Below are 114,704 nucleotides of genomic sequence, written 5' to 3' on the forward strand. Positions count from 1 at the left end.
AGCCAAGCTCCCTGGCGCGGGTTTCAACCGCGGCCAGCGCGCGTGTCTTCTCGTCTTCGGTGAGGTTCTCGGCGTAGATCTGCTTCCACAGGTCGCCATCCTTGCGGTAGTACTGGGTGCCGCAGGTGGGCATCAGGTGCAGCCGCTCGAGGTGGCTGGAACTCGGGTCAGGAAGATTGTCGATGGCCTGCATCTTGAACTGCGAGAACTGTCCGCCGGAGATGATGCACACCTCGACGACCTCGAGCAGTTCGCTGAGCAGGTGGGACATCCGGGGATCCATCGGGGACTTCGATGGGGCAAGGGTGTCATCGAGGTCGAATGCAACCAGCGTCGTCTTTGTCATGAGCAGAGAGTCCTTACACAGAAAAAATGCCCTGCAATCAGGGCCAGTCCCGCTAAGACTAGCAAGAACCCCGAAGTGCCGCCGCTGGGCCTACGCCGGATCGCCGATGCGCTCGAGGGCGTCAATGATCAGGTCCCAGAACTTCTCGGTGTCGAGGTCCATTGCCGCCTGTGTCGTGCAGTCAGCGGGGGCAGGTGCCCTGACGTCGGCGACAGTCATGCCGAGGGTGAGGGTTCCCGTCAGCTCAACGTCCAGAGGCATCTTCTGAACGGTCATGACGCTGGGATCGATGACAAACGCAACGGCGCACGGATCGTGGACCGGTGGTGCGTCGAATCCCTGCACCTCGCGATAGGTCTGACGGAAGAAGTCGATGAGTTCACCGACGAACCGCGCTGGAGCGGTGCCGACAGCGGCGATCCTGCGGGCGACCTCGACTGTGGCGAGAGCCTGGTGGGTGAGGTTGAGGCCGACCATGGTCAGCGGCCAGCGCTCGTTGAACACGATGTGCGCAGCCTCGGGATCGATGCCGGATGTTGAACTCGGCGGTTGCCGACCAGTTGCCTGTGCCGATACCGCCACCCATGAGCACAACCTCCTTCACCCTGTCGACGATTCGCGGCTCCTTCCTGGCGGCCATCGCGATGTTGGTGAGCGCCCCGGTCGGGACCAGCGTGACCGTGCCGGGCTCGCGCGCCATCACCGTCTCGATGATGAGGTCGACGGCGTGCCGCGCGTCGAGCTCGAGCTCGGGTTCCGGCAGAGGGGGACCGTCGAGGCCCGACTCACCGTGGATCGCCTCGGCCGTCTGGATCGGCCGGACGAGCGGGTAAGAGCATCCCGCCGCGAACGGCACGCCGGTGATCCCGGCCACCCGGGCGACCGACAACGCGTTGCGAGTGACCTTCTCGAGCGTCTGGTTGCCCGCCACCGTCGTCACCGCCAGGAGGTCGATACCGGGATTGCCGTGGGCCAGCATCAGTGCGATCGCGTCGTCGTGACCAGGGTCACAGTCCAGGATGATCGAGGTTCGCATCCTCCCACCCTAGGACGACGGTCCCGGGACTCCTGCGGGCCAGACGGACAGTGTGCGGGGGCTGCGCGCGCGGTAGTCTTGGCTGGTGAATTCAGCGAACGAGTACCAGCTGCCCCGCGGCATCGACATCGCGAGCCTCCCGAAGGTCTCGCTCCACGATCACCTCGACGGAGGCGTGCGCCCGCAGACGATCATCGAACTGGCGGATGCCATCGGCTTCGACGTTCCTGAATCCGACGCTGACCGGCTCGCTGACTGGTTCCTCAACCAGTGCGACGCCGGTAACCTCGTCGACTACCTGAAGACGTTCGACCTCTCGACGGCCGTCATGCAGACGAAAGAGGGCCTCACCCGCATCGCTCGCGAGTTCGTGGAGGACCTCGTTCTCGACGGTGTGGTCTACGGTGAGATCCGCTGGGCACCCGAGCAGCACCTCGGACGCGGACTCTCCCTCGACGAAACGGTCGAAGCGGTGCAGGACGGGATCGAACAGGCCATCGATGACGCCGAGCGGGCCGGAAGCAGCATCCTCGTCGGTCAGCTCATCACCGCTATGCGTCACGCTGACCGGTCTCTCGAAATCGCTGAACTCGCCGTCCGCCACCGCGACCGTGGGGTCGTCGGGTTCGACATCGCCGGCGCAGAGGCGGGCTTCCCGGCCAGCCGGCACCGGCTCGCCTTCGATTACCTGGCAACGGAGCACTTTCCCGTCACGGTCCACGCCGGCGAAGCCGACGGCATCGACTCCATCAACAGCGCACTCTTCGATGGCCGCGCGCTCCGGCTCGGACACGGCGTCAGACTCGCCGAGGACGTCACCGTCGAGCGGAGCGACGACGACGGCATCTACGTCTCGCTCGGGCCCGTCGCGCAGTGGGTCAAGGACCGGGAGATCGCCCTCGAGCTCAGCCCGTCGTCCAACCTCCAGACCGGAGCAATCGCGCAGTGGGGGACCGACCTCGTCGACCACCCGTTCGACCTGCTCTACCAGCTTGGTTTCAAGAACACGATCAACGTCGACAACCGCACAATGAGCGGCACCAGCCTGACCCGGGAGATGAGCCTCCTGGCGGATGCGTTCGCTTACGACCTCGATGACCTCGAAGTGTTCCAGCAGAACGCTGCATCCGCGGCCTTCCTTCCGCTGGAGGACCGAGAGGAACTCGCCGAGGTGATTGCGGCCGGCTTCGACGCCGCCCGCGGCTGAACCAGGATCTGACACACCGGAAACGATCCGGAAACCTGCACGTTCAGGTTCTGCGAGTAGCCTGAGATCGATTCCGATCGAATATCACCGCCGAACGAACGAGCCAACGATGACACTGCCCCCACTGCCTGACTCAGCGGTCGAACTCGGCCGGGTCGCCCACGACTGGCGTGAGGCCATCCGGATCACCGGAGATGCCCTCGTGAAGAGCGGGGTCACCCAGCCCGGCTATACGGATCGCATGATCGATGTGATCGAGGAGTTCGGGGCATACATCGTCATCGCTCCCGGTCTCGCGCTCGCGCACGCACGGCCGGGCGCCGACGTTCGCCGGGAGGGCCTCGCGGTCGTCACCCTCGCTGAACCCGTCGCTTTCGGGCACCCGCACAACGACCCGGTCAACGTCATTCTCGGCCTCGCGGTGACAACTCCGGAAAGCCACGTGACGAGCGTCGCTGCGCTCGCCAACGTCTTCAACGATGCGTCAGCGATTCCCGCCGTCGCCGCCGCAACCACGGCAGACGCCGTGCGCGCGGTCCTCGGAGCTAGCCAGGAGGAAGCCGCATGAAGATCGTCGCGATCTGTGGAGCCGGCGTTGGAACGTCGGGCATTCTGAAAGTGAACGCTGAGCGGGTGCTTGAACGGCTCGGCATCCAGGCGGATGTCACGGCATCCGACATCGCAAGCATCGCCACGTCGGCAGCGACAGCGCAGGTCATCCTCACCTCGCCGGAACTGGTCGAGCACATCGGCAAGACTTTCGCCGACATCGTCGTCATCCAGAACTACTTCGACCTCGAGGAGCTCGAGCAGAAGCTCGACAAGGCACTCGGTTAGAGCGCCCTGCCGAGCAGACCGTCGTTGGCTCAGGCCGTGGCGCGCCTGGCCACCTCGGCCAGGTCTGCCTTGATCGCCGCGAGGACGCCTGATGCCTCTGACCGCTCCGAGTTCGGACGCTTGACGTCGAGATAGAACTTGATTTTCGGTTCGGTGCCGCTCGGTCGCGCCATCACACGTGACCCGTCCGCGAGGACGAACCTGAGCGCATCGGTTGCGGGCAGCCTGCCGAACCCGGTGATGAGGTCGTCGATCTCATCGACCTTCACGCCGCCGAGCTGCTGGAGCGGTTCGGCCCTGAGGTACGCCATGATCGTCGAGATGTCCGCGAGGTCAGTGACCCGCAGCGACAGCTGGTCGCTCGCGAAGTAGCCGAACTTCTCGGCGAAGTCGTCGAGCATGCCGGCAATGGTCCCGCCGGCCGCTTTCGCTTCGCTCGCCAGCGCCAGGAAGTCGATTGCCGCCGAGATGCCGTCCTTGTCACGGACCGTTTCCGGGTTGACGAGATAGCCGAGCGCTTCCTCATAGCCGAAGATGAGGTTCGGTACTCGCGACACCCACTTGAATCCGGTGAGGGTCTCAGAGAATTCGAGCCCGTATTCGCGAGCTACAACCCGGAGGGCGGGGGAGGAGACGATCGAGCACGCCAGTGCTCCGTCGTTGGTTCCGGTGGCAGCATTCTTCCTGGCCGCGCGCCAGCCGAGCAGCCATCCCACCTCGTTGCCCGAGAGCTGGCGGTATCCCTCATCCCGCGAGTCGTCGGGAATTGCGATGGAGAGCCGGTCGGCGTCGGGGTCGTTGGCGACGATGAGCTCAGCTCCGACCTCGCGGGCTTTGGCGTATGCCAGGTCGAGCGCGCCGGGTTCCTCCGGGTTGGGGAACGAGACTGTGGGGAACGCTGCGTCGGGGAACTGCTGCTCAGCAACGGGAATGGCTGGCACGAGTCCCGCCTTCTCTGCGACACGGGAGAACGTCTCCCAGCCGACCCCGTGCATCGCCGTATACACAACGGAGAGTTCGACCGGCGAGGTCGTCATCACGCGCGCCGTGGCGTCAACATAGGCGTCGAGCAGATCCTCGCCGGCGGTTTCGAATTCGTCGCTGCGCGGCAGTTCGAGCACGTTTTGTTCGGCCGCGACCCGGGTGATGTGTGCGGCGATCTCTGCGTCGGTCGGCGAGACGATCTGCGATCCGTCGTCCTCCCGGCCGAGGTAAACCTTGTAGCCGTTGTCTGCCGGCGGATTGTGGCTTGCCGTGACCATGACGCCGGCCGAAGCGTCCAGATGCCGGACGGCGAATGCGAGGACGGGCGTCGGCAGGAGACGCGGAAGGAGAACGGCGCGGACGCCGGCACCCGCCATGATTTCGGCGGTGTCGCGAGCGAACACCGCTGAATTCTTGCGGCCGTCGTATCCGATCACAACGCTGGGCTGTGCCTCGCGCTCGAGGAGGTACGCGGCAAGGCCGGCGGCCGCCTGAGACACAAGGACGCGGTTCATTCGGGCAGATCCAGCCTCGATGCGACCGCGAAGTCCGGCGGTACCGAAGGCGAGCCTCGAGTCGAACCGGCTGTGCAGGTCGGCGATCGCCTCCGCGGAGCCGGCCTCAGCCGCGTCGAGCAGCGCCTCGAGCTCGGCCCGGGTTTCCGGGTCGGGGTCCTGCGCAAGCCAGGCACGGGCGATGGTTGTGACATCTGTGCTGACGGTGCCGGCGGCATCCGTCGTTTCGATCTCGGCCATCAGATCGCAGCCACGATCCTGGCGAGGAGGCCAGAGATGCGCTGCTCGGCATTGCGGCCGGCCTCGATCACCTCTTCGTGGCTGAGCGGCGTCTTCTGGATGCCGGCGGCCAGGTTGGTGATGAGTGACATGCCGAGGATTTCGAGGCCGACCTGGCGTGCGGCGATTGCCTCGAGCGCGGTCGACATCCCGACGATGTGGCCGCCGATGGCCTTCGCCATCTGTACCTCTGCGGGGGTCTCGTAGTGCGGGCCGCGGAACTGGCAGTAGACGCCCTCGTCGAGGTCGGCGTCGATGGTACGTGCCAGGTCGCGGAGCCCGGACGAGTACAGGTCGGTGAGGTCGACGAAGGTCGCGCCCTCGAGGGGCGAGTCGGCCGTGAGGTTGATGTGGTCGCTGATCAGCACCGGGGTGCCCGGCGTCCAGGTCTCCTTGATTCCGCCGGCGCCGTTGGTGAGGATCATGGTCGTTACGCCGGTCGCCGCTGCGGTGCGGACGCTGTGTACGACCCGGCGAACGCCGTGGCCCTCGTAGTAGTGGGTGCGTGCGCCGATGACGAGGGCGCGTTTTCCGTTCTCGAGCAGGATCGAGCGGAGCGTGCCGACGTGGCCGTCGAGAGCCGGCTTCGAGAACCCGGTGATCTCATCGGCGGGGATCGTCGCAACGGTTTCTCCGAGCAGGTCGGCGGCTTTGCCCCAGCCGGAGCCGAGGGTCAGGGCGATATCGTGCTGGGCGACGCCTGTCGCTACGGCGATTTCCGCTGCGGCCGTCGCTGCGATATCGAAGGGGTTCGCGCTCGGGTCGTCGAGCGGGTTCACTGAGGATTCTGACATTCCGCCATCCTATTCGCCGCAACCTGCGCCGTCGTCGCATCCACCCGATGCCGCTCGCCTTCGCGCGAATGAGCAGGCGGCGGGAGCTCCACCACGTCGGGGTGGTGCACAGGTTTTGGCTGGCCCCGCTCACCTGAGAGAATGGTGCAATGACCTACGAGTTCGAGCGCAAACAACGGATCGCTGTACTCGGAGGAGGGCCAGGCGGATACGACGCCGCAATGGCGGGAGCCCAGCTTGGCGCAGACGTCACGCTGATTGAGCGCACCGGCGTCGGCGGCGCAGCTGTGATCACCGACGTTGTGCCGTCGAAGAGCCTCATCGCGACCGCAGAGGCCACAAACGCGGTACGCAGCGCAAGCGACCTCGGCGTGCAGTTCTTCAGCAGGAACGACGCTGGTAAGGCCGTGAAGCCTGAGGTGACGGTCAACCTCGCCGCCGTGAACAAGCGCCTTTTGAGCCTCTCCCGCCAGCAGTCGGAAGACATGCGCGCCAACCTCGAGCAGGCGGGCGTCCGCATCGTGCAGGGAGACGGGCGCCTCGATGGCCGTGACGCCATCATCGTCTCGACCGAGGGCGGCGGCCGCGGCACCGACTTCGACCGGATCGAAGCCGACACGATCGTCGTCTCGGTCGGCGGAAGCCCCCGCCAGTTGCCGTCGGCGATGCCTGACGGTGAGCGCATCCTCAGCTGGACCCAGCTCTACAACCTCAAGGCATCCCCTGAGCACCTCATCGTTGTCGGCTCAGGCGTCACCGGCGCCGAGTTCGCTTCGGCATACCGGGCGCTCGGCTCCGAAGTCACCCTCATCTCCAGCCGTGACCAGGTGCTCCCGGGTGAAGACGTCGATGCGGCCGCCGTTATCGAGAAGGTGTTCAAGCGCAACGGTATGACGGTGCTCAACAAGTCCCGGGCGGAGAGTGTCGTCCGCACCGAGAACGGTGTGGTCGCGACGCTCTCCGACGGGCGCACCGTCGAGGGAAGCCACTGCCTCATGGCCGTCGGCGCCATTCCCAATACGGCGGGCATTGGACTCGAAGAGGCCGGCGTGCAAATGAACGAGGCAGGCTACATCCGGGTCAACCGGGTCGCCCGAACCAGCGTTCCGAACATCTACGCCGCCGGTGACTGCACCAACTTCATGCCGCTGGCCTCCGTCGCTTCCATGCAGGGCCGTGCGGCGATCTTCCATGCCATGGGTGACGCGGTGAACCCCACCGAGCTGCGCAACGTCGCCGCGAACATCTTCACCCAGCCCGAGATCGCCACGGTCGGCTGGACCCAGAAGCAGATCGAAGAGGGCCTCGCCCAGGGTGAAATCTACAAACTTCCGCTGTCGCGGAACCCGCGCGCGAAGATGCAGGGCATCAAGGACGGCTTCGTCAAGCTGTTCGCCCGCACCGGGAGCGGCACGGTCATCGGTGGCGTCATCGTTGCGCCGAACGCGAGCGAGCTGATCTTCCCGCTCGCCATCGCCGTGGAGCACAGGCTCAACGTCGATGAAATCGCGCGTGCGTTCGCCGTGTACCCGTCGCTGTCTGGCAGCATCACGGATGCCGCCAAGGCGATGCACATCGTCCACTAGGTTCGCTCTGTCGGCTGCTGCGCGCGCTGCTGTGTTCGTTCTCTGTCGGCTGCTGTGTCGCGTGGAGAGCCGAATGGCATCCGTCGTGAAGATGCACGCGTCCGCTGTTGCTCGGTCGCAAACGGCTGGTCGCGCTGTTGCTCGGTCGCAAACGGCGGGAGTTCGTGACGAAGGGCGACCTTTTGTGGCCGAGCACGCGGCCGTTCGACCTTTTCTGTCGACGCAGGGGAGGGATCGCCGCGCGGAGACGGATGGCGTCCTCCGCGAAGCCGCCCCCGTCGGTTCGGTCGACGCACAAGCACGTGAACCAGGCCAGTTCACCTGCTTCTGTGATGGCGCAATTCTGGGACAACGGTGACGACGGCTGCGACGCAAAGGCCAGGGCTTGCCCCCGAAGGCCGGTGGCTACGCGTCGGAGATCGTGAGGAGCTGGTGGCCGCTCGACACCGTCGTGCCGACCGCTGCGCTGATGTCGCCGACGGTTCCGTCCTTGTGGGCGATGATGGGCTGTTCCATCTTCATCGCCTCGAGGACGACGACGAGGTCACCCTTCACGACGCGCTGTCCGGCCTCGACCGCCAGCTTGATGATCGTTGCCTGCATCGGTGATGCCACCGAGTCGCCCGTCGCGGAGCTCACGGTGCCCGCACCTGAGTTGCGGCGGGGAGCAGTTGTGAGCCGGCGGCCGTTTCCGGAAGCGGGGATGAGACTCGTCGGCAGGCTCACCTCGATGCGCTTGCCCTCGACCTCGACGACGACATTGTGACGCGTGGCTGACGGACGCGATGCGTCGAGCTCGCCGTTCCAGGGCTCGATGTCGTTGACGAACTCGGTCTCGATCCAGCGGGTGTAGACGCCGAACGTGCCGTTCTCCGCGGTGAATGCGGGGTCGCGGACGATCTTCCTGTGGAACGGGATCACCGTCGGCAGGCCGGCGACCTCGAACTCGTCAAGAGCGCGCCGTGACCGTTCGAGGGCCTCCGTGCGGTCCTTGCCCGTGACGATGATCTTGCCGAGGAGGGAGTCGAACGCGCCGGAGATCTCGTCTCCTGCCGTGACACCAGAGTCGAGGCGGATGCCGGGGCCGCCGAAGGTCTTGAAGACGTGGATGGGGCCGGGCTGGGGGAGGAACCCGCGACCGGGGTCTTCACCGTTGATGCGGAACTCGATCGAGTGCCCGAGCGGCTGTGGGTCGTCGTAGTCGAGGATGCCGCCCTCCGCGAGGCGGAACTGCTCGCGAACGAGGTCGATGCCCGTGATCTCCTCGGAGACGGGGTGCTCGACCTGCAGGCGGGTGTTCACCTCGAGGAATGACACAGTGCCGTCCTTGCCGATGAGGAACTCGCAGGTTCCCGCTCCGACGTAGCCGACCTCCTTGAGGATCGCCTTCGACGCAGAGTAGAGCAGATCGTTCTGTTCGTCGCTCAGGAAGGGGGCCGGTGCTTCTTCGACGAGCTTCTGGTGCCTGCGCTGCAGCGAGCAGTCACGGGTCGAAACGACGACGACGTTGCCGTCGACATCAGCCAGGCACTGGGTCTCGACGTGGCGTGGCTGGTCGAGGTATTTTTCGACGAAGCACTCGCCCCTGCCGAACGCGGAGATCGCTTCGCGGGTGGCCGAATCGAACGCCTCGGCGACCTCGGAGAGTTCGCGGGCGACCTTGAGACCGCGACCGCCGCCGCCGAACGCCGCCTTGATCGCGACGGGGAGGCCGTGCTCTTCGACGAACGCGAGTACCTCGTCTGCGCCGGAGACCGGGTTGAGCGTGCCGGGCGCGAGAGGCGCGCCGACTTTCTGCGCGATGTGCCGAGCGGATACCTTGTCGCCGAGCTGCTCGATGGCCTCGGGTGACGGACCGATCCAGGTGATGCCTGCGCCGATCACGGCGCGTGCGAAGTCCGCGTTCTCAGCGAGGAAGCCGTAGCCGGGGTGGATGGCGTCGGCGCCGGAGCGGCGAGCAATCGACAGGATCTTGTCGATGACGAGGTAGGTGTCCGCGCTCGTCGTGCCGTCGAGGGCGTATGCCTCATCCGCGAGCGTCACATGGAGTGAGTCGCGGTCCTGGTCCGCGTAGACGGCAACCGAGCCGAGCCCGGCGTCGCGCGCTGCGCGAATAACTCGAACGGCGATTTCGCCCCTGTTGGCAATGAGAACCTTCGTAATACGCGACACAGTTCCCTAGCCTAAGTGCGAACCGCCCGGGTGATTTGGTTGGTGCACACAAAAATGCACCGAGAAGCACTGGCGATGCCTACAAAAGCAGGGAATCCTACAAAGGCCGGCGCTCGCAGGTTCCGTCACGGAGAATGCGGTTGGCGCGGTGACGGGATGCCAGACGGACGCGGTGACCGCGGATGCCGTGGACCCTGCCTAAAGCGCGCCGTCCCTGTTCCACAGCGAGGTCCAGTCGTGGCCGAGCTCCCGCACCAGGCGTCGCAGGGTGGGCAGCGAGAGGCCGACGACCGTGGACGGATCACCGGAGATCGTGTCGATGAACGCGGCACCGAGGCTGTCGATTGTGAACGCGCCGGCGACGAAGAGCGGTTCCCCGGTGGCGATATACGCCTCCAGCTCCCCGTCGGTGATGTCGGAGGCAAACGTGACATCCGCATGCGCAACGGCACCGACGCCGCGTGGCTCGGCACCCGGTCGCTGTTCGATCAGCCAGTGTCCTGAGTGCAGCCGTCCTGTCGCTCCACGCTGGTTGCGCCACCGCTCGAGCGCAATCTCGGGTGTGTGAGGTTTGCCGTAGATGACATCGTCAACGACGAAGACTGAATCTCCGCCGAGGATGAGGCCGTCGAACTCCGGGTTGACCGCGGCGACCGCTTCGGCCTTGGCTTTGGCGAGCAGCAGCACCGTGTCCTCTGGCGACAGCGCACCCCGTTTTGACGCAACGGCGACCGCGGCATCTTCATCGACATCCGACGGCACAATCACCGGCTCGATTCCGCTCTGCCTGAGCAGCATCAGCCGGGCCGGAGAGGTGGAAGCGAGGTACAACTGCACGGCTACTCCTGCGGTTTCTGGGTGGGTGACGCTCACGCGAGTGTGCGGGGTGTGTTCATCCATGGGACGATTCATAGGTGAATGCGCAGTCGAACAACCCAGCAGATGTCGAGCTTGAGATAACAAACGTAGCCCACGGGGGTGTGTTCGTAGCCCGCCTTGAGGGCCGCGTGATCTTTGTCGCAGACACCCTCCCCGGCGAGCGGGTACGGGCGCGGATCACCGAGAGTTCAAAGAAAAGCTTCTGGCGCGCGGAAACGGTCGAGGTCCTTGAGGCGTCGCCACACCGGCAGGCGCATGTCTGGGCGTCGTCGTCGATCGACGTCGATCCCGCAGACCGCGCCGGCGGGGCAGAATTCGGCCACATCGAACTCTCGCACCAGCGCGAACTCAAGCGCCAGGTGCTCACCGACTCGCTTCAGCGCTTCGCCGGCGTCGAGAGCGATGTCCAAGTCGAGGCTGCGCCCGGAGATGACGAGCGCGAGGGCCTTGCCTGGCGCACCCGGGTCAGCCTCCACGTCGATGCAGACGGCACGGTCGGCCCATACGCCGCACGCAGCCACCGGGTCATTCCGGTCGGTGACCTTCCGCTCGCTGTCGACGCCGTGGCATCCGCCGCGCCGCTTGACCAGCTGTTCAAGGGTGCCGAGTCGGTCGACATCATCGCGCCGAGCAGCACCGGGACCGCGCGGGTCGTGGTCCGCGAGCCAGCCAAAAAGGGTGTGAGCCCCGCGAACAGGCGCGAGCAGACCATCGTCGAGCGGGTCGGCGACCGCGAGTTCGTCCTCGATGAGGGTGGATTCTGGCAGGTGCACCGTTCGGCGGCCCAGCTGCTCACCGACGTTGTGCAGTCAACGGTCGACGAGGCACTCTTTGACCCGCGCGCGGCCAACCTCGACCTCTACGGCGGCGTCGGATTGCTCGCAGCGGCCATCGGTGACAAATTCGGCAGCACCACCCGCATCACCAGCGTCGAGTCGTCCGCACGGGCAACCGATCACGCGTCGGAGAACCTCTCGGACTGGATCGGCGCCCAGAGCATCACGGCGCGCGTGGACGCGTACCTCCGCGGTCTCGTGGCGAACTCGAGCGCCGCTGACCGCGCACGGCTCGAAGCCGCCACCGTCGTGCTCGACCCGCCCCGCGCGGGTGCGGGCAAGGAGGTCGTTGCGAGCCTCGCCGAGCTCCGTCCCGCGCAGCTGGTGTACGTCGCGTGTGACCCCGTCGCGCTCGCCCGTGACATCGGCTTGTTTGCCGCTCAGGGCTATTCGCTCACCGCCCTGCGGGCTTTCGACCTCTTCCCGCACACCCACCACATCGAGTCGGTCGCACTGCTCACGCGGGACTAAGCTCGACCCACTGGTTTTCCGTACTTCCAAGGATTGGCACCTCCGTTGCGCATAGCCGTTATAGACGATCACGAGTCGGTCCGGATGGGCCTTCGAGCCGTGTGCGAGTCCGCCGGGCACACCGTTGAACACAGTGCATCGACGGTCGGCGAGTTCCTCGAGCAGTCCAACGGTGTCCCGTGCGACGTCGTCGTTCTTGACCTGAACCTCGGCGACGGCAGTAACATCACCGACAACGTCCGCGCCGTTCACGGGTCAGGATCCGCGGTCCTCATCCACTCGATCGCCGACCGTGTCGCATCGGTTCGTGAGGCGCTCGCCGCTGGTGCTGCCGGCGTGATCCCGAAGTCGGCGCCGACGGATGCCGTTGTCGCCGCGATCGAAACCGTCGCGAGTGGCGAGGCGCTCAACAACCTCGAGTGGGCGAGCGCGATCGACGCGGACGGCGACTTCTCCCGGGCGCAGCTCGGCCGCCGGGAGCGCGACGTCCTGCACCTGTATGCGTCCGGTCTGCCGATGAAGGACGTCGCGGTTCAGCTGGGTATTGCCCAGTCCACCGTGAAGGAGTACCTCGACCGAATCCGCGGCAAGTACGTGGAGATCGGACGCCCCGCCCCCACGAAGGTCGACCTGTTGCGCAGGGCCGTCGAGGATGGGATCCTGCCCGAGCTCAATACCGGCGATGACAACTGAGCCAGCGGGCAGTCCAGGACCGCTTTTCTCACCGGTACCTCGCGGTGCCGTGCTCGACGGTCTCGACCGCAGCACGCTCAACCGTACGATCACCGACTCTCGATTCAGCCTCGTGCGGATCGAAAGGCTCATCGCGACCTCGATCGGCGTCATCGGACTCGTCTTCGGTGCTCAAACACTGAGTATCGCGCTGGGTGCAGGGGTGGTCGTGCCCGGCGTTCTCGGGAGTGTGTACGTCTGCGTGCTTTTCGGAACTCTCGGCGCCGTCATTCTGCTGTGGTTCAGCCCCAGGCTCCAGCGCATCGCCAATACAGCATTCGCCCTGCTCTACCTCGGCGCGATTGCCTACTGGCCGGTCGCAACCGCCGGGGTCGACGCCCCCAACCCTGCCGAGCCGTGGACCTGGTACCTCTGTGCGATTGCCTGTGCGGCGGCCGCCCAGGCGTTCCGGCCGGTTCTCGCGGTCATATACATTGTCGTGACGCCCGCTGTCTACGGCATCACCGGAGTGATCGACAGTACCGGGCAGATCATCCGCGCCGAGGTCGCGCTGCAGAATGCTCTCTACGGCTCGATGATCGGCCTCGTGATCTTCGCGCTCATCATGACCTTCCGCCACGCCGCCCGGCGCGTCGACCAGGCGCGTTCCGCAGCTTTTGCGAGGTACGACGACGCGGTGCGGCAGCACGCGCGTGAACTCGAACGCATCCAGGTCGACGCGCTGGTGCACGACACGGTGCTCGCCTCACTTCAGGCTGCCGATCGCGCGCGGCGGCCAGAGGAGGCCTCCCTCGCGGTCTCGATGGCCAGTGACGCGATCAAGCGACTCGCGACCCTCGACGACCCGCTGTCCGACGTCGGAGAGACGGCATCGCTGCAGAGCCTGGTCAGCGGTCTCGAGGCATACGCCGCCGCCCTTGACACGAGGTTCGACGTGGTCATCGATCCGGGGACCGACCTCGCGATCCCGTACCCCGTTGCGCAGAACCTCTACCTCGCCGCGACGCAGGCGATGGCAAACAGCGCCCAGCATGCCGCTGGTGGGGCAGCCGCTGCCGAGGTGCACCGGCGGATCGTCGTTGCCGTGTGTGACTCAGACGGCGTCGCCATCGACATCTCCGATGACGGTGTCGGGTTCGACAGGCTCACCATCGATCCGAACCGGCTGGGTCTTCGCGTGTCGATCATCGAACGGGTTGTCGCTGTGGGCGGCTCGGTCGAGCTCGACTCCACTCCCGGCGAAGGTACGACGATCAGCATTCGCTGGACGCCTGCAGAAGCCCGAGCAACGGAGGGTGCGTCGCTGTGATTTCACTGAACCGCTGGGTGATGCTCGCCCTCGCCGCAGCCTTCTCGCTCTATCACGTCGTTCGGGGCCTGATGACGCTGGGGCAGGCGGATTCACCATGGCCGAGTATCGCTGCCATGGCGCTCTATCTCGTCGCGACGGTGTTGAGCCTGTGGCCGACGAGCCCGACGGCCATGCCGGGCTGGCTCGCGGCGCTTGACCTCGCCACAGCGGTGAGCGTACCGCTGCTCGTGACGAGCGAACTCAACCCGCAGGTCAACAACGGCTACGCAACCTGGCACGTCGCCGCGATCGGGACGCTCATGACCATCGCCGTTGTTCGACGGCAGGAGCTCATCGGCTGGATCGGGGTGCTCTTCCTCACCGTCCAGTCGGTGCTGTGGTGCGGCATCGGCACGAGCGTTGAAATCGGCGTGACAGGAAGCATCATGTGGGTCATCGTCGCGAGCGTTCTCACGAGGTCGCTCGTGAAAGTTTCGCGTGACGCCGAGAACCTCGCGGTCGCGGAACGCGAGAGCGCAAAATGGCAGGCGGCGCAGGACGCCCACCAGGGCGAACGTCGCCGGCGGCTCGAGCAGACAGCGGTGCGCGCCCTCCCGATGCTTCGGGAGATCATTCTCTCCGGCGGTGAGTTGAGCGAAGAGCAGCGCATGGAGAGCCGTGTCATCGAAGCTGGTCTTCGGGATGAGATCCGCGGCAGGCGGCTGCTGAACTCGCGGGTTCGCGAGAGCGTCGACGCGGCACGTCGACGGGGGATGACCGTCTCCATGCTCGACGAGGGCACGATCGACGACCTCCCCGAAACTGAGCTCGAGGCGATCCTCAATCGTGTCGCGGACGCCATCGACGCCACAGAGGCGACCAGGATGATCATCCGTACGGCGCCCGCTGACACCGGGGTGGCTGTGACGCTCGTCGCGCTTGGGCCGTCGACCGACCCCGCGGAACCGGGCGATTCAGTCCGCCTCTTTCTCGAGATCCCGCGGTCGGTGTCTGCCGACGCGCGCTGAATGCGTGCGGCATCCGCCACCTCAGGCGGAATCGCGCGTAACCAGGCGGCCGGGTTAACAGAAGAAGGACCGGCTCTTCCGAGCCGGTCCTTCTGAAGCCCCGGGTCAGGGCGCTAACCCGAATAGCGACCTGACCCGCCCCCAAATACCCGCCAATACCCTAGTTCGGCGACCTATCTGGTGGTGTAACTCTCAAGAATGGAGAGACACCTGCGTTATTCATTGTGCAGTGCTTCGGATGCCGCCACCAGTCGGCTCTTTGGGGGACACGCCGGGCCCTCAGGGCGCACTGTGTCGAGCCGGTGGTTACCTGACGTGCCGTCCAGGGCGGAACGAGCGCTCGTCCTGCATCGAACGCTGCGAGAGCTGCCAGTCCGACGGCGCCGCGGTCTGTTCGGGTGCCTTCGCAAGTTCCTCAACAACAGCGGCGCTCAGTACCGCTGTCACCGCCGCGATTTCGGTCGGGGTCGGTGACCCGCGCTCGATGCGCACGTTGAGGCCGAGTTCGCTGCCGATGTCGGTGGAGAAAGCGCTCGATTCCCGTGCCGCCCGGTCGCGGCGGCCCGCGCGCGTGCCGTCGTCGGTCACAGGGGGATGTTCCCGTGCTTCTTGGGCGGCAGACTCGCTCGCTTGCCCTTGAGCGAACGAAGAGCCTTGATCACGGCGACACGCGTCGCCGCCGGTTCGATGACTCCGTCGAGTTCACCGCGTTCGGCAGCGAGGAAGGGGCTCGCGACGTTGTAGGTGTACTCGTTCGCGAGCCTGGTGCGTACGGCAGCGACGTCTTCACCCGCAGCTTCGGCCCGCTTGATCTCACCGCGGTAAAGGATGTTGACGGCACCCTGGCCGCCCATGACGGCGATCTCCGCTGTCGGCCAGGCCAGGTTGATGTCTGCACCCAGCTGCTTCGAACCCATGACGATGTATGCGCCGCCGTATGCCTTGCGCAGGATGACGGTAACGAGCGGCACCGTGGCCTCGGCGTATGCATAGAGCAGCTTCGCGCCTCGGCGGATGACGCCGGTCCACTCCTGGTCGGTTCCCGGCAGGTAACCGGGAACATCGACGAGCGTGAGGATCGGGATGCTGAATGCATCGCAGAAGCGCACGAATCGTGCAGCCTTCTCACCGGCCTCGATGTTGAGGGTGCCCGCCATCGCGTTGGGCTGGTTGGCGATGATTCCGACCGTGCGGCCTTCGACCCGAGCGAAGCCGATGACGATGTTCGGCGCGAACAACGGCTGGACCTCGAGGAAGTCGCCGTGGTCGACGACGTGCTCGATGACGGTCTTTACGTCATACGGCTGGTTCGGGGAATCGGGGATGACGGTATTCAGCTTGCGGTCGGCATCCGTTGTCTCGAGCTCGACCTCGCTCTCGTACTCGGGGAGTTCAGCGAGGTTGTTGTCCGGGAGGAAACCGACGAGGGTGCGGGCGTAGTCGAGGGCGTCTGACTCGTCGCTCGCGAGGTAGTGGGCGACACCCGACCGGGTGTTGTGCGTGAGCGCGCCGCCGAGGTCTTCCATGCCGACGTCTTCGCCGGTCACCGTCTTGATGACGTCGGGGCCCGTGACGAACATCTGGCTGGTCTTGTCGACCATGATCACGAAGTCGGTGAGCGCGGGGGAGTAGACGGCGCCACCGGCGGCTGGGCCCATGATGATGGAAATCTGCGGGATGACGCCGGATGCCGCCGTGTTGCGCCGGAAGATCTCGCCGTACTTGCCGAGGGCGACGACGCCCTCCTGGATCCTGGCCCCGCCGGAATCCAGCATGCCGATGATCGGTACGCCGGTCTTGATCGCGTGGTCCATGATCTTGATGATCTTCTCGCCGGCGACCTCGCCGAGCGAACCGCCGAAGATCGTGAAGTCCTGCGAGTACACGGCCACCTGGCGACCGTGGATGGTTCCCGTTCCCGTGACGACGGCGTCACCGTATGGCCGGGACTTCTCCATCCCGAAGGCGTGGGTGCGGTGGCGAACGAACTCGTCGAGTTCCACGAAGCTGCCCTGGTCGAGCAACTCGGTGATCCGCTCGCGGGCGGTCATCTTGCCCTTGGCGTGTTGCTTGGCGATGGCGGCCTCACCTGACGCCGTCACTGCTTCGTGGTATCGGCGCTTGAGGTCGGCCAGTTTGCCTGCCGTTGTGTACATGTCTGGGGCGTCGGAATCGTCGAACTTTGCTGCGTCTTCGGTCACTCTTTCACTCTACTGTGCACGGATAGGGCCATACCGTTGGTGATTGTCTACAGAGCCCCGGGTGTCGTCTTGTTCACGGGCGCCGCGTACCCTGAAACGCATGACGAACACTTCTGCGCGTTTTCCGCTCGCATCTGCCGTCGCTTCGCGGCTTGAGGTGCTCGAGACAAGCACGTCGACAAACGACGAACTCGTCGCGAGGGCACGCCAGGGTGCGGCTGACTGGCCGAGCTTCTCTGTTGTCGTGACGGATAACCAGACAGCGGGTCGCGGTCGCCTCGGGCGTCAGTGGACCGCCCCCGCCGGGGCGTCGCTCGCCATCTCCGTGTTGGTCAGGCCGGGCCCGACCTTCCCGCTCGACTCCCTCGGCTGGCTGCCGCTCGCCGCCGGGCTCGCGATGGCCCGTGCCGTGAACAACGCGCTTGGCTCGCTCGGGACGGCGATGGTCAAGTGGCCCAACGACGTGCTCGTGGACGGGAGCAAGATCTCCGGTGTGCTTTCGGAACTCGTCGATCCCGAGACCGGGGCTGTCGTGATCGGCGCGGGCGTCAACCTGACGATCTCCGATGAAGACCTGCCGGTTCCGACGGCAACGTCGCTCGCCGTCGAGGGAGTGCCGGAACCCGACCCCGACCGGATCCTGTCCGATTACCTCAGCGAGCTGTGGTCGCTCGTCGAGAGCCTCCTGGATTCGCGGGGGGATGCCGCCGCGAGCGGCCTCCAGAAAGCGGTGACGGAATCCTGCTCCACCCTCGGTGAGCGTGTGCGTGTGGAATTGCCGGGTGGCAACATCCTTACCGGTATCGCTCGCGGCATCGACAGTTCGGGGCGGATCGTGGTCCAGGCCGACGGTTCGCCAGACGTAACGCCGATCGCAGCCGGCGACGTCACGCACCTGCGCACGGAAGCCCGCGCCTGACGGCCGAGGAGAGCCGCGGTACCCGCGAACCACCGATGATCCTGACCGTGGCGGCGGTGCTGTCTTTCGCGGCTCGCGCGGAATGATAGGAATAGAACATGACCGATGAGACGCGCGCCATGCCCGGCACCGATGCCGGACGGGCGAGTGTTCCGACCGAGCGCGTTGTGGCCCGCTTGCGATCGAACGCCCGAGCACTGTTCTGGTCTGCCCTTATTTTCATTTCCCTCCCCGGAGCGACCGTCTACCTGTTCGGCATCTTTTCCGAAGCCTGGATCCGCGCGCTCGTCGTCGTTCTCGCTGTCCTCGTCTTTCTGACGCTGGTGCTGCTCCCTTACGTGTTCTGGCTCAATCGCCGCAGCACGATCACCACGCGTCGCATCATCATGCGCCGCGGCTTCTTCGTTCGTGAGCGCAGGGAGATCTTCCACAGCCGTGGCTATCACGTGGCGCTCAAGCGGAGCTGGCTGCAGAGCGCGTTCCGTTCGGGAGACATCGTCATCACGTCAGGGGTCGAGAAGCCGATCGTGCTCCGCGATGTTCCCGGTGCAGACACGGTGCTCGAGGCGCTGCAGGACCTGGTCGAGAAGAACCAGATACTCCTCTCCGGTCACGCCGGTTCGGTGGGAACCGTCACAACGGCTTTCTGACCGACGGCATCCTTCGGTCGAGTGCGGGCGGATGCCTGGCGGCTCGGTGCAAACACCCAGTAGCGATAGAGCGTGAACCGGAAGATTGCGCCGAGGGCGAGGCCAACGACGTTCGCCGCTATGTTGTCGGCGAGGACCGAGGTGAAACCCAGGACGTAGTGGGAGATCCACAGGCAGCCGAGGCCGATCGCCATACCGGCGAGGCTCACGGCGAAGAACTCGACGCCCTCACGGACCGTCGAATCGCGGCGCTGAGCGCGGAACGTCCAGTAGCGGTTGCCGATCCAGTTGGCGGCGATTGCGAGAAGCGTCGAGATGACCTTCGCCAGAAGCGGGCCCGTGTGAACGACGTCGGGGGAGAGCACGGTCAGCCGCAGCGCGTTGAAGACGGAGAGGTCGACGAGAAGTCCGGCCGCACCGACCAGACCAAATTGCGCCAGCTGCACGAACAGGCCGCGGAAACGGCCGGGTGCTGCTGAACTCATGGAAACCTCGGGTTGGGTGGTGGCTCGTCGATGCGCGAAGATGGGTTCGCGTAGGCAGTTTATGCGACCGGTGAGAGGGAACCGCCGGGACCTTGTGCCCACTGAAAGTCCGATCCTGTTCCGATCCCGTCCCGTTCGTTGGAGATGACCCGTGGTCCGTGTTGGAGTAATTGGTGGCGGGCAGCTCGCCCGCATGATGGTTCCGCCCGCGGTGAACCTTGGTATCGACATCCGTGTGCTTGCAGAAGCCGAGGGAATGGCGGCGCAACTCGCGGCGACCGAGATCGGCGATTACCGTGACGCCGAGACCGTCCTGCGGTTCGCCGACGACGTCGACGTCATTACGTTCGATCACGAACACGTCCCGCAGAAGATCCTGAGGCAGCTCGTCGACCGCGGCGTGGCGGTTCACCCTGGACCAGACGCGTTGCTCTACGCACAGGACAAGCTGTTGATGCGCGAGAAGCTCTCCGAACTCGGGCTCCCTGTACCGATCTGGGCGCGGGTGAGGACGGAGGACGAGCTTCAGCGCTTCCTCGATGACAACGGTGGGCGGGCAGTGCTCAAGACGCCACGCGGGGGCTATGACGGCAAGGGCGTTCGCGTGGTGTCCGCTGCCCACGAGGCGACCGACTGGTTCGCCGCCGTCGCGGAAAGCGGATCGGATGACGGCCTGCTCGTCGAGGAACTCGTTGAATTCCGGCGTGAACTGGCGCAGCTTGCCGCCCGTCGGCCGTCCGGTGACATCGTCTTCTGGCCCGTCGTGGAATCGGTTCAGCGTGACGGTGTCTGCGCCGAAGTGATCGCACCGGCCCCCGCGTCCGCCGGACGTGTCGCCGACGTTGCCGCGCAGATCGCGGGCGATGTGGCATCCGGTCTTGGAGTTACCGGCGTTTTCGCCGTCGAGCTTTTCGAGACGACCGACGACCGGCTGCTGGTCAACGAACTCGCCATGCGCCCGCACAATTCCGGACACTGGACCCAGGACGGATCGACGACGAGCCAGTTCGAGCAGCACCTTCGCGCTGTGCTCGACCTTCCGCTCGGGGCGACAGGATGCACGCAGCCGCACACCGCGATGGTCAATATTCTCGGCGGCCCGAGCGTCGGCACGCTGACGGATCGTTACGCGGATGCCATGGAGATTCATCCAACGGTGAAAATCCACAACTACGGCAAGGACCCGAGGCCCGGCCGCAAAGTCGGGCATGTCAACGCGGCAGGCGACGACCTCGATGACGTTGTCTACCAGGCGCGTGCCGCAGCGGCATTTTTTCAGGACTGACAAATAGCATGGACCCCATGTCACACTCCGCTTCAGAGCGCCCCCGTGTCGGACTTGTCATGGGCAGCGATTCGGACTGGTCCGTCATGGCCGATGCGTCAGCGGTGCTCAGCGACTTCGGTATCGATCATGAGGTCGAGGTGGTGAGCGCTCACCGCACTCCCGAAAAGATGATTTCCTATGGGCGGGATGCCCGCGCTCGCGGCCTTCAGGCGATCATCGCCGGGGCGGGGGGCGCGGCGCATCTGCCCGGCATGCTCGCTTCCGTCACGCCACTTCCCGTCATCGGTGTCCCTGTGTCGCTCGCGCGGCTTGACGGGATGGATTCGTTGCTGTCGATCGTGCAAATGCCAGCCGGGGTGCCCGTTGCGACGGTGTCCATCGGCGGAGCGAAGAACGCCGCGCTCCTCGCCGTTCGAATCCTCGGGACGTCTGACGACACGCTTCTCGACAGGATGACGGAGTATCAGGCCGACCTGGCCGAACAGGTCGAGGCGAAGAATCAGGCACTTCACCACAAGCTATGAGCGTTTACCCCGCGAGCCCGATTCGCTATCCGGACATCGGCGCACCAGCACTGATGACCCGACGGGCATGGTGGCTCGTCGTGCTCAACTTCCTCATTCCCGGGGCGCCTCAGGTACTCGCCGGCAACCGCAAGCTCGGCCGGATCGGACTCGCGGCGACGCTGACTCTCTGGCTGATCGTTGCCGTCGTCATTGTCGCGTACTCGCTCTGGCGCACCGCGACGCTGTCCATCGTGACGAACTCGTTCGCACTGACCGGTGCGCAGGCGCTGCTGGTTGGATATGCCGCGTTGTGGTTCGTGCTCACCATCGACACGCTGAGGCTTGTGCGACTCGTGCGCGCCCGGCCGGGTTCGCGCTTCTGGATTGCCGCGTTCACCGTAATTCTGCTGGTGGCATCCGTCGGCACCGCAACGGCAGGGGCGTACTACGCCGGTGTCGCGCGTGGCACGCTGAGTTCGATCTTCGGGACCGGGGCCGCCTCGGTTCCCCCCGTCGACGGCCGTTACAACATTCTCCTGCTCGGCGGAGACGCCGGTCCCGACCGCGAAGGACTGCGGCCGGACAGCCTCTCGGTGGTCTCGATCGATGCCGACACCGGCCGGGTGACGATGATCGGGCTGCCGCGGGACATGCGCAAGGTGCGGTTCTCGGCTGATTCGCCGATGGCGAAGCTGTATCCCAACGGATATCGCAACTGCGATGTGAGCGTGTGCAAGCTGAACTCCGTGTACACCGAGGCTGAGTTGCGACACGACGACCTGTATCCGGATGCGACGTCGACCGGTTCGACTCCGGGTATCGAGGCGACGAAGGAAGCGGCAGAGGGCATTACCGGCCTCACGATCCAGTACTACGCGCTCATCGACATGCAGGGGTTCAGTGATCTCATCGACGCGCTCGGCGGGGTCGAGATCACGGTCAAGGAACGACTGCCCATCGGCGGGGACGAGAACCTCGTTGGGGTCGAAGAGTGGATCGAGCCGGGTACGCAGCGACTGGACGGCTTCCACGCCCAGTGGTACGCGCGGTCGAGACACTCATCGGATGACTTCGATCGCATGCAACGGCAGCGCGAGCTTCAGACGGCCATTCTGCAGCAGTTCACGCCGGTGAACGTGCTCACCAAGTTCCAGGCGATCGCGCAAGCAGGAACCCAGGTGGTCAAGACCGACGTGCCGCAGGACATGCTCGGCTACTTCACCAACCTCGCCATGAAGTCGAAGGAGCAGCCGGTCACGTCGGTGGAGCTGACGCCGGCGAACGGCATCGATCAGGATGACCCGGACTTCGAAGAGATACGGGCGCTGATCCGCGCGGACCTGTCTCCTCCGGAACCGACGGAGACTGGGTCGAACTAGTCGAGTTTGCTGGCGAATTCCTTGATCCAGGGCTTGAGGTCGGCCCCGAGGTCGTCGCGGTCTGAGGCGAGCTGGATGATGGCCTTGATGTAATCGAGGCGGTCTCCGGTGTCGTAGCGTCGGCCACGGAAGATGACGCCGTAAACACCGCCGGCGATCGAGTCGTCCGCCGCGAGGACCTGCATGGCATCCGTCAGCTGGATCTCGCCACCCTTGCCAGGTGCCGTGGTCTCGAGAACGTCGAAGATCTCCGGGCGCAGGACATACCGGCCGATGATCGCGAGGTTAGACGGTGCGTCTTCCGGCGCCGGTTTCTCGACCAGGCCGGTGATCTTCACCACGTCAGGATTGTCCGTCGCCTCGACCGCGGCGCACCCATACATCTGGATCGTTGCCGGGTCGACCTCCATCAGGGCGATGATCGTCGCCTGACGGCTTTCCTGCTCCTCGATCATCGTCGTGAGCAACGGGTCGCGGGCATCGATCAGGTCATCGCCGAGCAGAACCGCGAACGGTTCGTCACCGACGTGCCTGCGCGCGCGAAGCACCGCGTGGCCAAGACCCTTCGGGTCGCCCTGGCGCAGGAAGTGGATATCAGCCAGCTCGCTCGACTCGACGACGCGATTCAGCCGCTTCTCGTCGCCCTTCTCCTCAAGCGCCAGTTCGAGTTCGGTGACCCGGTCGAAGTGGTTCGCGAGCGCGTTCTTGTTGCGGCCGATGATCATCAGGACATCGTTGAGCCCGGCACTGACGGCCTCCTCGACGACATACTGGATCGCTGGCTTATCGACGACGGGAAGCATCTCTTTCGGGAGCGCTTTCGTTGCCGGCAGGAACCGGGTACCGAGTCCCGCTGCGGGAATAACAACTTTGCGTACTGGCTGAGGCATCTCCCCAGAGTAGCCGCAGCAATTACAGATCGGCGTGCAGCGCCCACACCCGCTCGGCAGAGTCTCTCCAGCTGAACGCCCGCGCGCGGTCCTGGCCGATGATCCGCATTCGCCCAGCGCGTTCAGTGTCGGACAGGACGGATGACACGGCATCCACGAGTCGTTCACCGTACCCCTTCTTGCCGCGCTCCACAGCGATACCGGCGCCGCCGGCAACCTCCATCAGCGCCGGGTCATCGGAGTGCACCACTGGAGTGCCGAACGAGAATGCCTCAATCAGTGGCAATCCGAAACCCTCTTGCAGGCTCGGGTAGACGAAGACGGAGGCCCGCGCGAGGACAACGGCCAGGTCATCGTCAGAGAGGTACCCCAGCGCCCGGACCCGTCCCTCAGGCAGGCCAGCCTCGTCAGCAACGACCGCGAGGGACAGGTCACCCCAGGTATCGGAGCCGAGAACGAGCAAGGGCAGGTCCGGGGCGCCTGGAGTGCCGAGCCCGTTGATCAGGGACGTGATGCCACGTCGCGGGTCAAGAGAACCAACAGTGAGAATGTACTCCGCCGGGAGGTCGAGAGTCGCTGCACGCAGGTCGGCATCGGCCGGAAGTTTCAGCCCAGAAGCAACAGCGCCGGAAATCACCCGGACCCGGTCACCGAGGTCAACCAGTTCACCCAGCTGCTCGGCGACGGCGTGGGTCGGGACGACGATTGCGTCCGCGTGTTTCCTCGCCCGCTTGAGCATGGCCTTGTGCCACGCGACGCTCGTCGGCGTCAGGGACTTCGGATGGGTCCACGGCAGGGTGTCGTGGAGCGTGACGACCATCTGGGTCGCGTCGAACTCCCGATCGTGGCGGTGCAGCGGAGCGAGCAGGCTCGGTGAGTGGATCATTCCTGTGCCGAGGGAAGGGACGATGCCCAGCTGCCATGCCGCGGCCAGCTCCCGCCGGGGCAGGGTGGTGCGATGAAGCTGTGAAAGCCCGGGAAGCGCCGCCTCGACCGCTGCGATTTTCTCCGGGGGTAACGCTGAGATGATTCCCTCAACGGTGCACCCGCGCGGGGCGGTTTGCACGAGCGCGCGCGTGAGCTCTTCTGTGTACCGGGAGATGCCGTTCGGGAGGGGCGTGACCATCTGGTCGACGATCACCCTGAGCGTTGTTGCCATCGGGGGAGTCCTATTCGGCCGGTGCTGGAGGGGTGACGGCGCCAGTGGCTACCGCGTCAGCGAGCGCCTGGCGCCAGTGCCTCATCGGGGCGAGTCCAGCGGTGCGCCATGCGTCGTGTCCAAGTACGGAGTACGCGGGGCGAGGGGCCGGCCGTACGAACGCGGACGAATCGGTGGGCTTCACCCGCTCAGGATCCAGGCCAACCTCTTCGAAAATCGCCCGTGTGAAATCGAACCAGGAAGCCTCGCCCCCGTTTGTGCCGTGGTAAATGCCGGCTGGCGCTTCAGCGTCGACCAGGGAAACGATCTGCGAGGCGAGGTCAGCCGTCCAGGTCGGCTGCCCGAGCTGGTCGGTGACAACGCTCACGGTGGGGTGGGTTGCGGCGAGTCGGAGCATGGTGGCGGCGAAGTTGGGACCGTGCTCGCCGTAGAGCCACGCGGTGCGAACGATATACGTGCCGTCCGGGTGCTCTGCCAGCGCCGCCACTTCGCCCGCTGCCTTGGTCCGACCGTATGCCGAAATGGGGTCGCGCGGTGAGTCCTCTGTATAGGGAGCCGACGCGTCTCCTCTGAAGACATAGTCGGTCGACACCTGAACGAGTCTGGCGCCGGCTTCCCTCGCGGCCCCCGCGAGGTTCTTCGCTCCAGTCGCGTTGACCGCGAACGCTGCATCTTCGTGCGACTCGGCGTCGTCGACTTTGGTGTACGCGGCGGCGTTGATGACGACGTCGTTCCCGGCCACCGCGGCGCGCACCGCATCGATGTCCGTCACGTCGAGCTCGGTGCGGCCCAGTGCTGTTACGTCGCGACCGGCGAGGGCCTTCTGGAGATCGGTTCCGAGCATGCCGGATGCCCCGGTGATGAGATAGCGCACAGATACTTCCTTCGTGAGAGTCTCGTCGATTCTATTTGCTGGTACCCGGCAGTTCCTGCGTGGCCAGGCCGCTCGACGGAATGTCGCGCTGCCGGGTGGAGGTCCGCGGAGCCGCTCGCGCGCCCGTGTCGCTCAGGGAACACAAGGTACACTTCAGAGTTGTCATGAAGAGGAGAGGTACTGAAGGAGTGGTTGAGGATCCCCGGGTTGTCGCTGTGGTGGTCGCCTACAACCGACGGCAGCTTCTCAGTGAAGTCCTGACCGCGCTGCAGTCACAGACCCGACCGGTCGACGACATAGTGGTCGTGGATAACGCGTCGACCGACGGCTCAGCCGACGTTGCACGCTCGTCGGCTCCCGGGGCAACGTTGATCAGATTAACCAGGAACACGGGCGGCGCCGGTGGATTCGCCGTGGGTATGGCGGCTGCGCTCCAGCGCCATGAGCCCGACTGGATCTGGGTCATGGATGATGACACAGTACCCACCGAGAGTGCCCTCGCGGAGATGGTGAACGCGATCGACCGATACCCTGGCCCGGACCTGGTTGCCGTGGGATCGCGGGTGGTGTGGACCGACGGAAGTGACCACCCCATGAACACGCCGCGCCCGAACCCATTCGCGAAATCCGAGGAGAAGGAATTCGCCGCCGTCGTCCAGGCCCAGCCTGTTCGCTCGCTCTCGTTCGTGTCCTCGATGTATCGTGCCGACGTCGTCAGGCGACTCGGGCTCCCCATCGTCGACTACTTCCTCTGGAACGATGATTTCGAATTCAGCTCGCGGATTCTGCGGGAGGGACGGGGGCTCTCTGTCCCGTCGAGCGTCGTTGTCCACAAAACGAAGGCGCTCGCGTCGACAGACGCCGATCCTGGTCCCCGCTTCCGGCTCGAGGTTCGGAACAAGGTATGGCTTTTCCGGGCATCCGCTGCGTTGCGGCCGGGGGAGAAGCTGGTCTACGCAGGAGCCTCAGTTCGCCGGTGGATTGTGACCTTCCTTCGTTCGGCGGATCGAGCGACACTCCGGGACGGCCTCGTTACCGGCCTGCGGGAAGGTTTCTCAGCGCGGCCGCGGCCCAACTCGGCGGCTCTTCGCGAGGCAGGTGTGCCGGATGACGTCCTGGCGGCGGTCGATGGGCGTGCGGCATGAGCCGCGAGGGGGAGAACACCCCCTTCTCCCTGCTGCTTCCGGTGTACGGCAAGGACAATCCGGAACACTTCAGGCGGGCGTTCACAAGTTCAGTGAACACCCAGACCGTGCCCCCCAGCGAGGTTGTCCTCGTTGAGGACGGTCAGTTGCCCGCTTCGCTCGCCTCGGCCATCACTGACGTCGTCTCATCGTCCAAGGTCCCGGTGCGGATCGTCCGGATCAGCGACCGCGGGGGACTGGCCAACGCACTGACCGTCGGACTTGACGCCTGTTCCAACGACGTCGTCGCACGCATGGACGCCGACGATATCTCCCTGCCGGACAGGTTTGAGAGACAACTCGAACGAATGCGGGCGGGTCTCGACATGGTGGGAACCGGCATGTTCGAGTTTGCCGACGACTCAAGCATTGTCATCGGCCGCCGCACGCCACCGATTGGTTCGGAGGCGATCGCCGCATATGCGCGCTTCCACGACCCCTTCAACCACCCGACAGTGATGTACCGGCGTGAGGCCGTCCTCGCGGCTGGCGGGTATGAGGAGATCGGCCTCATGGAGGATTACTGGTTGTTCGCCCGGATGATTCACTCGGGAGCCAGGGTGGACAACATCCCCGACCCTCTCGTCATGTACCGGGTCGGCGCGGGAGCGTACGCGCGCCGTGGCGGCGTGAAGCAGTTCCAGGCCGAGTGGAGCCTGCAACGTGCGCTTCGCAGGTCGGGTTTCACCTCCAGGTTGCAGTTCGCCAGAAACATCACGGTTCGGGGTCTGTACAGGTTCGTGCCCGTCGCGGTCCGAAAGACGCTGTACCGCTCGATCATTCACCGGAACTTCCTCGACCGCACCAGCTGACGTGGGCGGGCGGTGCGTGACCGGTTCACCGTCGGCCGCTTGATAGAGTTGCCGGATGGATATCCGCGAGTTGAGCGTCCCGGGCAGCTACGAGATCACACCGAATCTCCTCAGGGACGATCGGGGGATGTTCTTTGAGTGGTATCGGTTTGACAAGCTCACCGAGGCGACCGGTCGGTCGGTCGACCTGCGCCAGGGCAATACCTCAGTGTCGAAGCGTGGTGCCGTCCGTGGCATCCACTTCGCCGATGTGCCCCGGGGCCAGGCGAAGTATGTGACCGCGCTGAACGGTGCTGTTCTCGACTTCGTTGTGGACATCAGGGTGGGATCGCCAACGTTCGGACAATGGGATTCGGTGCTTCTCGACACCGAAGACCGCCGCGCAATCTTCCTGTCCGAGGGTCTCGGGCACTGCTTCGTTGCGTTGACGGATGACGCGACAGTCAGCTACCTCGTCACCGATGTGTACAGCCCGGGTCGCGAGCACGGAATCAATCCCCTCGACCCGGCCATCGGCCTTGAGCTTCCGATCCCCGCCGATGAGCTTCTGTTGTCGGCGAAGGACATCGAGGCCCCGACGCTGGCCGAAGCGGCGGAATCCGGCCTGCTGCCAACGTGGGAAGCAGCGACAGCGTTTGTAGCGTCCCTCAGTGGCTCTAAGGAGAACCAGTAATGCGCGGAATCATTCTCGCTGGCGGGTCGGGCACCAGGCTCTGGCCCATCACCAAGGGCATCTCGAAGCAGCTCATGCCGATCTATGACAAGCCGATGATTTATTACCCGCTGTCGACGCTCATGATGGCCGGGATTCGCGAGATCCTCATCATCACGACGCCCGAGTACAACGAACAGTTCCGGAACCTGCTCGGAGACGGTTCAGAGCTCGGTATTTCGCTCGAGTACGCCATCCAGCCTTCGCCGGACGGTCTCGCACAGGCATTTCTCATCGGTGAGGAGTTCATCGGTGACGAGTCAGTTGCGCTGGTTCTCGGCGACAATATTTTCCACGGGTCGGGGCTCGGAACAGCGCTGCAGGGTCACAGTGACCTCAACGGCGCGCTGATCTTCGCGTACCACGTGTCAAATCCGGCCGCCTATGGCGTCGTCGAGTTCGACGACCAGCGACGGGTCGTCAGCATCGAGGAGAAGCCGGTAAAGCCCAAGAGCAACTACGCGGTTCCCGGCCTGTACTTCTACGACAACGATGTCGTGGAGATCGCGAAGACCATCGAGCCGAGCGCACGGGGCGAGCTCGAGATCTCGACGATCAATGAGCGTTATCTTGAGGCGGGAACGCTTCGGGTGCAGGCTCTCGATCGTGGCACGGCCTGGCTCGACACCGGCACATTCGAGTCGATGATGCAGGCCGCTGACTACGTGCGTGTGATCGAGGAGCGGCAGGGGTTCAAGATCGGGTGCATCGAGGAGATTGCCTGGCGCAACGGGTGGATCGACGACGAGAAGCTCGCCGAGCACGGGACCGCCCTCGTCAAGAGCGGATACGGCGCCTATCTGAACGGACTGCTCACCAGCAATGACCGGTGGTAACCCGACGCCCCCGTCGCAACGGCAACGGGGGCAGGCGCCCGCATTCCTGATGAGGCTCGCGGGTTTCAGCGGGGCACCGATTCTGTCGGCCGTTGCACCATTCCTCGTCCTGCCCGTCGTGTCGCGAGTGACGGGTGAAGAAGGTTGGGGCGATTTCCTGGCCGGCCAGTCCATCGGGATGCTCGGCATGGTTGCCATCCAGTTCGGCTGGGGAGTCATTGGGCCTGTCCGGGTGGCGAGAAACCCTGATCGCCGAACACGCGCGGCCATCCTGCGCGAGAGCCTGTGGTCTCGCCTCGTCCTGACGGGCCTGGTTCTGCCGGTGGTTGCCCTCGTGACCTGGCTGGTTACCGGCCCTGGCGTCAACCTCGATGCAATCCTCGTCGCGCTCGCTATGGCGGTTGGCGGACTCACACCCGCGTGGTTCTGCATCGGATCGGGGCGACCGGACCTCCTCATGCTCTTCGACGCGGCGCCGAAGCTCGCTGCGTCTGTGATTGCCATCCCGATCATCCTGGCGACGGGGAGCGTCACCGCTTATCCGGTTCTGCTCGGCGTTTTTGTTGTCGCCGGGGTTGCCGCGCACGCGTGGGCGACCCTCAAGGGTCTCAATCTGCCGCGGCTTTCTGCCAGGGAGGTTCGCGGTGTCCTTCGCGGTCTCGTGCCGACGGCAGGGATCGACGCGGTTGGCAACCTCTATGGATCGACGGCCATCCCCATCGCCACTGTCGGGCTCAGCGCAGTTCAGGCAAGCTCTTTTGGTTCGACCGACAGGGTCTACCGTGTGGGAATCCTGGCCGTGATGGCGTTCGGCAACGCCTTTCAGTCCTGGGTCCTGGATCCGTCGGCGGCCTCGCATCGCCAGAGGCACAGGGCAGCGCTGCTGTCGCACGTCGTCCTCGGCGTCGTTGGCGGTCTCGGGATCGCGATCCTTGGCCCATGGGCCACTGCGGTTGTGTTCGGAGCGGACGTCGCGGGACGGTCAGCGCCGAGCGTGCTCTTCGGGGTAGCGTTCTTCTGCATATCGTCGTCCACCCCGTTCATCAGAAATGCGCTGATTCCCGCCGGTCGCTTCCGGATGGTCCTGTCTGCGACGACCGCTGCTGCCGTCGTCGGTGTCACCGTGATGCTTATCGGTGCGTCGGTCGGATCCGAGGCTGTTATCGCCGGCGGGGTCGCCGCCGCGGAATTCACGACCCTGGTGTTGCTCGCGGGCCCCGCGCTGCGAATTATGAACGAGCCGGACAAGAAGCCCGCGCAACTGGCCTAAAGCTTGTCCGCTGCCCAGCTGACTCTTTTGCCCATTGCCATCACGGCATCCGGTGCTCGGCCCAGCTTGCCCCGGACCGCGTCGCGAATGGCGCGTCGGTACATCGACAGGAGGATGCGTCTCGGACGGGCGATGAGGGCTGCTCTCACGAAGTGGATGACGTCGAAGACTGTGTCGCGAGCGAGGCGGAGCGGGTGCTGTCGGCCGTGGATCTTATTGATGACGATCCGGTTTCGAGCCCTGTAGTAATACCGGAACGGTGTGCTGAGGGTGATGGTGGCGAGCGGGAAGCGGCTTCCTGCAGGGAACAGGTGGTCCCGATACTGGCCGCCAAGCGCATGCTCGAAACGCAACCCGGCAGCGGCGGCACCAGGCAGGCCCGCCGTGTCGCAACGGAGTTCGAAATCGGTGTCGACGAGATCGATGAAAAGCTCGCTGAGGAACGTGCCAACGGTGTCGATCGTGGAGAACGGTATCAGCATCCCGGATTGGATCGTGCGATCGGTGCGAAGAACCCCCTGCCGGTCGCGGCGGGTAGCCTGCCGGACGTCGCCGAAGAACTCCGGTACCACGAATCCGATGCGGTGACCCGAGTCAACGCCGAGTCGCCACGCCCCCATGAGCCGGTCCACAAAACCGTCCTGAACCGATGAGTCCTGGTCGAACGTCACAACGAAGTCGGCACCGCCGGAGCGAGCTTCATCAAGCCCTGCGTTGAGCGCGTGGGCGATCCCGAGGTTCTCGGGCAGTCGGATGACCTCTGCGCCCATGGCGGCCACCGCCGAGAGGGTGTCATCGAAGTCCGGCCCGCTCCCGTCGTCGACGACGATGACACGCCCGACCTGGTGCCTGATGGAATCGACGTTCGGGATGAGGGATTCGGCCGGGCGGAAGGAACTGATGACCGCCGTTACGGTTGCACTCACGCGTGGCTTCCATGTTTCTCAGCGTTCAGCTGCTGTGACCGGCTGGTCCAGCCGGCGAGGCGCGCCCGGCGCATTCCGATCAGCAGGCATTGAATGAGCATGACGCGGCTTCGAATCCGACGCGGAATGCTTCTCCGCTTCAATGGCGTTGCGTTGTGTTCGTGAATTCGCCGCAGAGTGACCGTTTGTTCGAGGTGCGAGATCGAGCCTGTCGCATTGCCGAGGAGCGCCAGCCAGAGGTCGTGCGATTCGAAGAGGGGAGCGGGAAGCGGCGTCGCGATTCGCAGAAAGTCCTGTCGGACCCCCATCGCGCAGCCCCAGTATCCGCGGCGATCCGCGAGGGTATTCACGATGTTCAGGAGGTGCTGGTCGCTTTGCTCCGCCCGGAGTGGCGACGGTGTGCGCTGACCTGGCTGCCCGAGAATTTCCAGATTCCCCGCAACGACGTCCGCGGATTCCAGGGCCTTCGTCATGGCTTCGACACGCCCCGCCGGCCACAGGTCGTCCTGATCCGCCAGGAAAACATACCTGCCCCGCGACGCACGGAGGGCACGGTCGAAGGTCTTCACGTAGCCGATGTTCGATTCGTTCAGAAGAAGGCGGATGCGATCGTCATCGATTAGCTTCACGTGCTCGACCGTATCGTCGGTAGAGCAGTCATCGATGATGATCAGTTCGTCGGAATCGCCGAGCTGGGAGAGGATCGAATGTACCTGGTCTTCGATGAATTGTGAGCCGTTGTATGCGGCCATGCAAACGGATACTTGTGGTCCGTCAGCCATCTCAGCCATGTTCCTCCTCGATTGCGGGCACGTAAACCCTGCGTCCCAATAGCGTAGTCGACAGTTCCCAGCCCCAGATTGGGCCTCCCGGCGCGCAGAACCCCGACATCCGGCTTGGACACATGGGCATGTCATAAGATTGGCCCATGCGCACCGGCCTCGATTCAACTCTCATCGTCATGCCGGCATTCAACGAATCGGAAGTGATCGCCGACGTCATCGCCGAAGTGCGTCGGGTGCTGCCCGGCGTGGCTTGCCTCGTGGTGGATGACGGTTCGAGCGATGACACGACGGCCCGTGCACGCAGGGCCGGGGCAAAAGTCGCGACTCTCCCCTACAACCTCGGGGTGGGTGGCGCCATGCGCGTTGGATTCAAGTACGCGATCGAAAATGGCTTCTCGAACGTGGTTCAGCTCGACTCGGACGGACAGCACGACCCCTCATTCGTACCGGTGCTCGTGTCGAAGCTTGCGTCGGCCGACCTGGTGATCGGTGCCAGATTCGCCGGAGAAGGCGAGTACACGGTCCGAGGTCTCCGCAAGCTCGCCATGGCGTTCCTCGCGAAGACCCTGAGCGCGACGGCGAAGACGCGACTGACCGACACCACGAGTGGGTTCAAAGCCGCCGGGCCCCGCGCCGTCGCTCTCTTTGCAGAGCATTTCCCGGCCGAATACCTCGGCGACACCATCGAGGCGCTCGTCATCGCGGCCCGCTCCGGGTGTGTGATCGTGCAGGAACCCGTCGGGATGAGAGAACGCCAGGGCGGCACCCCCTCACACAACCCGGTGAAGTCCGCTCTTTACCTCGGTCGGGCCCTGATCGCACTCAGCTTTGCTCTGGTCAGGCCTCCGCACTCCTTACAGGAAGGAGCGGTTGCGTGACCCTCGCCAGCTACATCTTCGGTATCGCCTCTGCGCTTGTCGCGTTCCTGCTTGTCGTCGAAATGCTCCGCCGCCGGCGCATCCGTGAACGGCACGCGGTGTGGTGGCTCATCGGTACGATCTTCGCCCTTATCATCAGTATTTTTCCCGACCTTCTCACCATCGCATCACGCCTCGTCGGCATCACGCTGCCGATCAACCTCGTCTTCTTCCTGAGCATCGGGATCGTCGTTCTTGTGTGTCTGCAGCATGCGGCGGAGCTCACGCAGGTTGAGGCTCATACACGTTCTCTGACCGAGCGTGTCGTGCTTCAGGACCTTCGCATCGCAGAGCTGGAACGTCGGCTGCCCCCTGAAGCTGAGGAGTGGATCGCCGACTGACGGGATCCACGACACCCGAACAGGGTGTCGACATGCGCGCAGCATGTTCTCAGGTTCCTCTAGCATGGCCATATGGTCCAAGGAACTTTCACATCGTTGTGGCGTCGCGTCGCAGCGGTCGCAACCGCCGTCGTCGTGGGTGCAACGCTCGTTGTAGCACCCGCCGTTATGCCCGGCGGGGGGTCCGACTCTGCCAGCGCAGCGGATCTGTCGAAGTTCCGACCCGGAAACATCATCAGCGACGAGGTGTTTTTTAACTCGGGCACCATGTCAGAGGCGCAGATCCAGAGCTTCCTGAACAGCAAGGTGTCCCGGTGCGACACGGGCAAAACCTGCCTCAAGGACTTCACGCAGTCGACATACGACCGTGCGGCGGATGCCATGTGCCGTGGATACGCAGGAGCAGCCAACGAATCAGCGGCCCGTATCATCAAGAAAGTCGCCGATTCCTGCGGGATCAACCCCCAGGTAATTATTGTGATGCTGCAAAAAGAACAGGCGCTTGTTGCCGACAGCGCACCGGGAAGCTGGGCGTGGACGGCATCGATGGGATACGCCTGCCCCGACACGGCCGCCTGCGACTCGAAGTACTTCGGCTTCTACAACCAGGTCTACATGGGGAGCTGGCAGCTCAAGCGTTACGGCAACCCCCCGGGAACCAGCAACTACTTCACGTGGTTCCCCATCGGCAAGTCAGCACCGATCAGGTACTCGCCGACCGCCTCCTGCGGGTCATCCAACGTTGTCGTAGAAAACAAAGCGACGGCGGCGCTCTACTACTACACGCCGTACCAGCCGAACGCCTCCGCTCTGGCAGCGGGTTATGGCGCTTCACCAGACAAGACGTGCTCTGCGTACGGTAACCGCAACTTCTATAACTACTTCACCGATTGGTTCGGCAGCACGCAGGGCCAGATGCCATCGCTGGTGCAGGGGCAAACCCAGGGCGACGTGTTCCTCGTCGTGGGCAGCACGAAGCATCACATCGCCGATTATGGCGACTACCTTGAGTACCGTGGCGCCCTTGGTGACCGGAAGATCGTCGCGGACTCCGTGGTCAACGCGCTCACACCAGGCCCGGTTGCGACAGCACTCGTGCGCAACCCGGCCACCGGTGAGGTCCTCCTGCTTCAGAGCGGAAAACTGCACCACTTCGGCAGTTGTGAGCTGGTTGCCATGTGGGGCTATTACTGCGGTCAGAACATCGACCTGTCCCTGGGCCAGATCCAGTCGCTCACGCGAGGCCCCGCGATGACTGAGTTCGCCAAGCGTCCCGGCAGCGACACGCTGTACAAGATCAGTGGCTCAAGTCTGATGACCATGGACTCGCCAGACGCGGCGAGGGCCTTCAACGGCGGAACATCTCCATTCGCAGCGGTTCTGCGGGACTCGGTTGCCGCCAGGTACACGCAGACCCGCCCGCTCCTCGGCCCGTCCACCCTCGTGAAGGATGCGGGTTCGGTGGTGTACTTCGTTGATGGCACAACCGTGAAACACCGTCTTCCGCATTGGGAGTTCGCAACAGAGTTTGGCCTTCCTGCAACCTACTCGTCGACGTCCACCACGACGCTCAACGCGTACCAGACAGGTGAGGAGCTCTCCCTGTTCGTCAAGTGCGGGACAGCGCTCTACCTGGTCAACGGGGGCAAGAAGACCCAGGTCGTCAACGGTGACGCGGCCGGATTCCCGACAACCACGCTCACCGATACGTCGTGCCAGGCCCTCCCGACGTCCGGATCAGTTGCCGGTCCCGTGTTCGTGCGCTCGGGTTCGTCCCCAGACGTCTACCTCATGACCGGGGGCAAACTGCGCTGGGTGACGACGGTTGACGCGCTCATGGCGGCGAATAACGGTGCCTGGCCGACAGTCCTGTCGCTGACAGCCGGTGCGTTCTCCAAGTTCAGCGTGACTACGCCGTTCCTTCCTGTCGGTTCGTTTGTGCAGGCCGCAGGCGACTCGGTCGTATACCTGATCGACGGGCCAGACAAGCGTTATCGTTTGCCGAGCTGGGAGGTTGCCGGCGAATTCGGATTCGCGCAGAAATTGATCGACGTGAAGACGTCGGACCTGGCTGGATACGCCAAGGGCGATGATCTGTCGATGTTCGCCAAGTGCAACGGCGAGCTCTACTTTGCGAACGGTGGCAAGCTGACGAAGGTCGTCAACGGCGATGCGGGCGGCTTCCCCGTGACGACCCTCGATCCGTCCACGTGCCAGCGGCTTTCTCTCTCCGGCGCTGTCAAGGGGCCTGTGTTCGTGCAGGGTGCCGGCACCGGGGATGTCTTCCTGCTGACCGAGGGCACTCGGCGCCACGTTGCGTCGGCCGAGGCATTGACGGCGCTCAACGGGGGCTCCTGGCCGACCGTGCTCACGATCCAGAAGAAGACCCTCGCGTCGTTCACTGAAGCCGCGCCCGTTGTGACTCCCGCGTCGTTCGTGCAGGCGAGCGGGGACAACGTCGTCTACTTCATCAACGGTTTGAAGCAGAAGGTGCGGCTTCCGCACTGGAGTTTCGCCAGCGAGTTCGGACTTCCCGAGCGGTACTCTGCCGTCACAACGGCGCAGATGTCCGGGTACCCGCGGAGTTCGACTGACCTGTCGCTCTTTGTGCGGTGCGGCGGGAAACTGTACTTCGCAGCCGGAGGAGCCCTGTCGCTCGTCGCATCGGGCGATAGCAGCGGGTTCGCGGTCACGGATGTCGACGCGACGGCGTGCTCGAGGCTGAATCTCGCAGGCACCCAGGTCGGGTCGGGCAAGGTGTATGTCAAGAGCGCGAATAACGCCGCCGTCTACGTCACCGAGGGCGGCAAACTCCGACTGCTTGGTGCTGGCGAGCGGGCCGGAACTGTACTCACGGTTGACCAGAGGACCGTTCAGGCGCTGAGCTGACGCTCGCCGAGAACCGGGATCTCAGAGGACGTATCCAGCCCTGAGGGACGAAAGCGCGGGCCTGAAGTTTCAGGCCCGCGCTTTCCTTTACGCCGTGACGGGCGCACAGGTAGGAATGTTCCGCTCGGTCGCGCGTCTGCGGGGTGCGGACACCCGTCGAATTGATCGTCGCTTCGGGCTGGCGTCACCGTGTGGACGGCAGGCCGGGCAGGCTGGGCGGCCCGGGCAGCAAGCGGTGCGTGCCGCGTATGGAGAAGCGAACGCCTGCGTGCGACCCGGATGCCGCGTAAGAACTGTCAGCGCTGACGGCTGGCGCCTAACCGCAGAGGCTGATGCGGAGGAGCCGGTCGTCGCCGACCTGTTCCACAACCTCGACAACGGGCGAGTCGAGATCTTCGAGCCCGGAGAATTCGGGCAGATCAGCGGGGTCATCGAAGTCGAGGACGTACACGTCACCGCCGAGTTCGTCGACAGCCTCACAAACCTGTCCTGTTACCGCCGGGTTCGTCGCAGCCCTGTTCAGCCTCTTCCGCAGTGCCTTTTCCGCATCGCTGGATTCGTAGAACATGTGGGTCGCGGTCACGGGGATCCCTGTCAACGCATACGCGTACGCTGCGCCGGTGCCCGGGTTGACGAGGAGGATGGCGTCTTCGGGCACGAGGTCAGGCAGTTTCATCATGAGCTCGTACTCGTCAGAGTCCACGAGCTCCGAAGCGTCCGTGATTTCGTACGCCGGGCGTGCTTCAAGCGCCGTGCGCTGCATGCCGCCGAACTGGGTACCGATAATCGCGATGAGCGCCGCGGTGAGCGCCGCGACCGGCTTCAGCCAACCGGGTGTCTCCCCGGCGTCTCCCGTGCGCCCGCGGACCGCCCGGCTCAGGATGTGCACGAGGCGTTCAAAGGCCGCCAGCGCTCCGACTATGGCCAGGGGCAGGGCTGTCACCGCCGTGAGCGATGCCAGCCGATAGCTGTCCTGGTAGTACGGACCGGCTATGAACTCGCGCAACGCCCCGTCCGCGAAGGCCGAACTTGCCACGAAGAGCACTGTGGTGGCGGCGGCCATGAGCGGGAAGGCGTATTCCCTGCGCTTGATAAGGATGAAGAGGCCGAGGATCACGGCCACGCTGACGAGCAACGAGAAAGGACGTTGCATCGGCGAGTTGGTGAGCACCTCGCCGATCGCCTGGCCGGTCGACTGAACCTTGTGCCACGGCGCTACGTCAAGCGACGGCCGTGCTTTCAGCCACACTGCGACCGTGACGATGAGTACGGCGACGATTGACGCCACACCGACAGCCGTCCCGCGAGGGGAGTGACTCCCGGATGGGCGGGAGAGGAGCCAGCTGGCGACCTGCAGGACGAAGGTCACGGCGAAGAAGAGGCCGAGAGTGATTGCTCCGCTGGGATGTGCGAGGGCGAGCCCAGGCAGTCCGGCGACAAGGAGTACGCCGGCGAGGGGCTGGGTCGCCAGCGGGTACACGCCGCGGACCTTCAGGAGCAGGACGAGAAGAGCCACCATCGTCGGCAGCAGCGCGAAAGCCAGGTAGTTCGAGTAGAGGACGCCCCATTCGAGCATCAGGATCGGGAACGCGGGAAATGCACTTGCGGCGATCGCGCCGGTGATCGAGCCGGCCAGGGTGTGCCGCGTGAGCAACTGCCCAAGGAGAACCGCTCCGCCCACCCATGCCGCGACCGCGATTGCGACGTTGAGCGCGTTCACGCTCTGGGGGATCGTCCCACCGCCCAGCTGTGCAATGAGCGTTGCCAGGTCGTGCCAGCCCGCCGGGTAGAAGGCGGGAGGGCTTCCCGCAGACGTCACCCCTCCGATCGAGAACGACGAAGCGTTGGACGTGTCGAGAGCGTACCGCACGGCGTTGAGGTGGAAGACGTTGTCGAAGCGCAGGGAGAAGTTGTCTGGACTTCCCACCGCCTGAGCGATCGTCATGGCGGTGAGGACACCACCGATTGCAACGCCAAGCACGCCATGGAGGAGCGTTCGGCCCCCGGCATTCGATTCCCGGGGCGCCTTCGGAGCACGGCGCCGCAGCACGAGGCGCGTGGCGCCAACGATGATGGCGAGCACAGCCCAGAGGGCCACGACGGGCCAGATCGACCACGGGATCTGCGCCAGCGGTGCAAGGATCGCGGCGACAGCAACGATCCCGACGCTCACCGGCACGCCCCCTGCCGCCGCGAGGAAGCCCCGCGCGCCCGCAAGCCGTGCGATCGACCACCCGGGCACCGTGAGAACGGCGATACCGATGAGAATCGAGGGGATCAGGGCCATCCAGGCGGACACTATTTAATCTCTCCTGTGGTTGTCTTCTGAGGCGCGGGGGTGAGCCCGTCGTGGCGTAAGGTCATCGGCGCATGAGTTCGACAGCCGAGTGCGAGTCCCCATCGAACACGACGCGCCCCTTGTTCAGGAGGACACCGCGCTCACAGAGATCAGACACCATGTTGAGGTCATGGCTCACCACGACGAGCGTTTTGCCCTGGTCGTGAAGCTCCCTGATCCGCGCGAGACACTTCCGCTGAAACGGCTCATCGCCAACAGACAGGACCTCGTCGACGAGCAGGATGTCGACCTCGGTGTGGATCGCGACGGAGAAGGCGAGGCGGAGGAACATTCCTGAGGAGTAGTGCTTGACCTCGGTGTCGATGAACTCGCTGATTTCCGAGAACTCGACAATGTCGTCAAACCTGGCGTCGATCTCGTCTTTGCCCATGCCCAGGATTGCGGCGTTGAGGTAGACGTTCTCCCGCCCGGACAAGTCGGGGTGAAATCCCGCTCCGACTTCGATCAGTCCGGCCACGCGGCCCCTGGTGAGTACCTTGCCACCGTCGGGCTGCAGTACTCCCGAGATCAGCTTGAGCAGCGTTGATTTGCCCGACCCGTTCAAGCCGAGCAGCGCAACTGATTCGCCCGGGCTGATCGAGAGTGTGACGTCGTGAAGCGCGTCGAACGTGGAGGTCGTGGTCTTCTTCCGGATCAGCGCAATGAACGTTTCCTTGAGCGAATGCGTGTGGCGAAGCTTGAACGTCTTTCGAGCGTTCTCGACGATGATCCGCGGCTTGACTGCGGTATCAGAGATCCTGGGCAAAACGGCCCTCCAAACGTCGGAATACGAGTTGGCCGAGAGCAAGAACCGCGAGCGAGATGCCGAGTGCGACCAGTCCGTAGAGAAGCAAATCATCGGGGAATGACGCCTCCCGCGAGCTGGTCGGGTACCAAAAGCCCAGGTGGAAGAACTGCACAGCAGCGGTGAGCGGGTTCAGCTGGTAGATCACGGACAACCAGCCGGGAAGCACCTCGTGCGCGAGCCTCCAGTCGTACAGAACCGGCGACGCCCAGGTAGCGACGAGTGCGATGAGCTCGACAAAGTTCTGCGCATCCCGGAACGGCACATTGACGGAGCCGAAAAGCAGACTCAGGCCGATCGCAAAGGTGAACACGATGACGAGACCGAAGAGAACGCACGCCACCTCGAGCAGCGTTGGTCGCCAGCCCACAACCAGGCAGGCGACCAGCAGGACCACAATTTGCGGCACGAGGTTCACCAGTGCGACGAGACTCGACGACACCGGGAAGAGTTCCCGGGGCAGGTAGATCTTCTTGATCAGGTGTGCGTTGTCGACGATGGAGCGGGTTCCGTTGCCGAACGCCTCATTGAAGAAGTTGATGACGATGAGACCGCTGAACAGGTAGATCGCATAGTTCTCGATGCGCTGGTTCTGCTGAAGGAAGATACCGAGTGCGAGGAAGAAGACGATGAACTGCGTGAGCGGTCGAACGTACGACCACAGCCACCCGAGAACGGATCCCCGGTAACGAACGCGGGTCTCTTTCCTGACCAGGAGAGAGAGGAGGTAGCGTCGTCGGACAACGTCGGTAAGCCCCGCGCTTCGTCCGGGCCGGACGAAGCCGTCACGCATGCTCATCGCTGAAAATACGGCTTAATTTTGTTGCTGTAGAGCGAGAGCGCCGAACCGATGGCCATGTGCATGTCGAGGTACTGGTAGGTCCCGAGACGCCCACCGAACCACACGTTGTCGGGTTCGGCGTCCTGCATTTCTCGGTAACCGAGAAGGCTCTGGCGGTCACCAGGGGTGTTGACCGGGTAATACGGCTCGTCGTCCCGCGTCGCGAACCGGGAGAACTCCCGAACCACGACCGTCTTGTCGGTGGGGTAGTAGTCGCGCTCCGGGTGGAAGTGACGGAACTCGTGGATGCGTGTGTATGGCACAGACGAATCGGGGTAGTTCATCACCGCAATGCCCTGGTAGTCGCCGGTGTTCAGGACTTCCTGCTCGAAATCAAGGGTGCGCCAGCTGAGCGCGCCGCCTTCGTAACCGAAGTACCGGTCGACAGGACCGGTGTACACGATGGGAATCTGGCCGACCGTTGACTTCTTGTTGAAGGGCTGTGACTCGTCAAAGTAGTCCGTCGAAAGGACGACGTTGATGCGCGGGTGATCTGCCATCCGCTCGATCCACGCCGTGTACCCGTCGACGGGGAGGCCTTCGTGCGTGTCGTTGAAGTAGCGGTTGTCGTAGGTGTAGCGAACCGGGAGCCGGCTGATGATGTCAGCGGGGAGCTGGTCAACGGGGGTTTGCCACTGTTTGGCTGTGTAGTCCCGGATGAAGGCTTCGTAAAGGGGGCGACCGATGAGAGAGATCGCCTTTTCCTCAAGGTTCGAGACGCCGGAGGCCGATACTTCCCTGGCCTGCTCCGCGATCAGCGCGCGCGCTTCTGACGGGCTGTACGCCGCGCGGAAGAACTGGTTGATGGTTCCCAGGTTGATGGGAAGCGGGTAGACCTCACCCTTGTGCGTGCTGTAAACGCGGTGCTGGTAATTCGTGAACGAGGTGAAGCGGTTGACGTACTCCCACACCGGCTCGTTCGAGGTGTGGAAGAGATGTGCGCCGTACTGGTGCACCTCAATGCCGGTCTCGGGCTCAGGAGCGCTGTACGCGTTTCCACCGACGTGGGAACGCTGGTCGATGACCGTGACGTTCAGTCCCAGATCCTCGGCAACACGCTCGGCAACGGTGAGCCCGAAGAACCCGGATCCGACGACCAGAAGGTCCGCTGACATTTACCACAACCTAACTCGCTGACGACATAGAACTGCTTAAACATACCCGACTGGTTCGGCGCGAACCTTAGAGGCACTCAGTTGGCCTTCAACCAAGCCCCCGGTAGGGTTGTCAGGTCTGAGTCGGCGGACCGCCTGGCCTCTTGACGGCGCCGAGGATCGGACGTCACCGTATACGCAAGGAGCAGTATGAGCACAACCATGTCTTCGGAAGGTTTGTTGCAGCGAGTAATCGTTCCGACAACCCACGACCCGGACGTCTTGCCGCTCTATCTTGACGCAGATAACTGGACATCGTTCGCCCTGTACCAGGATGCCGATCAGCTGAACAGCCAGCGCGGGTTTCTGCGGGAAGACACCGGTCAGGCGACGATCAGACTGACCAGCGTCAACACGCTCCGTATGGTGGAGGGTGGCGCGGACACGACAGCGCTGCTCGACGTTCCGCGCGGTAAGGAGGTGTCGTTCGGGACATACTTCAATGCTTTCCCCGCGTCATACTGGGCGCGCTGGACCTCCATTGAGGGAGTTCAGCTTCGAGTGGAGACCGACGGTCCCGCTACCGTGATCGTGAATCGCTCCAACGCGCGAGGCATCACCCAGCGCGTGGAGTCGAAGCGCGTTGCCGGGCGGGCGACGACCACCTTCGACCTCGGCATGGCGATGTTCGGCGACGGCGGCTGGTACTGGTTCGACATCATGGCGGAGTCTGAGGACTGCCGGGTGCTTGAGGCGGGCTGGTATGCGTCGGCCGATTCGCCTGCTCCGCGCACGGGCACCGCGAGTGTTGGCATCACCACGTTCAACCGCGCTGATTACTGCACACAACTGCTGGCGGATATCGGCAACAGCCCGTCGGTCGATGGAGTTCTCGACGCGGTCTATGTCGTCGATCAGGGAACCCAGAAGATTGTGGAAGCCGCTGGATACGGCGAAGCCGTTGCGGCGCTCGGCGACAAGCTCCATGTCATCGAACAGGCAAACCTCGGTGGATCCGGCGGGTTCTCCCGAAGCATGATCGAGACGGTCCAGGCTGGTACGTCGGACTACGTCCTCCTCCTTGACGACGACATCGCCATTGAGCCGGAGGGAATCCGGCGCGCTGTCACATTCGCGAACTATGCGACCGATCAGATGATCGTCGGCGGTCACATGTTCGACATGTACGCGAAGAGCGTGCTCCACGCCTTTGCCGAGGGCATCGATGACCGCAACTTCATGTGGGGCCCGGTCACGCCTTCCCGCCACGATTTCACCAAATCGAATCTTCGTCAGACGAAGTGGCTGCACCGACGGGTTGACGCCGAATACAACGGCTGGTGGATGTCTCTCATCCCGGTCAGTGTGATCAAAGAGCTCGGCGTCTCACAGCCGTTTTTCATCAAATGGGACGACGCGGAGTACTCGTTGCGCGCGGCCGAGCACGGTATCCGGACGGTGTCTCTTCCCGGCGCAGCGGTCTGGCACGTTTCCTGGGTGGACAAGGACGACTCGCAGGACTGGCAGGCGTTCTACCACGCGCGGAACCGGCTTGTCGCCGCCCTGCTGCGCTCGCAGTACCCCAGAGGTGGGCGACTGCCCCTCGCGAACCTCGCGACCGACGTACGACAGCTCCTGTCGATGCAGTATTTTGCTGTGTCCGCTCGACACGAGGCCTACGCCAATGTGCTCAAGGGGCCGCGCGGAATCCACGCAGACATGCCGACGCGCCAGGCGAAGGTGCGGGCGCTGGCCGCGCAGTTCAGCGACGGCTCGGTCATCCGCTCGAAAGCGGATATGCCCGAGGTCGACGAGTGGGACAACGGTCTGCCCAACTATCGGCGGAACCCGCCGCCCAGGATGGTCATGCGTGCGACGGTAGCGAAGTACGTTCTTCGTGGGCTTTTCCGTCCGAACCGCCACGACCAGGAGACCGCGGAAATGCACATCGCGTTCGAGGACGCCAAATGGTGGGTGGTTCCGTCCTTCGACAGTGTGCTCATCTCCAATGCCGAGGGATCCGGTGCGATCTGGCACAAGCGCGACCCTCGCCTGTTCCGGAAGCTGCTGCTCAGGAGCATCGGGTACAGCGTCAAATTCGCCGTCCGCTGGCCCCGCCTCGCTCGGTCGTACCGCGCGCAGGAGAAGCAGATGGTCTCGATGACCGAATGGAAGAAGACGCTCGGCCTGTCGTAATCCGCGGGTAGCCTCCCACGAAAAATGCAGTGCGCCGGATTCGGCGCACTGCATTTTTGTTGATTGATGCTGTCCGGCGAGAGGAAGCCGGACTGGTGATCAGGTGCGGAGGGTGTCGGCGTGCTGGTGGTACCAGTCGACGGTGGATCGCATGCCGTCTTCGAGGCTGATCTGTGCGGTCCAGCCGGCGTTGGTGAGTTTGGTGACGTCGAGCAGTTTCTGCGGGGTGCCGTCAGGTTTGCTGGTGTCCCACTCGGTGGTGCCGGTGAAGCCGGTGACTTTCGCGATGGTGTCTGCGATCTCCTTGATGGTGACATCGGTCCCGGTGCCGACGTTGACCTGTTCGGGTCCGTCGTAGTGTTCCAGCAGGTGCAGGCACGCCGCTGCCATGTCATCGACGTGGAGGAACTCCCGCCGCGGGGTGCCCGTGCCCCAGTTCGTGACCGTCGCTGCCCCGGTCTTCGCTGCTTCGTCGTAGCGGCGGATCAGCGCGGGCAACACGTGCGAACCCTCGGGAGAGAAGTTATCGCCCGGACCGTACAGGTTGGTCGGCATCGCGGAGATCCACGGCAAACCGTATTGCCGACGCACAGCCTGGACCTGCAGGATTCCCGCGATCTTTGCGATCGCGTACGCGTCGTTCGTGGGCTCAAGGTGCCCGGTGAGCATGTACTCTTCCTTGATCGGCTGCGGCGCGAGTTTCGGGTAAATACAGCTTGAGCCGAGGAACAGCAGCCGGTCCACCCCGGCCTTCACTGCGGCATCGAGAACGTTGACCTGGATTTGCATGTTCTCGCTCAGGAAGTCCACCGGGTACGTGTCGTTCGCGAGGATACCGCCGACCTTCGCCGCGGCCAGCACCACGTACTTCGGTTTGGTTTCCTCGAAGAACGCGAACACCTGGTCCCGGTTCTTCAAATCCAGGTCCCGGGATGTCCGGCCGACCAGGTTGGTGAACCCTTCCTTCTCCAGCAAACGCCAGATCGCGGAACCGACCAGCCCCCGATGCCCGGCAACGTAGAACGTCGCGTCCCGGTCCAGGGGAGCCGGCGTGTAATCGACCTGCTCTGCAGGCATTACTTCGTTCCCCAGCTGCTCAGCTTCGGGCTGTCGATCCAGTGCGACCCGTCGTGCTTAAGCGCTTCAATGTCTGCGTCGACCATGATCCGGGCCAGCTCAGCTGTGTCGACTTCCGGCGTCCACCCGAGTTTGTCTTTCGCCTTGGACGCATCTCCGACGAGCGCGTCGACCTCGGTCGGGCGCAGGTACCGCTCGTCGAACCGGACGTGCTTCTCCCAGTCCAACCCGGCCCGGCTGAACGACGCCTCAACGAAGTCACGGACGGTGAAACTCCCACCGGTCGCCAGCACGAAATCGTCGGGCTCATCAGCCTGCAGCATCCGCCACATGCCCTCAACGTATTCCGCGGCGTAACCCCAGTCACGAATCGAGTCCAGGTTGCCGAGATAGACGTGGTCCTGTTTCCCGGCGGCGATCGCCGCGACAGCGCGCGTGATCTTGCGCGTGACGAATGTCTCGCCACGACGCGGTGACTCGTGGTTGAAGAGGATCCCGTTCACCGCGAACAAGTCATACGCTTCCCGGTAGTTCTTCGTGATCCAGTAGCTGTATACCTTCGCCGCGCCATACGGCGATCGCGGGTAGAACGGGGTCTCCTCGTTCTGCGGCGGAGGAGTCGCGCCGAACATCTCGGAACTCGACGCCTGATAGAACCGGCAATGCACGCCAGACAACCGCACGGCCTCCAGCAAACGAACCGTGCCCGTCCCTGTCGTATCCGCCGTGTGCTCCGGCTCATCGAACGACACACGTACATGCGACTGCGCCGCGAGGTTGTACACCTCATCCGGCTGGATCTCCGACAGCAATGTCACCATCCTGGCGCCATCAGACAGGTCGCCGTAGTGCAGGAACAGCTTTGCCTCAGGATCGTGCGGATCCACATACAGGTGATCAATCCGAGCCGTGTTAAACGTCGATGCCCGACGAATCAGGCCGTGCACCTCATACCCCTTCGACAGGAGCAACTCAGCCAAATAAGACCCATCCTGGCCAGTGATACCAGTGATAAGAGCACGTTTCGTCAAAAAATCCCCCACGGGGTTCAGGCAGGGCTGAACAATTCGCCCTGCATCTTCCGGTTCTCAACTGCCTAGCCTATCCGTAATGCCGGTCTGCGGGCTTGGACAAATGGCGTTGCCCCGCCGCCGGGCTCTTCGGGCGCAGAGACCCGGCTCGTTGGGGTGGCCGCTCAGCGGGGCGTCCGCCATGTTGGATACTGGTAGTGCAGCGGTGTGACGCCGTCTGATGGCGCGCCGACTGCGCAAGTTCCGTTCTCACGGGAGCGCGCGGCCCGGAGCCGGCAGCAGTTTGACTGGTCCGGCTCACTATTTGGCTTGAAAGGAAACAATGGCATCCCCCAAGGTACTCGTCGTTCTCCCCACTCTCGGGGACCGGCTTGACACACTGCGTGAGACCCTGGAGTCGACACGCGTCCAAGGGCAGGATGTGGGACTCACCGTCGCCATGGTGCTTCCTCCGGACGCAACAGCCGCCAGGGCGCTAGGCGAGGAATTCGGCGCGTTGATCGTGGATGACCCGCGCGAGGGCATTTCCGCAGCGATCAACCGGGGGCTTGCGGCCCGTACCGATGAAAAGTACTACGCCTGGATCGGTGACGACGACGTGTTCAGGCCGGGTGGCCTCCGGCGGCTGATGGACCTGCTCGAACAGAACCCTGACGCGGTTCTCGCGTACGGCGGATGTGACTACATCGATGCCAGTGGGAAGACGATCGCAGTGAGCAACGCAGGCAAACTGGCTCCGCTCCTGCTCGCCTGGGGGCCTGACCTCATTCCGCATCCAGGAACGATGATCCGTCTGGACGAGCTTCAGGCCATCGGCGGCTTTGATGTGGAACTTCGTTACGCGATGGATCTCGACGCTTTCCTGAAGCTTCGGCGCTACGGCAAATTCGTGAGCACGAGACAGAGCGTGTCCGGATTCCGGTGGCACCCCGACTCCCTGACCGTAGCGAATCGGCTCAACTCAAGCCTGGAGTCGGAAGCGGTCAAGCGGCGGCACCTTCCGCGCGTGCTGCAGCCCATCAGCGGACTCTGGCAGCGCCCGGTGCGCTGGGCGTCGGCTGTTGCCGCCGGGAAGCTGAACTCCCGGGCACGGGCTATCGCTGCGAAGGACTGATACTCACGGGTAGAGGCGTCGCGCCAGCGCCAGCTTAGTCAGGGCGCTTCGCCTGGCGACGTCCGAGAACGCCTCGGATACCGATGGTGCAGGCGCTTCGTCGCCCGGAGCGAACGATCCCTGGGACCAGCCCGTTCCGAGCGTCGCGAGTGAACCGTGCTTCACGTCGTAGTACCCGGGCGCGAGTGACAGCCATGTTCCCTTCGCTCCTGCCGCTGCGGCGAGAAGGTGGAAGTGGAAGCGCGACGTCAGCCAGGTCTGGTTGTCGTTGGCCGGCAGCCCCCGCTCCCAGATGTCCTGGAATGAGAAGTAACGGGCGTCAGGGAACTCATCGCGCAAAATGTCGTAGAAATGCCTGTCGTGTGGAGGCATTGCCTCGACGAACCCGATTCCCTGGAGCCCCTCGTCCTGCCTCGAGCGAATGAAGTCGCGGATCACGTCTGTGACGTGCGCTTCATCGGATCCCTCGAGGAAGTCTGACTGGATGAGGATCATGATTTCAGGCAGATTCGCCTCGTCCATGACCTGGCGGGGGTTCACGGCGAGCCCGAGGAAGGCGTCGTCGAGACCGTGGGTGATCCCGAGAACCGAGGCGCCGGCGTCATCGCGCGACTCGACGAAGTCGAAATCGCTGATCAGCCGCTTGAGATATGCCGCTGAGTCGTCACTCTGCGGCAGGAAACCCTGGCCTGTTGCATACACGCGCAGGCCCGTCAGCTTCTTCGCTTCGTGGGCGCTCGCGACGATTCCGATGTTCTGCTTCCAGACATCGTTCAAGTAGCCGCCGCCGAGAAAGTGGATGGTCGACATCGACCTCAGCTGGCTGAGGCCAATATCGACTTTGGGTGAGCCAAGTTCCCGGGTCAGACGCCGGGCATCTTCGCCGATCCCCTCGGCGCTATCCGACGTTGACTGGTATGCCATCTGCCACAGGGTGTTCGTGGTGCGAAGACGCGGGTGGGTATCACGCAGCATTGATGCGGCTCGCCCCGGTTCGGGGCAGTCGAGCCACACATCGGCGTGTGGCCGTTGACTGGCCAGGAAGTTGAGCCAGCCTCGAGCGATGAATTCATCGCCGAAGTTGGGGATTCCGGCGGGCGCAACGAGGTAGATCTGCTCTCGCTGCCGCTTGTTTTCTTTCCAGCCGCGAATTCGCTTTCCGAGTGAAGCCCAGCGTGTGGCGGCAGGCGAACGCCAACCGGGTATAAGTGTGTCTGACATTCGTGCTCTCTGTTGCGGGCGAACCCTTCAATTTACCGCACACGGACGGGCCGCCGCGCAGAGGTGGTCCAGGCTTGAGCGTGGAAGAAGCGGCCGGGCGGACTACTCCACCGATTCGGGGTGCCGCTCGGATGGACCGCTCTTCGACGTTGAGCCGAGCCGGGTACGCCAGCTCATATTCTGTGACGCTTTCACGGCGCATACGACGAGCAGCAGCCACCCGGCGTCGACCAGGACGAAGCTCTCGGCGGCACTCGTGGCGATGAGGGCGACGAGGACGAGAGCCGGCCAGGTGTATGTGACCGTCCGGCGATTGGATGCCAGGAGCCAGGAACGCACGAACGCGAGAACGATCAGGGCAAGGAAAGCGCAGAGTCCGACGATTCCGACCTGAAGGTAGACATCGAGAAAAGCGTTGAGGGCTGTGTCATGGTTTCGGACCAGGGCGTTGTTGATGTAGGTGAACGGGGTGACATCCTGCCACAGCCCTGACCAGCCCCATCCTTCGATCTCATGCACAGGCACGAGTTTCCACGTCTGGAACCAGAGCAGGTACCGGTACTCGAATTCACTGCCTGCGTTGAGAAGTGCAAGCACCCTCAGGCGCGAGAGGTACGTGACGTACAGGACGATCACGGCGAGCCCGGCAAGAGCCCACTGGAGAGTGCGGCGCGTGTCAGCGGGTGCCTGGCGCAGCCCGTAGAGCGCGAGCGCTGCGAGTCCGAGGACGATGGAAACGAGCGCCGTAACCGGGGACTGGCTGAGACCAAGGCACGCGATCGCAATGGTGAGCGAGTAAACGAGGACACCTCTCGTCACTGACCGCGTTCGCCACTCGACGATGAAGGTGATGAGCGCTATCAGGGCCATGAAACCGAGCATGTTCCTGGTCCCGAATACCCCCTGGATCGGGCCGCCCATCGCGAGGGTTCCCTGCACGCCCATGAAGTTGAAAGGGGTGTCGAGAATCAGTCCGGAGAGGACCTCAATGGCGATGGAGGCCGTCAGCAGGGCACGGAGCACGGGTCCGACCGAGCGGACAATCTGGATCATGTCGCGCGTGAGCGCGACGGTCAGGCCGAGGAATGCGAAAGCTATTTGATAGAGAGAGCCGGCGAGCGTAGCCAGCTCGTGATCGGTCCACAACGTCGAGAGGAGGCACCAGCCGATGAACGCCAGAATCGAGACCGGAAGAAGCCCCTGCCACTCGATTGTGTCCCAGCGTGCGATTACCACGAGCACCGCGATCGGGACGAGGGCCAGCAGGACGCCGATCAGGCCGTTCCACCCCAGAATCGACCTGATCAGCGGGGTTGCGAAGGCGACGCCGAAGACGGTGAGGCTGAGCGCGGCTGTGGCCTGCGGACTCGCGAGCCCTCGGATGAGAGCGGCGAGTACCGGATGCTGGGGCAGCGGGCGTGGTGACGTCATCAACGCGTTTCAGCAGCGATGACGGGAGTGAGATGGGGCCGCGCGACGGCATCCATCACCGGGTGCTGCTTGGTTTTGAGTGCGAGGGCCACAATGAGCACCCAGCCGGACTCGATGAGGATCCGGCTTTCGGCGACGGATTGCACGACGAGCACCACCGTGATGAGGATGGGCAACAACGACAACACGGTGTATGGGCGGTCGTCCCTGAGATCGAACCGAGGACGGTCCACTGCCGCAAACCAGCTGCGCCAGAGCACAGAAACGATCACCGCGGTGAACAATGCGACGCCGACGACGCCGAGCTGAAGCCAGACATCGAGCCACGCGTTGTGGGCGTGCAATTGCTCGACGCCGCGTCGGATGATGAGACCGTCAAAGGGCTCGGCCCAGGGGATCCATGGGCTCGAATAGCCCCAGCCGATCCACGGGCGCTCCTCGGCGAGACCGATGACCGTCTTCCAGATCGTGAGCCTGCCGGTGAGGTCTTCGCTCTTGCCGAGAAGCGCGAGTGCGAGATTGCTGAAAAGGGCCACGAACGCGATGGCCGCTGCTCCCAAAGCCGCAAGGCCGACGTAGACGCCGGCGCGGGCGCGCGGCGACGGGCTTCTGCGTATGAGAAGAACCGCTCCGAGGACGATTGCCGCGGCGAGTGCGGCCACGATCATGGTGCTCGACCTGGTCAGGCTGAAGATCACGAGTGCCAGCGCCAGCCAGGCGATGCCCCAGCCGCGGCGCACGCTTCCGGCCGCGAGCTGCAGGCCGAAGGTGATGATGCCAAGCAGAGCGATAACCGCGAGCAGGTTGGAGTTGCCGAGGATCCCCTGAATGCGACCGCCCTCGAACAGGAGGTTACGCGACCACATCGCCAGGAGCGGCGGCTTCTCGTCACCGAAATCGACGAACAGCGGCAGCACCGGTGCGCGCACGATCAGTGCAACCCAGAGCTCGAACAGGAGGGACAGGCCGAGCACCCATTTGAGGGCGTTGGCGAGTGCCCGGACGAGTTCGGTCCAGTCGAGGACGAGAGCGAGGTAGGCGCCGACGATGGTCGTCAACAGGGTTCCGGCGAGCGTGAGCAGGGTCGCCTGCGGGTACGCGGACCATGCGGCGGACAACAGCGCGAAACTGAGAAAGGCGATGAGGGCCTTGGGAAGTCGTGACCGGTCAAGCCGCGGCCTGACCCGGATGATCATGAGCACACACGCCAGCGCAACGACGATCGAAAGCGCGCCGAACCCCCAAATCGTCACAAGATTGCGGATGCCGTCACCAGCGAACGCGATAACCAGCGCCAGCGAACCGATTCCTGTCGCCCAGAGGCGCTCGGTGGAGAGCGCGACGGGCGGCAGTACGGGGGACGTCGTCATGGGTTACAGGTTATCGCGCATCGTCCGCGGTCCGCCGTCGGGCGCGGTTGATCGCCCGGCGCAATGGCGCATGGGTCAACCGGACGCGCGGAGGGGTGTGTTTCTACAGTCCGCCGCGGGCACGTCGGGTTTCACGCCGTTTGTGCCACAGCCTGGCCAGCTTGCGCCGCGCCCGGAGAGCCAGCGGGTCGGGAGGCTCGGGTTGACGGGTCCTGACGTTGGGTGCCGCCGCCCGGTCAAGCTCGACCGCCCAGCGTCTGGTGACCGCCTGGTCCGAGTACGCGGCTGACGTGCGCACAGCGTTTCTCCGCAGCGCGTCGAGCTTTCGCGCCGGAAGGCTCGTCACGCGTTCGATCGCCGCGGTGAGCGCGGCGAGGTCCCCGGGCGGAACCAGGAAGCCGTTGAAACCGTCCCGGATGATGTCGGCAGGCCCATACGGGATGTCGTATGCGATGGGAAGGCAGCCGGCTGCCATCGCTTCGACCAGCACGAGCGGGAACCCCTCGCTCTTCGAGGTCAACAACAGGAAAGAGCTCTCGCGAAGGTGATTCCTCGCGTTCGGGTCGTAGCCGTGTAAGCGCACGCCGCCGTCGGTTCTCTCAATGGCCGCTTCGATCCGGCCGCGTTTGGGCCCGTCGCCATAGATGTCCAGTGTCACGGGAGTGGACTCGGCGCGAGCGGCAGCGATGGCGCGTACCGCGTGGTCAACCCGTTTGCGGTCGTCAAGCGCCGAGAGCATGATGCCAGAGTGAACGTTCCTGGGCGGGGGTGCTGCCGACGCGCGCGGAACCTCCCTTCCGTTCGGGATTACTGCCGTGCGCGCCCGTGGCCCGAGCAACGGCAGCGCGTCGGCCCGCTGCCGTTCGGTCAGGAATACCAGCAGGTTGAAAGCCCCTGGGTTCTCGAAGACCGCGGCCCGCGAGGCACGAATGCTTCGGCCGTCGGCGCCGAGGTGCGAACCGTGAAGCACGTGCGCCGACACCACGTTGGATCGCTTGTACCCGACCATGAAGCGTGCGCTCGTCTTGCTGTCAACGATCATCGTCGCCCGCTCGCGGTCCCGGACCTCGTCGAGCCACCAGCGGTACAGGGACCATGCGCCATTCCACGCCTTCACCGGATTGCCCGCCGGGTCGCACAACACGATGCTGCGTCCCCCAGGAGTACCCCGTTCCGTGACGTCCCGGCGATCGCTCACCGCCAGTGATCCATCGGCGCGGTAATGGTCGACCTGGAGCGGTTCCGAACCGCTCGCGTCGTACCTGGTGCGGTTCATGACACGGCCGTCTCGTTCGCCGGGGACGTATGCTCCAGTGTTCTCGAGAGGGGTGAAACCCTCGACGCTCTTCCTCCCGGGAATGCTCACTCCCACACCGGCGTAGTCGCCGGGCGAAGGGTGCTCACGCAACCAGTCCCACACATTGAGGAGTCGCATCCCCGGCACGATTTTTCCCGAGGAGCGCAGGCCCTGTTCGACCCGTGGGTAGTCGGGGCGAGTGTCAAAGGTGAGGACATCCACGCGGACGCCGCCCAGCCGGACGAATGCTCGTGAGCGGTGGAGCAGTGCTCCGGTCATTCCGCCGTATGTATCCGAAATCCCCCAGGTGATGGCGTAATGGCGACCTGCTGGCAGAGCGATCCGAGCTGGCACTTGGCTCCTTCCCTCGCGTCTCTCCGGCCGCTGGCGCACCGGATTCGGAATAGTAACCGCTGCAGAGTCGGCTCGACAGGGCCGCACAGACAGGGCTGACACGACAGCGCCCGGCGTGGCGGTTGGGCCGTGTCCGGCGTCATCGGGGCGAGAAGCGCTTCACGGCGCGATTCCGGGAACTCCCAGCCGCGTCCGGTTAGCGTGGAACGAATGGGAACTGGGCAAACCGAACGCATGCACGCGCTCGACGGTGTGCGCGGCGTTGCAGCCGTCGTTGTCGTGCTTTACCACCTGACCCTCATGGCGCGTCCGCGACTGGAGGAGACCGCCGGCCTCTGGGAGTGGATCACCCAGTCTCCGCTCAGGCCCCTGACCGCCGGCAGCGAAGCGGTGCTCGTCTTCTTCGTGTTGAGCGGACTGGTCGTCTCGATCCCCGCGCTTTCGGCAACCTTCGACTGGCTCCGGTACTACCCGAGCCGTCTCATCCGCCTCTATCTTCCCGTCATCGGCGCTGTGCTGTTCGCTGTCGCACTGATCCTCGTCGTCCCTCGGTTCCCCGGCGCGATCACCCCGGACAGCTGGCTCGACAACCGGGTGGCGTCGAGTATCTCCCTCGGCCGGATCATCGAAGAGTCGTCGCTCCTCCCGGAGACCTACACGGTCGTGAACGTGCTCTGGTCACTCCGCTGGGAGGTGATCTTCTCGGTACTGCTGCCGGTGTTCATCGTCGTCGGGCTCGCGGTGCGCCGCCGACCCTGGCTCGCCGCTGTGGTGTCGGTTGCGCTCATGGTGGCTGGCCGGGTCCTCGAGGTCGACGCGCTCGTCTACCTGCCCACGTTTTTCCTCGGCACTCTGATGGCCGTTCACCTGCCGGGGATCAGGGCATGGGCTGACCGGGTGAACCGCCGCGGCGGCTGGTTCATCTGGGGAGCGCTCGCCGTGGCATCCGTCGTTCTCCTCGTCCTGAGCTGGCTCACCCGCGACATCGCCCCGGCGGGCTCCAGCGCGAGCGCAGCCCTGTGGGGCCTCGCCGGTGCCGGTGCTGCCGGGCTCATCGTCGTCGCGATCGGGTCGCCCCTTGCCGAACGGATGCTGTCAGCCCGCCTGCCGCTCTGGCTCGGCCGTGTCTCGTTCAGCCTCTATCTCGTACACGTGCCTGTGCTGGCGAGCGTTGCCTTTCTCATCGGCGACGCTGCGTGGTGGCTGGTTGCGCTGATCGCGTTCCCCGCCAGTTTCGCCATCGCCTGGCTATTCCACGTCGCAGTCGAAACACCAGCGCATCGACTGGCGCGGCGGGCCGGAAACCGCGTCGCTTCGCGGCACGATCGAGTTCCGACGCCCATCGCTTCGTAACGGCCTCGTCTGAGTAATGGGACGCCGTCTGCACGGCGTGGCGTCTCATCGCGTGTACCCGTGCGGCCGGGAGGGCGACCAGCCGCTCGATCGCAGCACTCAGCGCGGGAATATCGCCCGGCGGAACGAGGAATCCGTTGACGCCGTCCCTGATGATGTCCGCGGGGCCATAGGCGATGTCGTAGGCGATCGGCAGGCAACCGGCCGCCATCGCCTCGACGAGAACCAGGGGGAAGCCCTCGCTTCGTGAGCTCAGGAGAAGGAAGGAACTCTCCGAAAGGTGGGTGCTGGCATCCGGGTCGTATCCGCGCAGCGTGATCCCGCCACCGGCCTTCGCGATGGCCGCCTCAACGCGTTGTCGTTCGGGGCCTTCGCCGTAGATGTCCAGGGTGGCGGGCGCACCGGCGGCCCGTGCCCCGGCAATCGCGCGCACGGAGTGCTCGACCCGCTTGCGTTTCTCAAGGGCCGACAGCATGATGCCCGACGTGACGGGGCGGTCTTTCGGTGCCGCGGACGCTCGCGGCACGGCGCGGCCGTTGGGAATCACGGCGGTGTGCACCTGATCGCCGAGAAGCGGCTCCGCCTCGGTGCGCTGACGTTCCGTGAGGAAGACCAGTGCGTCGAACGAGCGTGGATCATCGAACACCGCCGCCCTCGATGCGCGCACCGTCGTCTCGTCCGACCCCGCGAGGTGCGAGGCATGGACGACGTGCATGACGAGCAGCTGCGGCCGCACGTAACCGACCATGAATCGTGCGCTCGTCTTGCTGTCGACGATCATCGTCGCCGGGCCGCTGCCGCGCATTTGGTCCAGCCACCAGCGGTAGAGGGCCCAGGCCCGGTCCCACGCCCGCACCGGTGTGCCCGAGGTGTCGCAGAGTACGATGCTGCGGCCGCCGACGGTCCCGCGCTGCCTGACGTCGCGGCGGTCACTCACCGCGAGCGTGCCGTCTGGCCGGTAGTGATCGACCTGCAACTCGGTCACGCCGTCGTCGGCGTACCGAGTGAGACTCATGATCATGCCGTTACGGGTTCCGGCGAAGTACTGCCCGCCCCGGTCGAGGGGACCGAACGCCGCGGTCAGATTTTCCGAAGCGGATGCCTTGGTGCGGGCAAATTGCCCGGGCGACGGGTGGTCACGCATCCAGTCCCACAGGTTGACCAGGCTCATACCGTCGATCAGCCTGCCGCCCTGTCGCAGGCGGCGTTCCACCTCCGGATAGTCCGGGCGCGCATCGAAGGTCAGGACGTCGACATCGATCCCGCCGAGGCGGACGAAAGCCCGTGAGCGGTGGAGGAACGCCCCGGTCATGCCGCCGAAGGTGTCGGAGATTCCCCAGGTGATGACGAAGTGTCGGCCCTGGCGCAGTCGAACGCGTGAGATTTCGCGCTCCTTCCCGTCGAAACAGTTGGGCGGGAGCGTCCCCGCACGTGCAAGCGTACCCGCCGGGGAGCGGCACCCCGGAAATCCGGTCGCATCCCCGCATCCGTACGTCCGTCGCATCCGTTCGTCTGTCACAAATGCACGCCATAACCCGCGGATGCCTGCATTTGCGACGACCGAACCGCCGTCCGCATACCCGGCATCCGTTCGTCTGTCACAAATGCACGCCTCAACCCGCGGATGCGTGCATTTGCGACGACCGAACTGCCGCCCGCATACCGGGCATCCGTTCGTCTGTCACAAACGCACGCCCCAGCCCGCGGAGACGTGCATTCGCGACGACCGAACGGCCGCCCGCATACCCGGCATCCGTTCGTCTGTCACAAATGCACACCCCGGCCCGCGGATTCGTGCATTTGCGACGACCGAACCGCCCGTCCGCACGCCTCGCACGGTTCGTCTGTCGCAAATGCACGCCCCAGCCCGCGGAGACGTGCATTTGCGACGACCGAACCGCCGTCCGCATACCGGGCATCCGTTCGTCTGTCACAAACGCACGCCCCAGCCCGCGGAGACGTGCATTCGCGACGACCGAACCGCCATCCGCCACCGCACCACCACCGCACCGACACCGCCGGGCGCCGCCAGCGCGATGGCAGGAAACAGCACGCTGATCAGCATCGGAGCACGGAAAGCGACGTGAGGATCGCCGGCCGGGTACGAATGCTAGACGAACGCCGCCTTGCCCGTGATGGCCCGGCCAACGATGAGCGAGTTCATCTCGCGCGTGCCCTCGTACGAGTACAGCGCCTCGGCATCCGCGAAGAATCGGGCAGCCTCGTAGTCGAGAACTATGCCGTTTCCGCCCATTGCTTCGCGCGCCCAGCCGACGGTCTCGCGCATCTTCGAGGTGCAGAAGCCCTTCGCGAGAGCCGAGTGCTCGTCACGCTGGGTTCCCTCATCGAGCATTTGTGAGACCCGCACGCACATGGCCATCGACGCCGTGATGTTGCCGAGGCACTTGGCGAGGAGGTCCTGGATGAGCTGGTGCTCGGCGATCGGTTTGCCGAACTGCTCACGTTCCTTTGCGTACGCGACGGCAGCCTCGTACGCGCCGACAGAGACGCCGACGCTCGACCAGGCGACAGCGGCACGGGTGAGGCGGAGCACCTTCGCTGTGTCGCGGAACGAGTTGGCGTTCGCCAGGCGCATGCTCTCGGGAACAACGACGTTCTCGAGGGTGATGTCGGCGTTCTGCACGGGGCGAAGAGCGATCTTGCGCTCGATTTTGGTTGCGGTGTAGCCGGGGGAGTCGGTCCTGACGATGAAGCCCTTGACCTGACCGTCCTCGGTGTCCTTGGCCCAGATGACGGTGATGTCGCTGAACGTGGCGTTTCCGATCCAGCGCTTCGAACCGTTGAGCGTCCAGGACTCACCGTCGCGAGTCGCCGTCGTGCGCAGCCCGCGGGCGCTGTCGCTCCCCGACAGTGGCTCGGTGAGGCCGAACGCACCAATGACCTCGCCGCTCGCCATCTTCGGCAGCCATTCGCTGCGCTGTTCGGCAGAACCGCACACGCTGATCGATCCCATGGCGAGGCCTTCCTGCACGCCGATGAACGTCGCCATCGACGCGTCGACCCGAGCCATCTCCATGGCCACGAGACCGCGGAACACCGCCGAGTTCTCGAACGGCCGCACCTCCTCGAACCCGTAGCGCGCGACATCGGTCTCGAGGAACGAGGTGATGAGTTCGTGGGGGAACTCGGCGCGCTCCCAGTAGTCGTTGATCACCGGACGCACCGTGGTTTCCATGTAGCTGCGAACCCGCATGAGTGCGTCTTTCTCCCGATCGGAGACGAGGCTTTCGAATCCGTAGAAATCGCTGGCGAGTGGTTCAAACGACATTCGTGCTCCGTTGCGTTGTGGTCGGTCGTCCGGGTGAAGCGGACTCGAGTGAAGCCTACGGATGCGCGGCTTTGCGGCACAATCGATTGCCGTTTTGAGGCAACACAGACGGGATGCCGTCGGGCGGCTCTTGTAGGGTGTCGATGAACGCTCGCCGCTTATGGGGCGTGAAAATCCGGCGCCGTACCATGACACTCGGCCATGACGCTCGACCACTTGAATAAGGACCTGTCCGTGTTGATTCCCCTGAGCAATGTTCCCCGCGATTATGCCTGGGGATCGACAACGGCCATCTCCGGCTTGCTCGGAACGACGCCATCCGGCGGACCGGAGGCTGAACTCTGGCTCGGCGCCCACGCCGGATCGCCCGCGCGCGTGCTCGATCCGTCGATGACCGGTGGGGCAGCGACGCTCGCTGACTGGATCGAGAGGGATCCCGCGGCCGCCGGACTCTCGGAACCGCGGCTGCCTTTCCTCCTCAAGGTGCTCGCCGCCGACGCCCCGCTTTCGCTTCAGGCGCACCCGTCGCCCGAAGAAGCGCGCTCCGGGTTCGAGCGGGAGAACGCTGCGGGGATCGCTCCCGACGCGGAGAACCGGAATTATCGCGACGCCTTCCACAAGCCCGAACTGATCTACGCGCTCAGCGAGACGTTCGACGCTCTCTGCGGATTCCGGCCGGTCGCTGAGGCGATCGTCGACGTCGACGCACTGCTCGCGGTGCCTGGACTCAGCGCTGATGCCCTGGTCCGGCTGCGGGGGTTCCGTGACGGGCTCGCTGGGGGTGCTGGCACTGAGGGTGCTGATACTGATGCGGATGTCCTGCGTTCTGTCGTCGAGGATCTCCTGACCAATGACGTGTCTGCGCTGGTTCAGGCGGTGACGGATGCCGCGGCATCCGCACCCGAGACGCCCGCGGTGAAGACCGTTCGGCGGCTCGCGGGCTTCTACCCCGGTGACGCTGGAATCGCAGTGTCCCTGCTCGTCCGCAGCGTGACCCTCAAGCGTGGAGAGGTGCTGTACCTGCCTGCGGGAAACATCCACGCCTATCTTGGCGGGCTGGGGGTTGAGCTCATGGCGGCGAGCGACAACGTGCTGCGCGGCGGTCTCACCCCGAAACACATCGACGTCCCCGAACTGCTGAGCGTTCTCGACTTCACGCCGCTGCCCGTCCCGTACCTCGATCCGCGTCCGGCCGGTGCTGGTGCCGAGGTCTTTGTTCCCGACGTTCCCGATTTCGAACTCATTCATGTCTCCGGCCTGGGGGAGGAGGCGACCCGCCTCGAGCTGCCGGGCCCGGCCATCGCGCTCGTCACCGACGGAAGCGTGACCGTCGCTGGGGCATCCGCTCACCGAACCGTTGAGCGTGGCGGGGCGCTCTACATCACGCCTGACGAGGGGCCGCTCACCATTGCGGGTTCCGGCGAGTTATTCCTCGCAACGACGCGGCTGTAACCGACCGGCCGGCTGGAGTGTTCAGCCGGCCATCTCCTCTGCGGTGGTCGTGCAACTGAAGGCACGGCGGTACGCGTTCGGTGTCGTGTGCAGAACCTTGAGGAAGTGGTGACGCATCACCGCCGATGAGCCGAAACCGCTCTCGGCGGCAATCTGCTCCAGTCCGTAATCGGTGCGCTCGAGCAGCTGCTGCGCCCGGATCAGCCGTTGCCTGTTGAGCCACGCCGCCGGGGTCGCGCCCAACTCGGCGCGGAACCGGCGGGCGAACGTGCGCTCGGACATGAGCGCCCGTGCCGCGAGCACATCAACGGTGAGATTCTCGGCGAGGTTCTCGAGCATCCAGTCGGTGACGGCCGCAAACGAGTCGCTCTGCCGTTCGGGCACCGGCGCCTGGATGAATTGTGCCTGGCCGCCGTCCCGCTGGGGTGGGACAACCATGCGGCGAGCGATGACATTCGCCGCCGCTGCCCCGAGCTCCGTGCGGACGAGGTGAAGGCAGGCGTCGATTCCCGCAGCGGTGCCCGCGCCAGTTATCACGCCGCGGTCCTCGACGAACAGCACGTCGGGGTCGACGTCGGTCAGGGGGTACTCACGGGCGAGCTGGTCCGTGTACATCCAATGGGTCGTGCTCCGGCGTCCGTCGAGGATTCCCGCTTCGGCGAGAGCGAAAGCGCCGCTGCACACCGAGAGGATCCATGCGCCCCGTTTCTCGGCATCCCTCAGGAGGTCGAGGACTCGCTCGTCAGGGTCGCCGCCCGTGACCGAATACGCGGGGATGGCGATGAGGTCGGCGTCAGCTGCCGCGCTGAGGTCGTCGGCGACCACGATGTCGAAGCCCAGTTTGGTCCTCACGGGGCCGGGGTCGGCTGTCACGATGCGGAAATCGAAGCCGGGTCCGCCCGAGTCGGTCCTGTCGATGCCGAAGACTTCGCAGATGACGCCGAACTCGAACGGCGCCATGTCGGGAAGGGCGACCACAGCGATTTTCTTCAACATACGAGCCTCCGGTATGGCGGAAAACAATCGAACAATGGCGATACTGCCACTGTTGGCAGAAAACAGCAATGCATACATTTGCAGCCATGATGATTCTTCTCCTCTTCGTCCTGGCCGCGGTTGTTGTTGCAACCGTCGCCAGCGCGATCGCCCTCAGACGCGACGGCTACCGTCGCGTCCCCACGCGTGGTCCAGGTTCCGCTGAAACGCGCAGGTTCATCGTCTGATCCGCCCGGCCCGGTTTCCCCGGGCTTTTACTCGTGCCATAGGCTCTGTGTGGGCGCGAAAGCGCCCGGACAGAGGAGGCAACATGACCTGGCTGGTCACCGGCGGTGCCGGATATATCGGAGCGCACGTCGTTCGGGCGTTCACGGAACAGGGCATCAACGCCGTCATTCTCGATGACCTGTCCAGCGGTCACGAATCGTTCATTCCCCGTGACGTTCCGTTCGTTCGGGGCAGCATCCTCGACAGGGATCTCGTCCTCGACACGCTGCGCCGTTTCGACATCACCGGCGTCGTGCACGTCGCGGGCTTCAAGTACGCCGGGGTTTCGGTACAGCGCCCGCTGCACACCTACGCACAGAACGTGACGGGAACCCTTGCGCTCCTCGGCGCCATGGAAGACGCCGGCGTGACCCGCATAGTGTTCTCGTCGAGCGCCGCCGTCTACGGGACGCCGGACACCGACATCGTGACCGAGGAGACGCCGAAGAGCCCGCAGTCTCCGTACGGTGAGTCCAAGCTCATCGGGGAGTGGCTCCTGCACGACCAGGGCGTCGCCCAGGGCCTCACGCACACCTCGCTGCGGTACTTCAATGTGGTGGGCTCCGGTTACCCCGACGTTTACGACACCAGCCCGCACAACCTGTTTCCCCTCGTCTTCGACGCTCTCATCGATGGGCGGTCCCCGCGGATCAACGGCACCGACTACCCGACCCCTGACGGTACGTGCGTGCGGGACTACGTTCACGTCGCGGACCTCGCGCTCTCCCACGTCGCGGCCGCGAGGCGGCTCGACGCCGGCGAGTCGATCGAACCGGTCTACAACCTGGGCTCGGGAGACGGTGTTTCCGTCGGTGAGATCATGACCGCCATGCGGGAGGTCACCGGAATCGAGTTCGAGCCGGAGGTTGCGCCCCGCCGGCCGGGCGATCCCGCTCGCATCGTGGCATCCGGGGAGCTTGCGGCACGCGACCTGAACTGGGTGATGCGCCACACGCTCAGTGACATGGTGTCGAGCGCGTGGAGCGCTCGCTCCACGGTCTGAGGGCCGAGAGCGCTCGCCGCGCCCTGATGACGAGGCCATTTCTGCCTCGCAGTGTCCCGGCCAGGGCGCTCGTTTCGCGTGAGGGCGACGGCAGAGCGACACGCCGGTGAACACGGGATGAACCCTCCATTGGGGGGTGAGGGTTTACTATCTGCGACTTGACGTGGCCGAATTACACGAGTGTAATTAGCTATAGCGCCGCGTGGCGCACGGGTAACAAGTGGGGAGAGGGATATGGCGCCTGAATATCGCTCTGGTGTTCCCGAGGACTGGTTCGTCGATCCGGTACAGCTCGGAGTTCCTGGTGTCCGCAAGCCTGTCGACGACGACAACCCGCTTGCGTGGCAATCTGATTCGCTCTGTGCACAGACGGATCCCGAAGCGTTCTTCCCTGAAAAGGGTGGCTCAACTCGCGACGCGAAGCGCATCTGCACGAGCTGCGAAGTGCGCACGCAGTGCCTCGAATACGCGCTCGAGAACGATGAGCGTTTCGGTATCTGGGGCGGCCTCTCCGAGCGTGAGCGCCGGAAGCTCAAAAAGCGCGCCGTTTAGTTCCACGGGCGCGGGGTTTGGCTTCAGGTCACCGCGAGCTGCCGCCTCTGGCGACCTCAGCTCCGGCCAGCCATTCCGTGCCACGCCGACAGGGTCAGCCCTGTGCTGACAAGCTCGACATAGTCTGGACGCGATGTTTCCCCGAGTAACCGCGATCCTTGTTGTGCACGATGGCACCGGCCCCAACGGCTCGAGCCACCTGCAGGACACGCTTGATGCCCTTGCAGCCCAGACCAGACAGCCTGACGCGATCGTCGCCGTTGCGTGTTCGTCGCCCGCCTCCGTCAAGGAAGCCCTCGAACAGGCCGGCGTCGACCGGATCGTCGAGGCCGATGCCCGGCTCAACTTTGCGCAGGCGCTCGCCGAGGGCGCGAGGGTTATTCCGCAGGCTGGCGGTGAGGACGAGTTCCTCTGGCTGCTCGCGCAAGACACCGCCCCGGCGCCTGACGCCCTCGCTCGGCTCGTCGGAGCGCTCGAGGTCGCTCCCTCCGTGGCTGCCGCCGGGCCCAAGGTCATGGACGCCAGGGACGGCGCGACAATCGTCTCTCTTGGTCAGGCGCTCACTCCGCTCGGTGCAACTGTGTCGCTCGTCGGAGAGGAGCTCGACCAGGGCCAGCATGACTCCATCTCCGACGTGCTCGGCGTCGCCCCGGCAGGAATGCTCGTTCGCCATGCCGTCTGGGAAGAGGTGGGCGGGTTCGATACGTCCTTCGGCTCAACAGACGATGCTCTCGACTTCTGCGTGCGGGTTCGCCTGGCCGGACACCGCGTTGTTGTCGTCCCGACGGCTGTAGTCTTCACCGGCGGTGACGGGATCGCCGGGCCATCCAGGTCGCGTCGTGCCAGCGCATACCGCAAGAGGGTGCGACAGGCGCGGGGCGCGCAGTTGTACCGCAGGCTCGTCTACGCGCCTGCCGCGCTCGTGTTGCTGCACTGGCTCTCGCTGGTTCCGCTCGGCCTCGTACGCAGCGTGTGGCGCGTTGCGACCAAGAACCCCGGTCTCGTCGGTGGCGAGTTCGCTGCTGCATTCCAGGTCGCCTTCAGCCCGGTTCGGGTCGTGCGAGCCAGACGAAACCTGCGGGGTGCCAAGACGATCGGCTGGTCGGCGATCTCGCCGCTCCGTATCCCCTTCGCCGAGGTGAGACGCAGGCGCCTGCTCAGGCGTGAGGCCGGTGCTCCCGTCTACACGGTCGAGCGCAGTGAGCTTCGCTTCTTTACCGGCGGTGGCGGATGGGTCGTCATCGCGTCAGCGCTTGCCAGCGTCGGGCTCTTCTTCTCGCTCCTGGCCACGCCGGCCGTCGAAGGCGGTGGGATGCTGCCCCTGTCGGCATCCGTTGCCGAGCTGTGGCAGAACATCGGTTTCGGCTGGCGCGATATCAGCATCGGCTTCACCGGAGCTGCCGACCCGTTCTCCGTGGTCATGGCCCTGCTTGGAACAGTTACGTTCTGGGACCCGTCGTACGCCCTCGTGCTCCTCACCCTCCTGGCGCTTCCGCTCGCAACTCTCGGCGGCTGGTTCGCTGCGACCAGGCTCACCGAGTCGAGCGGCTATCGGATTGCCGGTGCCGTTCTCTGGACGGTCGCACCGCCATTCCTCACCGCGCTGATCGAGGGTCGTCCCGGTGCGATTCTCGTCCACCTTCTGTTGCCGTGGCTGTTCTACGCCGGATGCGTCGCCGCGAGATCGTGGGCGGCATCCGCCGTTGCGTCCATGCTGCTTGCCATGACCGTGGCCGCCGCCCCGTCACTCGCTCCCGCATTCCTCATCATCTGGGTGCTCGCCCTCTGTGTCAGCGGCCGGCACATCGCGAGGATCGTCTGGCTGATCATCCCGACGGCTGCACTCTTCGCACCACTGATCTGGCAGCAGGGCATCGTGCGTGGCCGCTGGCTGCTGCTCCTTGCGGATCCCGGAGCCGTACTGGCTTCCGCGCCGACAACGGGCTGGCAGCTGGCTCTCGGGTTGCCGGGAGGGAATCCCGCGTGGGATTCGATCACGACAGCCATGGGAATCTCGGGTCTGCCCGCTCACCTTGTCGTTCCTGTCCTGCTCGCGCCCATCGCTGCGATGGCGCTCGTCGCACTCTTCCTGCCGGGGAGCGCCCGGGCTGCCGTGTTGCTTTTCGTCGGCCTGCTTGGACTGGCCACAGCAGTGGGAGCTACCCACCTCGAGATCTCGCTTCACGGCGCGTCCGCTGCGAGCATCTGGGCTGGGTCTGGCCTGAGCCTTTACTGGCTCGGCCTGACCGGTGCGGCCGTTGTCGGCTTCGACAGTATGCGCAGGGCGGCTGCCGTTCCTGCGCTCGTCGTCTCCACGCTCGCACTCGTCGTCGCCGTCCCCATCGCCGCGATGCTCCCGCTCGGGCACGGCGCGATTGTCGCGAGCGACGGGCGCACGCTCCCGGCGTATGTCGCAGCGGCTGCGGCTACCGATCCCTCGCTCGGCACACTCATCGTTACTCCGCAGCCGGACGGTGGAATCTCGGCGCGCATCGTGCGGGGCGCTGGTGACACCCTCGACAACCAGTCGACGATCCTCACAACGGGCGAGAATCTGACGAGCAACGACGAGAAGGTCACCGTACTCGCGGGGAACCTCGTCTCCCAGGGCGGCTTTGATCCCGCTCCGACGCTCGCCGCCCTCGACGTGAAGTACGTTCTTCTCCCGCCCGCCGTGATCGAGTCGGGCGAGCAGGTCAGCCCTGAAGCGACAACGACCACGAGCCGCGCGTCTGCCGCCCTCGACAGCAGTCCTGTGCTCGCGCACATCGGACCGACCGACCGCGGAACCCTCTGGCGGTTCGACGGCGAAACCAGTGGCTCTGCCGCTGTCGGTCCCGTCTCCATCTTCTCCACGCCGGTGCTGATCGGCTGGGCGGTCATCTTCGGATTCGCCCTGCTGCTCTCGGTCCCTACCGCCGCCCCGCGCCGCGCCGCCGAGGAGTCCCCCCGGACCGTCGGCCGACGAGAGGTGCGTGAGCCCAGCCGAAGGCTCACCCGGGCAGAACGAGCACAGCGCAAGGCCGATGCCGAAGCCGAGGCGAGCCTCGCCGCGGGCATCGCGTCCGAGGCGGAAGCCGAGGAGAAGCGTGAAGCAGCTGAGGCCGCCAAAGCCGCCGGCTCGCACGCTGCGCCAGATGCGCCGGTGGAAACCGACGCGCCGACGGGCGTAGATGCGCCGACGGAAACGGACACACCGGGCGAGGGTGACGGACAGGCCGAGACGGGCCAGCAGCCGGCCGGCACCGGTCCTGACGCCGGAGCATCCGCAGGCACAGAGGCGGATGCTCAGACCGCACCGCACGCAACACCAGCGAGCGAAAGCGAGTACAGCCATGGCCGCTAATCGAACCAGGGCAGCCGTGAGCGGGCGCGTCATCGCCGGCGTCATCGGCATCGCGATCGCTGGCGTCTCGGTCTTCGCCGTCGGCACCCTCGATGTGCCGCGCGTGACGGCCGCTGTACCGAGTGCCGTCATCACGCCGACGGCCGCCGATCAGGCGCGAGTGTGCTCGGGACCATTACTCCAGCTCGCCGGTGACGGGTCGTCAAGCGCTGCGTCGTTCGGCGCTGCGGAACTCACCGTCGGCGCTGAATCCGGCTCCGAGCCGGCTCTGATGCCCATTGCCGCCCCCGGCAACGTGTCGGGGGATGCGTTCGGATCGCCCACTGTGGTGAGTGTGCCGAGCGGGACGGGTGCCGACACGGCACCCCTGCTCGCTGCGGCTCAGTCGCAGTCGGCCGCATTCGACGAGCTGGCTGGCTTCGCTGCGGGCTCCTGCACCGAGGCAAGCGCCGAAAGCTGGCTCGTCGGCGGCTCGACCGATGTCGGACGCACCAGCGTCATTGCCCTCACCAACCCGACCCGCGCAGACGCCATCGTCGACCTCACGATCTACGGCGAAAGCGGCGTTGTTGACGCTCCCGGCTCCCAGGGAGTGATCGTCAAGGGCGGCGAGCAGAAGCTCCTGTCGCTTGCGGCGTTCGCACCGAACCTGATCACCCCGATTGTGCACATCGAGAGCAGGGGAGGGCAGGTCGCTGCCGCTATCCAGCACAGTGTCATCCGCGGGCTCACCCCCAGCGGTGTCGAGTATGTCGCCCCGACGGCGCCCGCTGCCACACGCCAGGTACTGAGCGGCGTCGTGCTTCCGGCGACCCCACCCCTCGTTTCCGATGAGGACTACGACGACAACAGCCCCGCCATTCGAATCATGGCCCTTGGCACCGAGGCAGCGCGCGTTTCTGTGACATTCACCAGCGAGCAGGGTGCGCCAGCGCCAGACCCCCTCGAGTACGACCTCGAACCCGGCGTGGCGACCGAGGTCAGCCTCAGTGGCCTGGCCGCAGGCAGCTACACGATCGACATCCAGGCCAGCCAGCCGGTGGTCGCCGGTGCCCGTACCTCGATCGCCGTGGGCGAGTCCAGCGACTTCGCCTGGTTCCAGGCCTCGACGGCCCTGCCTGACACCGTCATGATCGCGGTTCCCGCTGGAGACGCCCCGGTACTGCACCTGGCCAACCCCGGAGCCGACACGCTTAACGTCGAACTCCGCTCGGCCAGCGGTACCCTGACCGCAACGGTCCCCGGCGCGTCGTCGGCAGCGATCCCTGTAGCGCCAGGAACCTCGTACGAGGTCACCGGCGTCGACGGTGCGTTCGCCCAGCTGAGCATCGAGACAGCAACAGGATTCAGCGCCTTTGCCGTTCAGCCGGCCAACCCATCGGCGACGCCGGTGACGGTCTACCCGCGCTGATCAAGGGCGGGGCCGGACGGCTCCGCGGCGCGGGTCAGAAGTGGAAACGGTCGGGGCCGAGATCCCAGGGGTCCTTGCCGATCAGCTCGGCCGTCGCCCGGAAAACACAGCTCTCGATCATCATCCGCTGGTGCAGCTCATCGTCGCGGTGCAGCTTGCTCAGGCGCTGGATGGGCAAGCGGTACAGGACCACCCGCCGCTCGGACGGGCTGGTCCACCAGCGAGCAACGCCGTCGGTGTCCTGGCTGCCCGCCGGCATCGAGCCGACCTCGAAACGCACGTCCGCGAGTTCCTCCGGCCAGGTCGCGCGCAAAAAATCGGCTGCGGCGGCGACCGTCATATCGAACGTGTCGATGCGGTTCTTGAGCGGCGGCAGGTGGGGCCCCGTCGCCGCGCTTCGCCCGGCCCTGCCGTGCCTGTCGTGCCTCACCGCTCGCCGCTCAAAGGTGCTGCTTCGTGAACCGCGTCGTGCCATGCAGCCATCCTATTCGCCGGTGAGATCGGCGAGGTGACCTCTGGCGCCTTCCAGCGGATGTATCGTGAATGGAATGTTGGACAGGCCATGTACCAAAGTCGGATGCTCGCGCGAAGCGGTCTCGACGCTCACTTACGATTACGGCGATTCGATGGCTGTCGTCGGGCCGCTCAGCCTCGCCCGGGAGCCGCATACCTACGACCTTTGCTCGTTCCACGCCGAGCGGATGAGTGTCCCGCAGGGCTGGCAGGTCGTCAGGCACCAGGTGCTGAATAACAGCTAGCTCACCGGGTTTGTTCACGCCGGGTCTGCGAGAATGGAGGAATGACGTTTTCTTCGCCCGCAGCATCCGCTACCGCTCTTCCTTTCAAGGTCCGTGACCTTTCTCTTGCAGAGGCGGGCCGCCACCAGATCCGCCTCGCCGAGAACGAGATGCCGGGACTCATGGCCCTTCGCGCCGAATTCGGCGAATCGCAGCCGCTCGCTGGAGCCCGCATCGCCGGTTCGCTGCACATGACCGTGCAGACCGCCGTGCTCATCGAGACGCTCGTGGCCCTCGGCGCGCAGGTGCGCTGGGCGAGCTGCAACATCTTCTCCACCCAGGACGAGGCTGCAGCGGCGATCGCCGTCGGCCCGACCGGAACCGTCGACGCGCCCGCCGGCGCCCCGATCTTCGCCTGGAAGGGCGAGACACTCGAGGAGTACTGGGAGTGCGCCGAGCAGATCTTCGACTGGACGGCCGAAGCGGCAGCAGCCGGTGCCGACTGGACCGGCCCGAACATGATCCTCGACGACGGTGGAGACGCCACGTTGCTCGTGCACAACGGACGCAGCTACGAGCTCGCGGGTGCGGTACCAGAGACCGCTGACGACGAAAGCCACGAGGGCCGCGTTGTCCTCGACCTGCTGCGCCGTTCGCTCGCCACGTCCACCGATCGCTGGACGAAGATCGCCGAGGAGATCCAGGGCGTCACCGAGGAGACCACCACCGGCGTTCACCGCCTGTACGAGCTGTTCAGGAACAACGAGCTGCGCTTCCCGGCGATCAACGTCAACGACTCGGTCACCAAGAGCAAGTTCGACAACAAATACGGCATCCGCCACTCGCTGCCCGACGGCCTCAACCGCGCCACCGACGTCCTCATCGGCGGCAAGGTCGCGTTCGTGGTCGGTTACGGCGACGTCGGCAAGGGCGCGGCCGAAGCGCTGCGCGGCCAGGGTGCACGGGTGATCGTGAGTGAGGTCGACCCGATCTGCGCGCTGCAGGCCGCGATGGACGGATACCAGGTCGCCAAGCTGGAGAGCGTTGTCGACCAGGTCGACATCTTCGTCTCCGGCACCGGAAACCTCAACGTCATCACGACCGAGCACATGCTGAACATGAAGCACCTCGCGATCGTCGCCAACGTCGGGCACTTCGACAACGAGATCGACATGGCCGGACTCGAGAAGATCGAGGGCGCCGAGCGCGTCGAGATCAAGCCGCAGGTGCACGAGTGGCGCCTGCCGAACGGCCGATCGATCCTCGTGCTCAGCGAGGGGCGCCTGATGAACCTCGGCAACGCCACCGGGCACCCGTCGTTCGTCATGAGCAACTCGTTCACCAACCAGGTGCTCGCGCAGATCGAGCTCTACGCGCACCGCGAGAACTACCCGGTCGGCGTGTACGTGCTGCCGAAGCACCTCGACGAGAAGGTCGCGCGCCTCCACCTCGACGCACTCGGGGTCGAGCTCACTCGACTCAGCGAGGAGCAGGCGGCGTACATCGGAGTGTCGGTGGATGGTCCGTACAAGGTGGACCACTACCGCTACTAGGTCTTACCTGTGAGCGACGGCGTCGCCTGGCTTCGGCCGGGCGGCGCCGTTTGCGTGGGGCCGCGGTTCGTCCGTCACGGATGTCTGGCTTCTGTGCCGGTTGTCGGCATTCGCGACGGATGAGCCGGTCGGCAGTTCGCGACAGGAGTTTCGTCCGTCGCTCCTGCCGGTTTTCGGCCTCGTTCGTCGGCATTCGCGGCGGACGAAGCGGGACGCGCCGAGGCGAATCGCTACCTCTCGGGGAACCCGTGCGGGCGGCCTGTGAGCACGGGCGTGAGCGCTCCGAGCCTCTCTTGCTCAAGCATGTGCGCGGCGTACTCCCTGTCGCGGCGCACAGCGGCGACCGCGTAGAGGAAGAGCACGGGGTCCGTGTCGGGAACGGGGGAGACGAACGCCGCGGCCTCTGCAGCCAGGTTCTGACCCAGGCGTGCGCGGGTCTCCGGCGTGAGCTTGTCGACCTGGTCGAGGAACTGGGCGATCCTCCGTGACAGGCGGTCAGGCATCCGCCCGACGTCGGCGATGGTTGCCCAGCCTTGCAGCGCCGGCGGAACGCCGTACACCGAGTGTTCAGCCCTTGGCACCCGCTCCTGCTGCGCGTAGGTACCCGCGAGAAGATCGCCGAGCCGTTTCGAGCGCGCGGAGAGCAGGCCGGTGATCGCTGCGACGCCGCCGAGGGTCATGTAGATCTCGAAGAACCCGACGAGAGCGCGGATGAAGGCGTGCCGGAAGCCCGTGGCCCCGCCGTCGTCGCGGACGATGCGCGCGCCGATCGCGAGCTTGCCAAGGGAGCGTCCGTGGCTCAGCGTCTCGATCGTTGTGGGCAGCACGACGGTCGAGAACGCGATGATCGCCGTGGAGAACGCTGCCGTCGCGGACTGGTCGATGACCCCCTGGACGGCGAAGACGAACAGGAGCCAGAGGAGTCCTGCCGCGACGAGGACCGAGACGAGGAAGTCGATGATGGCGCCGGCGGCGCGCAGGATGAAGCTCGCTGACTGCACGTCGAGGGCGACGGCTTCGCCGGTGATCAGGAGCGAAGAGTCCGACAGATCCGACATCTGCGTGCCGGAGGAGTCAGTCATGAATAGTATCTAATCAGATGGATCTCGACGCCTACAGTGCTGCGCACCGAAATGAATGGGACCGCCTCGACTCGCTCGCGTCGAAGCGGTCGTTGTCGGGCGCGGAAGCCGATGAGCTCATCGATCGTTATCAGGCCGGGGCGACGCAGCTTTCTGCGATCAAAACGACAGCGGGATCCACCAGGCAGGGCGACCGGCTGAGTGTCACCCTGTCGAAGGCGCGACTGCGTTTCACCTCGGCGTCGACGAACGTGCTCAGCCAGCTGCCACGGTTCTTCGTGCTCCAGTTACCCGCTGCGCTCTACCGGCTGCGCTGGCTGACGCTCGCCGTTGCGCTCGCAACCGTCGCCGTCGCTGCGCTCTGGGCCGCGTGGGTGCTGAACGACCCGCAGGTGCTCGCCAACCTCGGTGACACTGAAGAGTTGCGCCAGGTCGCCGAGGAAGACTTCGCCAACTACTACTCAGACAACCCAGCGGCATCGTTCGCCGGGCAGGTCTGGACGAACAACGCGTGGATCGCGGCGCAGTGCATCGCGTTCGGAATCACGGGAATCTGGGTGCCGTACGTCATCCTGCAGAACGCCCAGAACCTCGGGCTCAACGCCGCGGTGCTCTTCAGCTTCGGCCACGGTGACACCTTCTTTCTCTACATCGCGCCGCACGGCATGCTCGAGCTGACAGCCATCTTCGTCGCCGCCGCGGGTGGACTGCGGATCTTCTGGGCGTGGGTGGCGCCGGGCAATCGCACCAGGGCGCAGGCACTCGCCGAAGACGCCCGTGCCCTGTTCACCGTGGCGATCGGCCTCGTTTTCGTCCTTCTCGTTGCGGGCATCCTCGAGGGATTCGTCACACCGCAGCCGTGGCCGTGGCCCGTGAAGATCGGGCTCGGCGCTCTCGCCCTCGCCGCGTTCCTCTTCTACATGCTCGTGATCGGGCGCCGTGCCTACCGAGCAGGGGAGACCGGCGACCTCGTTGCCTTCGAAGCCGGGGCACGGCGGATCTACGCGAACTAGCGCCGCGCACCCTCGCGTGCCGGGGCATCCGCCTGTGTCGTCGCCTGCTCGCTGCGAACAGCATCCGTTGGCCGGTTCTTTAGTTCTCCGACCAGCACGGCGGCCACGCCGGCGCCGCACAGCGCGAAGCCCACGAGCGTGAGGGCTGTCAGCGGCTCGCCGAGCATCAGGAAGCCAGCGACCGCCGTCGTCGGGGCGACGAGGAACAGCAGGGCGTTGAGTGCCGTGATGCCGACTCTCCGAAGCAACCACCAGTACAGGCCGTAAGCGGCCAGCGTGGGGAAGATCGCCATCAGAACGATCTGGAGCCAGAACATCGGTGAGGCCGGGGGCAGCAGTGTTCCTGTGCCTGCAGCGAGGATGAGGGATGCGACGGCCGTCACTGTCACGTGGATGGTCATCGTGGTGAGCACGGGAAGCTGGACCGTCGCGCGCCGGTCCAGGAAGGTGGCTCCGACGAGGCAGACCATGGCGAGAGCCGGCAGGAGCCAGGCGAGGGGAGGGGCGTCAGAGCCCGTCATCTGGGTCTGGACGACGAGCAGCACCCCGAGCGCGCCGAGGATGAGTCCTCCCCACTGGCCGAGCCGCACCCGCAGCCCGAGCAGCGGTCCCACCAGCGTCGCAACGATGAGCGGCTGAACGGCGTCGATCAGGGCGGTTGTTCCTGCGGTGATACCGCTGGCGACTGACGCATAGACGAACACGCAGTACCCGAACTGGGCGAACAGGCCGACGAGCGCCTGGTGGCCGATGTCGGCGGCAGAGACGCCGCGAAAGAGTTTCCGGCTCCACGCAAGGATGACCAGGAGGAGCGCGACGGGGACGAATCGCCAGGCGAGCACCGTGGCCGGAGCGACGTCGACGGTTGCCATCGCCGCGATGACGAACCCCGAGCTCCAGGACACGACGAATCCCGCGGCACCCAGCACGGTGACCACCGCTCCCAGTACACCGACCTGTTTACTCATTCGGTCGACTATACAGGACGGTATAGTAAGCCGCATGACGGTCACGCTGATGGAACAACCCTCGCTGACGCCGGCCGCGCGCCGGATTCTTGACGCTGCGTCTGATCTGTTCTATGAGCGCGGCATCCATGCCGTCGGCGTTGACACGATCGCCGCGGCAGCCGGTGTGACGAAAAAGACGCTGTACGACAGGTTCGGGTCGAAAGAGGCGCTCGTGGTGTCGTATCTCCAGCACAGGGATGCCCGCTGGCGAGAGCACCTCGCTGCCTGTCTTGCGTGTACGCCTGAGCCAGGAATCGAGCGTGTTCTCGGCGTCTTCGACGCAGCAATCTCCTGGTCTACCGCGAACAGCCCCAAGGGATGCAGCGCGATCAACGCGCGCGCAGAACTCGATGACAGCCAGGGTGGGGCGGTGTTCCCCGAGGTGTCCGGGGAGAAAGTCTGGCAGCTCGGGTTGTTCACCGAGCTGTGCCGCGACGCGCGAGTTCCTGACCCAGACCGTATGGCGCAGAAGCTCATGCTCCTCTACGAAGGGGCGATCGTCACCATCGGTATGGGAACGTTCGGCAGCCCGTTCGAACTCGCCCGCGATGTGGCTCGGGCACTGCTGGAACCGCGCCAGGTGGACGTTACAGCCGCCCAGCAGCCTTGAGCGCGATGTACCGGTCAGCGAGGGCCGGCGGCAGCTCCTCGGGGGAGGCCGTCACCACCTCGGCGCCAAGCTGGCGCACGGCAGCAGACACACGCGCGACGTCGAGAAGAGCCCGCTCGGCTGCCGCAGCCAGATAGATCTCGTCGCGGTTGCCCCTGGTTTGGCTCGCTTCGAGCGCAAAGGGATCGGTGACGGATGCCACGACGACCGTGTGGCGCGCCGTTAACTGTGGCAGAACCGAGAGCAGCCCCGTCGACGCCCCCGGCGCATCGATCGAGGTCAGAAGAACGACGAGGGAGCGCTGGGTGGTGATGGTGCGCACCTGGCCTGGCACCGCCTTCCAGTCCATTTCGAGCAGCTCGGGATCGATCCCCGCCATGGTGTCGACGAGCTTCGACAGGAGGTCGGCCCCTGTCGCCCCCTGCACGCGCCCGCGGACGCGCCTGTCGTACGCGACGAAGTCGACCCGGTCACCCGCCCGGGTGGCGAGTGCCGCGAGCAGCAGTGAGGCTTCGAATGCCGTGTCGATTCGCGGCTCGTCGGCCACCCGCACCGCCGAGGTCCTGCCGGTGTCGAGAACGATCACCACGCGCCGGTCGCGTTCGGGTCGCCACGTGCGCACAACGACATCGCGCCTTCGAGCCGTAGCGCGCCAGTCGATCGATCGCACATCGTCACCGCGCACATACTCGCGCAGCGAATCGAACTCGGTTCCCTGGCCGCGGACCATGACGCTCGTCGCACCGTCGAGTTCACGCAGTCGCGCCAGCCGCGATGGGAGGTGCTTGCGGGCATGGAACGGCGGGAGCACGCGAATCCGGCCGGGCGAGGAAAGTGTCGCCTGGCGGGCCGCAAGCCCCAGGGGTCCCCGCGAACGCACGGTGACCTGCTCGACCCGTCGTTCTCCGCGACGCGAAGGGGTGAGTTGCACCGTGATGAGCCGCCGTTCGCCGGGGGGAATGGTGACCTTCGCGCGGTTCGTCGCGGGTCCCGCTGACGGCTGCCAGGCATCCCGCACCGTGGCCCTGAGCGTACGTCGGCCCCGGTTCGTGAGGTAGAGCTCACTCGTGACGCTCTCGCCCAGGCGGGTGCGTGAGGGCAGGGACCTCGAGGTCGAAACCTGGCGGGGGGATGCCGCGAGCACGAGATCGATGACGGCCGCGAGCAGGCAGAACACCAGCCACAGCCCGAGCACCACACCCGGTTCGCCGGTAATCGAGCCGAGCACGATCACCGGAACGACGCCCAGTGCGACGAGCGCGACGAACCTCCCCGAGATGGTCATTTAGATCGGGACCTGCACCTGCGTGAGGATCGAGCGCAGGATGGCGTCGGATGCGACACCCTCGAGCTCTGCCTCCGGCCGGAGCTGGAGCCGGTGCCGCCAGACCGGAAGCACCATGGCCTGCACGTGGTCGGGGGTGACCGAGGGATAACCGCTGAGCCAGGCCCATGCCTTCGCCGCAGCGAGCAGCGCCGTTGTTCCACGGGGGCTCACGCCCATCCGCACGCTCGGACTCTGCCGGGTCGCCCGTGCGAGGTCGACGACGTAGCCGAGCACGTCGGCAGACACCCCGGTGGCAGCAGCGGCACGCTGGGCATCGGCGAGATCGTCGGCGCCGAGCACGGCGGTGACGCCGGCGGCGGAGAGGTCGCGCGGGTTGAAACCGGCGGCGTGTCGGCGAAGAACCTCGACCTCGAGTTCGCGCTCGGGGATGTCGAGGACGAGTTTCAGCAGGAACCTGTCGAGCTGGGCCTCCGGCAGCGTGTAGGTGCCCTCGTACTCGATCGGGTTCATGGTGGCGGCGACCATGAACGGGGTGGGGAGCGGCTGGGTGACCCCGTCGACGCTCACCTGGCGCTCTTCCATCGACTCGAGCAGCGATGACTGGGTTTTCGGGGGAGTCCTGTTGATCTCGTCAGCGAGGAGGATGTTCGTGAAGACGGGGCCGCGGCGGAACTCGAACTCGCCGCCCTTCGCGTCGTAGATGAGTGATCCTGTAACGTCACCTGGCATCAGGTCCGGCGTGAACTGCACGCGCTTCGTGTCGAGGTCGAGCGCGGAACTCACCGTGCGGACGAGCAGCGTTTTCGCGACGCCAGGGACGCCTTCGAGCAGAACATGGCCCTTCGCCAGCAGCGCGATGATGAGACCGGTAACCGCCGCCTCCTGCCCGACAACGCTCTTGGCGACCTCGCGCCGCACCTGAACGAGTTTCTCCCTGAGCTCGGCGACCCGCGCCGGCTCGCCCTGCGTCGGCGTGCCGTCGCCCGCGAGGGGATACGGGTTCGGTGGCACCGGAGCACCCTCGTGCTCGATGCGGGGCTGCTGCGGGTACTGGTGGCCCTCGACTGGCTGCTGCTGTGACATCTGAGTTCTGCTTCCGGTTTCGAGTGGGGATCTGTCGGAATGGCGGCGGCACGATCGCCGCCTCCACGTTACGACGGGCGGGCGGGTGGTCGCGGGCTCACGGCGGCAGCCGTTGCCCGCTCGAGTTCAGCAAGAGCATCGGAGATCGCGACAACGTCACGCTCCGAGGTCGGCACGGTGTCGACGAGGATGCCGCGGACCTGGTCGCGAGGACGCGAGAGCAGCGTCGCAGCGGCATCCGCCACCTCGTACACCGTCGCGTGCCTGGAGAGGCCGAGTACCCCGCCGAGGCGCGCCGTTGCACCCATCCTCAGCGCATCGACCGCGCGCGTCCGTGCAGACACGCGCTGGTACAGCCGCGCCCTGCCCTCGAGCGTTTCACCGGCGGGCACCGTCACAGGGAGGTCCTCAGCGACGAGCGGACCGAACCGGCGCCCGCGCCAGAACATGGCGACCAGCGCCGTGATCGCGAGGAGAGACGTGGTGGGAACGAGCCAGATCGGGGTCAGTTCGGCGATATTGGGCGGGCCGGATGTTTCGACGTCGGCAATAGTGGGCAGGTACCAGACGAGCCGCTCGGTCTCGCCGAGCAACCCGAGCGCGAGGGCGGCATTGCCGTTCTCGATCACCCTGTCATTGCTGAGCAGGTCGACAGGTCCAACGAGGGTCAGCGTTCCGTTCTCGGTCGGCAACTGGACCACGCCGAAACCGTCGGTGTCGGCGGGGAAGCAGCCGACGGCATCCGATTCGCCGGTGATCCGGAACGTGGCGCCGGCACTGATGCTCCCCGCCCGTTCGGCCGCGGGAACGTCACACTCCGCCGTCAACGCGATCGACTCGTCGCTCACGCCCGCGGCGAACACGCCGGGAGAGACCGACTGGAGCTGGGTGAAGGTGGGGCCGAGCATCACTACCGAATCCGCGGTGCTGACGAGATCGAACAGCCGCGCGTCGGAGAGGTAACCGGACGGGTCGAAGACGGCGAGGGTGGTGCCGGCCTGGTCGGACTCCGCTATCGCCTCACCGAACGACTCCGGAAGCAGCACGTCGACACCCTGGCTTCGCAGGACCTCGGCGGTGGCTTTCGCCCCGGTTGGCGCCGCGTTCGCCGGGTCGAGTTCGATTCCACTCGATGTGCCGCCCCGCGTGAGCATGAGCGTGGCGACGACGACGGCCGAAACCAGGGCGACCCCGATCCAGAACACCGAGCGCCTGAGCACTGTGCGGGCGAGGGGCGTCGTCACCTGATCGCCGACGGATGCCGCGGCGTGCGCTGTGCGCTCCTTCAGGTCGTTGGCCGTCACGCGTGGCTCTCCTCGCTGACGGCCTCAAGCCGGGCCGGCGTGCGCGCGTCGAGTTCGTCGTCGAGTGCCGCGAGGTGCCGGTACTCTTCCGCGGTGCCCTCCGCGCCGAGATAACGGACGCCGTCAAACATCCGTGCGGCGTCGGCGAGCCGGAGGCGCGCGTCGGGAAAGGCGTCGGCGGCTCGCTCGGCGAAGTCGTGTGCTGTTGTGCCGGGTGAGACGAAGACCACGGTGCGCTCGGTGAGGCTCCTGGCGATGGCCCTGAACCGGTCCCGGATGGCGGCCGTCCAGTCGCCTGCCGCAGCTGACCGGTCCGACGCCTCCCGCAATTCGTCGGCAGATCGGGTGTCATCGTCACCGAACAGGCCGCTCAACGCTGTGCTTCTGCGGTTGAGTCGCGGGACGCCCCAGACCAGGAGGGCAACGACGATCGCGAGAATGACGGCGGCGACGATGGCGACAGGGACCCAGTCGGTCGGTACTGACTCTCCGGGCTGGAACAGGCGCCCGAGCCAGTCGAAAAACTGTTGCGAGAGCCGGTCGAAGAGGTTGGGTTGCGCCGCCGCATACTCAGGTTTGCTCAACTCTTCGATGAGCCAGTCCCGTGCCTCGGGCGCTGACGGATCGACGGGCACATCAGCCGTCAGATGCGGGATCTCGGCGAACCGGCCCGCGGCCACCGTGAGCCCGCCTAGGCCCACGGCGATCCCGAACCGGTCCCTGCCTGCGCCTGGGGCGGGTTTGTGCCGACGAGATAGGGGTCTTCGACCGTGTGATCGCCCGTCTGCCGCGCCTCGACGAACCGGATGAGCTCGAGATCGAGCCCTTCCTTGCGCATCCGAAGGTCGACATAGATGAGGGCGATCGCCGCAGACGAGACGACAGAGGTGATCGAACCGATCAGGAGCGAGAGGACGATCATGACCACGTAGAGCAGGATCGGACCGATCCAGCTCTCCGCCGACGTGCCGGTCGGGTCGATCGCCGAGACGGCCATGATGTAGAGGAAGCTGATCGGGCTGATGACGATCTGCGACACGGTGCCGACGATGAAGGCGATGAGGTACTGCACGCCGAGGGTACGCCAGAAGTAGCCGTCGGTGAGGCGCCAGGACCGCCGGATCGCGGCGACCATCGTCGCCCGCTCGAGCACGATGATGCTCGGAACTATCGACAGCTTGATGCTCACCCACACCCCGACAACGACGAGGGCAATAGCGGCGAGGATCGCGAGGATGATGCCGGCTGCGACGAACCCGCCGCCGAGGACGACGAGGAGCCAGACGATCCCGACGATGACAGCGACGACGGCCAGGACCGCTCCGGTTGCGACGAGGACCCAGAGCAACAGGCTGCCAAGGCGGGGCCAGGTTGCCTTCCACACGGCCTTGAGCGTGAGCTTCTCGCCGAGGGTTGCGCGCGCGACCTCGGTGACAATTACGCCCTGAAGGAACACTGTTCCGACGAGGGTGATGAGGAACGGGACGAGGGAACCGATGATGATGCCGGCAATCCCGCCAGCGGCGACAGCATCCTGGTCCTCGGGCGCAGCGGCGGTGATGCGCGAGATGAAGAAGAAGGTGATCACGCCGATGACGAGAAGGCTGATGATGACGGTGACGGCCTGCACGAGGAGCGCGCTGCCGAACGTTGCCTTCGGGTTGCGCTTGAGGGCAAGGAACGGCGCGGAGAGCAGGGTGCCGAATCCCAGGGGGCGAAGCGGGATCAGCCCCGGTTTGGGGGGAGGGGTCCACCCGGGCTGCGCGAACTGCGGTGCACCGTACGGATTCTGGCCGTACCCCGGCTGGGCCGGCGCCTGGCCGTATGGGTTCTGGCCGTAGGGCGACTGGCCGTACTGATTGCCCTGGCCAGAGCCGTTTGGAGGGTATCCGTTGGGATCGTAACCATTGGGGTTGTGAGCATTGGGGTTGTACCCGTTTGGCGCGGCTGGCTGCTGCGGCTGCGCGGGCTGCTGGGGCTGGCCGTATGGGGGCGCCGGCTGTTGCTCGGCGGGAGGCGGAGTGACCCGCTCGCCGTAGCGTGGAGGCTCCTCAGGCTGCCCCGGCGCTTGCCAATTCTGGTCGTTAGTCACTCAGCGGCCCCTCCGTCGCGAAAACATGCCGTGCTCATCGTGGCACATCTGATCGGCGCGCCGCGAACCATACTCCGATCGGCCGAAATCCGTGCAAAACGCAAAGTCCCCGGCCGGAGCCAGTAATCTGTTCGAGTACCCATGGCTGTCGTCCCCCCGCGTCAGCCGAAGAAACGAGAACGAGGCGTATGAACGCACGGATCCTGGTTGTCGACGACGACACAGCACTGGCCGAGATGATCGGCATTGTGCTGCGAACCGAAGGGTTTGAGCCCCACTTCTGCGCCGACGGCAGTGGCGCCGTTGCCGCTTTCCACGAGGTCAAGCCCGACCTTGTGCTTCTTGACCTGATGCTTCCCGGCATCGACGGCATCGAGGTATGTACCCGCATCCGCTCTGAATCCGGCGTGCCGATCATCATGCTGACGGCGAAAACCGACACCGCCGATGTGGTCAAGGGACTGGAGTCCGGCGCTGACGACTACATGGTGAAGCCGTTCAACCCCAAAGAACTCGTCGCTCGAATCCGGACCCGTCTCAGGCCGACCCCCCAGCAGGCGCAGGACACCCTGCAGATCGGTGACCTCGTCGTCGACGTCGCCGGACACGAAGTGCGCCGCGGCGATGTGCCCATCAACCTCACCCCCCTCGAGTTCGACCTGCTGCTCACACTGGCATCCAAGCCGCAACAGGTCTTCACCCGCGAGATGCTTCTCGAGCAGGTGTGGGGCTATCACTACAAGGCCGACACCCGCCTCGTCAATGTGCACGTCCAGAGGCTCAGGGCAAAGGTCGAGTTCGATCCGGATAACCCACGCATCGTCATGACTGTTCGCGGCGTCGGCTATCGCGCCGGCTCCGGTGCCGTCTAGAGCGCTTCATGGTGTTCAGCCGGGAAACTGACGAGCAGGGCCAGGGCCATTCGGGAGTGAACACCGGTGTCGCAGGTGCCAGGTTCGCCAATTGGAGAACCTGGCCATCGCGGGTGGCAAGGTCGTGGCGTCGATCGCTGCAGTTCCGCACGGTCATTGTGACGCTCGGTCTCTCCCTGGCTGCGGTGCTGATCTCCAGCGTGTACATGTCGCTCTCCATCGGCAACGACCTCTTTTCCTCCCGTGTCGACCAGGTCCAGCAGGACTCCTTCCGCGCGACGACAGCGGCTCAGAACATCCTCGATTCGTCGAGCGACCAGGACCGTGCCGGCATCCAGGAACTGATGAGCGCGGCACGCACCGAGATCGCCAGGACGTCGAGCTCGACGCTCATCGCCGGTTACCGGACCCCCGGCCAGCAGGCGAGCGCAGCGGCCCCGCAGGATTTCGAGAGCCCGCAGCTGAACGGCGTCATCAGCGACGCGCTCAGGGCGAGCGTGCAGAAGAACCCCGACGAACAGTGGTGGCAGTCAGTGTCGCTCCCGACGTCCGACGGTGGGACGGCGCCGGGAATCGTCGTCGGCACCGAGATCACTCTGCCGGAGGGCAGCAGGTACGAAATCTATATCGGATACAACCTCAGCGACACCGAAGAGACGCTGCTCTTTGTCCAGCGCACCCTGATCATCGGTGGACTCGCGCAGTTGCTGCTGCTCGGGTCGGTGGTGTGGGTTGTCGTTCGGCTGGTGGCCAACCCGATCCGGGTCGCGGCTGAGACCAGCCAGCAGCTCGCAGCGGGAGAGCTCGAAGTCCGCATCCCGGAGAGGGGCGAGGACGAACTGGCCACGCTCGCCCAGTCATTCAACGCGATGGCGGACAGCCTCCAGCTCCAGATCAAGGAACTCGCTGACCTGTCGCAGGTGCAGCAGCGATTCGTCTCCGACGTCTCGCACGAGCTTCGAACGCCGCTGACAACGATCCGCCTCGCTGGAGACGTGCTGTACGACCAGCGCGAAACCTTCCCTCCCGCTATGGCCCGCACCACCGAGCTGCTGCACACCCAGACCCAGAGGTTCGAGATTCTTCTCGCCGACCTGCTCGAGATCTCGAGGTACGACGCCGGTTCCGTGCAACTGGAAATCGAACCATCCAGCCTCGTGCATCTCGCCGAAGATTCGATCGATGGCGTTGCCACGCTCGCCGAGCAAAAAGGGTCGGAGATCCGTCTCGTCGCTCCCGGCGGATATTCGCCCGTCGAAATGGACCCGCGGCGCATCCGGAGAGTCGTCCGCAACCTGCTCGGCAACGCCATCGAACACGGTGAGGGGCGCCCGATCATCGTCACCGTCGACAGCAACGAGCGAGCCGTTGCGCTCACGGTACGCGACTACGGGCTCGGGATGACCGAGGCGGAGGCCGAACGCGTCTTTGACCGGTTCTGGCGCGCAGACCCCTCCCGCAAACGGACGATCGGCGGAACGGGCCTCGGCCTCGCTATCGCTCTCGAAGATGCTCAGCTTCACGGCGGTACCCTTGACCTGTGGTCGCGCGTTGGCAAGGGATCCTGCTTCCGCCTGACCCTGCCAAGGGTGAGTGGTGGCAGCTTCACCGTCTCGCCCCTCCCGCTCCCGCCCGATGACGCCGAAGGTCCTGTCCCCGTGAATACACTGCCGACGACGGATGCCGATGACACGGCTCCAGGGGAGCGGTCATGAGGAGCGGGCGGTTGGGTACGAGGCTCGCGGCGGCACTGGCGCTCTCTCTCGCCGCGCTGCTCTCCGGCTGCGCGGGCATCCCACAGTCCGGCGCTCCGCAAATCGGACAGGTCGTGCCTGCCGACGGAGATCCCGAGGTCGAGTTCCTCGCTGTCGGACCCGAGAAAGACGCGACCCAGGAGCAGATCGTCCGCGGCTTCATCGACGCCGCCTCCAGCCCGCGCGACGACTACGCCACGGCGCGCGAATACCTCTCGCCGTCCATCCGGTCCGAGTGGAACCCCGATGCGAGCGTCCTGGTGGACCTCGCCAACCAGCGCGTCTTCGCTCCGGTCGATGAGCTGAACATGCTGGTGACTCTTGAGCCTGTGGCATCCGTCGACGAGGCGGGAGAGTTCACGGAGTTCACTGACCCGGAAACCACAAGCAGTGTGTACTCACTCGTACAGATCGACGGTCAGTGGCGGATCAACTCGGCGCCGGATGGCGTCGTGCTCGACGAGCAGAAGTTCAGCGAGGTGTTCAACCCGTATTCGCTGAGCTTCTTCGACCCGACCTGGACGCACCTCGTGCCGGACCTGCGCTGGTTCCCGTCGCGGGCATCTACCGGAACACAGATCGTCGCTGCCCTCCTTGCCGGGCCGAGCGAATGGCTGAACGGTGCCGTCAGTTCCGCCTTCCCCGAAGGGATCAAGCTGACCAGCAATGCGGTGCCCGTTGTGAACGACGTGGCGCAGGTCGACCTCACCAGCGATGCGTTTGACGCCGACGAGGTCACGCTGCAGCGGATGCAGGCCCAGCTGTCTGCGAGCCTCTCCGGCGTTTCCACCATCACGTCGGTGAGTATCGCGGTTGACGGAAACGTGCAGAACATCCCGGCTCTCACGCTCGCCGCGACTCGCGTCGACCCGCGCGCGCTCGCGCTGACCGAGGAGGGTTTCGGGTTCCTCGGGGGAGGAACCGTCGAGCAGATCCCGGGACTCAGCCCGCAGATCGAAGCCCTCGGGGCGACAGCAGCCGTGGTCAACCAGAACTACTCGCTCGCCGCGGTGCTCAATGCAGACGGCGTGTATGCCGTGCGCCAGTCGCAGGAAACCGGACTGAGAGTAGACGCTCGTCCCGGGTTGATCGCGCCGTCACTTGACAGGTTCGGGTTCCTCTGGACCGTGCCAGAGGACGAGCCGGGAGCGCTGCTCGCGGCCAGGGCCGACGGGTCACAGTCCTCGATCGCATCCAGCTGGCCTGACGCGTCGAGCATCCAGTCGATTCAGGTGTCGCGTGATGGAACGCGGGTACTCGCGCTCGTTCACACGGTGGGCCTGCCTCGCCTGCTCGTCGCCGGAATCACGCGTTCCGCTGACGGCACACCGGTCAGCCTCGGTGAGCCCCTCGGGTTCGCGGTCGGCGCCGGGGTCGGACTGTCGGCGACCTGGGTTGACGACGTCACTGTCGCGTCGCTCGTCGGAGCGTCTGACGGGAGGGGCGAAGTCGTGACCCAGGTGATCGGCGGGGAGTCTGGAACGCTCGCCACGGTCGACGACGCCGTGCAGATCGTCGGTGGCAACACGGCACGGCAGCTCCGCGCCCTCTCCTCGACCGGAAGCGTCCAGGTGCTTCGAACATCGGTCTGGCAGACGACGTCCAAGGGTGTTTTCTTCCTCGCCACCCAGCTGGGCAGCCCGGGCTAGTCCTCACCCGCTCGCCCCAACGCTCACGCTCTCCACGTCTCCGCCGCTGCCCTGTCAGTCAGCGGCAGACCGGGGCATGCTCGTCGGATGAATCACAGCGGGCACGCAGGCTCAGGGGCAGGCGCGGCCGCTGTGCGCGCGGCCTTTCGCGAAGCGATCGGACTTCTCCTGCCTGTCGCGTGTGTCGCATGCGGTGAGCCCGACAGTGCGCTCTGCCCCGCGTGTGTTTCCCGCATCGGCGAGCCGCCGGTGGTGCCTGACATCGTGGATGCGTTCCCGGTGTGGGCCGGCGCCGAATACGACGGTGTGGTGAGGCGCGCGATTCTCGCGCTCAAGAACGACCAGCGAACAGACGTCGCAGTTGCGCTCTCCCACGTGTTCAGGCGGGCGTTGGATGCAGCTCTTGCCGAACTTCCGCAGCGTGTCGGCACTGTCACTGACCTGAGGCTCGCCACCCTGCCGTCCAGCAGGGCCGCCTACCGGCGACGGGGATACCGGCCGGTGGACAGGGTGCTCAGAAAGGGAGGACTTGCAGCGGAACATCCGCTCAGGCTGGTTCGACAGCCCCACGACCAGGTCGGCCTCGGTCGAGCCGGTCGGCAGCGCAATCTTGGAGGGTCCCTTCTGGCCTCAGAACGGGTCGCGGGAGGGAGTTTCCTCGTCGTCGACGATGTCGTCACGACGGGTGCAACGCTCAGGGAAGCACGCCGGGCACTCGACTCCGCCGGTGCACGAACTGTCGGGGCTGTGGTCATCGCGGCAACGCCGCTGCGAATCTTAGCAACGCGCCAACCACACAGTTTGCCGAGTGACTTCTTACCCGGCGCGGACTAGCGTTGGGTCTAAAGGCGCGAAAGGACCGCCCATGATTATGCGGCGGTTCGCGCAGATCTGGGAGGTTGACGTGGAAATTAACATTGTCGGACAAGGCCTGGGACTCACTGATCGCTTCCGCGATTACGTCGAGGAAAAATCAGAGAAAGTGGCCCACCTGTCAGACCGTGCCCTCGCATTCGAGGTCAAGGTCAGCCGTCACCATGACAAGAGTGGCAAGGCCGGAGACGACCGGGTTGAGCTGATGCTCATCGGTCCAGGCCCGCTCGTGAGGGCTGAGGCGTCGGGCTCAGACAAGTACGTTGCCTTTGATCTGGCAATGGGAAAGTTACTCGAACAGGTGCGCCGGGCCAAGGACCGGAAGAAAGTGCTGCGAGGGAAACGGCGAACGTCGTTGTCAACCGCGAGCGCGGAGGGCTTCAGCGGCATCGACCTCCAGCCCGCTGACCCCGAGGTCATCGAGCGGGTCGCGACAGGAGTCCTGACCACGGTGGATGACACCGACAGCGAATCTGAGGAGGAGTACTCGCCTGTGGTCATTCGCGAAAAAGTGTTCCCGGCCGAATTCATGACCGTCGACGAGGCGGTCGACAGGATGGAGCTGGTCGGGCATCCGTTCTTCCTCTTCGTCGACGCGAAAAACGACAGGCCGAGCGTTGTGTACCGGCGCAAGGGCTGGGACTACGGAGTCATCGGTCTCGATGACGAGGCGGCCGAATCGAAGAAGCGGGCATAACCGGCAACGGATGCCATGAGGCATGTCACGAGCGGGTGTCGGAGCGATCCGGCACCCGCTCATGAGTTTGCGGTGTTTTGGCCGCTCTTATCAGGGCGCTCTCACCGGACTGGACGCTAACATGGTTACCGTTGTCGACTGACGTTGATTACCGTGCACACGGCACGGTGGCGCGATACTCGCGTGCCCTAGATAAAAGTGGAGTGCAATTCGTGGCCTCAGTACTAGAGAGGGTTCTTCGCGTTGGCGAGGGCCGGATCCTCAAGAAGCTCGAAAACCTGACCAAAGCTGTTAACTCGCTCGAGCCGAACTTCGCGGACCTCACCGATGAGGAACTTCGTAATGAAACGACCGAGCTGCGCGCCCGGTTCGACAAGGGTGAAACCCTCGACGACCTGCTTCCCGAGGCGTTCGCCGCCGTGCGCGAGGCGGGAAAGCGGACCATCGGCCTGAGGCACTTCGACGTGCAGATCATGGGTGGAGCGGCTCTTCACCTCGGCAACATCGCCGAGATGAAGACCGGTGAGGGCAAGACGCTCGTCGCCACGCTCCCCGCGTACCTGAACGCCATTGCGGGCAAGGGTGTTCACATCGTCACGGTGAACGATTACCTCGCGACCTACCAGTCTGAGCTCATGGGCCGGGTGTTCCGTGCCCTCGGCATGACCACCGGTGTCATCGTCGCCGGGCAGACCCCCGCCGAGCGGCGTGAGCAGTATCTCTGCGACGTGACCTACGGAACAAACAACGAGTTTGGCTTCGACTACCTCCGCGACAATATGGCGTGGCAGTCGAAGGACCTCGTTCAGCGTGGTCACTACTTCGCCATTGTCGACGAGGTGGACTCGATCCTCATCGACGAGGCGCGGACGCCGCTCATCATCTCCGGTCCATCGTCAGGCGAAGCGAATCGCTGGTTCAACGAGTTTGCGCGGCTGGCCAAGATCCTCGTCGAGGGCGAGGACTACGAGGTCGACGAAAAGAAGCGCACCGTCGGTGTGCTCGAACCAGGCATCGAAAAGGTCGAGGACTACCTCGGCATCGACAACCTCTACGAGTCCGCAAACACGCCACTGATTTCGTTCCTCAACAACTCGCTCAAGGCGAACGCGCTGTTCAAGAAGGACAAGGATTACGTCGTCATGAACGGCGAAGTCATGATCGTCGATGAGCACACCGGCCGCATTCTCATGGGCCGCCGTTACAACGAGGGAATCCACCAGGCGATCGAGGCGAAAGAGGGCGTTCAGGTCAAGGCCGAGAACCAGACCCTGGCAACGGTCACGCTGCAGAACTACTTCCGCCTGTACTCGAAGCTCTCCGGCATGACCGGTACCGCCGAGACCGAGGCCGCTGAGTTCGTCTCGACCTACAAGCTGGGCGTCGTTCCGATTCCGCCGAACAAGCCCATGCGCCGGATCGACCAGCCGGACCTCGTGTACAAAAACGAGGAGACGAAGTTCGCGCAGGTCGTGGAAGACATCGCCGAGCGCCACGAGAAGGGCCAGCCCGTCCTCGTCGGAACGACCAGCGTCGAGAAGAGCGAATACCTCTCTCGCCTGCTCGCGAAGAAGGGCATCAGGCACGAAGTTCTCAACGCGAAGAACCACGCGCGAGAGGCCGCCATCGTCGCCCAGGCCGGCCGGCTCGGCTCGGTGACCGTCGCGACGAACATGGCCGGTCGTGGAACCGACATCATGCTCGGTGGAAACGCCGAGTTCCTTGCTGTTCAGGAGATGAACCAGAAGGGTCTCAGCCCGAGCGATACTCCTGAGGAGTACGAGGCGGCCTGGGATGACGTGTTCACCGCCGTCAAGCAAAAGGTCCAGGAGGAAGCGGACAAGGTCATCGAGGCCGGCGGGCTCTATGTGCTCGGCACCGAGCGTCACGAGTCCCGCCGTATCGACAACCAGCTCAGGGGCCGGTCGGGCCGTCAGGGCGACCCGGGCGAGAGCAGGTTCTACCTGTCGCTCACTGATGACCTGATGCGCCTGTTCAACTCCGGCGCCGCTGAGGCCCTCATGGGCCGCGGCGGGGTTCCCGACGACATGGCCATCGAGTCCAAGGTCGTCAGCCGCGCGATCCGGAGCGCACAGTCACAGGTCGAGGCGCGCAACGCCGAGATCCGCAAGAACGTGCTCAAGTACGACGATGTCCTCAACCGTCAGCGCGAGGCCATCTACGCTGACCGCCGCCACATCCTCGAGGGCGACGACCTGCACGAGCGTACGCAGAAGTTCCTCGAAGACGTCATCACTGAGGTGCTCGATGTGCACGTCGGCGAGGGCAACGGGGACGACTGGGACTTTGACGCACTCTGGGTCGACCTCAAGACGCTGTACCCGATCAGCCTGACCATCGACGAGGTTATCGCTGAGGCCGGACAGAAGGGCAAGATCAACCGCGAGTTCATGCGTCGTGAGATCCTGTCGGATGCCAAGCTCGCCTACGCACGGCGTGAGGAACAGCTCGGCTCACCGGCGATGCGCGAACTCGAGCGGCGCGTTGTGCTCCAGGTCATCGACCGTCGCTGGCGCGATCACCTGTACGAGATGGACTACCTCAAGGACGGCATCGGCCTGCGCGCGATGGCCCAGCGCGACCCCCTGGTCGAGTACCAGCGCGAGGGCTTCAGCATGTTCCAGCAGATGATGGGGCAGATTCGCGAAGAGAGCGTCGGCTACCTGTTCAACCTCGAGGTCGAAGTCACCAAGGGTGCGAGCGAGGAAGTCACCTCCGTTGAGGCCAAGGGACTCACGCGGCCGGACGACGAGGACGAGAACCTCAGCTACTCCGCCGCGACCGAGACCGGTGACGTCGAGGTCCGCAACCAGAAGGGCCAGGTGGAGAAGGCGGCAACGGCTCGCGCCAGGCAGGCGACAGCCGCCCGGACAGCACAGCCGGAGGCCGCAGCGCCGGTCGCGACAGCCGAGCGTGGAGCGTTCGGTCAGAGGGGCCAGGTCACTCCACCCGTCGGCGGCAACCGCGCCGACCGCCGGTCTCAGGGCAAGAAGAAGTAGCAGCGGCACACGCGAGCAGCACGACACAAGCCCCGGCACCCTCTGGTGTCGGGGCTTGTGTCGCACCTAGAGAATGCCGATAGATGTCGCGCGCCACCGCCGGTCGACGCCCTCGAGCCGGATGGCGACCGCGCGCGCTCGTGGCTTTTCGTAGACCATCACGACAGCCTCGATCACGCCGTCAGCCGGGGAACTGGTGCTGATCCTGCCAATGACGAGGACGGGCCTCGTCGCTGGTGTTCCCTTGATCTGCCGTGCCCTCGCGGAGATGAGCTGCCGTTTGAGGAGATGCTTGTAGACATCCTCGCTGATCCAGCGTCCGAGTTGATCGATGTCGCGTGCTCCGCGCAGCACCTCCATGACGCATCGTGTGAGATTTTCCAGTAGCGGTTCCGGTGGAGGGAGCAGCTCGGTCGGTGTCTTCTGCCTGCCGAAGAACCCATCGGCGTCGAAATGGTCACCGGCAGAGCCGCGCGAACCGCGGAGCCCTGTGGGTGTGCCTGGTGACCGCTGTCGCTGGTCGCCGGCGGGCTGTCGCTCGCTCGACACATCGTGCGCGGCACGACTCGGTTGGTTCCGTGATGGCGAAAATGGCTCGCCCGAGAACGGAATGCTCATGCGTGGCTCCGTAGAGTGACTGTCGGTGCTTGATTAGGCACGATTTCCGGCGGTGAGGCCGGCGATGACGCCAACGGGGCGAGGCGGCAGCGGTGACAGGACGTGTGTTCGGGTCCACGCGAGACCTGCGTCAGCAGTTGCCAGGAACATCCCGGGCAACAGGGTGATGCTACGGACGGTACTTTCGCAGGTTCGAGTCATCCGTGTAAAGTCCGGCCACGGAATCTGTGGATAACTCACGTTGGCGCTCGCGAAGTGGGTACCCTTCCAGAATGCGCTGGGACAGCCTTTTCGATGACCTCGAGAGTCAGCTCGAGCAGGAGCTCCACTCTGACGAGGGTGACCTCCGCGCCGAGGAATACCGGCATCGGCTGGGTCGACTGACCCTGAGGGAACGCCTGTCAACGTTCAGCGGCCAGGAGGCCGGGGAGCGTGAACCGCTGTCCATCGAGCTTGTCACGGGGGACGTGCTCGTCCTCTTTCCGCAGTCATTCGGGAGGGACTGGTTCTCCGCCGACCTGGCCGGGCAGGGGACGCCAGCCGGTGCGGTGCTGGTTCCGGTCGGCGCGATTGCCGGAGTGATCGTGCCGAAGACCTCTGTCTCGCGCAGTCTCGATGTTTCTGAGACAACGGATGGCGCGCCACGGCTCACCGACCGAATTGGCCTGGCTTTCGCGCTCCGTGACCTCTGCCGACGCAGGGCGTTTGTCGAGGTCCACTGTGCGGGTGGTGCAGGTGCGAGTCATTCCGGCACCATCGACAGGGTCGGGAGAGACCACTTCGATCTCGCGGTGCACGAGCAGGGGGTACCACGCCGCGATCGGAACGTGGCGCACCAGAGACTCGTTCCGTTCGAGGTGATCGCCTACATTCGCCTGTGACCGGGATTTGTGACCCGGATCTGTACCCGGTTCGAGTGAAGCGGGTAGCCGGTGGCCGTGTCAGTCGTCGTCGCCGCCGGTCGGCTTGATGATCATGCCGCGCGCAATCTCGGGCAGACTCGCGATGTCCGATTCCTGCCAGAGGCTCATCCGCCTGGCTTCCTCGTACTTGGCTGCGATGTACGCCTCCAGCACAGGGCGTTCGATGCGCCATCTCCCTGGCGCACCGATGCTGATGGCGGGCAGCTCAGCGGTCCGGATCAGCTCTGTCACCTCAGCTGTCGAGATGTTGAGGATGTCCGCGGCGTCGGCAACTGTGAGGAAGCGGCCTACGGAGTCTGACGAGACCGTATCCATACGTCGATTATGAGGCTGTCGATCACCCGCGTGCCCTCTTGTGGATAACTTTCTCGCGTCATCCGGAAAGTTGGCACCATGGAGGTCCGCGGGGGCGAGGCCCTCCGATCGTGAGGCGACAGGAGGGCACATGGACGCGTCCATTCCGTCCGTTTCCCGGCGAATACGGGCGAGTTTCGACGCGCGATTCGTCGTGGGGATAGTGCTGATCGTCAGTTCGATCGTTGGGGTCTGGGTGGTGGTTTCTTCCGCTGATCGCTCAACCGGTGTCTACCTCGCACGCACGACGCTGAATGTCGGCGACGTCATCCAGCCCGGTGACCTCACGGTCGCGGCCGTTCGCCTGGGAGAAGCAGACGCGAGATACGTCACAGACGGAAGCATCCCGGAGGAAGGGTTCACCGTGCTGCGGACCGTGCTCAAGGGCGAGCTCGTGCCGCAGTCTGCGGTGGGCACCGATGCCAGCGTCGGGGTGAGCGCGCTTGTCGTCGGTTCGACATCGATGCTGCCTGAGTCGGTGGAGGCGGGTTCGCTCGTCGACGTGTGGATCGCGAAGGTCGAAGACGACGGAACCTTCGCTCCGCCCGTCGTTCTCGTCGCGGGGGCCGCGGTCGTCAGGGTGGTCGAGCAGCAGGGACTCGTGGCGGCCGGCGGGCAGGACGTCGAAGTCCTCGTCCCGAAGGGCAAAGTCGCCGCGGTACTCGCCGCCGTCGCCGGGGGAGACGCCATCTCGGTTGTCCCTGCGACGGGCAGGTGACCGTGATGGCCGCGATCATCGTTGCCCTGGACAGTGTCACCGAAGACCGGGTGCTTCCCGCTCTCCTCGATCGCGGGCACCGGGTCGAGATCCGCGTCGGCGAGCACGCCGATCCGGTTTCGGTGCTCGAGGGGGCGACCGCAGCCGTTCTCCTCATCTCGGCGGCACCCGACAGGCTCACCGCACGCGTGCTGGAGTGGTGCGACGGGCACGGCGTCCGGATCGTTGCGGTGACGGCATCCGATCGTGACGTGCGTCATGCCCGGGTTCTGAAACTCCTGGAGGTGGTGTCGAGCGACGCGCCCATCGATGACTTCGACGCCCTGGTGCGCGGGAGAGTGATCGACCGGCCGGTGGCTCGCACCCGGGAGCGCGGGAGCGTTCTCGTGGTCTGGGGCCCCGCCGGAGCTCCGGGCCGAACAACTGTCGCCATCACGCTCGCCGCCGAACTCGCGGCGGCCGGCAGGTCCGTCGTCCTGATCGACGCCGACACCCACGCTGCCTCCGTTGCTCCAGCGCTTGGCCTCCTCGACGAATCCCCGGGATTCGCGGCAGCGTGCCGTCTGGCGGGAAAAGACGGTCTCAGCGTGGCCGAACTGGAGCGGATCAGCCAGAGCTACCCCATCGGCGCTGAACCGCTTCGCGTGCTCACCGGGATCACACGCGCCTATCGCTGGCCTGAACTCAGCGCGGAGCGGGTCAGGCGTACGCTCGATGCCTGTCGGGCGTGGGTTGACTACGTCGTCGATACCGGATTCAGTCTCGAGAACGACGAGGAGATCTCAACGGATCTCTTTGCGCCGCGCCGCAACGCAGCCACGCTCACCTGCATCGACGCGGCCGACGAAGTCATTGCCGTCGGAGCGGCCGATCCGATCGGGCTCCAGCGGTACCTCCGCGCTCACGGTGACCTGCTCGAACGGGCGATCGGCATCCCGGTGACGACGGTCATCAACAAGGTGCGAAGCGGATCGGTTGGCCTGAATCCGTCCGGCCAGGTGAGGGCGACGCTGCAACGGTTCGGCGGTATCGACGACCCTGTGCTCATCCCGCACGACGAGAAAGGGACGGATGCCGCGCTGCTGGCCGGCAGGGCGTTGCGCGACGCGAGTCCGAGGTCGTCGGCGCTCGCTGCACTGCGCCGGTTCACCACGAGCCGCATCCTGCCACCGCCGGAAGAGCCGGTCACGCGCCGGTCCCGCCGCGGAGCGCGCGCCCGTCAACGCATCGGTCGTGTGAGCCAGGCCTGACGGAGCCTGACAGCGCCGCGACGGAACCGGCCCGGCGCCAGACCGCGCGCGCTGGCTGTCGCAGGGGCTGGTGTGACGGCATCCTGCACCGGCTTCATACCGGCTCGCACCGGCTGACAGCACCCATAGACTGGACGAATGTCAACGCTCAGTGACCTCGTACTCGCCCAGGGGCGCTCCACCGAAGCCGACGTCGATTGGCTGCACATGCTCGTCGGCGATGCTCAGTTGCTCGCGGACCTGGCGTTCGCCGATATCGTGCTGTGGGTCCCTGATCGGGACGGTGGGTTCATCTCTGTCTCTCACTATCGTCCATCGAGCGCCGCAACCCTGTTCTACCGCGACTTTGTCGGACAGCCGATCAAGGCCCAGTGGCGAGCACAGGTGAGTGATGCGTTCGAGAACGCGCGCATCGCCGACTCGACAGCCCCTGACTGGTACGAAGAAACGCCGACGCGGGTCCGTGCCGTCCCGGTCATGCGCCGCCTCAGCTCGAGTTCGCCCGAAAACTCACCGACCCCCATCGCGGTTCTCACGCGCCACACCAACCTGGGTGAGGCCCGCACGCCGAGCCGGCAGGAGCTCACCTTCAACGAGTGCGCTGACGACCTGTTCGAAATGGTCGCAACCGGCGACTTCCCCGACCTCTCGGCCCCCACCGGACCCCGCAGGGGTGCACCCCGAGCCTCCGACGGACTGATCCGTCTCGACGTCGACGGGATCACGACCTTCGCGAGCCCGAACGCCCTGTCTGCCTTCAACCGGATGGGATTCGCCGAGGAGCTCGAGGGGGAGTCACTCGCCGAAGTGACCACCAAGATCTTGCCGAGCAAACAGGTCATCGACGAATCCCTGCCTCTCGTCGTCACCGGTCGCGCGCCGTGGCGCACGGACATCGAGGCCAGGGGAGTGACGGTGTCGCTTCGGGCGATTCCCCTTCGTCACCGTGGCGAACGAGCCGGGGCGATCGTGCTTTGCCGCGATGTGTCCGAGCTTCGTCACCAGGAGCGTGAACTCATCACGAAGGATGCCACGATCCGCGAGATCCATCACCGGGTCAAGAACAACCTGCAGACCGTGGCATCCCTGCTTCGGATCCAGGCGCGGCGTGCACACAACGATGAGGCTCGCGAGGCACTGTCGCAGGCGATGAGGCGGGTCGCTGCCATTGCCGTCGTTCACGACACGCTGTCGGAGGGACTGACCCAGGACGTCAACTTCGACGAGGTCTTCGAGCGCGTGCTCATGCTCATCGCCGAGGTTGCGTCAAGTCACAACACGACGGTGCATCCCCACAAGACCGGTGAGTTCGGGGTGCTCCCCAGCGCGTACGCGACGCCGCTCGCGCTGGCGCTCACCGAGCTCGTGACGAATGCCGTCGAACACGGACTCGCGGGCCGCGACGGAGAGGTCGAGATCGTCGCTGACCGGTCGGGAGACGAACTCACTGTGCTCGTCCGCGACAACGGCGTCGGGCTCCAGGAGGGCAAGGTCGGTTCGGGTCTCGGCACCCAGATCGTCCGTACGCTCATCCAGGGCGAGCTCAGCGGGACCATCGACTGGCACACGGTCGTCGGCTCTGGAACCGAGGTCACGATCGAGGTGCCGCTTCGCTGGATCTCTCGCACGTAGCATCCGCTGTCTTCTCGGTGACGAGTGCAGAAAAGACCGTTGCCCACTCTCCGGAGAGAGTGGGCAACGGTCTTTTCGTTGTCAGTGCCTGAGGTCTGACGCTAGGGCGCGGTACCTCAGGCCCGTCGGCTCAGGAAGCGCGGCGGGCGCGAGCGGCGCGGCGCTTGAGCGCACGACGCTCGTCTTCGGAGAGGCCACCCCAGACTCCCGAGTCCTGACCGGTCTCGAGTGCGTACTGGAGGCAGATTTCGGTCACAGTGCACCGACCGCACACGGCTTTCGCCTTGTCGATCTGGTCGACTGCCGGACCTGTGTTTCCCACCGGGAAAAATAGTTCAGGATCTGCGGTGAGGCAAGCGGCTTTGTCGCGCCAGTCCATGGGGGTACTCCTTTGAATTGCGGGTATGCGACCTCTGTGGTCGAAAATGGAAACGGGCCCGGATCTGAGAGGGCGATCACACGATGGGATCCGCTCACCTCTTTGTGAACCGCAGATCGAGGCCTCAATTATGTTCCCATAAGGGCTCAGTCAAATCAATAGATTTGGGTGCGATATACCTGTGAATAACGCTCCCGACACAAAACGGACACACGAAAGGTCTACAATTTCCAGTTTTTCGCCCGAGACGCGAGGATCTCTCGCGATCCGCCTGCTCACCGGCCTTTTGTTCATCGAGGCTCTGGCCATGATCTGCGTCGTGGTTGTTCTCGTCTTCGACGTCCTCACACAACCGGCGGCATCCTTCGCCAGCGCGCTCGCCCTCACCGTGCTTGCCGCGATCGCGGCGGTCTTCGTTTCAGCCGTCGCCGTCGCGATGGCGAGGAGGGCACCGTGGAGCCGTGGAGCGGCGCTGGTTTGGCAGCTCGTGCAGCTCGCGATCGCGGTCGGCGCCTTCCAGGGCGCGACGGCGCAGCCCGCGTGGGGCTGGGCGATCCTCGCCCCGACCCTTGTCGCGCTCGTGCTGCTCTTCACGAAGAGTGTGATGGAAGCGCTCCGTCGCCCCGACATCGAGTAGCGCTCGCGCCGAGCGCTGCAGTTTCCTGCTCTGCGCTGTAGAAGCTTCTGCAGCGCAGAGCAGGATGTGCAGCGCTCGCGCGCTACTGGGCGGATCAGGCTATGCCGAGCTTCTTCCGCAGCGAGGCAACGTGCCCCGTCGCCTTGACGTTGTAGAGGGCGAGCTCGATGGCGCCCTTCTCGTCGATCACGAAGGTTGAGCGGAGCACGCCGGTGATGATCCGGCCGTACGAGTTCTTGTCGCCGTAGGCACCGTACGCCTTGTGGACGGTGAGGTCCTCGTCGCTGAGCAGCGGGAAGGTTAGCCCGTCTCGCTCGGCAAAAGCGGCGAGCTTGTCTGGCGAGTCCTTGGAAATGCCGAGAACGGTGTATCCCGCTCCCTGGAGTGAGCCGAGGCTGTCGCGGAAGTCACAGGCCTGGGTGGTGCAGCCAGGGGTCATCGCTGCCGGGTAGAAGTAGAGGATGACCTTCGAGCCGGCGAAGTCCGCGAGGGAGACCGGTGTTCCCGCCGAGCTGGGAAGAGTGAACGATGGAGCGGTCTCGCCCGGCTGCAGCCGCAGCGGAGCGTCGGGAGCGGTGGTGGTCGATGAGTCTGTCATGGTTCCAGCCTAAGCATCTCTCGTGGCCGCTCGGGTCGCGAAGGTCGCGAGCAGGCGCTGCAGTGAGTCGAGTCTCGCGGGGCCGGTCTCGCCGAGTTCGCCCGACTCGACTGCCTCGATGATGGCACAGTCCGGCGCGTCCGGCAGGTGGGTGCAACCGCGGGGGCACCGCTCGGCCGCCTCTGCGAGGTCGGTGAATGCCTTGAGGACGTTCGCCGGGTCAATGTGTCCGAGCCCGAATGAGCGGACGCCGGGGGTGTCGATGACCCACCCTGTGCCATTCTCGTTCTCGATCCGGTAGGACACCGTCGACGAGGAGGTGTGCCTGCCGCGGCCGGTAACGACGTTGACGTGTCCGGTCGCTCGCTGCGCGCTCGGCACCAGCGCGTTCACCAGCGTGGACTTGCCGACACCGGAGTGCCCGACAAACACCGTGTCGTGGCCGATCAGGGCGTCGGTGATCTCAGCGAGCGGCATCCGATCTTCAGCGCTTGTGAAGACGAGCAGGTCGAGCCCGGCGAAGTTCTTGAGGAACTCAGAGGGATCGGCCAGGTCCGTCTTCGTGATGCAGAGAATGGGGCGGATGCCGGCGTCGAGGGCGGCGATGAGGTACCGGTCGACGAGGCGCTCGCGTGGTTCGGGGTCAGCGGCAGCGACGACGACGAGCATCTGGTCGGCGTTCGCGACGATGACCCGCTCGACCTCGTCGGAGTCGTCGGCGCTTCGGCGGAGCAGCGTCGTGCGCGGGACGATCCGAACGATGCGGGCGAGGGTGCCCGGCTCACCGGAAAGGTCACCGACCACGTCGACGCGGTCACCGTTGACGACGGCATGCTTGCGGAGCTCGGATGCCCGTGACGCGGTGATCCGGCGTTCCTTCTTCGTTCCTTCGTCGAGCAGCACGGTGTACCGGCCGCGGTCGACGGCGAGGACCCGTGCGGTCTGGGCGTCGTTGTGCTCAGGTCGGGTTTTCGTGCGCGGCCGGTTGCCCTTGCGGTTCGGCCGAACGCGGATCGATGATTCGTCGAATTCGGGCTCGTCGTCGTCGCCGGTGTCCCACCAGCTCATGCGCTGACAGCTTTCGAGAGCATGGTCGTCCATAGTTCGGGGAATTGGGGCAGTGTCTTCGCCGTGGTCGCGATGTTCTCGATCGAGACGCCGTCGACGGCGAGGCCGATGATCGCGCCCGCCGTTGCCATGCGGTGGTCGTGGTAGCTCGACCACACTCCACCCGTGAGCGGCTTCGGCACAATCGAGAGGCCGTCGTCGAGTTCGGTCACCTCGCCGCCCAGTTGGTTGATTTCGGTAGCGAGAGCTGCGAGCCGGTCGGTTTCGTGGTGACGGATGTGGCCGATCCCGGTGATCGTCGATGGGGACTCGGCAAGAGCGGCGAGGGCGACGAGCGGCGGCGCGAGTTCACCGGCCGTTGTGAGGTCGAGGTCGACGCCGAGGATGCGACCGGTTCCGGTCACCGTGACGCGGTCGCCGTCGACGGATACTGTCGCACCGAAGCGGGGGAGGATCTCGAGCAGCTCGGCGCCGACCTGGGTGGTCTCTGCCGGCCACCGGGGAATGGTGACGCTTCCACCCGTGACGATCGCGGCGACGAGGAACGGGGCCGCATTCGAGAGGTCGGGTTCGATGTCGACGTCCAGGCCGGCGATCGGGCCGGGTTCGACCCGCCAGGTTCCCGGTTGAGGAGAAGACGCCGTCACGCCGCGAGCGGAGAGTGCGGCAAGGGTCATATCGATGTGCGGCAGGCTCGGCAGCCGCTCGCCCGAGTGGGTCAGAGTGAGTCCATCGTCGAATCGCGCGGCGGCGAGAAGGAGCGCTGAGACGAACTGGCTCGAGCTCGACGCGTCGATGGTGAGTTCTCCGCCACCGACGCGGCCGGTGCCGTGAACGGTGAACGGCAGCGATCCGCGTCCGTCGTCGTTGATATCGACGCCGAGCGCGCGGAGTGAGGAGATCAGTGTCTTCATGGGCCGACCGCGTGCTGAGTCATCGGCATCGAATGTCGTCGGGCCGAGAGCGAGAGCCGCAACGGGAGGAACAAAGCGCATCACCGTGCCGGCGAGGCCGCAGTCGACGGTGGTTGAGCCGGTCAGTTCGCCGGGCGTCACCAGAAGGTCAGCGCCGAACTCGCCGGTGGCATCCGTCTCGGTGATCGTTGTGCCGAGGGACCGCAGGGCCTCAATCATGTTCTGGCTGTCGCGCGAGTGGAGCGGTGCGCGCAGCAGTGACGGCGACTCGGCGAGGGCGGCGAGCACGAGTTCGCGGTTCGTCAGCGACTTCGACCCGGGAAGCGAGACGACGGCCTCGATCGGACCGGAGGCGATGGGCGCTGGCCACGGCTTATCGCCGGCGGGCTGGGAACGGTCGCCGTAGATGTCGAACTCCGGTGCGGAATATTGAGACTCAAGCATTGTTTATCTAATGTATCGGCCATTACAGCTTTGGAGGCACTTCGGCAATGACAGTTCGCGTCCTTGAACGACAGGTGAGCATGCCTGTCGCCGCCGGGCTTGTTCCCGACCTCCCGGGCGGTCTCGTCAAAGCGGTCGTAGACTTGCCTGTGATGACCACCGTGGACGATAACCCAGCCCCTGAACCGGTCGAAGACCCGCGCAAACTGTTCGAAGAACAGGCCCTGCCGTTCATCGACCAGTTGTATGGCGCGGCCATGCGCATGACGAAGAATCCGTCTGACGCGCAGGACCTCGTCCAGGAGACGTTTGTGAAGGCATACGCGGCTTTTGGGCAGTACACGCAGGGCACGAACCTCAAGGCGTGGCTGTACCGCATCCTGACGAACACGTACATCAACATCTATCGCAAGAAGCAGCGCGAGCCGTACCAGGGCACGATCGATGACCTCGAAGACTGGCAGATGGGTGGCGCGGAGTCGACAACGGCGACGTCGTCCCGATCGGCCGAGGCCGAGGCTATTGACCACATGCCAGACAGTGCTGTGAAGGATGCGCTCCAGGCCATTCCTGAGGACTTCCGACTCGCGGTCTACCTGGCAGACGTTGAAGGTTTTGCCTACCAGGAAATCGCCGACATCATGAAAACCCCGATTGGGACCGTTATGAGCCGACTGCATAGAGGCAGGCGGATGCTGCGGGACCTTTTGGCTGACTACGCAACGGAGCGCGGCATCGACACGCGCCCGACAGGAGCACGAAAATGACAGATTGCGGATGCGACCAAGCCAAGCGCGACCTGGAGGAGTACCTCCGGAATGAGGTCTGCCAGGCGAACGCCGCTGATATCCGGGAGCACCTCGAGCACTGCGCGTCGTGCCGGGAGGAAGCTCTGCTCGCGCGTACGCTGACGGATGCCGTCCAGAGGGCGTGTAAGGAAACGGCACCGGAAGACCTCAAGCTGCAGGTGCTGGCGAAGCTTCGCGCTGTGCAGGCGTCTCACTCCTGATTTCCAACTTTTGATCGACGCGGGCGGCGTTGGTGCGAACGTAACGTAGGGAGTGTGATCAAGACTCCTGCCTCTCGTCGAGACTCCCGCGTGCCTGTCTGGCTGCGTGTTCTCATCCCCGCCGCCCTCATCCTCGTGTGGTTTGGGCTGTTCGGCGCCGGCGGCGCGAGTTTCGGCCAGATCAGCGAGGTCAGTACCAACGACCAGTCGCAGCAGCTGCCCGCGAGCGCAGAGGCCACCAAGGTCCAGGATCTTCAGGCGGAGTTCCGCGATGACGATGTCATCCCCGCGATCGTGGTCTTCGAACGTGACGGCGGCCTGACCGAGACCGACCTGGCGGAGATCGACGAGACCGTCGCCGAGTTTGCCGACGTGGATGGCGTCCTCGCCGACGAGAGTTCACCGCCCATCGTCTCGGACGATGGTGAGGCAGTCCAGGTCGTCACGGTGCTCGACACCGATGCAACGATCGCTGACACGGTCGAAGCACTTCGTGATGTCCTCGCCGAGAACCCGATCGACGGCGTCACGGCCGCCATTACCGGACCGGCAGGACTGACCGCCGACCTCACCGAAGCATTCGCTGGTATCGACGGTCTGCTCCTCCTTGTCGCCCTCGGCGCGGTTTTCGTAATCCTCGTTGTCGTCTACCGGTCGCCGCTGCTCCCTGTCCTCGTGCTGTTCTCCAGCCTCTCGGCGCTCTGCGCGTCGATCCTCGTCGTTGTGCAGCTGGCCCGCGCCGACATCCTGCTGCTGAGTGGCCAGACCCAGGGCATTCTCTTCATCCTCGTCATCGGTGCAGCGACGGACTACTCGCTGCTCTACATCGCCAGGTTCCGGGAGTCCCTCGTCACCCAGCCGACGAAGTGGAAGGCCACGTGGGCGGCGCTCAAGGGATCGTGGGAGCCGATTCTCGCCTCGGGTGGCACGGTCATCGCCGCGCTTCTCCTGCTGCTCTTCTCCGATCTGAACTCGAACAAGTCACTTGGTCCCGTCGCATCCATCGGCATCGTGTTCGCACTCCTTGCCTCACTCACGCTTCTGCCCGCACTCCTGTTCTGGGCGGGGAAAGTCGCGTTCTGGCCGATCCGCCCGAAGGCCGAGGAAAAAGACGTCAACCCGATCGGTGCCGACAGGAAGGGTCTCTGGCCCCGCCTCGCGCGTCTCATCGCCAGACGCCCGCGTGTCATCTGGATCTCCAGCGTTCTGCTTCTCGGCGTCCTCTGCCTGGGGATGTTCCAGCTCAAGGCGGACGGAGTCGCCCAGAGCGAGTTCGTGCTCGGCGAATCACAGGCCCGTGACGGACAGGCCGTCCTCGCCGACCACTTCCCGGCCGGCTCCGGTTCACCGACCGTCATCATCGCGCCAGAGGACGAGCTCGAGGCTGTCTCGGAGATCGTGCTCGACACCGATGGCGTCGACTCGCTCACCGTACTTTCCGAGGAGTCGCCGTCAGGCTCACTCCCGGTGACGGAAGACGGCGTCCAGCCGCTTGGCCCTCCCGGAACTCCCGTCCCTGACGTCACCGTCGTCGACGGAAACGTGCTGCTCTCGGCAACGCTCGAGGACGCCGGCGACTCGATCGCAGCGGAGAACGTGGTTGTCGACCTGCGCGACAAGCTGGCCGATATCTCGACCGAGTCGAACCCCGTACTCGTCGGCGGGACGACAGCCATCGCGCTCGACTCGAACACCACAGCTATCCAGGACCGCAATCTGCTGATCCCGCTGATTCTCGCCGCGATCACGCTCATCCTGATGCTCCTGCTCCGGTCGATCGTTGCTCCCTTGCTGCTGATCGCGAGCGTTGTGCTGTCGTTCGGTGCGGCGCTCGGAGTGTCGGCCTGGGTATTCAACGGCATCTTCGACTTCCCGGGAGCCGACCCGTCTGTTCCGCTGTTCGGATTCGTCTTTCTGGTGGCCCTCGGGGTGGATTACAACATCTTCCTCATGACGAGGGTGCGGGAGGAATCGAAGAACCACGGCACGAAGCAGGGAATCCTGCGCGGGCTCGCCGTCACCGGTGGTGTCATCACCTCTGCGGGTCTTGTCCTCGCCGCGACGTTCGCGGCGCTCAGCGTCATTCCGATCCTGTTCCTGCTCCAGATCGCGTTCATCGTCGCATTCGGTGTGCTTCTCGACACGTTCCTGGTTCGCACGCTGCTCGTGCCCGCGTTGAGTTACGACATCGGCCGCGCGATCTGGTGGCCGAGCAAACTGTCGCGTGGCATCCATTCGGCCGACCGGCAGCCCGCCGCTGACGCGGATGAGCCCGTCGCCGCTGGGCACACGAGCTAGCCAGGCGGACGGGGAGAACCGGGGGTCGGGGGAGAAGGCGGTGAACGGATGCTAGGGCATCGGTTCACCGCCTTCGTGTGTCTGTCAACGTTCAGCAGCACACTGACGGGAGAGTCACTGGCGGCCGGAGGGGCCACTCAACTGGGCGAGCCGGGACTCTTCGAGGTCGAGGATGTTTTGTGCCCGTTCCATCACCCTCGAGCTGTACGCGCCGGTAGCCCGGGCGTCGAGCAGTGCGTCGCGCTCCGCCTGGAGTACCCGCAGCCGAAGGATCCGGTGCTGCTGGTGCGGCCCCGGTTGCCCCGAGCGCACTTCGGCGACCGACTCGCTGCGCATCACGCTGTCCTCACGCACCCGCTGGATGACATCGGGGGAGAATTCGCCCCCGTTCTCGGCGAGCAGGTCGGGGTTGTCGAGGGTCGCAAGTCCGACGTCGCTGATCTCGTTGATGAGGGTGGCGAGTTCGGCCCGGTCAGCCCTCGGATCGGTTCCGACGATCCCGAGTTTGCGGATGAGGAACGGCAGCGTACCGCCGTTGCCCAGCAGTGTGACAACGGCGACAGTGAACGCGATGAGGATCAGTTGCGGGCGGTACGGGATGTCGGTCGGCAGTGACTGCGCCGCTGCGAGAGTGACGACGCCGCGCATTCCAGACCAGGCGATCACGGCACCGCCTCTCCAGCCGAGGCCCTCTGAGGTCAGGAACGAGACGTCCGCGCGCTGGCGGGTGAGGAACCGGCGAATCCGTTTGGTGTTTGCCGGTGAGGAGTCCTCGTCGTGCTCACGGTCGTCGAGTTTCCTGAGTGCGGAGTCGAGGTACCGCTCCTGCCCCTTGGCGCGTCGCTGGTCGCGGCGCAGTACAGCGATGAGCGGGATCACGAAGAGGGTACGTATGAGCATGAGGAGAATGCTCGCGAGGATGCCGAGGCCGACCGCCTCGAGGACGCTGAGGTCGTCTGCCTCCACCTGGTCGATGAGTGTGCGCAGCTCGATGCCCATCAGGAGGAAAACGCCGTTCTCCAGAACGAACTGTGCTGTACGCCAGTTCAGGCGCTCGGCGATCCGATCATGGGAGCTGAAGTACCTGGCACTGTTGTGACCGGTGATCAGGCCGGCGACCACCACGGCGAGAACCCCTGACGCGTTGAGTTCCTCGGCGGGCAGGAAGGCCAGGAACGGCACGGTGAACGACAGCGTGGTGTTGAGGATCGGATCGTCGAGCTTCGACCGGACCCAGACCATCGCGTAACCGACGGCGATTCCGATGACGATGGCGGCAGCGACCGCGTAAGCGAATTCCCCGGCCACTTCACCGAGAGAGACCGCCCCTGCGGACGCGGCGATCGCTGAGCGCAGCAGGACGAGCGCCGTTGCGTCGTTCACAAGACCCTCACCCTCCAGTACGGTGACCAGTCGCGGTGGAAGACCGAGCCGCTTTCCTATCGACGTCGCGGCGACAGCATCCGGCGGGCTGATCACAGCGCCGAGGGCAATCGCGGCGGGCAGGCTGAGGTCGGGGAGGATCAGGTACAGAGCGAAACCCGTGATGAACGCCGAGACAATCACGAGCAGCACGGAGAGTCCGGTGATCGCCTTGAGGTTCCGTCGGAAGTCGACGAGGGGGACGTTGACCGCTGCCGCGTAGAGGATCGGGGGCAGAACCACCGAGAGGATCAGTTCGGGCGGTACAACGATCTCGGGGACGCCGGGCACGAAGCTCGCGCCGATGCCGACGACGACAAGGATGAGCGGACTCGCCACTCCGAGCCTGGGTGCGAAGCGCGCGACCACGACGATGGCCAGGACTCCGAAGAGGCCCAGGATGGCATATTCCATTTCCTCAGAGTAGGCCGGATGCCGCTGCTCGAGGAGAGCCTGCTGGCAGGTGTAGCCAGTGTGGCGAGTCCAGCCGGAGAAACACGAGAGGGGTGCCGGCCGAAGCCAGCACCCCTCCCGATCTGTAAATGACGCTCTAGAGCGTGAGTGCCCTCGACAGCAGGTCTGCCTGCTCAGACGCGTGGCGCTTTGCAGAACCCGTTGCGGGCGACGCCGATGCGGCGCGGGAGACAACGCGGATGCTGCGCTCTCCGACGTGCTTCGATGCCTCGAGAGCGATGAACGGCCATGCACCCTGGTTCTCCGGCTCGTCCTGTACCCACACCAGCTCGGCGTTCGGGTACTGGGCGATCACAGCGGTGAGTTCGTCCTTCGGCAGCGGGTAGTACTGCTCGAGCCGCACGAGGGCGATCTCATCGTTCGGCTGCTTCGCGAGCTCGGAGACGAGGTCCCAGTGGATCTTGCCCGAGTGCAGCAGAACACGCTTCACCGCAGCCTTGTCCGTCACCCGGCCATCGTCGATCACGGGCTCGAACCTGCCGCTCGTGAAGTCCTCGACACTCGACGACGCGCCGCGGAGGCGGAGCATGGCCTTCGGCGTGAAGACGACGAGCGGACGACGGGGCCTCGCGTATGCCTGGCGGCGCAGCAGGTGGAAGTACGACGCGGGCGTCGATGGGCGGGCAACCGTCATGTTGTTCTCGGCGCACAGCTGCAGGTAGCGCTCGATCCGCGCGGACGAGTGGTCTGGTCCCTGTCCCTCGTAGCCGTGTGGCAGCAGCAGCACGACGCTCGAACGCTGTCCCCACTTCTGCTCGGCACTCGAGATGAACTCGTCGACGATGGTTTGCCCACCGTTGGCGAAGTCACCGAACTGGGCTTCCCACAGCACGAGCGCGTCGGGGCGTTCCACGGAGTATCCGTATTCGAAGCCCATGACCGCATACTCGCTCAGCAGCGAATCGTAGATCCAGAACCTCGCCTGGTTATCGGCGAGGTTGGCAAGTGGGAGCCACTCCTGGCCGTTCACGCGGTCGTGAAGGACGGCGTGGCGCTGCACGAAGGTGCCGCGTCGGCTGTCCTGGCCGCTCATGCGCACCGGGGTGCCCTCGACGAGGAGGGAACCGAGCGCGAGGAGCTCGCCGAATGCCCAGTCGATGTTGCCGTTGCGGCTCATGTCGAGCCGCTTCTGCAGAAGCTGCTGCAGCTTCGGGTGCACAGTGAATCCGGCTGGCTTGTTGTTGAACGCGTCGCCGATGAGCTGCACGACGGCCTCGGGCACGCCCGTGGTCTCAGGCTCTCCGGAGTATCCGTCGTCATCGGCCATGTCATCGAGGATGATGGGCGTCGACGCCGTCTGGGAGGCGTGGGTTTCCATGAACGCCCGCTCAAGGCGGTCCTGGAAGTCGCGGTGGGATGCCTCGTACTCGTCTTCGGTGATGTCACCACGACCGACGAGAGCCTCGGTGTAGAGCTTGCGCACACTGCGCTTCTGCTCGATGAGGTTGTACATCAGCGGCTGCGTCATCGACGGGTCGTCGCCCTCGTTGTGACCGCGCCTGCGGTAACAGATGAGGTCGATGACGACGTCCTTCTTGAATTCCTGGCGGTACTCGAGTGCCAGCCGCGCAACACGGACGACGCTCTCGGGGTCGTCACCGTTCACGTGCCAGATCGGCGCCTGGATCGTCTTGGCGACGTCGGTCGAGTACACCGACGAGCGGCCTTCACCCGGGGTCGTCGTGAAGCCGACCTGGTTGTTGACGACGAGGTGGATCGTTCCGCCCGTGCGGTAGCCGCGCAGCTGAGACAGCTGCATCGTCTCGAGCACGATTCCCTGGCCGGCCATCGCTGCGTCACCGTGGACGAGGATGGGGAGCGTTGAGTATGACCCGATCGGCTGGCGATCCTGCTTCGCGCGGACGATACCCTCGAGGACGCCGTCGACAGCTTCGAGGTGTGACGGGTTGGCCGCGAGGTACACCGGCAGTTCGCTGCCGTCGGAGGCGCTGAAGGTTCCCTCGGTGCCGAGGTGGTACTTGACGTCGCCGGAACCCGATGCCTTCTTGGTCGTTCCCTCAAACTCCTGGAAGACCTGGCCGTAGGTTTTGCCCGCGATGTTGGTGAGGACGTTGAGGCGTCCGCGGTGGGCCATGCCGATGGCGGCGCCGTCGAGCCCCGCTTCGGCAGCACCCTGCAGGATGGCGTCGAGCAGTGCGATGGTCGATTCGCCGCCCTCGAGGCTGAAGCGCTTCTGGCCGACGTACTTGGTCTGGAGGAAGGTCTCGAATGCCTCGGCCTCGTTGAGCTTGCCGAGGATGCGCATCTGCTCGTCGTGGGTCGGCTTGGCGTACGGGCGCTCCACCTTTTCCTGGATCCACTTGCGCTGCGCCGGATCCTGGATGTGCATGTACTCGAGGCCGATTGTGCGGCAGTACGAGTCGCGGAGCAGGCCGAGGATGTCGCGGAGCTTGGCCTGGCGCCTGTCGCCGAAGCCGCCGGTGACGAACTCACGGTCGAGGTCCCAGAAGGTCAGGCCATGGTTGAGGATGTCGAGGTCGGGGTGTGACCGCTGAACATATTCGAGCGGGTCGACGTCGGCCATGAGGTGGCCGCGCACCCGGAACGAGTTGATGAGTTCCTGCACGCGAGCGGTCTTGTTGACCGTGTCGCTGAGGTCGACCGAGATGTCCGGTGCCCAGTGCACCGGGTCGTACGGGATGCGGAGGGCGGCGAAGATGTCCTGGTAGAACGACTTCTGGCCGGTGAGGAGTTCGTGAACCTTCTTGAGGAACTCGCCGGAGCCGGCACCCTGAATGACGCGGTGGTCGTAGGTCGAGGTGAGGGTGATCGTCTTGCCGATGGCGAGCTCGACGAGCGTGTGCTCGCTCGCACCCTGGAACTCGGCCGGGTAGTCGAGGGCACCGGCGCCGATGATGCAGCCCTGCCCCTTCATGAGCCGAGGTACCGAGTGCTCGGTGCCGATTCCACCGGGGTTCGTCAGCGACACCGACGCACCCTTGAAGTCATCCGCGGTCAGCTTGTTGCTGCGCGCGCGGGTGACGAGATCTTCGTACGCGGCGAGGTACTCGCCGAAGGTCAGCGTGTCTGCCTTCTTGATCGCGGGAACGAGGAGCGCCCGGGTGCCGTCAGGCTTGGGAATGTCAACGGCGATACCCAGCCCGACGTGCGCCGGGGCGACGACACTGGGCTTGCCGTCGACGATGTCGTAGTAGACGTTCTGGCTGCGGAAATCCTTGAGGGTCTGGATCAGGGCCCAGCCGATGAGGTGGGTGAAGCTGACCTTGCCGCCTCGGGCGCGCTTGAGGTGGTTGTTGATGACGATTCGGTTGTCGATCATGAGCTTGGCGGGGATTGTCCGCACGCTCGTCGCCGTCGGAACCGTCAGGCTGGTTTCCATGTTGGTCGCGAGCGACTTCGCCATGCCGCGCAGCGGCTGCACGGTGTCCTGCGGTTCCTCGCGCTCGGCGTCAGAGCTGTCAGGTGCCGCCGGTTTCGTCGGGGCGGTGCGCGGGGCGTCCGCCGGGATCGGCGCAGCTTTCGGCTGCACAGACGTGGTCTTCGCTTCGGGCTGCGCTCCGATCACAGGGATCGGGGCAGTGAGCGGGTGCGAGGGAGGGGTCGGTCGCGTCGCGCCGTCGCCCTTCACTGGCGAGTAATTCTCGAGAATCGGCCACCACGACTGATCAACGGAATTCTTGTCGACAATGTACTGCTCGTACATCTCATCGACGAGCCACTCGTTAGCCCCAAATTCACCCGACGAACCGTCGTCAGTTCCCACACCGGTCAACTGGCTTGACACCGCCAGACCACCACTCTCTCCATTGAATTGAGCACAACAGCGACATCCGTGGGAAGCGCTGTCAGATCCAGTTATCAAGCCTAATCCCTTTGGCTTGATGCTGCGGCCCTTCGCTCGGATGAGTAGCGTGGACTTCATGGAGTTCTACGGGCAGGAACCAGATTTCGATCTCACCTATTCCGACGTTTTTCTCGTCCCGTCGCGGTCGGCGGTGACCTCGAGGCTCGAGGTCTCGCTCGCGCCGGGGGATGGGACGGCGACACGGATTCCGATCGTGTCCGCCAACATGAACTCGGTGACCGGCCCCCGCCTCGCTGCGACCCTCGCGCGGCGCGGCGGTCTCGGTGTGCTTCCGCAGGACATGCCGCTTCAGGACCTCGATTCCGCGATCCGCTGGGTCAAGGACCAGCCCGTCGAATATGACACGCCGATTGAATTCACCGCTGACGCCACCGTCGCTGACGCGTTACTCGTGACCCCGGCTCTGGCCGGCCACGGTATCGTCCTCAGGTCACCGGCCGGGGAGTATCTCGGATGCCTTCCGGCCACCGTGCTCGGGTCGACGCCCCCCGATGCGAAACTCGGTGATTTGCTGTACGAGAGGCTCACGTCGATCGATGCGGAAGACGTGACCGACCCGCGGAGCGCCTTCGACCTGCTCGTCGCGGCCGAGCTCGACTTCGCCCCAGTGCTGCGGCACGGAAAGCTGATTGGGACCCTGTCGCGTACGAGCGCGCTGAGGGCAACCCTGTATCGGCCGGCGGTTGATGCCTCCGGCCGGCTGGTTGTCGCGGCAGCGATCGGCATCAACGGCGACGTGGCGGCCAAGGCGCGAGCCCTCGCCGCTGCCGGCGTCGACGTGCTCGTCCTCGACACCGCGCACGGCCACCAGGAAGGGATGCTCAGAGCACTCGCAACGGTGAAATCGCTCGGTCTTGGACTCCCGCTCGTCGCCGGCAACGTCGTGACGCCGGTGGGCGTCAGCGACCTCGTCGCGGCCGGGGCCGACATCCTCAAGGTCGGAGTGGGCCCCGGTGCCATGTGCACAACCCGGATGATGACGGCCGTCGGCAGGCCGCAGTTCTCGGCTGTCCTCGAAACCTCGGCGGCCGCTCGTGACCTCGGCGCTCACGTGTGGGCAGACGGCGGAGTGCGCTACCCGCGGGATGTCGCCCTCGCGCTGGCCGCAGGAGCATCGAGCGTGATGATCGGATCCTGGTTTGCCGGAACCGTCGAAGCGCCGGGAACCCTGCACACGGATGCCGACGGGCGGCTGTACAAGGAAAGCTGGGGGATGGCATCCACCAAGGCTGTCCAGGAACGGTTCGGGCGACTCGACCCGTATGAGCTGGCTCGCAAGACACTGTTCGCCGAAGGAATCTCGTCGTCGAAGATCTACCTCGATCCCGGCCGCCCGAGCGTTGAGGACCTGCTCGACATGATCACCTCGGGAGTGCGGTCATCGTTCACATACGCCGGGGCATCGAACGTGGAGGAATTCAGGGAGCGCGCCCTTGTCGGCGTTCAGTCGGCAGCGGGATATGACGAGGGTAAGGCGCTGCCGGTGTCCTGGTAGTCGCCCTGTCCGCCGCTCGACCGGGTCTTCGGCCTCGCCACCTCAGGTGTTTCACGGCGGGAGCGATGGCCGCCTGCGTATAATTGCGAGCACAATGGACGACCCCCCTTCTGCTGACTCGCCCGCTTCTCAACAATGTGCCTCTCCCGCGTGGGAGGTGACCTGTGTTTGAGTGGATCATGCTCGGCGTCGGGTTGCTCCTGACCGTCGGCACCGGTCTCTTCGTCGCCAGCGAGTTCGCGCTCGTGAACCTCGACCGTTCCGAACTCGAGGCGCGCCAGGAGCGCGGCGAGTCACGGCTGGGCAGGACGATCGCCGCCCTGCGGATCACCTCGACCCACCTGTCGAGTGCGCAGCTCGGCATCACCCTCACCACGCTTCTCACCGGGTACACGATGGAACCGGCGATCACGACCCTGCTCTCGGAGCCGCTCGTCTCCGTCGGTCTCCCGGAGATCGCCGTCGTCCCCGTGGCGACGACCGTCGCGATTGTGGTGGCCACCCTGCTGTCGATGATCATCGGCGAACTCGTTCCGAAGAACTTCGCCCTCGCCCTCCCGGTCCAGACCGCCAAGCTGGTTATCCCGTTCCAGTCGTTGTTCACCGCGGTGTTCAAGCCAGCGGTTGTGCTGCTCAACGGCAGTGCAAACGGACTACTTCGTTCGATCGGGATCGAGCCGAAGGAAGAGCTGTCCGGCGCGCGCACCGCCGAGGAACTGTCGAGCCTCGTGCGTCGAAGCGCGGGAGCGGGCACCCTCGAGCGCGACACCGCGACGCTGCTGAACCGCACTCTGCAGTTCGCGAGCCACACAGCGGCGGATGTCATGACGCCACGGCCACGCGTCGAGGCTGTCCGCAGGGGAGACTCGGCGAGGCTCGTGGTCGAGCTCGCACGAACGACCGGTTACTCCCGGTTCCCCGTCATCGATGAGGACGCCGACGACGTCGTCGGCCTCGTGCACGTCAAGCAGGCCATTGCTGTACCTCGCGCCAAGCGCGGAGATGTGCCCGTGTCGGCGCTGCAGTCCGAGATCGTGCGTGTTCCCGAGACCATGCGCCTCGACGCGCTGCTCAGCGAATTGCGCGGCCGCGGCTTCCAGATGGCTGTCGTCGTCGATGAGTACGGCGGAACCGCAGGGATCGCGACTCTCGAGGACCTGGTCGAGGAACTGGTCGGTGAGGTCGCCGACGAGCATGACCGCACTCGAGCGGGCGTTGTCCGCACCCTCGACTCCATCGCCTTCCCCGGCGACCTCCGCCCGGATGAGCTGCTCGAACGCACGGCGATCTCGGTCCCGGAAGACGGACCATACGAGACCGTTGCCGGATTCGTGATGAGCGAGCTCGGCAGGCTTCCCGTGATTGGCGACACCGTGGAGATCGACTCCGGCACGCTGCGGGTCGATCGACTCGATGGTCGCCGTATCGATCGCATCCGTTACACACCGAACCCCCTCGAGGAAGGAGCCGACCATGAGTGACTGGGCTGGAATCGCCTGGCTCGTCGTCCTGCTGGCCGGCAACGCCTTCTTCGTTGGTGCTGAGTTCGCCGTCATCTCGGCGAAGCGATCGCAGATCGAACCGCTGGCCGAACAGGGCAAGCGCAGCGCCATCACCGCGCTGTGGGCGATGGAACACGCGACACTCATGCTTGCGACGAGCCAGCTGGGTATCACCGTGTGCTCGCTGCTGATCCTCAACGTGTCAGAGCCGGCGATCCACCATCTGCTGGAGGTGCCGCTCGCGGTCACGGGCCTCCCCGAGGAAATGGTCGGGACCGTTGCGTTCATCGTGACGCTGCTGCTCGTCTCCTACCTCCACGTCGTGTTCGGCGAGATGGTGCCGAAGAACCTCTCGTTCTCGGTGCCCGACCGGGCTGTGCTTCTCCTGGCGCCACCCCTGGTCTTCGTCGGTCGCGTCTTCAAGCCGGTGATCTGGGTGCTCAACGGGGCGGCCAACGCGGTCCTCAGGCTGTTCGGAGTGGAGCCGAAAGACGAGGCCACGTCGACGTTCACCCTCGACGAGGTGGCGAACATCGTCTCGCAGTCGACGCGTGAGGGCTTGCTGCTCGACTCGACCGGTGCACTCGTTGCGGCTTTCGAGTTCACCAACAAGAAGGTCATCGACGTCGCGATTCCCCTCGAGAACCTCATCACGCTTCCCGAGAACGCCACGCCGGCCGACGTCGAGCGCGCGGTCGCCAAGCACGGCTTCTCGCGTTACGTGATCGTCGACGAGCACGGGCTGCCGTCAGGCTACCTCCACCTCAAGGATGTCCTCAGCCTCGAGTCGGATGACGACGATGACGACTCGGACAAGCCGGTTCCCGCCAAGCGCATCCGCCAGCTGGTGTCGATCTTCGAGGACACAGACCTCGAAGACGCCCTCGCCATCATGAGGCGGTCAGGCGCTCACCTCGCCCGCGCGTTCAACAGCGAAGGCGATACGACCGGTGTGTTGTTCCTCGAGGACATCATCGAGGAACTCGTCGGCGAAGTTCAGGATGCCACGAGGCGGCACTAGCTGTTTGCGGGCGCCGGGTACGGCGCCCGCTCGTACTGGCCGGGCACGTAGTCGATGCGCGCGCCGAGCTCGGCCGCCGCACGCAGGGGGAAGTGCGGGTCGCGGAGCGCTTCTCGGCCGATCAGGACCGCGTCGGCGCTGCCCGACGCGACAATCTCCTCGGCCTGTGCTGCATCGGTGATCAAACCGACCGCCGCAACACCGACCCCGGCAGCAGCCCTCACTGACGCGGCGAACGGCACCTGGTAACCGGGCGAGAGCGGGATCTCGACGCCGGGGATAGCGCCACCGGTCGAGATGTCGAAAAAGTCTGCTCCGGCATCAGCGGCCCAGCGGGCCACCGTTGCCGTTTGGCCCTCGTCCCAGCCGTCAGGCGCCCAGTCGGTCGCCGAGAACCTGACGAACACCACGGAGTTCCCGGCGTTCTCCCTGACCGCCTCGACGACCCTGAGCAGCAACCGTGCGCGGTTCTCCAGCGATCCGCCGTAGCTGTCGGTGCGGGTGTTGACGAGCGGGCTCAGGAACTGGTGCAGCAGGTACCCGTGCGCCGCGTGGATCTCGAGCACACTGAAGCCCGCGGTGACGGCGCGACGCGCTGCCGCTGCGAAGTCGGCGACCACCCTGTCGATGCCGGCCTCGTCGAGTTCGCGCGGGGCGGTAAACCCGTCGAATGCGTCGGTTGTCGGGCCGACGGTCTCCCAGCCGCCGTCAGCGATGGGCAGGCTGCCGCGGCGCCCGTCGCTGCCCCATGGAGCGAAGGTCGATGCCTTACGCCCGGCATGGCCGAGCTGGATACCCGCTGCAGCACCGTGCGACTGGATGAACCGAACCACGCGCGCCCAGGCATCCGCTTGTTCGTCCGTCCAGATCCCCGTGTCGCGGTCGCTGATCCTGCCTTCGGGGCTGACCGCTGTGGCCTCGGAGATGACGAGTCCGGCGCCGCCGATCGCGAACTGGCCGAGGTGCACGAGGTGCCAGTCGGTGGGGACGCCGTCGCGCGCCTCGACCGAGTACTGGCACATGGCCGGGATCCAGACGCGGTTCCGGATCGTGAGGTTCCTCAGGGTGAGCGGCGTGAACAGGGCGGGCATCGATCTCCTCAGCGCGGCGTGCCTGGTGCACACCGAGGCTGTTCAACTTATCCCACCGGCCTCTATCGTGAGGGGATGGAGAGCGAATGGATGCCGTGGGCCGAGCGCGACGCAGCAGTGTACGTTGCGGTTCCCACCGAGCGCGATGATAAGTACAGCCGTGGCGTGCTTGGCATTGTCACAGGGTCAGCGGAGTATCCCGGTGCCGGGGTTCTCGGCGTTGAAGGTGCTGCGCGTACCGGGCTTGGGATGATCAGGTACCTCGGTGACGCGACGAAGCTCGTGTTGTCGCGGCGCCCCGAGGTGGTGACCCTTCCGGGGAGAGTGCAGGCGTGGCTCATCGGGTCAGGTACGGATTCGGGGGAGCTCGGTCTGCTCGGAACCCTCTTCTCGGATGCCCTCGCGTCTGGCGAGCCTGTGGTTGCCGACGGCGGTGCGCTCGAGATGGCGGCAGAGGCGCCGAGGGCGGGGGTGGTCGTCACACCGCACTACAGGGAACTGGCGCGCATGCTCGCGCACGTCGGGGAGAGTGTGTCTGCCCAGACCATCGCAACGACGCCGTCAGTCTGGGCCAGTCGTGCCGCTGACATCCTCAGGGTCACCGTGCTGCTGAAGGGCAGCACCACCTTTATCGCGGAGCCACTGGGAGCGCGGATCGCTGTCTCCGGTGCGCCCGGCTGGACAGCGACCGCCGGCGCGGGCGACGTGCTTGGCGGTGTGCTTGGTGCGCTCGTGGCAACGCACGCCGGCGGGGCGTTCGAACCCGGCACTCTCGCGCGGCTTGCTGCGTCGGCCCAGGTGCTGCACGCGACCGCCGCACAACGTGCCTCACAGGGCGGCCCGATCGTCGCGCTCGATATCGCAGAGGCGCTGCCGGACGCGGTCAGGCAGTTGCTCGCCATCCGCGGCGACTGACGACCCGGGCGAACTTCTCACAGGGACGTCCCAGCCTCGCGATGGTTGGAATTCCGCCGCTTCTCGCTAACATTAGTTTCAGCTTCAACTAATTGGACAACCGCGAGAACGGAATCAGCCATGCAGACAAGCACCAGATCACGGACAGCGGCAGCCCTGGCGGGACTCGCTGTCATCGGCGGACTGGCCGGGTGCTCAGCACCGGCCGGCCAGGCAGCGAATGACGACGGCAACACTCCGTCGGCGCCGGAGTCCGGCGCGGAATACACCGACGGCGAGTACACGGCGACGGGGGATTACACCTCACCGGGTGGTGAGGAGACGGTCACCGTGACGCTCTCGCTCGAGGACAGCGTCGTGACCGCACTCGACGTCACGGGGAGCGGAAACACTCCGAACGGCAAGAAGTTCCAGGGCGAGTTCATCGACAACATCTCGGACATCGTCGTTGGCCAGCGCATCGACGAGTTGAAGGTCTCCAAGGTCGCCGGCTCGTCGCTGACCAGCGGCGGATTCAACGCGGCAATCGATGAGATCAAGGGCGATGCCGACTGAGCCTGATGAGCTCGTGGCCGCTGGTGTTTCCGTCGCGGGCATCCGCTTCGTCAGAACACCGGGTTCTGTCGCATTCGACGCGATAGGCACGCGCTGGCAGATCGACTCGGAACGGCCGATCACGCCTGGTCTGCTCACGGGGATTGCGAGGCGCATCGACGAGTTCGACAGCGTCTGGTCACGATTCCGAGCTGACTCGACAGTGACGGAAATCGCCGCTGTCGGCGGAAGCCGGGATCTGGGGCCGGATGCTCCCGCCCTCTTCAGCCTGTACCGGCGCCTCGGCGAAGCATCAGGTGGCGGCGTCTCGCCGCTGGTCGGCGACGCGCTTGTCGCGCTCGGCTACGACGCGTCGTATTCCTTCCGCCAGAGCGGTATTCCGGCACCGGCGCCGGCGGTGGAGGACGTCGCCGCACTGAACGGCACGGTGCTCACCGTGAGCCGTCCCGTGTCGATCGACGTCGGCGCCGCGGGCAAGGGCTATCTCGTCGACCGCGTGTCCGAGCTTCTCCTGGCCGATGGGCATACCTCGTTCACTGTCGATGCGTCCGGCGACCTGCTGCACAGCGGCCCGCCGATCCGGATCGCACTCGAGCACCCATTCGACCCGGAACTCGCGATCGGAGTGCTGAGCTTTGCCGGGGGAGCGTTGGCCGCGTCGGCAACGAACCGGAGGGCATGGGGCAACGGACTGCACCACGTGATCGATGGTCGCACCGGCGAACCGGTGCGTGAGGTGGTTGCGACCTGGGCCACCGCCGACGATGCGGCCACGGCTGACGGTGCGGCGACGGCGTTGTTCTTCACGGGTCCTGTCGCGCTGCGTGCTTCCCTGGGGGCCGGAGGCTCGGGCATCGCAGGGGCCGATATCGCGGGCCGCGGTATCGAGGGCCTCCGTATGTTCACCGACGGATCGGTTGAGTACTCCCCGGGGTTCTCCGCCGAACTGTTCCGATGAGGTGTGTGCGATGAAAATTGTGCGACGAGAGGTGTCCCGATGAGAGATGTACCGGTGAGAATTGTGCCAACGCGAGCTGTTTCACTGCGGGGAGCGTTCGATACCGCGCTCGGTCGCGTCACGACCTACCGGCAGGTCCTTGTGCTCCTTCTCCTGCTGGCCGGGGTGAGCATGTTGCTGAGCGCGACCGGACTGCTCTTCTTCACGCCGCTTGAACTGCTGTGCGGGCTCCTCGTCGCCGTCGGTGTCAGTTACCTGTCCAATGCCGGGGTTGCCCGGCTGTTCCGGGTGGTTCCGCACGGAGAGTCGGCGCTCATTACCGGCCTCCTGCTGTTTTTCATTTTCCGCCCGAGTACCGAACCCGGTGAGCTCATCGCCACTGCGGCCGCGGCCCTCGCCGCCACGCTGTCGAAGTATCTCCTCGCCGTGAGGGGCAGGCACATTTTCAATCCGGCCGCTTTCGGTGCCGTGGTCGTCGGGGTAACCGGACTCGGCGTGTCGTGGTGGTGGGCGGGAAGCCAGGTGCTCCTCCCGGTCGTACTCGTCGGCGCGTTCCTCGTGCTGTATCGCACGCGTCGCCTGGCGATGGCCGGCGTCTTCGTCGGGGTGAGCGTTACCGTCATCGCCGCTGGACTGGTCGCGGGTGGCATGTCGATCGGTGCGGCGCTCCTCACGCCGTTCACCTCGTATCCGGTCGTGTTTCTCGCCGGGTTCATGCTGAGCGAACCCCTGACCCTCCCGCCGAAGCGCTGGCAGCAGCTCGCGGAGGCGGCGGTGGTCGGAGTGCTGTTCGCCCTGCCGTATTCAATCGGACCCCTCTACTCGACGCCTGAACTCGCGCTCGTCGTCGGTAACCTCCTCGCATTCGTCGCGACCCAGCGCCGTGGCATCCGCCTCGAGGTGTTGTCACGTCGTCGGATCGGACCGTCGATTGTCGAGATGACGTTCCGGCCGAGTGCGCCGGTGAGGTTTGAGCCAGGCCAGTACCTCGAGTTGCAGGTGCCGCACCGCCGTGCCGATGCGCGAGGGCAGCGGAGGATGTTCAGCATTGCGTCGCCACCGGCATCCGGCGAGCTGTCGATCGCGTACCGGGACAGCGCGAGCAGTTTCAAGGCCGCGCTCGGCACCCTCGAACCCGGCGAGCGCGTGCGGGCGACGGGAATCTGGGGCGACTTCCTGTTGCCGCGGGATACCTCGCGACCGGTGCTGCTCGTCGGCGCCGGTATCGGGGTCACACCGTTCCTCAGCCAGCTCGCCGCTGTCGGCGGGAGCGCTCGCGACATGGTGCTCGTGTACACCGTCGCGGATGCCGCTGAGCTGGCTGTGCTCGACGGACTCGACCTGTCTGGCGTTCGTGTCCTGATTCTCGCACCGGAGCAGCCAGAGCGCCTGGCGGACGGGGTCAGCTACCTCGGGTCCGGCCGCCTCGATCGTGACCGTCTTGCCGCCGCCGTTCCCGACGCCGGCTCGCGGGAGGCATGGGTGTCGGGGCCGCCCGCGTTCGTCGACGACATCCGGCCGATCCTCCGCGCCATCGGCGTGCGACAGATCCACAAGGATTACTTCTTGGGGTACTAGCTCACCGCGGCCTAGGATGAGTGCGGTGAGCAGGTCGATCGGGGTATGGGGCGCGTTTGTCCTCGTGCATGTCACCCTCGGCTGGATCTGCCTCGGCATGCCCGGCACCGGTATCGGCGCATACGCGATCGGACTCCCGCTCGGCGATGTGACCCTCGTGTACCAGCGCTGGATCGAGCAGGCGCTCGCCGGAGATGGAATTCCGGGAATCGACGGGCGATGGGTGTATCCCGCTGCGGCGCTCCTGCCGCTCTTTGCGGCCATGGCAGCCGGCCCGGAGAACTATGGCCTCACGTGGCTTCTCCTCGTGACCGTGCTCAATGCCGCGGCTCTCGCCGTCCTGCTCGGGCGGCATCGCTCGCCGCGTCGGGTCGCCGCAGCGTGGTGGTGGATCGCGTTCACCGCTGCACTCGGACCGATCTCCCTCGCTCGCATCGACTCGATCACCGTGCCGCTCGCGATCGTCGCGCTCCTGGTTGTGGCGAAGCATCCGCGGCTGGCCGGCACCCTGCTTGCGCTCGCCACCTGGATCAAGGTGTGGCCGGCAGCGAT

99 protein-coding genes and 2 pseudogenes (2 of these 101 running past the window's edge) are annotated in these 114,704 nt (G+C 65.2%); 56 read left to right on the forward strand and 45 right to left on the reverse strand.

Annotated features, from left to right (window positions below; genetic code table 11):
• Together C3E77_RS03450 and uriH are read right to left on the reverse strand one after the other, a co-directional pair.
• Window positions 1-346: the start of an HAD-IIB family hydrolase gene (locus C3E77_RS03450; protein ID WP_108390352.1), read on the reverse strand. Its footprint begins 431 nt before the window's first position; 346 of the gene's 777 nt are visible here — the first part of the coding sequence; it begins with the start codon at window positions 344-346; its stop codon lies off the left edge, out of view.
• A 90-nt stretch (window positions 347-436) separates the two neighbouring features.
• A pseudogene (uriH, locus tag C3E77_RS03455) lies at window positions 437-1,382 on the reverse strand (uridine-preferring nucleoside hydrolase UriH).
• A gap of 82 nt (window positions 1,383-1,464) precedes the next feature.
• Here uriH and C3E77_RS03460 point away from each other — a divergent pair.
• The 3 genes from C3E77_RS03460 to C3E77_RS03470 all read left to right on the forward strand — a co-directional run bounded on the left by C3E77_RS03460 (window position 1,465) and on the right by C3E77_RS03470 (window position 3,426).
• On the forward strand, window positions 1,465-2,589 hold the full coding sequence (locus C3E77_RS03460; protein WP_108390353.1) for an adenosine deaminase: 1,125 nt from the start codon (window positions 1,465-1,467) through the stop codon (window positions 2,587-2,589).
• Window positions 2,590-2,698: 109 nt separating this feature from the next.
• Window positions 2,699-3,157 carry a PTS sugar transporter subunit IIA gene (locus tag C3E77_RS03465; protein WP_108390354.1) on the forward strand — a complete coding sequence of 153 codons (459 nt, stop codon included), beginning with the start codon at window positions 2,699-2,701 and terminating at the stop codon, window positions 3,155-3,157.
• The gene (locus C3E77_RS03470; protein WP_108390355.1) at window positions 3,154-3,426 is read left to right on the forward strand and encodes a PTS sugar transporter subunit IIB; all 273 of its coding nucleotides are present in this window, start codon (window positions 3,154-3,156) and stop codon (window positions 3,424-3,426) included. Before C3E77_RS03465 ends, C3E77_RS03470 begins: the two co-directional genes overlap by 4 nt.
• Before the next feature lie 29 nt (window positions 3,427-3,455).
• Here C3E77_RS03470 and C3E77_RS03475 read toward each other — a convergent pair whose 3' ends face one another.
• Both C3E77_RS03475 and C3E77_RS03480 read right to left on the reverse strand, forming a co-directional pair.
• A complete protein-coding gene (locus C3E77_RS03475) occupies window positions 3,456-5,165 on the reverse strand; it encodes a phospho-sugar mutase (RefSeq protein WP_108390356.1) in 1,710 nt (569 codons plus the stop codon).
• Window positions 5,165-5,998, reverse strand: a complete 834-nt coding sequence (locus C3E77_RS03480; protein WP_108390357.1) for a purine-nucleoside phosphorylase — start codon at window positions 5,996-5,998, stop codon at window positions 5,165-5,167. Before C3E77_RS03480 ends, C3E77_RS03475 begins: the two co-directional genes overlap by 1 nt.
• 149 nt (window positions 5,999-6,147) lie before the next feature.
• On the opposite strand from C3E77_RS03480, the gene C3E77_RS03485 reads away from it, so the two are divergent.
• Window positions 6,148-7,584: an NAD(P)H-quinone dehydrogenase gene (locus tag C3E77_RS03485; protein ID WP_108390358.1), complete on the forward strand. Its 1,437-nt coding sequence runs from the start codon at window positions 6,148-6,150 to the stop codon at window positions 7,582-7,584.
• 405 nt (window positions 7,585-7,989) lie between these two features.
• Here the strand turns inward: C3E77_RS03485 and C3E77_RS03490 are convergent, their stop codons facing one another.
• On the reverse strand, window positions 7,990-9,756 hold the full coding sequence (locus C3E77_RS03490; protein WP_108390359.1) for an acetyl/propionyl/methylcrotonyl-CoA carboxylase subunit alpha: 1,767 nt from the start codon (window positions 9,754-9,756) through the stop codon (window positions 7,990-7,992).
• 198 nt (window positions 9,757-9,954) lie between these two features.
• Entirely contained in the window at window positions 9,955-10,656 is a 702-nt protein-coding gene (locus C3E77_RS03495) for a Maf family protein (RefSeq protein ID WP_108390360.1), read from the reverse strand.
• 14 nt (window positions 10,657-10,670) lie between these two features.
• On the opposite strand from C3E77_RS03495, the gene C3E77_RS03500 reads away from it, so the two are divergent.
• From C3E77_RS03500 to C3E77_RS03515, 4 genes are read left to right on the forward strand one after another with little or no spacing between them, the layout of a single operon-like run.
• The gene (locus tag C3E77_RS03500) at window positions 10,671-11,942 is read left to right on the forward strand and encodes a class I SAM-dependent RNA methyltransferase (protein WP_108390361.1); all 1,272 of its coding nucleotides are present in this window, start codon (window positions 10,671-10,673) and stop codon (window positions 11,940-11,942) included.
• Window positions 11,943-11,975: 33 nt separating this feature from the next.
• Window positions 11,976-12,635, forward strand: a complete 660-nt coding sequence (locus C3E77_RS03505; RefSeq protein ID WP_257791019.1) for a response regulator transcription factor — start codon at window positions 11,976-11,978, stop codon at window positions 12,633-12,635.
• The gene (locus C3E77_RS03510; RefSeq protein ID WP_146188079.1) at window positions 12,625-13,944 is read left to right on the forward strand and encodes a sensor histidine kinase; all 1,320 of its coding nucleotides are present in this window, start codon (window positions 12,625-12,627) and stop codon (window positions 13,942-13,944) included. Before C3E77_RS03505 ends, C3E77_RS03510 begins: the two co-directional genes overlap by 11 nt.
• Window positions 13,941-14,954, forward strand: a complete 1,014-nt coding sequence (locus C3E77_RS03515; RefSeq protein WP_108390364.1) for a DUF8320 family protein — start codon at window positions 13,941-13,943, stop codon at window positions 14,952-14,954. Before C3E77_RS03510 ends, C3E77_RS03515 begins: the two co-directional genes overlap by 4 nt.
• Window positions 14,955-15,260: 306 nt before the next feature.
• Here the strand turns inward: C3E77_RS03515 and C3E77_RS03520 are convergent, their stop codons facing one another.
• Together C3E77_RS03520 and C3E77_RS03525 are read right to left on the reverse strand one after the other, a co-directional pair.
• The gene (locus C3E77_RS03520; protein WP_108390365.1) at window positions 15,261-15,542 is read right to left on the reverse strand and encodes an acyl-CoA carboxylase subunit epsilon; all 282 of its coding nucleotides are present in this window, start codon (window positions 15,540-15,542) and stop codon (window positions 15,261-15,263) included.
• On the reverse strand, window positions 15,539-17,110 hold the full coding sequence (locus C3E77_RS03525) for an acyl-CoA carboxylase subunit beta (RefSeq protein ID WP_108393008.1): 1,572 nt from the start codon (window positions 17,108-17,110) through the stop codon (window positions 15,539-15,541). Before C3E77_RS03525 ends, C3E77_RS03520 begins: the two co-directional genes overlap by 4 nt.
• 145 nt (window positions 17,111-17,255) lie before the next feature.
• Here C3E77_RS03525 and C3E77_RS03530 point away from each other — a divergent pair, with 145 nt between their 5' ends.
• Together C3E77_RS03530 and C3E77_RS03535 are read left to right on the forward strand one after the other, a co-directional pair.
• Window positions 17,256-18,074: a biotin--[acetyl-CoA-carboxylase] ligase gene (locus C3E77_RS03530; RefSeq protein WP_108390366.1), complete on the forward strand. Its 819-nt coding sequence runs from the start codon at window positions 17,256-17,258 to the stop codon at window positions 18,072-18,074.
• Window positions 18,075-18,172: 98 nt separating this feature from the next.
• Window positions 18,173-18,724, forward strand: a complete 552-nt coding sequence (locus tag C3E77_RS03535; RefSeq protein ID WP_232528896.1) for a PH domain-containing protein — start codon at window positions 18,173-18,175, stop codon at window positions 18,722-18,724.
• On the opposite strand, the gene C3E77_RS03540 is transcribed toward C3E77_RS03535, so the two are convergent.
• Window positions 18,685-19,209 carry a GtrA family protein gene (locus C3E77_RS03540; protein WP_108390367.1) on the reverse strand — a complete coding sequence of 175 codons (525 nt, stop codon included), beginning with the start codon at window positions 19,207-19,209 and terminating at the stop codon, window positions 18,685-18,687. The two genes, C3E77_RS03535 and C3E77_RS03540, sit on opposite strands and share 40 nt — an antisense overlap.
• 151 nt (window positions 19,210-19,360) lie before the next feature.
• Here C3E77_RS03540 and C3E77_RS03545 point away from each other — a divergent pair, with 151 nt between their 5' ends.
• Genes C3E77_RS03545 through C3E77_RS03555 form a run of 3 tightly spaced genes read left to right on the forward strand, consistent with a single transcriptional unit; the run spans window position 19,361 to window position 22,382 of the window.
• A complete protein-coding gene (locus C3E77_RS03545; protein WP_257791020.1) occupies window positions 19,361-20,494 on the forward strand; it encodes a 5-(carboxyamino)imidazole ribonucleotide synthase in 1,134 nt (377 codons plus the stop codon).
• Window positions 20,495-20,511: 17 nt separating this feature from the next.
• Window positions 20,512-21,021 carry a 5-(carboxyamino)imidazole ribonucleotide mutase gene (purE, locus tag C3E77_RS03550; protein ID WP_108390369.1) on the forward strand — a complete coding sequence of 170 codons (510 nt, stop codon included), beginning with the start codon at window positions 20,512-20,514 and terminating at the stop codon, window positions 21,019-21,021.
• The gene (locus C3E77_RS03555) at window positions 21,018-22,382 is read left to right on the forward strand and encodes an LCP family glycopolymer transferase (RefSeq protein WP_108390370.1); all 1,365 of its coding nucleotides are present in this window, start codon (window positions 21,018-21,020) and stop codon (window positions 22,380-22,382) included. The genes purE and C3E77_RS03555 overlap by 4 nt, the downstream gene beginning before the upstream one ends.
• On the opposite strand, the gene galU is transcribed toward C3E77_RS03555, so the two are convergent.
• The 3 genes from galU to rfbD are packed head-to-tail and all read right to left on the reverse strand — an operon-like array spanning window position 22,379 to window position 25,305.
• Window positions 22,379-23,272, reverse strand: coding sequence for a UTP--glucose-1-phosphate uridylyltransferase GalU (gene galU / locus C3E77_RS03560; RefSeq protein WP_108390371.1), 894 nt, complete (start codon window positions 23,270-23,272; stop codon window positions 22,379-22,381). The two genes, C3E77_RS03555 and galU, sit on opposite strands and share 4 nt — an antisense overlap.
• 22 nt (window positions 23,273-23,294) lie before the next feature.
• On the reverse strand, window positions 23,295-24,431 hold the full coding sequence (locus tag C3E77_RS03565) for a glycosyltransferase family 4 protein (protein WP_108390372.1): 1,137 nt from the start codon (window positions 24,429-24,431) through the stop codon (window positions 23,295-23,297).
• Between the two features lie 10 nt (window positions 24,432-24,441).
• Window positions 24,442-25,305, reverse strand: a complete 864-nt coding sequence (gene rfbD, locus C3E77_RS03570; protein WP_108390373.1) for a dTDP-4-dehydrorhamnose reductase — start codon at window positions 25,303-25,305, stop codon at window positions 24,442-24,444.
• A 164-nt stretch (window positions 25,306-25,469) separates the two neighbouring features.
• On the opposite strand from rfbD, the gene C3E77_RS03575 reads away from it, so the two are divergent.
• The 5 genes from C3E77_RS03575 to C3E77_RS03595 are packed head-to-tail and all read left to right on the forward strand — an operon-like array spanning window position 25,470 to window position 30,119.
• Window positions 25,470-26,450, forward strand: a complete 981-nt coding sequence (locus C3E77_RS03575; RefSeq protein WP_108393012.1) for a glycosyltransferase family 2 protein — start codon at window positions 25,470-25,472, stop codon at window positions 26,448-26,450.
• Window positions 26,447-27,301, forward strand: a complete 855-nt coding sequence (locus tag C3E77_RS03580; RefSeq protein ID WP_108390374.1) for a glycosyltransferase — start codon at window positions 26,447-26,449, stop codon at window positions 27,299-27,301. Before C3E77_RS03575 ends, C3E77_RS03580 begins: the two co-directional genes overlap by 4 nt.
• Window positions 27,302-27,356: 55 nt before the next feature.
• Window positions 27,357-27,974 carry a dTDP-4-dehydrorhamnose 3,5-epimerase family protein gene (locus tag C3E77_RS03585; protein ID WP_108390375.1) on the forward strand — a complete coding sequence of 206 codons (618 nt, stop codon included), beginning with the start codon at window positions 27,357-27,359 and terminating at the stop codon, window positions 27,972-27,974.
• A complete protein-coding gene (rfbA, locus tag C3E77_RS03590; RefSeq protein ID WP_108390376.1) occupies window positions 27,974-28,849 on the forward strand; it encodes a glucose-1-phosphate thymidylyltransferase RfbA in 876 nt (291 codons plus the stop codon). The genes C3E77_RS03585 and rfbA overlap by 1 nt, the downstream gene beginning before the upstream one ends.
• A complete protein-coding gene (locus tag C3E77_RS03595) occupies window positions 28,836-30,119 on the forward strand; it encodes a lipopolysaccharide biosynthesis protein (RefSeq protein ID WP_162924901.1) in 1,284 nt (427 codons plus the stop codon). Before rfbA ends, C3E77_RS03595 begins: the two co-directional genes overlap by 14 nt.
• Here the strand turns inward: C3E77_RS03595 and C3E77_RS03600 are convergent.
• Both C3E77_RS03600 and C3E77_RS03605 read right to left on the reverse strand, forming a co-directional pair.
• Entirely contained in the window at window positions 30,116-31,045 is a 930-nt protein-coding gene (locus C3E77_RS03600; RefSeq protein WP_108390378.1) for a glycosyltransferase, read from the reverse strand. The genes C3E77_RS03595 and C3E77_RS03600 overlap by 4 nt on opposite strands.
• The gene (locus tag C3E77_RS03605; protein ID WP_234031281.1) at window positions 31,042-31,836 is read right to left on the reverse strand and encodes a glycosyltransferase; all 795 of its coding nucleotides are present in this window, start codon (window positions 31,834-31,836) and stop codon (window positions 31,042-31,044) included. Before C3E77_RS03605 ends, C3E77_RS03600 begins: the two co-directional genes overlap by 4 nt.
• 137 nt (window positions 31,837-31,973) lie before the next feature.
• Between C3E77_RS03605 and C3E77_RS03610 the strand changes: the two genes are divergently transcribed.
• The 3 genes from C3E77_RS03610 (at window position 31,974) to C3E77_RS03620 (ending at window position 35,977) form a co-directional block, all read left to right on the forward strand.
• Entirely contained in the window at window positions 31,974-32,708 is a 735-nt protein-coding gene (locus tag C3E77_RS03610) for a glycosyltransferase family 2 protein (protein WP_108390379.1), read from the forward strand.
• Entirely contained in the window at window positions 32,705-33,088 is a 384-nt protein-coding gene (locus C3E77_RS03615; RefSeq protein WP_108390380.1) for a DUF2304 domain-containing protein, read from the forward strand. Before C3E77_RS03610 ends, C3E77_RS03615 begins: the two co-directional genes overlap by 4 nt.
• A 72-nt stretch (window positions 33,089-33,160) precedes the next feature.
• Window positions 33,161-35,977: a hypothetical protein gene (locus tag C3E77_RS03620; protein ID WP_162924902.1), complete on the forward strand. Its 2,817-nt coding sequence runs from the start codon at window positions 33,161-33,163 to the stop codon at window positions 35,975-35,977.
• Between the two features lie 316 nt (window positions 35,978-36,293).
• On the opposite strand, the gene C3E77_RS03625 is transcribed toward C3E77_RS03620, so the two are convergent.
• The 4 genes from C3E77_RS03625 to glf all read right to left on the reverse strand — a co-directional run bounded on the left by C3E77_RS03625 (window position 36,294) and on the right by glf (window position 41,076).
• A complete protein-coding gene (locus C3E77_RS03625) occupies window positions 36,294-38,264 on the reverse strand; it encodes a DUF6541 family protein (RefSeq protein WP_108390382.1) in 1,971 nt (656 codons plus the stop codon).
• A 73-nt stretch (window positions 38,265-38,337) separates the two neighbouring features.
• Window positions 38,338-39,081, reverse strand: a complete 744-nt coding sequence (locus tag C3E77_RS03630; protein ID WP_232528941.1) for an ABC transporter ATP-binding protein — start codon at window positions 39,079-39,081, stop codon at window positions 38,338-38,340.
• A complete protein-coding gene (locus C3E77_RS03635; RefSeq protein WP_108390384.1) occupies window positions 39,065-39,919 on the reverse strand; it encodes an ABC transporter permease in 855 nt (284 codons plus the stop codon). The genes C3E77_RS03630 and C3E77_RS03635 overlap by 17 nt, the downstream gene beginning before the upstream one ends.
• Complete coding sequence (glf, locus tag C3E77_RS03640) at window positions 39,916-41,076, reverse strand: UDP-galactopyranose mutase (RefSeq protein ID WP_108390385.1); 1,161 nt, start codon at window positions 41,074-41,076, stop codon at window positions 39,916-39,918. The genes C3E77_RS03635 and glf overlap by 4 nt, the downstream gene beginning before the upstream one ends.
• Window positions 41,077-41,265: 189 nt before the next feature.
• On the opposite strand from glf, the gene C3E77_RS03645 reads away from it, so the two are divergent.
• A complete protein-coding gene (locus C3E77_RS03645; protein ID WP_108390386.1) occupies window positions 41,266-43,251 on the forward strand; it encodes a glycosyltransferase in 1,986 nt (661 codons plus the stop codon).
• Window positions 43,252-43,350: 99 nt separating this feature from the next.
• On the opposite strand, the gene C3E77_RS03650 is transcribed toward C3E77_RS03645, so the two are convergent.
• Together C3E77_RS03650 and gmd are read right to left on the reverse strand one after the other, a co-directional pair.
• On the reverse strand, window positions 43,351-44,328 hold the full coding sequence (locus C3E77_RS03650) for a GDP-L-fucose synthase family protein (protein WP_108390387.1): 978 nt from the start codon (window positions 44,326-44,328) through the stop codon (window positions 43,351-43,353).
• On the reverse strand, window positions 44,328-45,359 hold the full coding sequence (gene gmd / locus C3E77_RS03655; protein ID WP_108390388.1) for a GDP-mannose 4,6-dehydratase: 1,032 nt from the start codon (window positions 45,357-45,359) through the stop codon (window positions 44,328-44,330). Before gmd ends, C3E77_RS03650 begins: the two co-directional genes overlap by 1 nt.
• A gap of 322 nt (window positions 45,360-45,681) precedes the next feature.
• On the opposite strand from gmd, the gene C3E77_RS03660 reads away from it, so the two are divergent.
• Window positions 45,682-46,473: a glycosyltransferase family 2 protein gene (locus C3E77_RS03660; RefSeq protein ID WP_108390389.1), complete on the forward strand. Its 792-nt coding sequence runs from the start codon at window positions 45,682-45,684 to the stop codon at window positions 46,471-46,473.
• A 3-nt stretch (window positions 46,474-46,476) separates the two neighbouring features.
• On the opposite strand, the gene C3E77_RS03665 is transcribed toward C3E77_RS03660, so the two are convergent.
• The 4 genes from C3E77_RS03665 to C3E77_RS03680 form a co-directional block, all read right to left on the reverse strand.
• A complete protein-coding gene (locus C3E77_RS03665) occupies window positions 46,477-47,694 on the reverse strand; it encodes a polysaccharide pyruvyl transferase family protein (RefSeq protein ID WP_108390390.1) in 1,218 nt (405 codons plus the stop codon).
• Between the two features lie 102 nt (window positions 47,695-47,796).
• A complete protein-coding gene (locus C3E77_RS03670; protein ID WP_108390391.1) occupies window positions 47,797-49,125 on the reverse strand; it encodes an O-antigen ligase family protein in 1,329 nt (442 codons plus the stop codon).
• A complete protein-coding gene (locus tag C3E77_RS03675) occupies window positions 49,125-50,495 on the reverse strand; it encodes an O-antigen ligase family protein (RefSeq protein WP_108390392.1) in 1,371 nt (456 codons plus the stop codon). The genes C3E77_RS03670 and C3E77_RS03675 overlap by 1 nt, the downstream gene beginning before the upstream one ends.
• 103 nt (window positions 50,496-50,598) lie before the next feature.
• Window positions 50,599-52,146, reverse strand: a complete 1,548-nt coding sequence (locus C3E77_RS03680) for a glycosyltransferase (RefSeq protein ID WP_158270278.1) — start codon at window positions 52,144-52,146, stop codon at window positions 50,599-50,601.
• Window positions 52,147-52,356: 210 nt separating this feature from the next.
• Here C3E77_RS03680 and C3E77_RS15580 point away from each other — a divergent pair, with 210 nt between their 5' ends.
• Window positions 52,357-53,499: an acyltransferase family protein gene (locus C3E77_RS15580; RefSeq protein ID WP_108390394.1), complete on the forward strand. Its 1,143-nt coding sequence runs from the start codon at window positions 52,357-52,359 to the stop codon at window positions 53,497-53,499.
• A gap of 70 nt (window positions 53,500-53,569) precedes the next feature.
• On the opposite strand, the pseudogene C3E77_RS15775 reads toward C3E77_RS15580, so the two are convergent.
• From C3E77_RS15775 to C3E77_RS03695, 3 genes and pseudogenes are all read right to left on the reverse strand, one after another.
• A pseudogene (locus tag C3E77_RS15775) lies at window positions 53,570-55,003 on the reverse strand (glycosyltransferase); the annotation flags it as partial.
• Between the two features lie 426 nt (window positions 55,004-55,429).
• Window positions 55,430-55,564: a hypothetical protein gene (locus C3E77_RS15720; protein WP_257791021.1), complete on the reverse strand. Its 135-nt coding sequence runs from the start codon at window positions 55,562-55,564 to the stop codon at window positions 55,430-55,432.
• 45 nt (window positions 55,565-55,609) lie between these two features.
• The gene (locus C3E77_RS03695) at window positions 55,610-56,788 is read right to left on the reverse strand and encodes an acyl-CoA dehydrogenase family protein (RefSeq protein ID WP_108390396.1); all 1,179 of its coding nucleotides are present in this window, start codon (window positions 56,786-56,788) and stop codon (window positions 55,610-55,612) included.
• A gap of 234 nt (window positions 56,789-57,022) precedes the next feature.
• On the opposite strand from C3E77_RS03695, the gene manA reads away from it, so the two are divergent.
• Entirely contained in the window at window positions 57,023-58,240 is a 1,218-nt protein-coding gene (gene manA / locus C3E77_RS03700) for a mannose-6-phosphate isomerase, class I (protein ID WP_108393016.1), read from the forward strand.
• Between the two features lie 21 nt (window positions 58,241-58,261).
• On the opposite strand, the gene C3E77_RS03705 is transcribed toward manA, so the two are convergent.
• Window positions 58,262-59,236 (reverse strand): GlxA family transcriptional regulator, encoded by a 975-nt coding sequence (locus C3E77_RS03705; RefSeq protein ID WP_108390397.1) that lies wholly within the window; start codon window positions 59,234-59,236, stop codon window positions 58,262-58,264.
• Between the two features lie 68 nt (window positions 59,237-59,304).
• On the opposite strand from C3E77_RS03705, the gene C3E77_RS15370 reads away from it, so the two are divergent.
• From C3E77_RS15370 to C3E77_RS03725, 5 genes are all read left to right on the forward strand, one after another.
• On the forward strand, window positions 59,305-59,463 hold the full coding sequence (locus C3E77_RS15370; protein ID WP_158270277.1) for a hypothetical protein: 159 nt from the start codon (window positions 59,305-59,307) through the stop codon (window positions 59,461-59,463).
• An 83-nt stretch (window positions 59,464-59,546) separates the two neighbouring features.
• On the forward strand, window positions 59,547-60,506 hold the full coding sequence (gene galE / locus C3E77_RS03710) for a UDP-glucose 4-epimerase GalE (protein WP_108390398.1): 960 nt from the start codon (window positions 59,547-59,549) through the stop codon (window positions 60,504-60,506).
• 234 nt (window positions 60,507-60,740) lie between these two features.
• Window positions 60,741-61,058, forward strand: a complete 318-nt coding sequence (locus C3E77_RS03715; RefSeq protein WP_108390399.1) for a WhiB family transcriptional regulator — start codon at window positions 60,741-60,743, stop codon at window positions 61,056-61,058.
• A 133-nt stretch (window positions 61,059-61,191) separates the two neighbouring features.
• The gene (locus C3E77_RS03720) at window positions 61,192-64,404 is read left to right on the forward strand and encodes a glycosyltransferase (protein ID WP_108390400.1); all 3,213 of its coding nucleotides are present in this window, start codon (window positions 61,192-61,194) and stop codon (window positions 64,402-64,404) included.
• Window positions 64,394-65,815: a DUF5719 family protein gene (locus tag C3E77_RS03725; RefSeq protein ID WP_162924904.1), complete on the forward strand. Its 1,422-nt coding sequence runs from the start codon at window positions 64,394-64,396 to the stop codon at window positions 65,813-65,815. Before C3E77_RS03720 ends, C3E77_RS03725 begins: the two co-directional genes overlap by 11 nt.
• 34 nt (window positions 65,816-65,849) lie before the next feature.
• Here the strand turns inward: C3E77_RS03725 and C3E77_RS03730 are convergent, their stop codons facing one another.
• A complete protein-coding gene (locus tag C3E77_RS03730; protein WP_108390402.1) occupies window positions 65,850-66,290 on the reverse strand; it encodes a metallopeptidase family protein in 441 nt (146 codons plus the stop codon).
• A 73-nt stretch (window positions 66,291-66,363) separates the two neighbouring features.
• Here C3E77_RS03730 and C3E77_RS03735 point away from each other — a divergent pair, with 73 nt between their 5' ends.
• Together C3E77_RS03735 and ahcY are read left to right on the forward strand one after the other, a co-directional pair.
• Window positions 66,364-66,573: a DUF3499 family protein gene (locus C3E77_RS03735; protein ID WP_108390403.1), complete on the forward strand. Its 210-nt coding sequence runs from the start codon at window positions 66,364-66,366 to the stop codon at window positions 66,571-66,573.
• 41 nt (window positions 66,574-66,614) lie between these two features.
• On the forward strand, window positions 66,615-68,105 hold the full coding sequence (ahcY, locus tag C3E77_RS03740; RefSeq protein WP_108390404.1) for an adenosylhomocysteinase: 1,491 nt from the start codon (window positions 66,615-66,617) through the stop codon (window positions 68,103-68,105).
• 230 nt (window positions 68,106-68,335) lie between these two features.
• Here the strand turns inward: ahcY and C3E77_RS03745 are convergent, their stop codons facing one another.
• Window positions 68,336-69,187 (reverse strand): RDD family protein, encoded by an 852-nt coding sequence (locus C3E77_RS03745; RefSeq protein WP_234031282.1) that lies wholly within the window; start codon window positions 69,185-69,187, stop codon window positions 68,336-68,338.
• Window positions 69,188-69,204: 17 nt separating this feature from the next.
• Between C3E77_RS03745 and C3E77_RS03750 the strand changes: the two genes are divergently transcribed.
• Complete coding sequence (locus C3E77_RS03750) at window positions 69,205-70,200, forward strand: stage II sporulation protein M (RefSeq protein WP_108390405.1); 996 nt, start codon at window positions 69,205-69,207, stop codon at window positions 70,198-70,200.
• On the opposite strand, the gene C3E77_RS03755 is transcribed toward C3E77_RS03750, so the two are convergent.
• Window positions 70,197-71,168, reverse strand: a complete 972-nt coding sequence (locus C3E77_RS03755; RefSeq protein ID WP_108390406.1) for a DMT family transporter — start codon at window positions 71,166-71,168, stop codon at window positions 70,197-70,199. The two genes, C3E77_RS03750 and C3E77_RS03755, sit on opposite strands and share 4 nt — an antisense overlap.
• A gap of 34 nt (window positions 71,169-71,202) precedes the next feature.
• Between C3E77_RS03755 and C3E77_RS03760 the strand changes: the two genes are divergently transcribed.
• On the forward strand, window positions 71,203-71,820 hold the full coding sequence (locus C3E77_RS03760) for a TetR/AcrR family transcriptional regulator (RefSeq protein WP_108390407.1): 618 nt from the start codon (window positions 71,203-71,205) through the stop codon (window positions 71,818-71,820).
• Here C3E77_RS03760 and C3E77_RS03765 read toward each other — a convergent pair.
• The 5 genes from C3E77_RS03765 to C3E77_RS03785 form a co-directional block, all read right to left on the reverse strand.
• Entirely contained in the window at window positions 71,798-73,105 is a 1,308-nt protein-coding gene (locus C3E77_RS03765; RefSeq protein ID WP_108390408.1) for a DUF58 domain-containing protein, read from the reverse strand. The genes C3E77_RS03760 and C3E77_RS03765 overlap by 23 nt on opposite strands.
• On the reverse strand, window positions 73,106-74,191 hold the full coding sequence (locus tag C3E77_RS03770; protein ID WP_108390409.1) for an AAA family ATPase: 1,086 nt from the start codon (window positions 74,189-74,191) through the stop codon (window positions 73,106-73,108). It abuts the gene before it with no gap.
• 68 nt (window positions 74,192-74,259) lie between these two features.
• On the reverse strand, window positions 74,260-75,495 hold the full coding sequence (locus C3E77_RS03775; protein WP_108390410.1) for a DUF4350 domain-containing protein: 1,236 nt from the start codon (window positions 75,493-75,495) through the stop codon (window positions 74,260-74,262).
• Window positions 75,492-76,175, reverse strand: a complete 684-nt coding sequence (locus tag C3E77_RS03780) for a DUF4129 domain-containing protein (protein WP_198410457.1) — start codon at window positions 76,173-76,175, stop codon at window positions 75,492-75,494. Before C3E77_RS03780 ends, C3E77_RS03775 begins: the two co-directional genes overlap by 4 nt.
• A gap of 11 nt (window positions 76,176-76,186) precedes the next feature.
• Window positions 76,187-77,587 (reverse strand): DUF7847 domain-containing protein, encoded by a 1,401-nt coding sequence (locus tag C3E77_RS03785; protein WP_108390411.1) that lies wholly within the window; start codon window positions 77,585-77,587, stop codon window positions 76,187-76,189.
• A 188-nt stretch (window positions 77,588-77,775) separates the two neighbouring features.
• Here C3E77_RS03785 and mtrA point away from each other — a divergent pair, with 188 nt between their 5' ends.
• From mtrA to secA, 6 genes are all read left to right on the forward strand, one after another.
• A complete protein-coding gene (gene mtrA / locus C3E77_RS03790; RefSeq protein WP_108390412.1) occupies window positions 77,776-78,459 on the forward strand; it encodes an MtrAB system response regulator MtrA in 684 nt (227 codons plus the stop codon).
• 113 nt (window positions 78,460-78,572) lie between these two features.
• Window positions 78,573-80,174 carry an MtrAB system histidine kinase MtrB gene (mtrB, locus tag C3E77_RS03795; protein ID WP_234031283.1) on the forward strand — a complete coding sequence of 534 codons (1,602 nt, stop codon included), beginning with the start codon at window positions 78,573-78,575 and terminating at the stop codon, window positions 80,172-80,174.
• Window positions 80,175-80,185: 11 nt separating this feature from the next.
• A complete protein-coding gene (locus C3E77_RS03800) occupies window positions 80,186-81,862 on the forward strand; it encodes an LpqB family beta-propeller domain-containing protein (protein ID WP_158270276.1) in 1,677 nt (558 codons plus the stop codon).
• Window positions 81,863-81,949: 87 nt separating this feature from the next.
• Window positions 81,950-82,696, forward strand: coding sequence for a ComF family protein (locus C3E77_RS03805; protein ID WP_108390415.1), 747 nt, complete (start codon window positions 81,950-81,952; stop codon window positions 82,694-82,696).
• A gap of 70 nt (window positions 82,697-82,766) precedes the next feature.
• Window positions 82,767-83,432 (forward strand): ribosome hibernation-promoting factor, HPF/YfiA family, encoded by a 666-nt coding sequence (hpf, locus tag C3E77_RS03810; protein WP_108393022.1) that lies wholly within the window; start codon window positions 82,767-82,769, stop codon window positions 83,430-83,432.
• Window positions 83,433-83,644: 212 nt separating this feature from the next.
• A complete protein-coding gene (gene secA / locus C3E77_RS03815; RefSeq protein WP_108390416.1) occupies window positions 83,645-86,452 on the forward strand; it encodes a preprotein translocase subunit SecA in 2,808 nt (935 codons plus the stop codon).
• Between the two features lie 66 nt (window positions 86,453-86,518).
• On the opposite strand, the gene C3E77_RS15795 is transcribed toward secA, so the two are convergent.
• Window positions 86,519-86,812 carry an Rv3235 family protein gene (locus tag C3E77_RS15795; protein WP_418288060.1) on the reverse strand — a complete coding sequence of 98 codons (294 nt, stop codon included), beginning with the start codon at window positions 86,810-86,812 and terminating at the stop codon, window positions 86,519-86,521.
• Between the two features lie 530 nt (window positions 86,813-87,342).
• On the opposite strand from C3E77_RS15795, the gene C3E77_RS03825 reads away from it, so the two are divergent.
• Complete coding sequence (locus C3E77_RS03825) at window positions 87,343-87,951, forward strand: hypothetical protein (RefSeq protein WP_108390417.1); 609 nt, start codon at window positions 87,343-87,345, stop codon at window positions 87,949-87,951.
• 60 nt (window positions 87,952-88,011) lie between these two features.
• Here C3E77_RS03825 and C3E77_RS03830 read toward each other — a convergent pair whose 3' ends face one another.
• Window positions 88,012-88,308, reverse strand: a complete 297-nt coding sequence (locus C3E77_RS03830; RefSeq protein ID WP_108390418.1) for a helix-turn-helix domain-containing protein — start codon at window positions 88,306-88,308, stop codon at window positions 88,012-88,014.
• 130 nt (window positions 88,309-88,438) lie between these two features.
• On the opposite strand from C3E77_RS03830, the gene C3E77_RS03835 reads away from it, so the two are divergent.
• From C3E77_RS03835 to C3E77_RS03845, 3 genes are all read left to right on the forward strand, one after another.
• Entirely contained in the window at window positions 88,439-89,065 is a 627-nt protein-coding gene (locus tag C3E77_RS03835; protein WP_108390419.1) for an SAF domain-containing protein, read from the forward strand.
• Between the two features lie 5 nt (window positions 89,066-89,070).
• Entirely contained in the window at window positions 89,071-90,315 is a 1,245-nt protein-coding gene (locus C3E77_RS03840; protein ID WP_108390420.1) for a CpaE/TadZ family protein, read from the forward strand.
• A gap of 138 nt (window positions 90,316-90,453) precedes the next feature.
• The gene (locus C3E77_RS03845; RefSeq protein ID WP_108390421.1) at window positions 90,454-91,947 is read left to right on the forward strand and encodes a sensor histidine kinase; all 1,494 of its coding nucleotides are present in this window, start codon (window positions 90,454-90,456) and stop codon (window positions 91,945-91,947) included.
• A gap of 130 nt (window positions 91,948-92,077) precedes the next feature.
• Here the strand turns inward: C3E77_RS03845 and C3E77_RS03850 are convergent, their stop codons facing one another.
• A complete protein-coding gene (locus tag C3E77_RS03850) occupies window positions 92,078-92,326 on the reverse strand; it encodes a WhiB family transcriptional regulator (protein ID WP_090711166.1) in 249 nt (82 codons plus the stop codon).
• A 307-nt stretch (window positions 92,327-92,633) separates the two neighbouring features.
• Here C3E77_RS03850 and C3E77_RS03855 point away from each other — a divergent pair, with 307 nt between their 5' ends.
• Window positions 92,634-92,963, forward strand: a complete 330-nt coding sequence (locus C3E77_RS03855; RefSeq protein ID WP_146188092.1) for a hypothetical protein — start codon at window positions 92,634-92,636, stop codon at window positions 92,961-92,963.
• A 94-nt stretch (window positions 92,964-93,057) separates the two neighbouring features.
• Here the strand turns inward: C3E77_RS03855 and bcp are convergent, their stop codons facing one another.
• Genes bcp through aroA form a run of 3 tightly spaced genes read right to left on the reverse strand, consistent with a single transcriptional unit; the run spans window position 93,058 to window position 95,987 of the window.
• Window positions 93,058-93,561, reverse strand: coding sequence for a thioredoxin-dependent thiol peroxidase (bcp, locus tag C3E77_RS03860; RefSeq protein ID WP_108390423.1), 504 nt, complete (start codon window positions 93,559-93,561; stop codon window positions 93,058-93,060).
• A gap of 9 nt (window positions 93,562-93,570) precedes the next feature.
• A complete protein-coding gene (rsgA, locus tag C3E77_RS03865; RefSeq protein WP_108390424.1) occupies window positions 93,571-94,629 on the reverse strand; it encodes a ribosome small subunit-dependent GTPase A in 1,059 nt (352 codons plus the stop codon).
• Window positions 94,626-95,987, reverse strand: a complete 1,362-nt coding sequence (gene aroA / locus C3E77_RS03870) for a 3-phosphoshikimate 1-carboxyvinyltransferase (RefSeq protein ID WP_108390425.1) — start codon at window positions 95,985-95,987, stop codon at window positions 94,626-94,628. Before aroA ends, rsgA begins: the two co-directional genes overlap by 4 nt.
• A 152-nt stretch (window positions 95,988-96,139) precedes the next feature.
• Between aroA and C3E77_RS03875 the strand changes: the two genes are divergently transcribed.
• From C3E77_RS03875 to C3E77_RS03885, 3 genes are read left to right on the forward strand one after another with little or no spacing between them, the layout of a single operon-like run.
• Complete coding sequence (locus C3E77_RS03875; RefSeq protein WP_198410456.1) at window positions 96,140-96,754, forward strand: sigma-70 family RNA polymerase sigma factor; 615 nt, start codon at window positions 96,140-96,142, stop codon at window positions 96,752-96,754.
• A complete protein-coding gene (locus tag C3E77_RS03880) occupies window positions 96,751-96,996 on the forward strand; it encodes an anti-sigma factor family protein (protein ID WP_108390426.1) in 246 nt (81 codons plus the stop codon). The genes C3E77_RS03875 and C3E77_RS03880 overlap by 4 nt, the downstream gene beginning before the upstream one ends.
• A 54-nt stretch (window positions 96,997-97,050) precedes the next feature.
• Window positions 97,051-99,294, forward strand: coding sequence for an MMPL family transporter (locus tag C3E77_RS03885; RefSeq protein ID WP_234031284.1), 2,244 nt, complete (start codon window positions 97,051-97,053; stop codon window positions 99,292-99,294).
• A gap of 114 nt (window positions 99,295-99,408) precedes the next feature.
• Here the strand turns inward: C3E77_RS03885 and C3E77_RS03890 are convergent, their stop codons facing one another.
• Both C3E77_RS03890 and C3E77_RS03895 read right to left on the reverse strand, forming a co-directional pair.
• Window positions 99,409-101,130, reverse strand: coding sequence for a cation:proton antiporter (locus C3E77_RS03890; RefSeq protein ID WP_108390427.1), 1,722 nt, complete (start codon window positions 101,128-101,130; stop codon window positions 99,409-99,411).
• A 136-nt stretch (window positions 101,131-101,266) separates the two neighbouring features.
• Window positions 101,267-104,956 carry a multifunctional oxoglutarate decarboxylase/oxoglutarate dehydrogenase thiamine pyrophosphate-binding subunit/dihydrolipoyllysine-residue succinyltransferase subunit gene (locus tag C3E77_RS03895; RefSeq protein WP_108390428.1) on the reverse strand — a complete coding sequence of 1,230 codons (3,690 nt, stop codon included), beginning with the start codon at window positions 104,954-104,956 and terminating at the stop codon, window positions 101,267-101,269.
• Between the two features lie 136 nt (window positions 104,957-105,092).
• Here C3E77_RS03895 and guaB1 point away from each other — a divergent pair, with 136 nt between their 5' ends.
• The 3 genes from guaB1 to C3E77_RS03910 all read left to right on the forward strand — a co-directional run bounded on the left by guaB1 (window position 105,093) and on the right by C3E77_RS03910 (window position 109,055).
• Window positions 105,093-106,532, forward strand: coding sequence for a GMP reductase (gene guaB1, locus C3E77_RS03900; protein ID WP_108393030.1), 1,440 nt, complete (start codon window positions 105,093-105,095; stop codon window positions 106,530-106,532).
• Window positions 106,533-106,711: 179 nt separating this feature from the next.
• The gene (locus tag C3E77_RS03905; protein WP_108393032.1) at window positions 106,712-108,013 is read left to right on the forward strand and encodes a hemolysin family protein; all 1,302 of its coding nucleotides are present in this window, start codon (window positions 106,712-106,714) and stop codon (window positions 108,011-108,013) included.
• Complete coding sequence (locus C3E77_RS03910; RefSeq protein ID WP_108390429.1) at window positions 108,006-109,055, forward strand: hemolysin family protein; 1,050 nt, start codon at window positions 108,006-108,008, stop codon at window positions 109,053-109,055. The genes C3E77_RS03905 and C3E77_RS03910 overlap by 8 nt, the downstream gene beginning before the upstream one ends.
• On the opposite strand, the gene C3E77_RS03915 is transcribed toward C3E77_RS03910, so the two are convergent.
• Entirely contained in the window at window positions 109,052-110,146 is a 1,095-nt protein-coding gene (locus tag C3E77_RS03915; RefSeq protein WP_108390430.1) for an NADH:flavin oxidoreductase/NADH oxidase, read from the reverse strand. The two genes, C3E77_RS03910 and C3E77_RS03915, sit on opposite strands and share 4 nt — an antisense overlap.
• A gap of 75 nt (window positions 110,147-110,221) precedes the next feature.
• Here C3E77_RS03915 and C3E77_RS03920 point away from each other — a divergent pair, with 75 nt between their 5' ends.
• The 5 genes from C3E77_RS03920 to C3E77_RS03940 all read left to right on the forward strand — a co-directional run.
• Entirely contained in the window at window positions 110,222-111,061 is an 840-nt protein-coding gene (locus C3E77_RS03920) for an ADP-dependent NAD(P)H-hydrate dehydratase (RefSeq protein ID WP_108390431.1), read from the forward strand.
• A gap of 120 nt (window positions 111,062-111,181) precedes the next feature.
• The gene (locus tag C3E77_RS03925) at window positions 111,182-111,616 is read left to right on the forward strand and encodes an FMN-binding protein (protein ID WP_108390432.1); all 435 of its coding nucleotides are present in this window, start codon (window positions 111,182-111,184) and stop codon (window positions 111,614-111,616) included.
• Window positions 111,606-112,574, forward strand: a complete 969-nt coding sequence (locus C3E77_RS03930) for an FAD:protein FMN transferase (RefSeq protein ID WP_108390433.1) — start codon at window positions 111,606-111,608, stop codon at window positions 112,572-112,574. Before C3E77_RS03925 ends, C3E77_RS03930 begins: the two co-directional genes overlap by 11 nt.
• Before the next feature lie 39 nt (window positions 112,575-112,613).
• Window positions 112,614-114,152, forward strand: coding sequence for a ferredoxin--NADP reductase (locus tag C3E77_RS03935; RefSeq protein ID WP_108390434.1), 1,539 nt, complete (start codon window positions 112,614-112,616; stop codon window positions 114,150-114,152).
• Between the two features lie 25 nt (window positions 114,153-114,177).
• A protein-coding gene (locus C3E77_RS03940; protein ID WP_418288061.1) for a glycosyltransferase 87 family protein crosses the window boundary here: on the forward strand, window positions 114,178-114,704 show its start. 763 nt of this gene lie beyond the right edge of the window; the window shows 527 of its 1,290 coding nt (coding positions 1-527); its start codon is at window positions 114,178-114,180; its stop codon lies off the right edge, out of view.

It is taken from the genome of Mycetocola zhujimingii, assembly GCF_003065425.1.
GTDB classification, from domain to species: domain Bacteria; phylum Actinomycetota; class Actinomycetes; order Actinomycetales; family Microbacteriaceae; genus Mycetocola_A; species Mycetocola_A zhujimingii.

Excerpts from the sequence above, each read along its gene's own strand:
- C3E77_RS03465 (WP_108390354.1), top strand. The coding sequence starts at position 2,699 with ATGACACTGCCCCCACTGCCTGACTCAGCGGTCGAACTCGGCCGGGTC.
- C3E77_RS03470 (WP_108390355.1), top strand. The coding sequence starts at position 3,154 with ATGAAGATCGTCGCGATCTGTGGAGCCGGCGTTGGAACGTCGGGCATT.
- C3E77_RS03475 (WP_108390356.1), bottom strand. The coding sequence starts at position 5,165 with ATGGCCGAGATCGAAACGACGGATGCCGCCGGCACCGTCAGCACAGAT.
- C3E77_RS03480 (WP_108390357.1), bottom strand. The coding sequence starts at position 5,998 with ATGTCAGAATCCTCAGTGAACCCGCTCGACGACCCGAGCGCGAACCCC.
- C3E77_RS03485 (WP_108390358.1), top strand. The coding sequence starts at position 6,148 with ATGACCTACGAGTTCGAGCGCAAACAACGGATCGCTGTACTCGGAGGA.
- C3E77_RS03495 (WP_108390360.1), bottom strand. The coding sequence starts at position 10,656 with ATGGATGAACACACCCCGCACACTCGCGTGAGCGTCACCCACCCAGAA.
- C3E77_RS03510 (WP_146188079.1), top strand. The coding sequence starts at position 12,625 with ATGACAACTGAGCCAGCGGGCAGTCCAGGACCGCTTTTCTCACCGGTA.
- C3E77_RS03525 (WP_108393008.1), bottom strand. The coding sequence starts at position 17,110 with ATGTACACAACGGCAGGCAAACTGGCCGACCTCAAGCGCCGATACCAC.
- C3E77_RS03530 (WP_108390366.1), top strand. The coding sequence starts at position 17,256 with ATGACGAACACTTCTGCGCGTTTTCCGCTCGCATCTGCCGTCGCTTCG.
- C3E77_RS03535 (WP_232528896.1), top strand. The coding sequence starts at position 18,173 with ATGACCGATGAGACGCGCGCCATGCCCGGCACCGATGCCGGACGGGCG.
- C3E77_RS03540 (WP_108390367.1), bottom strand. The coding sequence starts at position 19,209 with ATGAGTTCAGCAGCACCCGGCCGTTTCCGCGGCCTGTTCGTGCAGCTG.
- purE (WP_108390369.1), top strand. The coding sequence starts at position 20,512 with ATGTCACACTCCGCTTCAGAGCGCCCCCGTGTCGGACTTGTCATGGGC.
- C3E77_RS03555 (WP_108390370.1), top strand. The coding sequence starts at position 21,018 with ATGAGCGTTTACCCCGCGAGCCCGATTCGCTATCCGGACATCGGCGCA.
- galU (WP_108390371.1), bottom strand. The coding sequence starts at position 23,272 with ATGCCTCAGCCAGTACGCAAAGTTGTTATTCCCGCAGCGGGACTCGGT.
- C3E77_RS03565 (WP_108390372.1), bottom strand. The coding sequence starts at position 24,431 with ATGGCAACAACGCTCAGGGTGATCGTCGACCAGATGGTCACGCCCCTC.
- C3E77_RS03575 (WP_108393012.1), top strand. The coding sequence starts at position 25,470 with ATGAAGAGGAGAGGTACTGAAGGAGTGGTTGAGGATCCCCGGGTTGTC.
- C3E77_RS03580 (WP_108390374.1), top strand. The coding sequence starts at position 26,447 with ATGAGCCGCGAGGGGGAGAACACCCCCTTCTCCCTGCTGCTTCCGGTG.
- C3E77_RS03585 (WP_108390375.1), top strand. The coding sequence starts at position 27,357 with ATGGATATCCGCGAGTTGAGCGTCCCGGGCAGCTACGAGATCACACCG.
- rfbA (WP_108390376.1), top strand. The coding sequence starts at position 27,974 with ATGCGCGGAATCATTCTCGCTGGCGGGTCGGGCACCAGGCTCTGGCCC.
- C3E77_RS03595 (WP_162924901.1), top strand. The coding sequence starts at position 28,836 with ATGACCGGTGGTAACCCGACGCCCCCGTCGCAACGGCAACGGGGGCAG.
- C3E77_RS03605 (WP_234031281.1), bottom strand. The coding sequence starts at position 31,836 with ATGGCTGAGATGGCTGACGGACCACAAGTATCCGTTTGCATGGCCGCA.
- C3E77_RS03610 (WP_108390379.1), top strand. The coding sequence starts at position 31,974 with ATGCGCACCGGCCTCGATTCAACTCTCATCGTCATGCCGGCATTCAAC.
- C3E77_RS03620 (WP_162924902.1), top strand. The coding sequence starts at position 33,161 with ATGGTCCAAGGAACTTTCACATCGTTGTGGCGTCGCGTCGCAGCGGTC.
- C3E77_RS03625 (WP_108390382.1), bottom strand. The coding sequence starts at position 38,264 with ATGGCCCTGATCCCCTCGATTCTCATCGGTATCGCCGTTCTCACGGTG.
- C3E77_RS03635 (WP_108390384.1), bottom strand. The coding sequence starts at position 39,919 with ATGAGCATGCGTGACGGCTTCGTCCGGCCCGGACGAAGCGCGGGGCTT.
- glf (WP_108390385.1), bottom strand. The coding sequence starts at position 41,076 with ATGTCAGCGGACCTTCTGGTCGTCGGATCCGGGTTCTTCGGGCTCACC.
- C3E77_RS03645 (WP_108390386.1), top strand. The coding sequence starts at position 41,266 with ATGAGCACAACCATGTCTTCGGAAGGTTTGTTGCAGCGAGTAATCGTT.
- C3E77_RS03650 (WP_108390387.1), bottom strand. The coding sequence starts at position 44,328 with ATGCCTGCAGAGCAGGTCGATTACACGCCGGCTCCCCTGGACCGGGAC.
- C3E77_RS03660 (WP_108390389.1), top strand. The coding sequence starts at position 45,682 with ATGGCATCCCCCAAGGTACTCGTCGTTCTCCCCACTCTCGGGGACCGG.
- C3E77_RS03665 (WP_108390390.1), bottom strand. The coding sequence starts at position 47,694 with ATGTCAGACACACTTATACCCGGTTGGCGTTCGCCTGCCGCCACACGC.
- C3E77_RS03670 (WP_108390391.1), bottom strand. The coding sequence starts at position 49,125 with ATGACGTCACCACGCCCGCTGCCCCAGCATCCGGTACTCGCCGCTCTC.
- C3E77_RS03675 (WP_108390392.1), bottom strand. The coding sequence starts at position 50,495 with ATGACGACGTCCCCCGTACTGCCGCCCGTCGCGCTCTCCACCGAGCGC.
- C3E77_RS15580 (WP_108390394.1), top strand. The coding sequence starts at position 52,357 with ATGGGAACTGGGCAAACCGAACGCATGCACGCGCTCGACGGTGTGCGC.
- C3E77_RS15720 (WP_257791021.1), bottom strand. The coding sequence starts at position 55,564 with ATGCTGATCAGCGTGCTGTTTCCTGCCATCGCGCTGGCGGCGCCCGGC.
- C3E77_RS03695 (WP_108390396.1), bottom strand. The coding sequence starts at position 56,788 with ATGTCGTTTGAACCACTCGCCAGCGATTTCTACGGATTCGAAAGCCTC.
- C3E77_RS03705 (WP_108390397.1), bottom strand. The coding sequence starts at position 59,236 with ATGTTGAAGAAAATCGCTGTGGTCGCCCTTCCCGACATGGCGCCGTTC.
- C3E77_RS15370 (WP_158270277.1), top strand. The coding sequence starts at position 59,305 with ATGCATACATTTGCAGCCATGATGATTCTTCTCCTCTTCGTCCTGGCC.
- galE (WP_108390398.1), top strand. The coding sequence starts at position 59,547 with ATGACCTGGCTGGTCACCGGCGGTGCCGGATATATCGGAGCGCACGTC.
- C3E77_RS03715 (WP_108390399.1), top strand. The coding sequence starts at position 60,741 with ATGGCGCCTGAATATCGCTCTGGTGTTCCCGAGGACTGGTTCGTCGAT.
- C3E77_RS03720 (WP_108390400.1), top strand. The coding sequence starts at position 61,192 with ATGTTTCCCCGAGTAACCGCGATCCTTGTTGTGCACGATGGCACCGGC.
- C3E77_RS03725 (WP_162924904.1), top strand. The coding sequence starts at position 64,394 with ATGGCCGCTAATCGAACCAGGGCAGCCGTGAGCGGGCGCGTCATCGCC.
- C3E77_RS03730 (WP_108390402.1), bottom strand. The coding sequence starts at position 66,290 with ATGGCACGACGCGGTTCACGAAGCAGCACCTTTGAGCGGCGAGCGGTG.
- C3E77_RS03735 (WP_108390403.1), top strand. The coding sequence starts at position 66,364 with ATGTTGGACAGGCCATGTACCAAAGTCGGATGCTCGCGCGAAGCGGTC.
- ahcY (WP_108390404.1), top strand. The coding sequence starts at position 66,615 with ATGACGTTTTCTTCGCCCGCAGCATCCGCTACCGCTCTTCCTTTCAAG.
- C3E77_RS03745 (WP_234031282.1), bottom strand. The coding sequence starts at position 69,187 with ATGACTGACTCCTCCGGCACGCAGATGTCGGATCTGTCGGACTCTTCG.
- C3E77_RS03750 (WP_108390405.1), top strand. The coding sequence starts at position 69,205 with ATGGATCTCGACGCCTACAGTGCTGCGCACCGAAATGAATGGGACCGC.
- C3E77_RS03755 (WP_108390406.1), bottom strand. The coding sequence starts at position 71,168 with ATGAGTAAACAGGTCGGTGTACTGGGAGCGGTGGTCACCGTGCTGGGT.
- C3E77_RS03760 (WP_108390407.1), top strand. The coding sequence starts at position 71,203 with ATGACGGTCACGCTGATGGAACAACCCTCGCTGACGCCGGCCGCGCGC.
- C3E77_RS03765 (WP_108390408.1), bottom strand. The coding sequence starts at position 73,105 with ATGACCATCTCGGGGAGGTTCGTCGCGCTCGTCGCACTGGGCGTCGTT.
- C3E77_RS03770 (WP_108390409.1), bottom strand. The coding sequence starts at position 74,191 with ATGTCACAGCAGCAGCCAGTCGAGGGCCACCAGTACCCGCAGCAGCCC.
- mtrA (WP_108390412.1), top strand. The coding sequence starts at position 77,776 with ATGAACGCACGGATCCTGGTTGTCGACGACGACACAGCACTGGCCGAG.
- C3E77_RS03805 (WP_108390415.1), top strand. The coding sequence starts at position 81,950 with ATGAATCACAGCGGGCACGCAGGCTCAGGGGCAGGCGCGGCCGCTGTG.
- C3E77_RS15795 (WP_418288060.1), bottom strand. The coding sequence starts at position 86,812 with ATGGAGGTGCTGCGCGGAGCACGCGACATCGATCAACTCGGACGCTGG.
- C3E77_RS03825 (WP_108390417.1), top strand. The coding sequence starts at position 87,343 with ATGCGCTGGGACAGCCTTTTCGATGACCTCGAGAGTCAGCTCGAGCAG.
- C3E77_RS03830 (WP_108390418.1), bottom strand. The coding sequence starts at position 88,308 with ATGGATACGGTCTCGTCAGACTCCGTAGGCCGCTTCCTCACAGTTGCC.
- C3E77_RS03835 (WP_108390419.1), top strand. The coding sequence starts at position 88,439 with ATGGACGCGTCCATTCCGTCCGTTTCCCGGCGAATACGGGCGAGTTTC.
- C3E77_RS03840 (WP_108390420.1), top strand. The coding sequence starts at position 89,071 with ATGGCCGCGATCATCGTTGCCCTGGACAGTGTCACCGAAGACCGGGTG.
- C3E77_RS03845 (WP_108390421.1), top strand. The coding sequence starts at position 90,454 with ATGTCAACGCTCAGTGACCTCGTACTCGCCCAGGGGCGCTCCACCGAA.
- C3E77_RS03850 (WP_090711166.1), bottom strand. The coding sequence starts at position 92,326 with ATGGACTGGCGCGACAAAGCCGCTTGCCTCACCGCAGATCCTGAACTA.
- C3E77_RS03855 (WP_146188092.1), top strand. The coding sequence starts at position 92,634 with ATGATCTGCGTCGTGGTTGTTCTCGTCTTCGACGTCCTCACACAACCG.
- bcp (WP_108390423.1), bottom strand. The coding sequence starts at position 93,561 with ATGACAGACTCATCGACCACCACCGCTCCCGACGCTCCGCTGCGGCTG.
- rsgA (WP_108390424.1), bottom strand. The coding sequence starts at position 94,629 with ATGAGCTGGTGGGACACCGGCGACGACGACGAGCCCGAATTCGACGAA.
- aroA (WP_108390425.1), bottom strand. The coding sequence starts at position 95,987 with ATGCTTGAGTCTCAATATTCCGCACCGGAGTTCGACATCTACGGCGAC.
- C3E77_RS03875 (WP_198410456.1), top strand. The coding sequence starts at position 96,140 with ATGACCACCGTGGACGATAACCCAGCCCCTGAACCGGTCGAAGACCCG.
- C3E77_RS03880 (WP_108390426.1), top strand. The coding sequence starts at position 96,751 with ATGACAGATTGCGGATGCGACCAAGCCAAGCGCGACCTGGAGGAGTAC.
- C3E77_RS03890 (WP_108390427.1), bottom strand. The coding sequence starts at position 101,130 with ATGGAATATGCCATCCTGGGCCTCTTCGGAGTCCTGGCCATCGTCGTG.
- guaB1 (WP_108393030.1), top strand. The coding sequence starts at position 105,093 with ATGGAGTTCTACGGGCAGGAACCAGATTTCGATCTCACCTATTCCGAC.
- C3E77_RS03905 (WP_108393032.1), top strand. The coding sequence starts at position 106,712 with ATGCTCGGCGTCGGGTTGCTCCTGACCGTCGGCACCGGTCTCTTCGTC.
- C3E77_RS03910 (WP_108390429.1), top strand. The coding sequence starts at position 108,006 with ATGAGTGACTGGGCTGGAATCGCCTGGCTCGTCGTCCTGCTGGCCGGC.
- C3E77_RS03915 (WP_108390430.1), bottom strand. The coding sequence starts at position 110,146 with ATGCCCGCCCTGTTCACGCCGCTCACCCTGAGGAACCTCACGATCCGG.
- C3E77_RS03920 (WP_108390431.1), top strand. The coding sequence starts at position 110,222 with ATGGAGAGCGAATGGATGCCGTGGGCCGAGCGCGACGCAGCAGTGTAC.
- C3E77_RS03925 (WP_108390432.1), top strand. The coding sequence starts at position 111,182 with ATGCAGACAAGCACCAGATCACGGACAGCGGCAGCCCTGGCGGGACTC.
- C3E77_RS03930 (WP_108390433.1), top strand. The coding sequence starts at position 111,606 with ATGCCGACTGAGCCTGATGAGCTCGTGGCCGCTGGTGTTTCCGTCGCG.
- C3E77_RS03935 (WP_108390434.1), top strand. The coding sequence starts at position 112,614 with ATGAGAGATGTACCGGTGAGAATTGTGCCAACGCGAGCTGTTTCACTG.